The sequence below is a fragment of the Citrobacter sp. RHB25-C09 genome, assembly GCF_013836145.1.
In the GTDB taxonomy this organism is placed as follows: domain Bacteria; phylum Pseudomonadota; class Gammaproteobacteria; order Enterobacterales; family Enterobacteriaceae; genus Citrobacter_A.
In genome coordinates this window covers 2,074,972-2,190,314 of the sequence record NZ_CP057483.1, presented here as the reverse complement: position 1 = coordinate 2,190,314, position 115,343 = coordinate 2,074,972, and the positions used below count along the sequence as shown (strand labels likewise).

General features: G+C 52.0%; 102 protein-coding genes and 2 pseudogenes (2 of these 104 only partly in view). 46 read left to right on the top strand and 58 right to left on the bottom strand.

Annotated features, from left to right (window positions below; all coding sequences use genetic code 11):
* Positions 1–1,257 carry the 3' portion of an aminobutyraldehyde dehydrogenase gene (gene patD / locus HVY19_RS10190; RefSeq protein WP_181684181.1) on the top strand. The gene continues 168 nt to the left of window position 1, outside the view, so the window shows 1,257 of its 1,425 coding nt (coding positions 169–1,425); the start codon falls outside the window, past its left edge; it ends in the stop codon at positions 1,255–1,257.
* 425 nt (positions 1,258–1,682) lie between these two features.
* On the opposite strand, the gene yncL is transcribed toward patD, so the two are convergent.
* Positions 1,683–1,778: a stress response membrane protein YncL gene (gene yncL / locus HVY19_RS10185; protein ID WP_181684180.1), complete on the bottom strand. Its 96-nt coding sequence runs from the start codon at positions 1,776–1,778 to the stop codon at positions 1,683–1,685.
* A 194-nt stretch (positions 1,779–1,972) separates the two neighbouring features.
* Between yncL and HVY19_RS10180 the strand changes: the two genes are divergently transcribed.
* Positions 1,973–2,146 (top strand): GhoT/OrtT family toxin, encoded by a 174-nt coding sequence (locus tag HVY19_RS10180; RefSeq protein ID WP_181684257.1) that lies wholly within the window; start codon positions 1,973–1,975, stop codon positions 2,144–2,146.
* 74 nt (positions 2,147–2,220) lie between these two features.
* On the opposite strand, the gene HVY19_RS10175 is transcribed toward HVY19_RS10180, so the two are convergent.
* Genes HVY19_RS10175 through HVY19_RS10165 form a run of 3 tightly spaced genes read right to left on the bottom strand, consistent with a single transcriptional unit; the run spans position 2,221 to position 8,682 of the window.
* The gene (locus HVY19_RS10175; RefSeq protein ID WP_181684179.1) at positions 2,221–4,371 is read right to left on the bottom strand and encodes a virulence factor SrfC family protein; all 2,151 of its coding nucleotides are present in this window, start codon (positions 4,369–4,371) and stop codon (positions 2,221–2,223) included.
* On the bottom strand, positions 4,368–7,349 hold the full coding sequence (locus tag HVY19_RS10170) for a virulence factor SrfB (protein ID WP_181684178.1): 2,982 nt from the start codon (positions 7,347–7,349) through the stop codon (positions 4,368–4,370). The genes HVY19_RS10175 and HVY19_RS10170 overlap by 4 nt, the downstream gene beginning before the upstream one ends.
* Positions 7,350–7,353: 4 nt before the next feature.
* The gene (locus HVY19_RS10165) at positions 7,354–8,682 is read right to left on the bottom strand and encodes an SrfA family protein (RefSeq protein ID WP_181684177.1); all 1,329 of its coding nucleotides are present in this window, start codon (positions 8,680–8,682) and stop codon (positions 7,354–7,356) included.
* A gap of 271 nt (positions 8,683–8,953) precedes the next feature.
* Here HVY19_RS10165 and HVY19_RS10160 point away from each other — a divergent pair, with 271 nt between their 5' ends.
* Both HVY19_RS10160 and HVY19_RS10155 read left to right on the top strand, forming a co-directional pair.
* Positions 8,954–10,552: an ABC transporter substrate-binding protein gene (locus HVY19_RS10160; RefSeq protein WP_181684176.1), complete on the top strand. Its 1,599-nt coding sequence runs from the start codon at positions 8,954–8,956 to the stop codon at positions 10,550–10,552.
* Positions 10,553–10,561: 9 nt separating this feature from the next.
* Positions 10,562–10,795: a YdcY family protein gene (locus HVY19_RS10155; RefSeq protein WP_181684175.1), complete on the top strand. Its 234-nt coding sequence runs from the start codon at positions 10,562–10,564 to the stop codon at positions 10,793–10,795.
* 118 nt (positions 10,796–10,913) lie between these two features.
* Here HVY19_RS10155 and HVY19_RS10150 read toward each other — a convergent pair whose 3' ends face one another.
* Together HVY19_RS10150 and mddA are read right to left on the bottom strand one after the other, a co-directional pair.
* Positions 10,914–11,363, bottom strand: coding sequence for a DMT family transporter (locus HVY19_RS10150; protein ID WP_181684174.1), 450 nt, complete (start codon positions 11,361–11,363; stop codon positions 10,914–10,916).
* Entirely contained in the window at positions 11,360–11,878 is a 519-nt protein-coding gene (gene mddA / locus HVY19_RS10145) for an L-methionine sulfoximine/L-methionine sulfone acetyltransferase (protein WP_181684173.1), read from the bottom strand. Before mddA ends, HVY19_RS10150 begins: the two co-directional genes overlap by 4 nt.
* A 137-nt stretch (positions 11,879–12,015) precedes the next feature.
* On the opposite strand from mddA, the gene HVY19_RS10140 reads away from it, so the two are divergent.
* Positions 12,016–13,053, top strand: a complete 1,038-nt coding sequence (locus HVY19_RS10140; RefSeq protein WP_181684172.1) for an NADP-dependent oxidoreductase — start codon at positions 12,016–12,018, stop codon at positions 13,051–13,053.
* Between the two features lie 45 nt (positions 13,054–13,098).
* On the opposite strand, the gene pqqU is transcribed toward HVY19_RS10140, so the two are convergent.
* Positions 13,099–15,219, bottom strand: a complete 2,121-nt coding sequence (gene pqqU, locus HVY19_RS10135) for a TonB-dependent receptor PqqU (protein ID WP_181684171.1) — start codon at positions 15,217–15,219, stop codon at positions 13,099–13,101.
* A gap of 264 nt (positions 15,220–15,483) precedes the next feature.
* Between pqqU and HVY19_RS10130 the strand changes: the two genes are divergently transcribed.
* The 3 genes and pseudogenes from HVY19_RS10130 (at position 15,484) to pptA (ending at position 17,513) form a co-directional block, all read left to right on the top strand.
* The gene (locus tag HVY19_RS10130; RefSeq protein ID WP_181684170.1) at positions 15,484–16,545 is read left to right on the top strand and encodes a YncE family protein; all 1,062 of its coding nucleotides are present in this window, start codon (positions 15,484–15,486) and stop codon (positions 16,543–16,545) included.
* Between the two features lie 98 nt (positions 16,546–16,643).
* A pseudogene (locus HVY19_RS10125) lies at positions 16,644–17,262 on the top strand (glutathione S-transferase family protein).
* Between the two features lie 23 nt (positions 17,263–17,285).
* Positions 17,286–17,513 (top strand): tautomerase PptA, encoded by a 228-nt coding sequence (pptA, locus tag HVY19_RS10120; RefSeq protein WP_181684169.1) that lies wholly within the window; start codon positions 17,286–17,288, stop codon positions 17,511–17,513.
* A gap of 21 nt (positions 17,514–17,534) precedes the next feature.
* Here pptA and HVY19_RS10115 read toward each other — a convergent pair whose 3' ends face one another.
* A complete protein-coding gene (locus HVY19_RS10115) occupies positions 17,535–18,104 on the bottom strand; it encodes a flavin reductase family protein (RefSeq protein ID WP_181684168.1) in 570 nt (189 codons plus the stop codon).
* A 134-nt stretch (positions 18,105–18,238) separates the two neighbouring features.
* Here HVY19_RS10115 and nhoA point away from each other — a divergent pair, with 134 nt between their 5' ends.
* A complete protein-coding gene (gene nhoA / locus HVY19_RS10110) occupies positions 18,239–19,084 on the top strand; it encodes an N-hydroxyarylamine O-acetyltransferase (RefSeq protein WP_181684167.1) in 846 nt (281 codons plus the stop codon).
* Positions 19,085–19,181: 97 nt separating this feature from the next.
* Here the strand turns inward: nhoA and HVY19_RS10105 are convergent, their stop codons facing one another.
* On the bottom strand, positions 19,182–21,872 hold the full coding sequence (locus HVY19_RS10105; protein ID WP_249419105.1) for an autotransporter outer membrane beta-barrel domain-containing protein: 2,691 nt from the start codon (positions 21,870–21,872) through the stop codon (positions 19,182–19,184).
* Between HVY19_RS10105 and HVY19_RS20760 the strand changes: the two genes are divergently transcribed.
* The gene (locus HVY19_RS20760) at positions 21,871–22,251 is read left to right on the top strand and encodes a hypothetical protein (RefSeq protein WP_249419104.1); all 381 of its coding nucleotides are present in this window, start codon (positions 21,871–21,873) and stop codon (positions 22,249–22,251) included. The two genes, HVY19_RS10105 and HVY19_RS20760, sit on opposite strands and share 2 nt — an antisense overlap.
* 163 nt (positions 22,252–22,414) lie before the next feature.
* Here the strand turns inward: HVY19_RS20760 and HVY19_RS10100 are convergent, their stop codons facing one another.
* The 8 genes from HVY19_RS10100 to HVY19_RS10065 form a co-directional block, all read right to left on the bottom strand.
* Positions 22,415–23,308: a PhzF family isomerase gene (locus HVY19_RS10100; protein ID WP_181684165.1), complete on the bottom strand. Its 894-nt coding sequence runs from the start codon at positions 23,306–23,308 to the stop codon at positions 22,415–22,417.
* Positions 23,309–23,441: 133 nt separating this feature from the next.
* Complete coding sequence (locus tag HVY19_RS20755) at positions 23,442–23,513, bottom strand: hypothetical protein (protein ID WP_249419113.1); 72 nt, start codon at positions 23,511–23,513, stop codon at positions 23,442–23,444.
* A gap of 37 nt (positions 23,514–23,550) precedes the next feature.
* The gene (gene narI / locus HVY19_RS10090; RefSeq protein ID WP_181684164.1) at positions 23,551–24,249 is read right to left on the bottom strand and encodes a respiratory nitrate reductase subunit gamma; all 699 of its coding nucleotides are present in this window, start codon (positions 24,247–24,249) and stop codon (positions 23,551–23,553) included.
* Complete coding sequence (narW, locus tag HVY19_RS10085; protein ID WP_181684163.1) at positions 24,246–24,941, bottom strand: nitrate reductase molybdenum cofactor assembly chaperone; 696 nt, start codon at positions 24,939–24,941, stop codon at positions 24,246–24,248. The genes narI and narW overlap by 4 nt, the downstream gene beginning before the upstream one ends.
* Positions 24,941–26,485 carry a nitrate reductase subunit beta gene (gene narH / locus HVY19_RS10080; protein ID WP_181684162.1) on the bottom strand — a complete coding sequence of 515 codons (1,545 nt, stop codon included), beginning with the start codon at positions 26,483–26,485 and terminating at the stop codon, positions 24,941–24,943. Before narH ends, narW begins: the two co-directional genes overlap by 1 nt.
* The gene (locus HVY19_RS10075) at positions 26,482–30,222 is read right to left on the bottom strand and encodes a nitrate reductase subunit alpha (RefSeq protein WP_181684161.1); all 3,741 of its coding nucleotides are present in this window, start codon (positions 30,220–30,222) and stop codon (positions 26,482–26,484) included. Before HVY19_RS10075 ends, narH begins: the two co-directional genes overlap by 4 nt.
* Positions 30,223–30,299: 77 nt before the next feature.
* Positions 30,300–31,688, bottom strand: a complete 1,389-nt coding sequence (locus HVY19_RS10070) for a NarK family nitrate/nitrite MFS transporter (RefSeq protein ID WP_181684160.1) — start codon at positions 31,686–31,688, stop codon at positions 30,300–30,302.
* A 213-nt stretch (positions 31,689–31,901) separates the two neighbouring features.
* Positions 31,902–32,480: a TetR family transcriptional regulator gene (locus HVY19_RS10065; RefSeq protein WP_181684159.1), complete on the bottom strand. Its 579-nt coding sequence runs from the start codon at positions 32,478–32,480 to the stop codon at positions 31,902–31,904.
* Positions 32,481–32,592: 112 nt separating this feature from the next.
* On the opposite strand from HVY19_RS10065, the gene HVY19_RS10060 reads away from it, so the two are divergent.
* Positions 32,593–34,080: an MFS transporter gene (locus HVY19_RS10060; protein ID WP_181684158.1), complete on the top strand. Its 1,488-nt coding sequence runs from the start codon at positions 32,593–32,595 to the stop codon at positions 34,078–34,080.
* 1 nt (position 34,081) lies between these two features.
* Here the strand turns inward: HVY19_RS10060 and HVY19_RS10055 are convergent, their stop codons facing one another.
* The 3 genes from HVY19_RS10055 to yddG all read right to left on the bottom strand — a co-directional run bounded on the left by HVY19_RS10055 (position 34,082) and on the right by yddG (position 37,078).
* Entirely contained in the window at positions 34,082–34,402 is a 321-nt protein-coding gene (locus HVY19_RS10055; RefSeq protein ID WP_249419112.1) for a GFA family protein, read from the bottom strand.
* Positions 34,403–34,602: 200 nt separating this feature from the next.
* A complete protein-coding gene (gene ompC, locus HVY19_RS10050) occupies positions 34,603–35,682 on the bottom strand; it encodes a porin OmpC (protein ID WP_181684156.1) in 1,080 nt (359 codons plus the stop codon).
* A 514-nt stretch (positions 35,683–36,196) separates the two neighbouring features.
* Complete coding sequence (gene yddG, locus HVY19_RS10045; RefSeq protein WP_181684155.1) at positions 36,197–37,078, bottom strand: aromatic amino acid efflux DMT transporter YddG; 882 nt, start codon at positions 37,076–37,078, stop codon at positions 36,197–36,199.
* A gap of 234 nt (positions 37,079–37,312) precedes the next feature.
* Here yddG and fdnG point away from each other — a divergent pair, with 234 nt between their 5' ends.
* The 5 genes from fdnG (at position 37,313) to HVY19_RS10020 (ending at position 44,425) form a co-directional block, all read left to right on the top strand.
* The gene (gene fdnG / locus HVY19_RS10040) at positions 37,313–40,360 is read left to right on the top strand and encodes a formate dehydrogenase-N subunit alpha (RefSeq protein WP_181684154.1); all 3,048 of its coding nucleotides are present in this window, start codon (positions 37,313–37,315) and stop codon (positions 40,358–40,360) included.
* Between the two features lie 12 nt (positions 40,361–40,372).
* Complete coding sequence (gene fdxH / locus HVY19_RS10035; protein ID WP_181684153.1) at positions 40,373–41,257, top strand: formate dehydrogenase subunit beta; 885 nt, start codon at positions 40,373–40,375, stop codon at positions 41,255–41,257.
* Positions 41,250–41,906, top strand: a complete 657-nt coding sequence (fdnI, locus tag HVY19_RS10030) for a formate dehydrogenase-N subunit gamma (protein WP_181684152.1) — start codon at positions 41,250–41,252, stop codon at positions 41,904–41,906. Before fdxH ends, fdnI begins: the two co-directional genes overlap by 8 nt.
* Positions 41,907–42,122: 216 nt before the next feature.
* On the top strand, positions 42,123–43,334 hold the full coding sequence (locus HVY19_RS10025) for a pertactin-like passenger domain-containing protein (RefSeq protein ID WP_181684151.1): 1,212 nt from the start codon (positions 42,123–42,125) through the stop codon (positions 43,332–43,334).
* Positions 43,322–44,425: an autotransporter outer membrane beta-barrel domain-containing protein gene (locus HVY19_RS10020; RefSeq protein WP_181684150.1), complete on the top strand. Its 1,104-nt coding sequence runs from the start codon at positions 43,322–43,324 to the stop codon at positions 44,423–44,425. The genes HVY19_RS10025 and HVY19_RS10020 overlap by 13 nt, the downstream gene beginning before the upstream one ends.
* A gap of 80 nt (positions 44,426–44,505) precedes the next feature.
* On the opposite strand, the gene HVY19_RS10015 is transcribed toward HVY19_RS10020, so the two are convergent.
* From HVY19_RS10015 to sra, 3 genes are all read right to left on the bottom strand, one after another.
* The gene (locus HVY19_RS10015) at positions 44,506–46,218 is read right to left on the bottom strand and encodes an ABC-F family ATP-binding cassette domain-containing protein (protein ID WP_181684149.1); all 1,713 of its coding nucleotides are present in this window, start codon (positions 46,216–46,218) and stop codon (positions 44,506–44,508) included.
* A 308-nt stretch (positions 46,219–46,526) separates the two neighbouring features.
* Entirely contained in the window at positions 46,527–48,224 is a 1,698-nt protein-coding gene (locus HVY19_RS10010) for an NAD-dependent malic enzyme (protein WP_181684148.1), read from the bottom strand.
* A gap of 171 nt (positions 48,225–48,395) precedes the next feature.
* Entirely contained in the window at positions 48,396–48,539 is a 144-nt protein-coding gene (gene sra / locus HVY19_RS10005; protein ID WP_181684147.1) for a stationary-phase-induced ribosome-associated protein, read from the bottom strand.
* A 225-nt stretch (positions 48,540–48,764) separates the two neighbouring features.
* Between sra and osmC the strand changes: the two genes are divergently transcribed.
* Entirely contained in the window at positions 48,765–49,196 is a 432-nt protein-coding gene (gene osmC / locus HVY19_RS10000) for a peroxiredoxin OsmC (RefSeq protein ID WP_181684146.1), read from the top strand.
* Positions 49,197–49,377: 181 nt separating this feature from the next.
* Positions 49,378–49,707: an acid-activated periplasmic chaperone HdeB gene (gene hdeB, locus HVY19_RS09995; RefSeq protein ID WP_181684145.1), complete on the top strand. Its 330-nt coding sequence runs from the start codon at positions 49,378–49,380 to the stop codon at positions 49,705–49,707.
* 83 nt (positions 49,708–49,790) lie between these two features.
* Here the strand turns inward: hdeB and dosP are convergent, their stop codons facing one another.
* Both dosP and HVY19_RS09985 read right to left on the bottom strand, forming a co-directional pair.
* Complete coding sequence (gene dosP / locus HVY19_RS09990; RefSeq protein ID WP_181684144.1) at positions 49,791–52,199, bottom strand: oxygen-sensing cyclic-di-GMP phosphodiesterase DosP; 2,409 nt, start codon at positions 52,197–52,199, stop codon at positions 49,791–49,793.
* Positions 52,200–52,219: 20 nt separating this feature from the next.
* Positions 52,220–53,530, bottom strand: a pseudogene (locus HVY19_RS09985) (GGDEF domain-containing protein); the annotation flags it as partial.
* Between the two features lie 82 nt (positions 53,531–53,612).
* Between HVY19_RS09985 and HVY19_RS09980 the strand changes: the two are divergent.
* Positions 53,613–54,725 (top strand): DUF2235 domain-containing protein, encoded by a 1,113-nt coding sequence (locus tag HVY19_RS09980; protein ID WP_181684142.1) that lies wholly within the window; start codon positions 53,613–53,615, stop codon positions 54,723–54,725.
* Between the two features lie 51 nt (positions 54,726–54,776).
* On the opposite strand, the gene HVY19_RS09975 is transcribed toward HVY19_RS09980, so the two are convergent.
* Both HVY19_RS09975 and HVY19_RS09970 read right to left on the bottom strand, forming a co-directional pair.
* Complete coding sequence (locus HVY19_RS09975) at positions 54,777–56,108, bottom strand: glycoside hydrolase family 10 protein (protein ID WP_181684141.1); 1,332 nt, start codon at positions 56,106–56,108, stop codon at positions 54,777–54,779.
* A gap of 292 nt (positions 56,109–56,400) precedes the next feature.
* The gene (locus tag HVY19_RS09970) at positions 56,401–57,000 is read right to left on the bottom strand and encodes a TetR/AcrR family transcriptional regulator (RefSeq protein ID WP_181684140.1); all 600 of its coding nucleotides are present in this window, start codon (positions 56,998–57,000) and stop codon (positions 56,401–56,403) included.
* Positions 57,001–57,140: 140 nt separating this feature from the next.
* Here HVY19_RS09970 and HVY19_RS09965 point away from each other — a divergent pair, with 140 nt between their 5' ends.
* Positions 57,141–57,539: a RidA family protein gene (locus HVY19_RS09965; protein ID WP_181684139.1), complete on the top strand. Its 399-nt coding sequence runs from the start codon at positions 57,141–57,143 to the stop codon at positions 57,537–57,539.
* 56 nt (positions 57,540–57,595) lie between these two features.
* Here the strand turns inward: HVY19_RS09965 and HVY19_RS09960 are convergent, their stop codons facing one another.
* Positions 57,596–57,961: a hypothetical protein gene (locus HVY19_RS09960; RefSeq protein ID WP_181684138.1), complete on the bottom strand. Its 366-nt coding sequence runs from the start codon at positions 57,959–57,961 to the stop codon at positions 57,596–57,598.
* A gap of 134 nt (positions 57,962–58,095) precedes the next feature.
* Between HVY19_RS09960 and tam the strand changes: the two genes are divergently transcribed.
* The gene (tam, locus tag HVY19_RS09955) at positions 58,096–58,854 is read left to right on the top strand and encodes a trans-aconitate 2-methyltransferase (RefSeq protein ID WP_181684137.1); all 759 of its coding nucleotides are present in this window, start codon (positions 58,096–58,098) and stop codon (positions 58,852–58,854) included.
* 77 nt (positions 58,855–58,931) lie between these two features.
* On the opposite strand, the gene HVY19_RS09950 is transcribed toward tam, so the two are convergent.
* From HVY19_RS09950 to sad, 7 genes are all read right to left on the bottom strand, one after another.
* On the bottom strand, positions 58,932–59,846 hold the full coding sequence (locus HVY19_RS09950) for a bestrophin family protein (RefSeq protein ID WP_181684136.1): 915 nt from the start codon (positions 59,844–59,846) through the stop codon (positions 58,932–58,934).
* Between the two features lie 227 nt (positions 59,847–60,073).
* Positions 60,074–61,525: a tagaturonate reductase gene (locus HVY19_RS09945; RefSeq protein WP_181684135.1), complete on the bottom strand. Its 1,452-nt coding sequence runs from the start codon at positions 61,523–61,525 to the stop codon at positions 60,074–60,076.
* 105 nt (positions 61,526–61,630) lie between these two features.
* Entirely contained in the window at positions 61,631–62,158 is a 528-nt protein-coding gene (locus tag HVY19_RS09940) for a GNAT family N-acetyltransferase (protein WP_181684134.1), read from the bottom strand.
* 90 nt (positions 62,159–62,248) lie between these two features.
* Positions 62,249–63,685: a GGDEF domain-containing protein gene (locus HVY19_RS09935; RefSeq protein WP_181684133.1), complete on the bottom strand. Its 1,437-nt coding sequence runs from the start codon at positions 63,683–63,685 to the stop codon at positions 62,249–62,251.
* 183 nt (positions 63,686–63,868) lie between these two features.
* A complete protein-coding gene (locus tag HVY19_RS09930; RefSeq protein ID WP_181684132.1) occupies positions 63,869–64,231 on the bottom strand; it encodes a DUF4186 domain-containing protein in 363 nt (120 codons plus the stop codon).
* Positions 64,231–65,151, bottom strand: a complete 921-nt coding sequence (gene glsB, locus HVY19_RS09925) for a glutaminase B (protein ID WP_181684131.1) — start codon at positions 65,149–65,151, stop codon at positions 64,231–64,233. Before glsB ends, HVY19_RS09930 begins: the two co-directional genes overlap by 1 nt.
* 66 nt (positions 65,152–65,217) lie before the next feature.
* Complete coding sequence (gene sad, locus HVY19_RS09920; RefSeq protein WP_181684130.1) at positions 65,218–66,606, bottom strand: succinate-semialdehyde dehydrogenase; 1,389 nt, start codon at positions 66,604–66,606, stop codon at positions 65,218–65,220.
* 99 nt (positions 66,607–66,705) lie between these two features.
* On the opposite strand from sad, the gene HVY19_RS09915 reads away from it, so the two are divergent.
* The gene (locus tag HVY19_RS09915; RefSeq protein WP_181684129.1) at positions 66,706–67,584 is read left to right on the top strand and encodes a LysR family transcriptional regulator; all 879 of its coding nucleotides are present in this window, start codon (positions 66,706–66,708) and stop codon (positions 67,582–67,584) included.
* A gap of 125 nt (positions 67,585–67,709) precedes the next feature.
* Positions 67,710–68,906: a sugar transporter gene (locus tag HVY19_RS09910; protein WP_181684128.1), complete on the top strand. Its 1,197-nt coding sequence runs from the start codon at positions 67,710–67,712 to the stop codon at positions 68,904–68,906.
* A gap of 46 nt (positions 68,907–68,952) precedes the next feature.
* On the opposite strand, the gene HVY19_RS09905 is transcribed toward HVY19_RS09910, so the two are convergent.
* A complete protein-coding gene (locus HVY19_RS09905; protein WP_181684127.1) occupies positions 68,953–69,618 on the bottom strand; it encodes a MarC family NAAT transporter in 666 nt (221 codons plus the stop codon).
* 259 nt (positions 69,619–69,877) lie between these two features.
* Between HVY19_RS09905 and marR the strand changes: the two genes are divergently transcribed.
* From marR to marB, 3 genes are read left to right on the top strand one after another with little or no spacing between them, the layout of a single operon-like run.
* Positions 69,878–70,312 (top strand): multiple antibiotic resistance transcriptional regulator MarR, encoded by a 435-nt coding sequence (gene marR, locus HVY19_RS09900; RefSeq protein WP_181684126.1) that lies wholly within the window; start codon positions 69,878–69,880, stop codon positions 70,310–70,312.
* Between the two features lie 19 nt (positions 70,313–70,331).
* Complete coding sequence (marA, locus tag HVY19_RS09895) at positions 70,332–70,712, top strand: MDR efflux pump AcrAB transcriptional activator MarA (protein WP_181684255.1); 381 nt, start codon at positions 70,332–70,334, stop codon at positions 70,710–70,712.
* 33 nt (positions 70,713–70,745) lie between these two features.
* Entirely contained in the window at positions 70,746–70,964 is a 219-nt protein-coding gene (marB, locus tag HVY19_RS09890) for a multiple antibiotic resistance protein MarB (RefSeq protein WP_181684125.1), read from the top strand.
* A gap of 26 nt (positions 70,965–70,990) precedes the next feature.
* Here marB and eamA read toward each other — a convergent pair whose 3' ends face one another.
* The gene (eamA, locus tag HVY19_RS09885; protein WP_181684124.1) at positions 70,991–71,902 is read right to left on the bottom strand and encodes an O-acetylserine/cysteine exporter; all 912 of its coding nucleotides are present in this window, start codon (positions 71,900–71,902) and stop codon (positions 70,991–70,993) included.
* Between the two features lie 201 nt (positions 71,903–72,103).
* On the opposite strand from eamA, the gene ydeE reads away from it, so the two are divergent.
* Positions 72,104–73,291: an efflux MFS transporter YdeE gene (ydeE, locus tag HVY19_RS09880; protein ID WP_181684123.1), complete on the top strand. Its 1,188-nt coding sequence runs from the start codon at positions 72,104–72,106 to the stop codon at positions 73,289–73,291.
* 184 nt (positions 73,292–73,475) lie between these two features.
* Here ydeE and HVY19_RS09875 read toward each other — a convergent pair whose 3' ends face one another.
* Both HVY19_RS09875 and HVY19_RS09870 read right to left on the bottom strand, forming a co-directional pair.
* The gene (locus HVY19_RS09875) at positions 73,476–74,639 is read right to left on the bottom strand and encodes a serine hydrolase domain-containing protein (protein ID WP_181684122.1); all 1,164 of its coding nucleotides are present in this window, start codon (positions 74,637–74,639) and stop codon (positions 73,476–73,478) included.
* A gap of 131 nt (positions 74,640–74,770) precedes the next feature.
* Positions 74,771–75,163: a YdeI family stress tolerance OB fold protein gene (locus tag HVY19_RS09870; protein WP_181684121.1), complete on the bottom strand. Its 393-nt coding sequence runs from the start codon at positions 75,161–75,163 to the stop codon at positions 74,771–74,773.
* A gap of 135 nt (positions 75,164–75,298) precedes the next feature.
* Between HVY19_RS09870 and HVY19_RS09865 the strand changes: the two genes are divergently transcribed.
* The 3 genes from HVY19_RS09865 to HVY19_RS09855 are packed head-to-tail and all read left to right on the top strand — an operon-like array spanning position 75,299 to position 76,794.
* Entirely contained in the window at positions 75,299–75,811 is a 513-nt protein-coding gene (locus tag HVY19_RS09865) for a hypothetical protein (protein WP_181684120.1), read from the top strand.
* Positions 75,812–75,820: 9 nt separating this feature from the next.
* Positions 75,821–76,270, top strand: a complete 450-nt coding sequence (locus tag HVY19_RS09860; RefSeq protein ID WP_181684119.1) for a YetF domain-containing protein — start codon at positions 75,821–75,823, stop codon at positions 76,268–76,270.
* Between the two features lie 2 nt (positions 76,271–76,272).
* The gene (locus HVY19_RS09855) at positions 76,273–76,794 is read left to right on the top strand and encodes a 2-oxo-tetronate isomerase (protein ID WP_181684118.1); all 522 of its coding nucleotides are present in this window, start codon (positions 76,273–76,275) and stop codon (positions 76,792–76,794) included.
* A 41-nt stretch (positions 76,795–76,835) separates the two neighbouring features.
* Here the strand turns inward: HVY19_RS09855 and dcp are convergent, their stop codons facing one another.
* The gene (gene dcp, locus HVY19_RS09850) at positions 76,836–78,878 is read right to left on the bottom strand and encodes a peptidyl-dipeptidase Dcp (RefSeq protein WP_181684117.1); all 2,043 of its coding nucleotides are present in this window, start codon (positions 78,876–78,878) and stop codon (positions 76,836–76,838) included.
* 137 nt (positions 78,879–79,015) lie between these two features.
* Between dcp and ydfG the strand changes: the two genes are divergently transcribed.
* A complete protein-coding gene (ydfG, locus tag HVY19_RS09845; RefSeq protein ID WP_181684116.1) occupies positions 79,016–79,762 on the top strand; it encodes a bifunctional NADP-dependent 3-hydroxy acid dehydrogenase/3-hydroxypropionate dehydrogenase YdfG in 747 nt (248 codons plus the stop codon).
* Between the two features lie 87 nt (positions 79,763–79,849).
* The gene (locus HVY19_RS09840; RefSeq protein WP_181684115.1) at positions 79,850–80,536 is read left to right on the top strand and encodes a GntR family transcriptional regulator; all 687 of its coding nucleotides are present in this window, start codon (positions 79,850–79,852) and stop codon (positions 80,534–80,536) included.
* A 42-nt stretch (positions 80,537–80,578) separates the two neighbouring features.
* Here HVY19_RS09840 and HVY19_RS09835 read toward each other — a convergent pair whose 3' ends face one another.
* The 7 genes from HVY19_RS09835 to HVY19_RS09805 form a co-directional block, all read right to left on the bottom strand.
* A complete protein-coding gene (locus HVY19_RS09835; protein WP_181684114.1) occupies positions 80,579–82,042 on the bottom strand; it encodes a mannitol dehydrogenase family protein in 1,464 nt (487 codons plus the stop codon).
* 162 nt (positions 82,043–82,204) lie between these two features.
* The gene (locus HVY19_RS09830) at positions 82,205–83,749 is read right to left on the bottom strand and encodes an MFS transporter (protein ID WP_181684113.1); all 1,545 of its coding nucleotides are present in this window, start codon (positions 83,747–83,749) and stop codon (positions 82,205–82,207) included.
* 22 nt (positions 83,750–83,771) lie between these two features.
* The gene (gene uxaC / locus HVY19_RS09825) at positions 83,772–85,178 is read right to left on the bottom strand and encodes a glucuronate isomerase (RefSeq protein ID WP_181684112.1); all 1,407 of its coding nucleotides are present in this window, start codon (positions 85,176–85,178) and stop codon (positions 83,772–83,774) included.
* Between the two features lie 31 nt (positions 85,179–85,209).
* The gene (rspA, locus tag HVY19_RS09820) at positions 85,210–86,424 is read right to left on the bottom strand and encodes a starvation-sensing protein RspA (RefSeq protein ID WP_181684111.1); all 1,215 of its coding nucleotides are present in this window, start codon (positions 86,422–86,424) and stop codon (positions 85,210–85,212) included.
* A 185-nt stretch (positions 86,425–86,609) separates the two neighbouring features.
* A complete protein-coding gene (locus HVY19_RS09815) occupies positions 86,610–87,983 on the bottom strand; it encodes an MFS transporter (RefSeq protein ID WP_181684110.1) in 1,374 nt (457 codons plus the stop codon).
* Positions 87,984–88,058: 75 nt separating this feature from the next.
* Complete coding sequence (locus HVY19_RS09810) at positions 88,059–89,078, bottom strand: Zn-dependent oxidoreductase (protein WP_181684109.1); 1,020 nt, start codon at positions 89,076–89,078, stop codon at positions 88,059–88,061.
* A 105-nt stretch (positions 89,079–89,183) separates the two neighbouring features.
* Positions 89,184–89,510, bottom strand: a complete 327-nt coding sequence (locus tag HVY19_RS09805; protein WP_181684108.1) for a YnfA family protein — start codon at positions 89,508–89,510, stop codon at positions 89,184–89,186.
* 154 nt (positions 89,511–89,664) lie between these two features.
* Here HVY19_RS09805 and HVY19_RS09800 point away from each other — a divergent pair, with 154 nt between their 5' ends.
* A complete protein-coding gene (locus HVY19_RS09800; protein ID WP_181684107.1) occupies positions 89,665–90,006 on the top strand; it encodes a DUF1283 family protein in 342 nt (113 codons plus the stop codon).
* Between the two features lie 78 nt (positions 90,007–90,084).
* On the opposite strand, the gene HVY19_RS09795 is transcribed toward HVY19_RS09800, so the two are convergent.
* On the bottom strand, positions 90,085–90,783 hold the full coding sequence (locus HVY19_RS09795) for a YnfC family lipoprotein (RefSeq protein ID WP_249419110.1): 699 nt from the start codon (positions 90,781–90,783) through the stop codon (positions 90,085–90,087).
* A 117-nt stretch (positions 90,784–90,900) separates the two neighbouring features.
* Between HVY19_RS09795 and HVY19_RS09790 the strand changes: the two genes are divergently transcribed.
* The 3 genes from HVY19_RS09790 to clcB all read left to right on the top strand — a co-directional run bounded on the left by HVY19_RS09790 (position 90,901) and on the right by clcB (position 93,261).
* Entirely contained in the window at positions 90,901–91,206 is a 306-nt protein-coding gene (locus tag HVY19_RS09790) for a DUF1161 domain-containing protein (protein WP_181684105.1), read from the top strand.
* A gap of 138 nt (positions 91,207–91,344) precedes the next feature.
* Entirely contained in the window at positions 91,345–91,959 is a 615-nt protein-coding gene (dmsD, locus tag HVY19_RS09785) for a Tat proofreading chaperone DmsD (protein WP_181684104.1), read from the top strand.
* A gap of 12 nt (positions 91,960–91,971) precedes the next feature.
* Entirely contained in the window at positions 91,972–93,261 is a 1,290-nt protein-coding gene (gene clcB, locus HVY19_RS09780; protein ID WP_181684254.1) for a voltage-gated ClC-type chloride channel ClcB, read from the top strand.
* Here clcB and bioD read toward each other — a convergent pair.
* From bioD to HVY19_RS09765, 3 genes are all read right to left on the bottom strand, one after another.
* Complete coding sequence (bioD, locus tag HVY19_RS09775; RefSeq protein WP_181684103.1) at positions 93,217–93,912, bottom strand: dethiobiotin synthase; 696 nt, start codon at positions 93,910–93,912, stop codon at positions 93,217–93,219. The genes clcB and bioD overlap by 45 nt on opposite strands.
* A 125-nt stretch (positions 93,913–94,037) precedes the next feature.
* A complete protein-coding gene (gene mlc, locus HVY19_RS09770; RefSeq protein ID WP_181684102.1) occupies positions 94,038–95,258 on the bottom strand; it encodes a sugar metabolism global transcriptional regulator Mlc in 1,221 nt (406 codons plus the stop codon).
* A gap of 128 nt (positions 95,259–95,386) precedes the next feature.
* Positions 95,387–96,286: a LysR family transcriptional regulator gene (locus tag HVY19_RS09765; RefSeq protein WP_181684101.1), complete on the bottom strand. Its 900-nt coding sequence runs from the start codon at positions 96,284–96,286 to the stop codon at positions 95,387–95,389.
* Between the two features lie 120 nt (positions 96,287–96,406).
* On the opposite strand from HVY19_RS09765, the gene HVY19_RS09760 reads away from it, so the two are divergent.
* The 4 genes from HVY19_RS09760 (at position 96,407) to HVY19_RS09745 (ending at position 100,922) form a co-directional block, all read left to right on the top strand.
* The gene (locus HVY19_RS09760; protein ID WP_181684100.1) at positions 96,407–97,660 is read left to right on the top strand and encodes an MFS transporter; all 1,254 of its coding nucleotides are present in this window, start codon (positions 96,407–96,409) and stop codon (positions 97,658–97,660) included.
* Positions 97,661–97,936: 276 nt separating this feature from the next.
* Complete coding sequence (locus HVY19_RS09755) at positions 97,937–99,421, top strand: carboxypeptidase M32 (RefSeq protein WP_181684099.1); 1,485 nt, start codon at positions 97,937–97,939, stop codon at positions 99,419–99,421.
* A 149-nt stretch (positions 99,422–99,570) separates the two neighbouring features.
* Entirely contained in the window at positions 99,571–99,822 is a 252-nt protein-coding gene (gene asr / locus HVY19_RS09750) for an acid resistance repetitive basic protein Asr (protein WP_181684098.1), read from the top strand.
* Between the two features lie 278 nt (positions 99,823–100,100).
* Positions 100,101–100,922 carry a serine protease gene (locus HVY19_RS09745; RefSeq protein WP_181684097.1) on the top strand — a complete coding sequence of 274 codons (822 nt, stop codon included), beginning with the start codon at positions 100,101–100,103 and terminating at the stop codon, positions 100,920–100,922.
* A 44-nt stretch (positions 100,923–100,966) separates the two neighbouring features.
* On the opposite strand, the gene mdtI is transcribed toward HVY19_RS09745, so the two are convergent.
* The 4 genes from mdtI to pntA form a co-directional block, all read right to left on the bottom strand.
* Positions 100,967–101,296: a multidrug/spermidine efflux SMR transporter subunit MdtI gene (mdtI, locus tag HVY19_RS09740; protein WP_181684096.1), complete on the bottom strand. Its 330-nt coding sequence runs from the start codon at positions 101,294–101,296 to the stop codon at positions 100,967–100,969.
* Complete coding sequence (gene mdtJ / locus HVY19_RS09735) at positions 101,283–101,645, bottom strand: multidrug/spermidine efflux SMR transporter subunit MdtJ (protein ID WP_181684095.1); 363 nt, start codon at positions 101,643–101,645, stop codon at positions 101,283–101,285. The genes mdtI and mdtJ overlap by 14 nt, the downstream gene beginning before the upstream one ends.
* Before the next feature lie 419 nt (positions 101,646–102,064).
* Positions 102,065–103,453, bottom strand: a complete 1,389-nt coding sequence (gene pntB / locus HVY19_RS09730; RefSeq protein ID WP_181684094.1) for a Re/Si-specific NAD(P)(+) transhydrogenase subunit beta — start codon at positions 103,451–103,453, stop codon at positions 102,065–102,067.
* Positions 103,454–103,463: 10 nt separating this feature from the next.
* Positions 103,464–104,993 carry a Re/Si-specific NAD(P)(+) transhydrogenase subunit alpha gene (gene pntA / locus HVY19_RS09725; protein WP_181684093.1) on the bottom strand — a complete coding sequence of 510 codons (1,530 nt, stop codon included), beginning with the start codon at positions 104,991–104,993 and terminating at the stop codon, positions 103,464–103,466.
* A 525-nt stretch (positions 104,994–105,518) separates the two neighbouring features.
* Here pntA and ydgH point away from each other — a divergent pair.
* The 3 genes from ydgH (at position 105,519) to folM (ending at position 108,889) form a co-directional block, all read left to right on the top strand.
* Complete coding sequence (gene ydgH / locus HVY19_RS09720; RefSeq protein WP_181684092.1) at positions 105,519–106,463, top strand: DUF1471 family protein YdgH; 945 nt, start codon at positions 105,519–105,521, stop codon at positions 106,461–106,463.
* A gap of 262 nt (positions 106,464–106,725) precedes the next feature.
* Positions 106,726–108,108 (top strand): amino acid permease, encoded by a 1,383-nt coding sequence (locus HVY19_RS09715; protein WP_181684091.1) that lies wholly within the window; start codon positions 106,726–106,728, stop codon positions 108,106–108,108.
* A gap of 58 nt (positions 108,109–108,166) precedes the next feature.
* A complete protein-coding gene (gene folM / locus HVY19_RS09710) occupies positions 108,167–108,889 on the top strand; it encodes a dihydromonapterin reductase (protein WP_181684090.1) in 723 nt (240 codons plus the stop codon).
* Here folM and HVY19_RS09705 read toward each other — a convergent pair.
* The gene (locus HVY19_RS09705; protein ID WP_181684089.1) at positions 108,886–109,221 is read right to left on the bottom strand and encodes a GlpM family protein; all 336 of its coding nucleotides are present in this window, start codon (positions 109,219–109,221) and stop codon (positions 108,886–108,888) included. The two genes, folM and HVY19_RS09705, sit on opposite strands and share 4 nt — an antisense overlap.
* Before the next feature lie 127 nt (positions 109,222–109,348).
* Here HVY19_RS09705 and rstA point away from each other — a divergent pair, with 127 nt between their 5' ends.
* The 3 genes from rstA (at position 109,349) to tus (ending at position 112,402) form a co-directional block, all read left to right on the top strand.
* A complete protein-coding gene (gene rstA, locus HVY19_RS09700; protein ID WP_181684088.1) occupies positions 109,349–110,083 on the top strand; it encodes a two-component system response regulator RstA in 735 nt (244 codons plus the stop codon).
* 13 nt (positions 110,084–110,096) lie between these two features.
* Positions 110,097–111,398 carry a two-component system sensor histidine kinase RstB gene (rstB, locus tag HVY19_RS09695; protein WP_181684087.1) on the top strand — a complete coding sequence of 434 codons (1,302 nt, stop codon included), beginning with the start codon at positions 110,097–110,099 and terminating at the stop codon, positions 111,396–111,398.
* Positions 111,399–111,472: 74 nt separating this feature from the next.
* A complete protein-coding gene (gene tus / locus HVY19_RS09690; protein WP_181684086.1) occupies positions 111,473–112,402 on the top strand; it encodes a DNA replication terminus site-binding protein in 930 nt (309 codons plus the stop codon).
* On the opposite strand, the gene fumC is transcribed toward tus, so the two are convergent.
* Both fumC and fumA read right to left on the bottom strand, forming a co-directional pair.
* Positions 112,399–113,802 carry a class II fumarate hydratase gene (fumC, locus tag HVY19_RS09685; protein ID WP_181684085.1) on the bottom strand — a complete coding sequence of 468 codons (1,404 nt, stop codon included), beginning with the start codon at positions 113,800–113,802 and terminating at the stop codon, positions 112,399–112,401. The two genes, tus and fumC, sit on opposite strands and share 4 nt — an antisense overlap.
* A 138-nt stretch (positions 113,803–113,940) precedes the next feature.
* Positions 113,941–115,343, bottom strand: partial view of a class I fumarate hydratase FumA gene (gene fumA / locus HVY19_RS09680; RefSeq protein WP_181684084.1) — the 3' portion only. It continues 244 nt past the right edge of the window; the window shows 1,403 of its 1,647 coding nt (coding positions 245–1,647); the start codon falls outside the window, past its right edge; it ends in the stop codon at positions 113,941–113,943.

The window sequence follows — 115,343 nt, the reverse complement described above, 5'->3', positions numbered from 1 at the left end:
CAAACAACACCAAAAGCGCGTAGTGAAATGCTGCTGAAGTTGGCCGATGTGATTGAGGAGAACGCACAGGTATTTGCCGGGCTGGAATCGCGCAACTGCGGCAAGCCATTACACTGTGTGCTTAACGATGAAATCCCTGCCATTGTCGATGTCTTTCGCTTTTTCGCGGGTGCGGCTCGCTGTCTGAATGGCCTGGCGGCGGGGGAATATCTGGAAGGGCACACTTCAATGATCCGCCGCGATCCGGTTGGCGTTGTCGCTTCCATCGCGCCGTGGAACTATCCGCTGATGATGGCAGCATGGAAACTGGCACCTGCACTGGCGGCAGGCAACTGTGTGGTGATTAAACCTTCAGAAATTACCCCGCTGACGGCGCTGAAACTGGCGGAGTATGCGAAAGATATTTTTCCAGCCGGTGTGTTAAACGTGCTGTTTGGCAGAGGCCAGACGGTCGGCGATCCGCTGACCGGACATAAAAAAGTCCGCATGGTTTCATTAACCGGGTCGATCGCCACCGGTGAGCATATTATCAGCCACACTGCACCGTCGATTAAGCGTACGCATATGGAGCTGGGTGGCAAAGCGCCGGTGATTGTTTTTGACGATGCTGATATCGACGCTGTCGTAGAAGGCGTGCGTACCTTTGGTTTTTATAATGCTGGTCAAGACTGTACCGCCGCCTGTCGGATTTACGCGCAGAAGGGGATTTATGATTCGCTGGTCGAGAAACTGGGCGCGGCGGTGGCCAGTCTGAAATCTGGTGCGCCGGAAGACGAAAGTACAGAGCTTGGGCCGCTCAGCTCGTTGGCGCATCTGGAACGGGTGACCAAAGCGGTTGATATGGCCCAGGCGCTGGGCCATATCAAGGTCATCACTGGCGGTAAAAAGATTGATGGTCCGGGTTATTACTTTGCCCCCACGCTACTGGCAGGAGCAAAACAGGACGATGCGATTGTTCAGCGGGAAGTCTTTGGCCCGGTGGTCAGCATGACGGCGTTTGATGATGAAGAGCAGGTGCTGGAGTGGGCCAACGATTCGCAATACGGACTGGCTTCATCCGTCTGGACCCGCGATGTTGGACGCGCGCACCGCGTGAGTGCGCGTTTACAGTACGGCTGTACGTGGGTGAACACCCATTTTATGCTGGTCAGCGAAATGCCGCATGGTGGGCAGAAGCTTTCAGGTTACGGGAAGGACATGTCGCTGTATGGACTGGAGGATTACACCGTTGTCCGCCACGTCATGGTAAAACACTAAACCGCTATCTATGACGGGGAGAAATTTCGGAAAGTTAACGCAGGGTGTGATTAACCTCCGATTAATGAGCCATTGTCGTCAACGTCTCGACCAGGAAGAGGTACTGTAAACAGGCTGAACGCTTTTCAGCCTGTCATAAGGAAAATGAAATGGCTCAATATTATGTCAATACCAGCAAGCAAGCGAATGGCGACAACGAGGTGCATGTCAGCACATGTATGTATCTGCCTTCTGAGCCAAACAAACACTACCTTGGCGTGTTTGCGAATTGTACTGGTGCGATAGCGGAAGCGAGAAGGCTGGGATACAACCCCAATGGCTGCGCCTACTGCAGCGGTGCCTGTCATACATCGTAAAACGATGTTGCGCAAAAAAGGTCGCCAGAGCGACCTTTTTTGTTGCTGCCGTCGAAGTGCTAAATGCAATCACATAAACCAGCCGAATCTCACAGAGATTAGAGCAAAGAGGCCAACAGCAGCAAAGAGGTTTATCAGAACCACCGTTCTACTGGAAACATTCATTTTTGCCACCTTACGTTATTGCCCCTTTGTGTATAGTTCGACCTCTCAGGATCCGCAATAGTACAAAACGTGGAGTTAACGTAAGCGGCCATTAAAAATGCAATAATTTCCGAGCAAAAAGGAAAAAGCTTGATGTGCGTCATAAAAAAGAGCATATTGCGCGCGTTTTGTTCTTCTGGCTGGATGCCTCTGCAATGTCCCTATACCAAAAAATGTTGATCTTTTACGCAGTGATGGGCGCGATTGCGTTTCTGATCACCTGGTTTCTCTCCCATGATAAAAAACGCATCCGCTTTCTGAGCGCGCTGTTGGTTGGCGCAACCTGGCCGATGAGTTTTCCGGTCGCGCTGCTGTTCTCGCTGTTCTGACTTCATTCCGGCGTGGCAATGAATGCCGGATGGCGACTGCGCCTTATCCGGCCTACGTCATCAGGCCGTAAGAGTTATCCCCGCGCTAACAACGCATTCAATGCCTTTTTATCGGCATCCGTCACGTCCTGCGGATGTTGATATCCCTTATTTTCATTCGCCCGCGTATACAGTGCGACTAACCAGTCATAGACGTAACGACTGGCGGCATGCACCGGTTGTGCTTCAAGTTGCGTCAGCCGTGCCATTGGCTGGCGTTTCACGGCACAGAAGATCGGCGCGCCTTTCATAATGCGGCTGGCTGGACGCGCGGCTTCTGCAACATCCGCATACCCAAGCCAGGCGATAAAGTTGGCAATGCAGGCATGGAGCTGTGCGCCGCAAACCTCATCTCGTTGCATAATCTGCTGCAGCTGTTGGGGCAGATCCAGACGATAGCTGGTCGTGATAAGAATATCGACAACCCGATGCAGGGTTGCCGGCGTGAGTCCTAACCGCTGCGCCTGAGAACCATCACGGCTCCACTGGCGAATATGGTTAAGCCACATCTTATGAGCCAGATAGCCCGCATCCTTGCTCTCAGCCTGCTGCGGGGTTTCACGTACCTCGGCAAAGAGGTCAATCGCATCATTAAACAGACCGCTAACCTGTTCCTCGCGCGGCTGCTGAATACGTAACAGGGCTTCGAATTGATGTACCGCGGGTAACAAGCCTGCCAACAGATCCCCGTGATGGGTTGCCTGATTCTGCAACTGGCGGATCACCGTTTCTGCGCTAAGCTGTTCGTCCGGTTTCGCGGAAAATAACGCGCGCAGGTGCTGATGATGTTGCTCACGTAGCGCCTGTAAACGAGCCTGATGCTGAGCGGGCGACGTCGCCTGCGACAGCCATTCCACCAGCCGCTGTAGGCTGTGTTTGTCCAACGCCTGCAACGTACCCCAGTGCTGCCCGGGTTTTCCCATCAACTGCTGAACTGCTTCATCAAGATTTTGCTGGGTGCTGAAGCGTGCGTCGAGAGGCGTAATCGCCCAGACGACGCCAGGCAATGCCGTTTCCCGTGAGGGCTGAGTATCATGAACCCAGTTAAGCAACGTTCTGGCGGTTGCGGTCGTTTGAGTCCGTTTTACCGTGGCGTTGCAAATCATCAGCACATCGGGTTGCAACTGCTGACGGTAATGTTCAAGTAGCCAGCCAAGTTTTGCGTGCCACAGTGGCTGCGTCGCGTTTAACGGTGCAAGGGGAATATCCAGCAGATCAACGTTGTCGAGCATCCCATCTTCGACGGTCAGCACCACTTCGCGAGTCAACATGGCGAGGTGTTCCAACGGCAGGCTGACCGCATTGAGGCGTTGCTGTTCAATCACAGGATGCACAACAACGTCGCTTTGTGCATCAAGCGTGGCGAGCGCATCCTGGGTGATAAAACTCTCTGCCGGTAATCCGAACTGATCAACCAATAAACTGAGCGGGGCGGCCACTTCCTGGGCGTGTCCCGTCTGCTGCAGCACATGCGCCAGTTTTAGCCACTGTTGTGTTAGTTCAGGCTGTTCTCCCCACAGAAGTGACCAGGCGCTGGCGCGGGTCGCAAGATCAACAGTCGGTATCAGCATGGCAAATTGATGCCAGAGCGCATCGTCAATCTGCTGTTGTGAGGAGGGCACGCAACTGCGCCAGAAGCGGGCGGTCGCCGCCACGTCGTGCGTACTCACGCCTGACATGGAATGGGGCTGGCGCAGCGCCTGCCACTTTTCTAAACGCGACTCGATAATCGACGTTTCAACCTGGCGAATTTCAGGCTGAAGGGCGGCCTGGGCAATAAAAATTTGCACCAGTTCCGCCTCAGTGATTAAACGCAAACGCAGCGGCCATTCGCGATCGAGCGGATTTTCTTGCTGCGTAAAGCGCAGCGCCATATTGGTAGCCGCATGTCCGGGATTAATATGGCTGAAATAATCAAAATTACGATCGGGCGTAACGATATTCAGTTTGCCGTTTTCGTCGCCGCACAGGGCCGCGAGAAGATGGGCTTTTGCCGCCTGCGAGTAACCATATAAACCAATGCTGGCACGGCTGTTGTGTGCGGCATTAAGCGCGGACTCAGTCGCGGCGGCGGTATTGAGCTGCATCAGCAGCGCGTCTGCCTCATCATCAAGGCGAACGGCATGTTGACGCGTGCGGTTGACCCACGCGATGGCGGCCTGAGTGGTATTCAACATCTTGCTCATTTGAGGTACACACTCCCGCTGTCAATCCAGTAATGGCTGCCGCTGTGTCGACGGTCCGCCAGGGTATTTAATTTCAGGGTCAGGGCGTTGGCGGCAACAGGTGTACCGTCCTGAAGCCAGGCGTCGCTCAGTACAAAGGACTCCGGCCCGCTTTCCTTGCTGCCGCCGCGCAACTGCAGACGCACGTTTAACACCCCGTCGCCCGCGATGTTTTTCGCCAGTTCGGCGGAGTTAATGCTGAGGGTATAGAGCGGCGTGGCGGGCCAACGGCTGTTCGCCAACTGTCTAAAGCCCAGCGTAACGTTTCCGCGCAGCGGGAAATGCACGCGGGTATCAAGTTTCGCGCCGGGTTTATCCAGATCGATATCGTGATACCAGACGTTCTCGTCTCGTAAGGTGTTTACCGTATTATCCAGTACGCCGAGATAGCGCACGGTCGAATAGGCGCCGATATCAGCGGCTTTAAAGTTAAAGCGCGGCAGACGCAGATCCAGCGCCAGACTACACAACATCGCACCGACGGCGGCCGTCGATTTTGGATTGCCGATCCGGCCCTGCTGGCTGAAGGGGTACCACTCATGTACGCGGTAATTGTCCATCCAGACCATGCGATTCACCGGAACAGGCTGTAAATGACGAATCAGCGCCTGCACCGCAGGAATACAGGTTGGGCGACCGGTCACCAACAAAATGTCACAGCAGTAGTGGGAAATCGCCTCACACACCGCATGTAGCGGTGAAGTCAGGGTGAACTGTCCCGCCAGCATCGCGTCCTGAAGCTGGCTGAACTGAATCTGTAGCGGCACGCTAAACAGGTCAAATGCGGGCGATCCTGACGGCAACGCGTGGTCAATCGCCTGTTGCACATAATTCATCACGTTACGGGTAGGGTAATGCGGTAACAAATCACCAAACGTGGCATGTAACCCTGCCAGCGGATCGTTAACGTCGCTCTTTTCCCAGGCGGAAAGCACCGCATGGCCAAGCGGCATGAAGAGCTGTAGCGCGGTCTGTTGTCGCAACACGGCCTGGGTATCAATCCGCCCGGAGTCACCGAATAAGGTCGCAAGCAAGGCGGCAGCATCCGTCACCCCCACCTGCTGGAGACGCGTTTGCAGCGCCGGCAGAATACATTTCTGGATCACGTCGAGGAGCATGTCATCGCCCGCGACTTTAAAACCTTCACGAAACAGCAGGTGCGGCGTAATTTTGACGTTCGCGCCAACGCCATCATCGAGTTGATAATGAACAATCGCCATATCGGTCGTCCCGCCTCCGATATCGATTGATGCGACGCGCAATGCCCGGCCCTGCATTTCACCCGGTTCCGGCAGACGGTCCGGGCGAGCCAGCGTGCTGAAGAAGGCCTCAGTGCGCCCGGCATAATGGGAAATGGCTTCGTTATACAGCCACACCAGTTGCCCACAGCTCGCTTCGTCCCATTCCATTTGAATTTCCGGCACGGGAACAACGCTTTTTTCCTGCTGTTTGCGGGTACTGAAATCTTCATCCTGTGGGTGCCAGCCCATCGCTTTCCAGACCAGCGCAATGGCTTCAAACATTCGCAGACGGAAGATCTCGCGCTCTTGTTTCGGCATGGCTGAAGGCAGGGTCAGGATCAGCGAGCGCAACTGACGTGGGGAGGCCGGAAAGCCCAGCCGCAGACGTGTCGCTACGCTGTTAATTTGCCCTAATGCCTGGGCGAGGATCTCGCACAGCATATGCGTCATCAGCGTACTGCGACTGTATTGCGGTGAAAACACGGGCAAACGATCATCCTGCGGCAGCGCGTAGAGCGGTTGTCCGTCGTCGTTCATCAGGTTCATGAGCGGGAACGCGGTCGCCAGTGGTTCACGCTGGGTTTTATTATTCATCTGGCTAAAGCGCCAGTCATGCAGCACCGGCGTTTCATCCCATAAATAGCGGCGAGGGCTGGAAATTCCGCTGTTGCCTTCGGTGCCCATTCGCTGCATGGCGAGCTTTCGCGCTTCGTCACCGACGCGGACAATCGACGGCCAGACGAAGGCGTCTTCACGCCCGCTTTCCACTGAAAAATGCTGCTTGCCAAAACGCGCTTCAGAAAACTCAAGCCGACTGGTAAAGAGCGGGTCGTTGAGAAACTGCGGTTCACTGAGCGAACGGACCTGAAGTTCTGCCGTCTGGCGCAGACCATCGTTCGCATCGCCATGATCTTCAATTAACACGCCGCAGGTGTGGGTATTGCCCACATCGAGAATTAAATCGACCGGTATTGCCGGGGTGCTGAGCGTATGGGTGACCAGTTTAACTTCCGGTACCGCGAGCTGCTCACCAAGCAGGGCCAGCAGGTTTAGCCAGTGCGCCTGGTACTCAAAGTTGCGTAACGCCTGGCTAATCGCCTGCTCGGAGCGGTTTTCCTCTGCGCTTACATACTGGAGAAACGCTTCGCGGAGCCAGCCGTCAATCCATGTCTGGTCAAGAAAATCAGCGACTTCTTCATCCCGCCAGGCCAGCGCAAAGCGCGTACCGTTTAGCAGATCGTTTTCTCCGGGCGCGAGGGAGGCGGGGGCGTTCTCGCTTAACTGGCTATCCAGTGCAATAGTCACCCGATGCGTATTGCCCGCGCTGTCTGGTGTCGCGAGTTTTCTCACCTGCACACGCGCCCAGTTATCGGGTCCCTCAACAAAAGTGCGGGGGGGGTTAAACCGCAAAAAGGGTAACGGTAGCCAGATGCCGTCCAGAACATCCAACGAGTAATGCAACGACTGTGTGCTTTCCGGTTTGACCACTTCAGGCTGCATACCCGGTCGTGCCGTCAGGGTGTAACGATCGTGCGTGAGATCATAGTCGAGGCGTAACAGGGGCCCGTTGGCTGTTTTACGCACAAAACGCCCATGGTGTGCCGATTCCTGCGGCGTTAGCCCGAAATCGAGAAACTGTACGCCGCTATTGGCAATGAGCGTGACGCTCTGTTTGTAATCACACAGATTAACCAGCATAAAATCAGGCACCTATTTTCTTGAGCGTCAATGGAATTTCCGCCTGCGCATCGAAGCGAGCGGTACAGGCGGCGACGTCATTTACCCCAGCTTTACAGGTGATTTCTGGCATGGGGTAGCGTGAACCATCCGCACAGCGGGCATTACCGCGACTTTTAATCATCAGTTCGCCGGTCCGGTGCAGCCCTGAGAAAATCTCGGCGCGGCAAACAATATTATTGCCATGCACCACCCGGGCAGTCCCTTTGTTATTCTGGATCTGATAACGCAGCGAAGGGGCCTTCCCGGTCGCAGGATCTTTCACTTCCATCATGATGCGCCAGTTACCGTTGAGGAAACGCGTCGTCCCGCTCTTCATCTGCGTGGCATCCATGACCAGGGCATCTTTAGGAATAGCGGCAATGATGACGGGTTCTGTGGCGGTGACAGGGGGCGCTTTTTTGACTGTCTGAGACACTTCTGCCTGATGTAATGGCAGAGCGACGGCCAGTACAGGCAGAGGTTTGAAATCTGGTGTTATTGTGGGTACCGGTTCAACTTCCGTTTCGGCAGTGGCAACCATCGGCTGCTGTGCTTTCCACAAAAGCGGGGCGGCAATGGCGGCGACGATCACAGCGGCGACCGGCAAACTCCACAGCGGCAGGCGGCGTCGCGTGTTGGCTTTCGGCAACGTCACCTGTTCTTCAGCAACCCCCTGAACGGGAGCCTGCGGAATAGTGGGTTCGGGGAGAGTAACGGGAGCAGGTGGCACGCTCAGCAGGGGTTCATCCGCATGGGAAAAGGTGATTTCAACCGACGCTTCTTCTTCAGGCTCAGGCTCTGGTAGAGACACTATCTCTGGCTCAATCTCTTCCTGAATGTGCAGGCATTCAAGCACATCTTCACGGATGTTTTCATTCAGATTAATAAAGCCCCAGAAGGTAATAACCGGCTTGCCATCCACGAGGAATACATGATTTTCCCCGGGAAATTGCACTGCTTTTTCCAGTAGCGATCCAAAAAGTTGGACAGAGGTTTTTCCCGATTGCAGACTTTTACGGCTTAGTGCCGCCGTGCTTTCCAGCGTGCCGGAGAGATAGCGAAGGGCGCGTAAACGCGTTTCTTCATCAGCCGCTTTCCAGGCGATCGCTTCACCTTCAACAGGCGCATACCAGTCAACTCGCTCGCCGGTGTCATTGACCTGTGGAATTGCCAGACAATCCACCATCGCCTGCTGCTTACGCAGACGAAGCGTTTCACGAATTTGTAATGCTGAATCAAAAACGGCCTGACCGCCGCCGCCCACGGCCTGATAGTCATCCAGATTGCCGCTACGCAAGAGTGTTTTTGCCACGTTAAGGTCCCTAAGACTTTTTCACCCATTTACTTTACGGGTTCATGGCGGAAGCAAACGGCGGAAGAGAGGCATAAAGGCGCTAATTTTCCCGGCATAGAACAGTTGACGCGAAGGAAAAGACTTAAGGGAAACTATTTACGGCTAATTGCTGAATAAGTCAGCAAAAAATAGCCGATTAGCATAACCTGAGAGTGATTTGTTATTGGTCAGTAGTTGTCAGCTATGCTGATATGACTTTCCTGATAATAAAACCAGAAGGCTTATAACGATGTCAAAAGGGAAAACATTGCTGGCACTGACGCTCAGTGCTTTATTTCCAGGCACTGCAGCGCTCGCGGCAAGTAATGACACGCTGATCTATTGCTCGGAAGCGTCTCCGGAATCCTTTAACCCACAAATCGCCAGCTCCGGCCCGTCGTTTGTGGCGAGTTCACAGGTGCTGTATAACCGCCTAATCAATTTCGACCCGGTTAAGAACACGCCGGTACCTTCGCTGGCCACCGACTGGACCATTTCTGAAGATGGCAAAACGTACACCTTTACCCTGCGTCAGGGCGTGAAGTTTAACAGCAACAAGTTCTTCAAACCCACGCGCGATTTTAACGCCGATGACGTTATTTTCTCGGTGTTGCGCCAGAAAGACGCGAATCATCCGTACCACAACGTTTCTCAGGCCAGCTACGAGTATTTCAATGACGTTGGCTTCGATAAGCTGATTAAAGAGGTGAAAAAGGTCGATGATTATCACGTCCAGTTTGTTCTGAACGAGCCAAACGCCGCTTTTCTGGCTGACTGGGGGATGGATTTTGCCTCTATCCTTTCTGCGGAATATGCCGACGCCATGCTCAAAAAGGGCACACCTGAGAACGTAGACAACTGGCCCATTGGTACCGGCCCGTATGTACTCCAACAGTACAAACAGGACGCTCAGATCCGCTATCTGGCTAACCCGAATTACTGGGATGGCGCTGTGCCGACGAAGCATCTGATTTTCTCCATCACGCCAAATGTCCAGACGCGAATGGCGAAACTGCAAACCAATGAATGCCAGATTATTCCCGCACCGTCGCCCGTGCAGTTTGACGAAATTAAAAAGAATAAAGATCTGACGCTACATGCCGTTGAAGCACTGAACGTCGGCTATCTGGCTTTTAATACCGAGAAAAAACCGTTCGACGATGTGCAGGTGCGTCAGGCGTTAAACTACGCCACGGATAAAAAAGCGATTGTGAAGGCCGTTTTTCTGGACTCTGCGAAAGTGGCGAAGTCCCCGATCCCGCCAAATATGATGGGTTATAACAGCGATCTGAAAGATTACGACTACGATCCGCAGAAAGCGAAAGAACTGCTGAAACAGGCCGGGCAGGAGAAAGGGTTTGAAGTCACTCTCTGGTCGATGCCGGTACAGCGACCGTATAACCCGAATTCGCGCCGTATCGCCGAGATGATTCAGAGCGACTGGGCGAAAGTCGGCGTGAAGGCGAAGATCGTTTCTTACGAGTGGGGCGAATACCTTTCTGGAATGCGTAAGGGTGAGCATGACGCTGCGCTGTTTGGCTGGATGTCAGATAATGGCGATCCGGATAACTTTGCCGATGTGCTGCTCAGTTGCAACGGTATTAAAACCGGATCGAATGCCGCGCGCTGGTGCGATAAAGAGTATGATTCTCTGGTCCAGAAGGCAAAGCTGGTCAGCAAACCGGAAGAGCGCGTTAAGCTCTACCAGCAGGCGCAGGAGATTTATTATCAGCAAGCGCCCTGGATCGCGCTGGCAAACGGCAAAACGTTCTATGCCACGCGCAGTAACGTGAGCGGATACAGCGTAAGCCTGATGGGCAGTGATTTTTCAAAAGCAAAACTGAATTAAGGAGAAGTTATGTCGCACCTGGATGAGGTTATCGCCCGCGTAGACGCTGCGTTAGAGGAGAGCGTTATTATCCATATGAACGAACTGCTGGTGGCGTTGAGTGAAGACGCGCAGTTAAGCCGTGAGGAGCGTTTTACGCAACAGCAGCGACTCAGAACGGCTATTGCACATCACGGTCGCCAGCATAAGGAAGATATGGAAGCACGACGCGAGCAGCTCACCAAAGGCGGCACGATTATTTGATGTGTCGGTGGCGACGTACAAGCAATATTTAGCTGTAGGCCCGATAAGCGCCTGCGCCACCAGGCATTTTGCCGGATGGCGGCTGTGCCTTATCCGGCCTACATGCCGATCAGGCATTTCAGAACGATCGCCTTGCCACCAGCCAGGCACCTACCACTAGCATCACCGCGCCACAAACCGGACCAATTAGCGCCCGCAACGGCACACCGTGACTGCGTAAGATATCCAGCACCAACCCACCAATGAGCTGGCTGGCAACCAGCACCGCAATGGTGGTGGCTGCGCCAACATTCTGGTACCCGCTAATGCTGGCAAAAACAAAAAACGATCCCAGCAGCCCTGGAATTAACGTCCACCAGCGAACGCTGGCGACCAGTTCGCCAAACCCCGCCATGCCCTGCTTAAACCACAATATGCTCACAAACAGAACTATCCCGACCAGCGAGTTCAACAGCATGGCAATAAGAATGGTCGACGAGGTCTGGGTGATCTTCACCATCAGTGTGTTTTGCACCACCAGGCCTATGCCTGCGGCAATCAAAAAGGCGAGGGTGAGCGACTGGTTCATCCCTGTGCGTCCGGTTCGCGACGATCGTCAAGCTGGAGTTGCATAAAGGTCAGATCTAACCAGCGGCCAAATTTCGTGCCGACCTGCGGCATTTGGGCGGTGATAATAAACCCCAGCGTCTCGTGCAGATGTAAAGAGGCCCGGTTTTGTGATTCGATGCCGGCAACCATTACATGCTTTCCACAGGTGCGCGCTTCATCAATCAAGCGGCTTAAAAGCTGGCGACCGAGGCCTTTTCCCTGATGGTCCGGATGGACATAAACGGAATGCTCCACCGTATGGCGGAAACCGTCAAAGTTGCGCCAGTCGCCAAACGACGCGTAACCGGTGACCACGCCATTTTCTTCACTCACCAGCACTGGGTATCCCAGCAATTGACGCGCTTCGTACCATGCAACGCGGTTTTCGGTATCAACCGTCTGTTCGTTCCAGATGGCTGCCGTATGCAGCACCGCATGGTTATAGATCTCCGCGATGGCGTCGCAGTCCTCTTTGCTGGCAAATCGAATTGACATGGTAATCCTCAGGGAATGTTCATTTTACTGTTACGTTATCAATACTATTCGAAAAGCGCGAAGGCAAGCATCTGTGCTTATTGAGCGAAATAGCCTGCTACTATTGATGGATTCATGCCAAAGCAGAGGAGAACATCATGGGTCAACAAACAGATCGCAATCGCCGTTGGGTTTTAGCCTCCCGTCCGCATGGCGCGCCGGTGCCGGATAATTTCCGTCTTGAAGAGGACGATGTCGCGACGCCTGGGGAAGGCCAGGTATTGTTGCGAACCGTTTATCTCTCGCTGGATCCCTATATGCGCGGACGTATGAGCGATGAACCCTCTTATTCGCCGCCGGTTGAGATCGGTGGGGTGATGGTCGGCGGTACCGTGAGCCGCGTCGTGGCGTCAAATCATCCTGACTTTCAGCCCGGCGAGTGGGTAGTGGGTTACAGCGGTTGGCAGGACTATGATATTTCCGATGGTAAAGGACTGATTAAACTTGGCGAAAACCCTGAGCAGCCCTCCTGGGCGCTAGGGGTATTAGGCATGCCAGGATTCACCGCTTACATGGGCTTGCTGGATATCGGACAGCCCAAAGAGGGCGAGACGCTGGTTGTCGCGGCGGCAACGGGGCCGGTTGGCGCAACGGTTGGCCAAATCGGTAAACTGAAAGGGTGTCGGGTAGTCGGGGTCGCCGGAGGCGCAGAAAAATGTCGCCACGCGACTGAAGTGCTGGGCTTCGACGTTTGTCTTGATCACCATGCCGATGATTTTGCCGAACAGTTAGCGAAAGCGTGTCCGCAGGGAATTGACATCTATTATGAAAACGTCGGCGGTAAAGTCTTCGATGCGGTTTTGCCACTGTTAAATACCTCGGCGCGGATCCCGCTGTGTGGCCTGGTTAGCGGCTATAACGCCACCCAGTTGCCCGCAGGCCCCGACCGGCTGCCGCTGTTGATGGGGACGTTGCTGAAAAAAAGGATCCGATTACAGGGTTTTATTATCGGCCAGGATTACGGGCATCGCATTCACGAATTCCAACGGGAAATGGAACGCTGGGTGAAAGAGGGGAAAATTCATTATCGTGAGCAGATGACCGACGGTCTGGAAAACGCCCCAGCCGCGTTTATTGGCCTGCTGACCGGGAAAAATTTCGGCAAGGTCGTGATTCGCGTTGCCGATGATGCATAAAGAAACGATAGCGGGGATCCTCCCCGCTATTTAACACAATAGTCGCTATTCAAAGCGCCACGCGATATTGACGCCAACGCCGAAATTTCGTCCTGGCGCGGGTTCGTAATAGCGACCATTCGATTCATTCACAATGACCGAACCGACATACTCTTTATCCAGTAAATTGTCGACGCGTCCGAACACATCCACCGTCAGGCTGTTGTAATTGAACTTATAGCCGGTATTCAACCCGACGACGGTCCAGGACGGTGCTTTTGCTGTATTCTCATCATCTGCCATGATGTCGCCCATATAGCGCGCGTCTGCACCGGCGTACCAGCCTTCTTGTGGAACATAGCCGACGGAAACAAATCCCATATTACGGGCGATACCTGGCATCCGGTTGCCATTGCAGTTCTGATCGCCACAAACATTACTGCGATAGGTGGCATCCAGCCAGGTCCATGAGGCATTGACCCGCCAGTCTCCAGCGAAGCGCTGGTCCCAGGCAAGCTCTGCACCCTGGCGGCGGGTTTTGCCGGCGTTTTTATAGGTTGTGCGGCCACCGCTGCTGGAATCAACCACCAGTTCATTATCGGTGTTGGTCTGGAACAGCGCCGCCGTCAGCAGGCCATCACCAACGCGGGTTTTGCTACCGAGTTCTACTGTGTCGTTAGTCGAGGGTTTGAGATCGAAATTCATCCCGCTTTGCCCATCGGCGCGGTAGGAAAGCTCGTTGATCGTCGGGGTTTCAAAACCTCGTCCAGCGGCCACGTACACATTCCAGGCGTCGGTGACGGCGTACTTGAGCGATCCCGCAGGTAGCCATTTATGATAGCTGGCGTCACCGCTGTCATCCCCGTTACCAGGGGTCACATAGCGATCGTTGGAATCAAACCAGACCGAACTGTAGCGCACCCCGGCATCGAGCGAGAGCTTATCTGTAAGCTGCCACTGGGTTTGCAGGTAGGGATCGGCATTCCACATCAGGTTGCGCTCATTGCGGCGCAGTTCGCCTTTTTGTCCATATTCTGGCTCGCCGCCTGTCAGACGGTAGTTGTTATAACCCTTGCGGTTCTCGCTCATGTTTTCATAGCTAAAACCGGTAGTGAAGTTCACGGGAACGCCGAGTTCTCCTTGATGCGTCCAGCGGCTGTCGATGCCCTGAAAATGCCGTTGCAGGGCGATCACGCCGCCGGCATGTGACGGTTTAAGCTGGGGCGCCATTGGAATCGATTGGTACTGGGTTGTCTCGCGTTCACCGGCATACATCATCACGCTCATTTCATCCTGCGCGCTAAGTTGACGCTCATAGTGCAAGCCGGCCTGCGTTTGATTGATGGTTTTGCGGGTGTCGTATTGTTCGGCGCGCGGAGACTGCTGCGGGTTGGCGCGCCATTCGGCTTCGGTCAAACCGCCAGGGTCGTCGGCGTTTATATCCACGCTGTTGAAAACCAGGCTCAGTTTGCTGGCATCGTCCAGCCGAACGCCCAGCTTCGCGTTCGCCAGGTTTTTCTGCGTGCCGCTGTGGTCGCGATAGCCGTGCGTGGTGAAGCGGGTGGTGGAAACCGTGTAATCCACATCGCCTGCGTGCGTGCCGTCACCTATCGCACCAGTGGCTTTAAGGCCGTAGCGCCAGGTTCCGAAACTGCCGTAGTAGCTGCTCGCTTCAATGGTGGGAGGCTGTTGTCCGGTTTCGGTCGTGACATTTATCACACCGCCAGAGGCATTCCCATACAGGGCAGAGAACGGGCCGCGAAGGATTTCAACATTCTGCACACTACTGAGATCGATATTGGATGTCTGACCCTGACCGTCCGGCATCGTCGCCGGGATACCGTCAACATAGAGACGAATCCCACGCACGCCATAGGTGGAACGAGAACCAAAGCCGCGAATGGAAAGTTGGAGATCCTGCGCGTAGTTCTGGCGGTTTTGTACCTGCAAACCAGGCACCCGGTTGAGTGATTCAGACAAATTAATGCGCGGCGCAGCCAGACGTATATCCTCACCGTTGACAACGCTGACCGCAGCGGGCGTATCCAGTTCGGATACCGTCAATGGCGAGGCGCTGACGATCAGGGTTGGTTCTTCAGTCGCGTTTTCAGCAAAGACTGAAGGAGAGAAGATAAGCGGAATGAGCAATGCGGGAAAAACGGTTTGTTGGGCGGAAATAATCTTCATGAAAAAGGCCAGTTAGAGATGAGCGTACCCATAGGTATGTGACCGATATGTTAATTCATATGTAAATCTATGAAAAATTTAACGGCACAATGCGTTAAGAATTGTGGAGGAAATTAAAAAATTGTAGCCAGGATGCGAAGAAGTGCTCCACTTTATGATGAATAATGATTACCATTCCCATTTATAAACAGAGTGAAACCATGATTTTGCTCATCGAAGCCTTGTGAAGCAGCAAACTATATTTTCGTATCAAAGGGAGTCGTCATGCATTTTCGTCATCTGTTTTCGCCGCGTCTGCGGAGTTCTGTGCTGTTAGGTTCACTGCTCATCGCTTCTTCTTTTAACGTCCAGGCGGCAGAAGAGTTACTGCGTAAAGGCGTGGGTAAAGGAGCCTACGAAATGGCCTACAGCCAGCAGGAAAATGCGCTGTGGCTTGCCACCTCACAAAGCCGCAAGCTGGATAAAGGTGGGATTATCTACCGTTTGGATCCCGTTACGCTGGAAGTCACTCAAACCATCCATAACGATCTGAAGCCGTTTGGCGCAACCCTCAATACTGCAACCCAGACGCTGTGGATTGGCAATACTGTGAACAGCGCGGTGACGGCCATTGATGCGAAAACCAGTGAAGTGAAAGGGCGCGTCGTTCTTGACGCCCGTAAGCGTTCTGAAGACGTGCGCCCACTGCAGCCACGTCAACTGGTCGCCGATGAAGCCACGAATACGGTTTACATTACTGGTATCGGTAAAGAGAGCGTGATTTGGGTAATCGACGGCGAAAAAATTGCCCTGAAAAACACCATCCAGAACACCGGCAAGATGAGCACGGGTCTGGCGATCGACAGCAAAGCTAAGCGTCTGTATACCACCAATGCAGACGGCGAATTTATCACCATCGACACAACAACCAACAAAATCCTTAGCCGCAAAAAGCTGATGGATGACGATAAAGAGCACTTCTTTATCAACCTGAGCCTCGATACCGCCGGGCATCGCGCGTTTGTAACCGATTCAAAAGCTGCTGAAGTGCTGGTCGTTGACACCCGTGACGGCAACGTACTGGCAAAAGTCGCTGCGCCTGAATCACTGGCCGTGCTGTTTAACCCGGCGCGTAACGAAGCCTATGTGACGCATCGTCAGGCGGGCAAGGTCAGCGTGATTGACGCAAAAAACTACAAGGTGGTGAAAACGATTGATACCCCTACCTACCCGAACAGCCTGGCACTCTCTGCCGATGGCAAAACCCTTTACGTTAGCGTGAAGCAAAAATCCACGCGCGAACAGGAAGCCACGCAACCCGATGATGTGATTCGCATCGCGCTGTAATTTAAGGGCCAACGTAATGACCCGTTGGCCTGCTGAAATCTTCCCCCACGCATGACAGGCTGCTCTACACTTACTGTTTTGAGGTTGGGGGAGGAAGCATGATAAAGATTTATGGCGCACCCGGCTGGGGATCGACAATCAGTGAATTAATGCTGACGCTGGCAGAAATTCCTTACCGGTTTGTTGATGTCAGCGGTTTTGATCGTGAAGGGCCGCAGCGCGATCTCCTGCTAAAAATGAATCCTTTATGTCAGGTTCCCACGTTGACGCTGGAAAACGGTGAGGTGATGACCGAAACCGCGGCCATTGCGCTAATGGTTCTTGACCGACGTCCCGATCTTGCTCCGCCCGTTGGACGCACGGAGCGCCAACATGTTTCAGCGTCTGCTTGTCTGGTTGGTGGCGAACGTTTACCCGACGTATACCTATGCCGACTACCCGGAACGCTGGGCGCCAGACGCGCCGGAACAGTTGAAAAAAAACTGCATCGAATACCGCAAATCGCTCTTTCTGTGGCTCAACGATCAGCTCAGTGCGGAACCCTGGGCGTTTGGTGAACAGTTAACCCTGATAGACTGTTATCTCTGCGCGATGCGCACCTGGGGGCCTGGCTCGGACTGGTTTCAGGAAAATACCCCTAACATCAGCGCTATTGCCGACGCCGTTTGTCAGTTACCCGCGCTGCGCAGTGTGCTAAAAAATAATGGCATTATCTAACCCTTTCAAAACAGGAACCCGCTATGCCGCATGTTGATATCAAATGTTTTCCCCGCGCTCTGAATGAAAACGAGAAGGCGGCGCTGGCCGCAGAAATTACCGACGTGATTATTCGTCATTTGAAGAGTAAAGAGCGTTCGGTGAGCGTGGCGCTGACGGAGATCCCGGAGCAGGAGTGGCAGGGCGTTTGGGATACTGAAATTGCCCCGCACATGGAAACGCTGATAAAAAAACCGGGCTACAGCATGTGAAAAGACTTCAAACAAATGCGCTTACCCAGCGGTTATCCGTCTGCCGCTGGTGACAAAGGTACCCGCGCCGAGGTGGTGAAGCGTGTTGAGTTTGTCATCGTCAAATAACCAGCGACCATTCTCAAAAACCCGGGGATCGGCGGCAGCGGCAACCACTTCGCCAAATAAGGTGTCGTATTTCTCCTGCGCTGCCGTTGCAGGCAAAAGGCGGCATTCCATCCATGCAAGGCATTTTTCTTCGACCAGCGGAAGCCCCAGAACGGGACCGTTAACCACCGGAATACCATAGCAATTGAATTTATCTTCCTCGCGACCCGAAACGCTACCCACTGCCCAGGTCCAGTTTGTTGCGGCGACGCCGGGGATCACAATGCCAAATATTCCGCTGTGTTCGATTAACTCACGGGTCCAGGTGGTTTTATCCACCACAATCGCAATACGCGGCGGTTCAAACTCAACGGGCATTGACCACGCCGCCGCCATCACATTGCGCCTGCCGCTCATGTCATCCCGGCTGGTGATCAGCACCGTTGGACCGTGGTTGAGCAAACGGCTGGCATGTTTTAATTCAACGGGATGGAATCGATTCATAAGATGGCCTCATCGTGTGTATTCCAAGTATTAATGAAAACGCGCGATGTGCCACTCCAGAAAGAAGTGTGCCTCACTCTCTGAGGCATCGTTTATACTCGGCTAATCAATTAAGAGATACTGATGGAATTTTGATGACTCCTGTCCTGAATGCTTATTTTGCTCGTCTGAACTGGTCCGGGCGTGCCGAAGTGAATATTGAGACGCTGCGGGCGCTGCATTTGCTGCATAACTGCACGATCCCGTTCGAAAACCTGGACGTTTTACTGCCGCGCGAAATGCACCTGGACGATCGCTCGCTTGAGGATAAACTCATTTCGGCGTGTCGCGGGGGCTACTGCTTTGAGCAAAACGGCGTCTTTGAACGCGTGCTGCGGGAGCTGGGGTTTAGCGTTCGTAGTCTCCTGGGCCGCGTGGTGTTATCGAATCCACCAACCTTACCGCCGCGCACGCATCGTTTGTTGCTGGTTGAACTGGAAGACGAACAGTGGATAGCGGATGTGGGTTTTGGCGGTCAGACGCTCACCGCGCCGATTCGTTTACAGGCCGATATTGTTCAGCAGACGCCGCACGGTGAGTATCGTTTGCTGCAAGAGGAAAACGACTGGATCCTGCAGTTTCGCCATCATGAACACTGGCAGTCGATGTATCGCTTCGATCTGGTGATGCAGCATCAAAGCGACTATGTGATAGGTAATTTTTGGTCGGCGCACTGGCCACAGTCTCACTTTCGCCACCATCTGCTGATGTGCCGCCATTTACCTGACGGCGGCAAACTGACGTTGACCAATTTTCATTTTACCCATTATGAAAATGGCGGGGCGGTTGAGCAGGTAAATCTGCCGGACGTCGCGTCGCTGTACGCGGTGATCCAGTCGCGTTTTGGGCTTGGCGTGACGGACGCAAAGCATGGTTTTACGGAAGCTGAGCTGGCAAGGGTGATGGCGGCATTTGATACGCACCCGGAGGCAGGAAAGTAGCATAAGTGCCGGATGGCGACGCTACGCGTCTTATCCGGCCTACGGGCTCGTGCCGTTGTAGGCCGGGTAAGGCGAAGCCGCCACCCGGCATTACGCATCAGAACGCGACTTTCACACCTAACATCGCAGAGGTATCGCTGTAACCTTTGTCACCAACCTGCTGCGCCACGTTACCCCACAGGGCGACGTTCTTCGTCAGTTGGCCTTCAACGCCGGCTTTCAGTTCACCAATGTTACGGGTGCCGTCCAGATCGACATTCTCACCGTTCATCGAGACACCGAAGTCTTTGGTGTTGTGGATCCAGTTCGCTTCCACAAACGGCTGGAAGGTGCGGTCTTTACCGTCGTCCAGTTTATTGTGGCCCTGGCCGTACAGACGCACGCCCAGACGGGTCTGGATGTTGCCGTCGCCTTTCCCTTCAACGCGGGTGCCGTTGGTTTCTTTGTGATCGTCTGCCTTCACGCCCATCCAGGTGACCTGCGCTTTAGGCTGGATATACAGCGCGTTACGCTCGCTGATGTCCGCCAGTTTCCAGGTGTAGCCGGATTCCACTGACGCGGTGAAACCTTTAGAGTCGTACTCTTCAGACTCCATGCCACGACCGGAAACGGAGTTATCGAACCAGCCATACTGCGCCCAGGTATCAACGTACGCGCCTTCATGGGTTTCGTTGTCCTGCAGCCAGGTGCCGTACAGACCGACGCTGTAACCGCTGATGCTGCCGTCGGCACGGTTACCGTTACGCTGGTTTTCCGCGCGGGCTTTCTGGTTGGCATAACCGGCCATCAGGCCGAGGTGGAAACGGTCCGCGTTGTCAGAAGACCACTGCGCGATATCACCACCGAGTTGCATCACATAACGGTTCGCCTGCATCTCCAGTTGACCGCTGCTGTCTTTCTGGCGGGTATGACCGCCGACGTTGCGCAGCCACATACTGGTGACCGCTTTCTCGCCGGTCAGTGCATCCACGTAGTGGGTTTCGCCCAGACGATCCTGCAAACGGGTATTGAACAGAGTGTTGGCGGCCTGCAGGTTCATGCCGTACAGACCGGCTTCCGGACGAATGGCGGAATCAACCGGGGTTTGTGGGTCGTTAGGGTCCTGGAAGGCTGGATCCGTACCGGGCAGCGCGTTGCTCAGATACCAGTTTTTCGCATTCTGGTCTTCACCCCGTTGCAGGGTGTAGTCATAAGCCCCGGCCACGATACGGCCATCTTGTTTAAACTCGCCTTCAGAGTTGCCTTCAACCGTAATCAGCTCAATACCATTTATGGTGTAATCACCCGTACCGCCCGCGTTAACCACTTTCACATTCGTTGTGCCGGCGGTGTTTCCCTTGACGATCAGGCGATCGGTAGGTGAAGTGTCATCACCCAGTTGCGTGTTCATAACGATATTGCCGTTGTTGCCCACATAATCGTCATTCACCGTCAGGGTTTTGAAGGTAGGGGCTTGACGCGTCAGCGTGCGAGCCTCTGCGTTACCGGGCAGATAGTTCAGCGTCGCGTCTTGTAATGACAGTGTCGTAACGGTGGAATCGCCAACCATATCCCACTGACTGTTGCTGCCGTTCAGCGCGATATTAATGGCACCCTGTTCCTCAATGACCGTATCGCCGTAAATGTAAGAGTTGTCGCCAGAAATGATATTAATCGCGTGATCGCCCTTGACTTGCATTCTGCCCCAGGCAACCAGTTTGTTGTTTTGCGTGATATCTGTTGAACCCCAGCGACCATAGATGGAATAAAGGGTACCGGCAACGGAGTCATACGCATTCTTGTCACCCAGAGTGACATCGCCTGTAAAGAGGGCATCGGCCTGATAAAGCATGTAAGCATCTTTACCGCCTTCAGAGGTGATACGAATGTTACCGACGACAGTATCCGCGTCCCAGTTGAACCGATCGTCTCCCTCCGTGACGTTTGCACTAAAGAAGCCCCAAAGCGAAGCCTTATCATTGCCTGATAATTTAATGGTGGCGTCCTTAATACGCACCTTCGCCGTCCCGCTGGGGTTATTGTCCCATAAATAGATCCCACGAACGATATCGTTACCTGCAGCATCAATATTAATTCTGTTGATGTTGAGCTCAGTAGGACCACCGCTGCCGCCGAGGTACAAAACGCCATCCGAATAACCCTTCTCGGTAGTGCTTCGCGTTTTGATATTGACATCATTAAAGGTACGCTTACCGGTTTGAACAGAGTTTGGGATCGGATCAAACATCAGAATAGCCGTGACGTCCGCATATCGTTCGGTGGAATTGCTGGTTAACTGAATATCAGTATGACCTGCAATTTCGAGATCGGTATAAGTACGAATACCTTCCAGATAATATGACGGTGAGACAATATTAATGGCGGCGTCACCGGTAATATTAACCTTACCGCCCCAAAGTGACATGCCGGCATCGGTTGTGTCTTCGGTGTCTGTACTTGGACGGGCGAATGCAATGTCGATGTTCTCAGCATTTAACACGCCGCCGGAACCCGCACTAATGCCGCCGCCTCTGATTGTTGTCAGGCCTTTAAGATCGGCTTGTGCATTTTCACCGACATAAAGTAAATCCGCTTCATAATCATCATTCACGTTATTGAATGTGAGGTTTTCAGCCGTTAGTTTGCCGGTTCCATACAGGCCAATGCCGTCTGCAGAATCATACGTCTCGTCCGTTAGTGGGTTGAAATTAAGGGTAAAGTGGTTTCCCAGATTCAACTCGCCAGCCTTCAGATAGGCGAACCAGACGTTTTCTGAGCCGGCGGTGTTAACCACACCGGCGCTGTTCATGGTGACATTATCGTCAAAATTAACGCGACCATCAGCGACGCTAATATCAATTCGTCCAACCTCATCTCCATTATGGATAGATACCGTCCGTGCATCACTGGCAGTATTACTATCGATAATGTATTTGACGGGTGCAGAATGGGAGGTGAATGTTGTTGTTGCTAATAATACGCTTAATACTAGTGCGATTTTATTAGGTTTCAAACCTAATGATATAGCTTGTATATTCATAATAATATATGTTTACCGTTTGGTGACTATTTGCGAAAGCATTAATTTCAACGCTTTTTATTATCTCTTGCCTGGAGTGAGAAATGATAAAAGAACATTCTGTTGCTGTGGCAATAGAATGGCAAATGAAAAAATATTAATTATCTGAAGAGGCACACGCAGGGAGGGAACAGCGGCAGTAATATAAATGCTAAGTTTAGGGAGGGGGCCAAATATAGTTATTTAAGGAAAAAATTTAAGATCTTAAATGAGAACAGTAATCGATAATAAAGACAAAAAGCCCAACAGCGAGAGCAGTGTTGGGCTACAAATTAAAATGCTATCGCCCACTCAGCGTGAAACAAAATCACCGCGTTGCCGGTAATTGTCACTTTTTCGGGTTGGTTGTCGCGGATCGCCACGTCGATTTCAACGATGCCATCTCGCCCCAGCGCGCGCCCCTGATGTCCTTTCACATGCAAGGTTTTTCCGTCATGGGGCAGTAGATTGTGATGCACCAACCAGGCCCCCATTGGACCATTCGCATTACCAGTCACCGGATCTTCAATAATGCCGATTGCAGGTGAAAACATGCGTCCATCGGTTTCGTTTTTTCCTGGACGGATCTGGAACGGGAAGAATCCATTGCAACCAATCCGCGCGCTGATAGCGCAAAGCGCATCAAGATCCGGGGCAAGGGCGTCAATATCCACCGAAGGCTTCAGCGGGATCATGACCTTTGAATGTCCGGTTGAGGCGACCTGAATCGGCAATCCGGGCAGCATATCGCCTTCTGTTAATCGCAGCGCACGGATGATTTCTGCCCGCGTTTCACCTTCCAGAGGCGGCTCAAAAGAGGGAACGCCTTGTTCCAGCGAAATACGATAATCATTCTCCGAATGACGGATCTCCACCCGATGACGCCCCGCCAGCGAGGTCTGCCAGACGGTAGTGTTTCCCAGCCCCAGTACCGTCGAGCGAACATAGTGCGCTGCAACGGTGGCGTGTCCGCAGATCGGGACTTCGACCGTAGGCGTAAAATAGCGGATGCGGACATCGCTGTCGTCGCTTTGCAGCAAAAATGCGGTTTCAGAGTGGCGTAGTTCGCGGGCAATAAGCTGCATCTGCGCTTCACTCAGGCTGTCTGCATGTAAAACGACGCCAGCGGAGTTGCCACGGAAGGGGGTTTTAGTGAAGGCATCGACGTGGTAAACCTGTGGTTTCATTAGCGTTCTCCCTGAAGTGGAGACACATCATAACGTGTAAAATGCCGGATGGCGACGCTACGCGTCTTATCCGGCCTACGGGCTTGTGCCGTTGTAGGCCGGGTAAGGCGAAGCCACCACCCGGCATTACGCATCAGAACGCGACTTTCACACCCAGCATTGCAGAGGTATCGCTGTAACCTTTGTCACCAACCTGCTGCGCCACGTTACCCCACAGGGCGACGTTCTTCGTCAGTTGGCCTTCAACGCCGGCTTTCAGTTCGCCAATGGGAACGGACTATCTGATAGCGGCGGGTGAAATACTCGAACGGGGCGCTCCAGACGTGAACCAGACGGGTGAACGGGAAGAGCAGGAAAATCGTCATGCCAAGCACCAGATGGACGCGGAAAACAAACGCCACGCCGGTGAGCATCTCAGACGATCCGCCACGGAAGGTCACAATGCTTTGCGCCCAGCCCACCAGCTTCATCATTTCGCTGCCGTCCGGATATTGTGCCGAAAACGGAATGGTGCTTAACCCCAGCAGGCACTGAATCAGCAGGATGCTCATGATAATGATATCCGGCGTCGTTGACGTTGCACGCACGCGTTGATTGGTCAGGCGACGCCAGAGCAGTCCCGCGCCGCCAATCAGCGTGAGCACACCGCAAACGCCGCCGAGGATCATTGCCATCTGCTGTTTCACCGCAACCGGCAGGAACCAGGCGTACATCCAGTGCGGAGTCAACATACCAAACAGATGACCGAAGAAGATCCCCAGAATGCCGATGTGGAAGAGATTCGACCATACCACCATCCCACGTTTGTCCAGCATCTGGCTGGATGACGCACGCCAGGTATATTGTCCGTAGTCGTAGCGCAACCAACTGCCGAGGAAAAAGACCGTCGCGCAGATGTAGGGGTAGATATCGTAAAAAAAGATGTTCAGGTACTGTATCATTTCGGGCCTCCCGCACTGACGTCAACATACTGCGGCGCAACGTCCTGGCTAAAGCGTCGTTGATATTGCTGCAACGGTGAGCTGTCACAGGCTGTGGCGTTATCTTCGATGAATTTCACCTGTTCCTCTTCCCAGACCGCATCCAGCGCCTGGCGAGTGTCATCGCGCGTCTCTTTATCAACCTGTTGCGTGACACTGTCACTGGAAAGCGGGCTGCCTGCCAGTGCCAGCAGGGCGTCAAAGAGTTGATACCACGGCGTACCGCGCTGTTTCAGGCGACCGCCGAGTAGCGCGAGGATGGGCGCGACATTCAGTAATCCCTCACGCGCTTGCGCCTCCGGCAGTACGCTCAGGTATTCGAGATACAACGGAAGGTGGTCCGGAAGTTCGCGACAGTTGAGCTGGAGGCCGACCTTTTCATATTGTGCCAGCAGGTCGACCATCGCCTGACCGCGATCGCGGGACTCTGCATGGACGTGTTCAAACAGCAGCAGCGAAGTGGCTCTGCCACGGTCAAACACTTCACACCATTCGGCCTGTTTATCCAGCAACGGGGCGTCTAATAGCTCGCGGGTGAATTCCGCGAGCATCGGCGCGTCGTGACGTATCAGAGCAAGCGCATCGTCTTTACATTCCCATAGCAGCTCGTCCGGATATTCCAGCAGCAGGCCAATCACTTTAAGGATTTGCATTATTCGCCCTCCGCCTTATCACGTACTTCGGTGATATTAATGGCGTCGATACGGCTACTGTTAAACAGGTTGAATTTGGTGTCGGAACCATGACAGCCGTCGCCAAAAGTGAAACCGCAGCCGTTGCGTTCCGGGAAGGCGTCGCGCGCCATTTCGCGGTGGCTGGTCGGGATCACAAAGCGATCCTCGTAGTTGGCGATCGCCAGGTAACGATACATATCTTCCACTTGCTCGACGCTTAAGCCGACTTCATCAATCGCGCGGGTGTCGGTTACGCCTTCTACGGTTTGAGAACGCATATAGTGGCGCATGGCCATCATGCGTTTCAGTGCCCGAAGCACCGGACCGGTATCGCCCGCACTGAGCATATTGGCAAGATATTGCACCGGGATCCGCAGACTCTCAATGGCAGGAAGTACGCCTTCGGACTGCGGTAAGCCGCCGGCGTCGGCGTAAGACTGGATCGGTGACAGCGGCGGCACGTACCAGACCATCGGCAGGGTGCGATATTCCGGGTGCAGCGGTAGCGCCAGCTTCCAGTCCATCGCCATTTTGTACACCGGTGAGCGCTGCGCCGCCTCGATGACGTTTTGCGGAATGCCCTGTTTCAGCGCTTCTTCAATCACTGCCGGATCGTTCGGGTTAAGGAATACATCGCACTGACGCTCATAGAGATCGGTTTCGTGTTCGGTGCTCGCCGCTTCTTCAATACGGTCGGCGTCGTACAACAGTACGCCAAGATAGCGAATGCGTCCGACGCAGGTTTCAGAACAGACGGTCGGCTGTCCGGATTCAATTCGCGGATAGCAGAAGATACATTTCTCTGATTTACCGCTTTTCCAGTTGAAGTAAATTTTCTTGTATGGGCAGCCACTGATGCACAAACGCCAGCCGCGGCATTTGTCCTGGTCGATCAGCACAATACCGTCTTCTTCGCGTTTATAGATGGCACCGCTCGGACAGGTGGCGACGCAACTGGGGTTCAGGCAGTGCTCACACAAGCGTGGCAGATACATCATGAACGTGTTTTCAAACTGGCCGTACATCTCCTTTTGGATCTTGTCGAAGTTGCGGTCGCGGGCGCGCTTTTCGAACTCGCCGCCGAGCAACTCTTCCCAGTTTGGCCCCCAGATAATTTTGTCCATTCGCTTGCCGTCAATCAGCGAACGGGGACGGGCGGTAGGCTGATGTTTTCCCTCCGGCGCGCTGTGCAGGTGCTGATAGTCGAAGGTAAACGGCTCATAATAATCATCGATTTGAGGAATGACCGGGTTGGCAAAAATTTTCGTGATCACGCCCATCTTGCCGCCCAGACGCGGTCTTATCTTGCCATTCACGTCGCGAACCCAACCGCCTTGCCACTCTTCCTGATCTTCCCAGTTCTTGGGATAGCCAATTCCCGGCTTGGTTTCGACGTTGTTAAACCACGCGTATTCCATGCCTTCACGTCCCGTCCACACGTTCTTACAGGTGACCGAGCAGGTGTGACAACCAATACACTTATCGAGATTCAGTACCATGCCGACCTGTGAGCGTATTTTCATTTTTTCGCCTCCTGTACCTGATCCCGACCTTCATCATCCAGCCAGTCGATATTCTTCATTTTTCGAATCATGATGAACTCGTCGCGATTCGAGCCGACGGTGCCGTAATAGTTGAAACTCCAGGCCAACTGGGCGTAACCACCGATCATGTGCGTTGGTTTCGGACAGACGCGGGTCACAGAGTTGTGGATACCCCCACGCAGACCAGTGACCTCCGAGCCTGGGATGTTCATGATTCGCTCCTGCGCGTGATACATCATGGTCATGCCGGGCGGTACGCGCTGGCTGACCACCGCTCGGGCGGTGAGTGCGCCGTTAGCGTTAAACGCTTCAATCCAGTCGTTGTCTTCAATGCCAAGTTCTTTCGCATCCGTTTCGCTGATCCAGACAATGGGGCCACCACGGGATAGCGTCAGCATTAACAGGTTCTCGCTGTAGGTGGAGTGGATACCCCATTTCTGATGCGGTGTCAGGAAGTTAAGCGCCTTTTCCGGGAACCCGTTTGGCGGGACGTCGCGCATCTGGGTGACGCTGCGGGTGTCAATGGGCGGACGATAGGCCACAAGACTTTCGCCAAAGGCACGCATCCATTGGTGATCCTGATAGAGCTGCTGGCGACCGGACAGGGTGCGCCAGGGAATTAGCTCATGTACGTTGGTATAACCGGCGTTATAGGAAACATGCTCACTTTCCAGTCCAGACCATGTCGGACTTGAGATTATTTTACGCGGCTGTGCCTGGATATCGCGGAAGCGGATCTTCTCATCTTCCTTGTTCAGCGCGAGGTGGGTATGTTCACGTCCGGTCAGCGCCCCGAGCGCTTCCCAGGCCTTCACCGCCACCTGACCGTTAGTTTCAGGGGCCAGCGCGAGGATCACTTCGGAGGCATCCAGCGCGGTGTCGATCAGCGGGCGGCCTTTCGCCGGGCCTTCACGCTTGGTGTAGTTGAGTTTGCCAAGGAAATCGACCTCCGCCTGGGTATTCCAGGAGATGCCTTTGCCGCCGTTACCCAGCTTATCCATCAACGGCCCGAGGGACGTAAAGCGCTCCCAGGTGGCGGGGTAGTCGCGTTCCACCACGGCGATATTCGGTGCGGTTTTGCCCGGGATGAGATCGCACTCATTTTTACGCCAGTCCTGAATATCAAAGGGTTGCGATAACTCCGCCGGCGAGTCATGCAGCAGCGGTTGCAGCACGACGTCGGTTTCCTGGCCGAGATGGCCGACGCACACTTCAGAAAATACTTTGGCAATGCCCTTGTAGATTTCCCAGTCGCTACGCGATTCCCATGCCGGATCGACCGCCGCTGAAAGCGGATGAATAAACGGATGCATATCCGAGGTGTTCATGTCGTCTTTTTCGTACCAGGTCGCGGTGGGCAGAACAATATCGGAGAACAGACAGGTGCTCGACATACGGAAATCAAGGGTCACCAGCAGGTCAAGCTTGCCCTCAATGGCGGCTGACTGCCACTCAACCTCTTCAGGCTTGATCCCTTCGCTTGAGCCCAGCGCCTCGCCCTGGATGCCGCTTTCAGTACCCAGTAGATATTTGAGCATGTACTCATGGCCTTTGCCGGAAGAACCGAGCAGGTTAGAGCGCCAGACAAACAGGTTGCGCGGGTGATTCTTACCGCTGTCCGGCTGTTCACAGGCAAAACGGATATCGCCTGATTTCAGTGCCTGCGCGGTATAATCCGCCGGGGATAACCCGCTTTTCTCTGCATGGGCTTTAATCGTCAACGGGTTGACATTGAGCTGTGGCGCTGAGGGTAGCCAGCCCATGCGCTCAGCTCGCACGTTGAAATCGATCAAATGTCCGCTGAATTGTGTGGCATCAGCCAGCGGCGAGAGTAACTCCTGCGCGGTCAGCTTTTCATAGCGCCACTGACTGGAGTGATTGTAGAAGAAGGAGGTGCTGTTCATCTGACGTGGCGGACGGTTCCAGTCCAGCGCAAATGCCAGCGGCAGCCAGCCGGTCTGCGGCCGCAGTTTTTCCTGTCCGACATAGTGCGCCCAGCCGCCACCGCTTTGCCCGACACAACCGCAGAACACAAGGATGTTGATCATCCCGCGATAGTTCATGTCCATGTGATACCAGTGGTTGACACCAGCACCGAGGATAATCATCGAACGACCGTGGGTTTTATGCGCGGTATCCGCAAATTCGCGGGCAATCGTAGCGATATGATGACGCGGGACGCCGGTAATTTGCTCTGCCCATGCCGGCGTATAGGCCTTGATTTCCGTATAGTCGGTCGCCGCGTGGGGGTCTTCCAGTCCACGATCGAGACCATAGTTAGCGAGAACCAAATCGTAAACGCTGACCACCGGGCAACGACGTCCATTGGCTAGCGTCAGGTATTTAACCGGAAGTTGGCGCACCAGTATGGGTTCCTGCTTTACGCTGCGGAAATGGGGGTTCTCGTTGCCACCAAAATAGGGGAACGCGACGCCCAGAACATCGTCGTGTTGACCGAGCAGCGAGAGCGACAACTCGGTTTGTGCGCCAGCGGCAAGGGATTCCAGGTTCCATTTGCCTTTTTCGCCCCAGCGAAAGCCAATTGAACCGTTAGGGACCACGAGTTGCCCCGAACTGCTGTAAGCGACAGTTTTCCACTCAGGATTGTTAGTTTCACCAAGACCGTCGAGTAGATCTGAAGCGCGCATCATGCGGCCGGGGGCAAAGCTACCGTCGTCACGGTCATCCAGTAACACCAGCATGGGCATATCGGTATAGCGGCGGCAGTAGTTGAGGAAATAATCGCTGGGGTTATCGAGGTGAAACTCTTTGAGGATGACGTGTCCCATCGCCATTGCCAGGGCACTGTCGGTGCCTTGTTTCGGCGCAAGCCATTGATCGCTGAGCTTAGCAACTTCTGAAAAATCAGGCGTTATAGCGACGGTTTTGGTCCCTTTATAGCGCACTTCAGTGAAGAAGTGGGCGTCAGGTGTGCGCGTCTGTGGCACGTTCGAACCCCAGGCAATGATATAGCTGGAGTTGTACCAGTCGGCGGATTCCGGCACGTCAGTCTGCTCGCCCCAGGTCATTGGCGAGGCGGGCGGTAGGTCGCAGTACCAGTCGTAGAAACTCAGACAGGTGCCGCCGAGCAGCGAAAGATAGCGTGTTCCGGCGGCATAAGACACCATCGACATCGCCGGAATGGGGGAAAACCCCGCCACGCGGTCAGGACCATAGGTCTTTATAGTCCAGACGTTTGCAGCGGCAATCAGTTGATTCAGCTCTTTCCAGTTGGAACGAATGAAACCACCGCGTCCGCGCACTTGTTTGTAGCTCATGCACTTTTGCGGGTCGTTCATGATCGATTCCCATGCCAGCACCGGATCGCTGCACTGAGTCAGCGCTTCACGCCATAATTCAATCAAACGTTTTCGCACCAGCGGATATTTGAGGCGGTTAGCGCTATACAAATACCAGGAGTAACTGGCCCCGCGAGGACAGCCGCGCGGCTCGTGGTTTGGCAAATCCGGCCGCGTTCGCGGGTAGTCGGTCTGCTGGGTTTCCCATGTGACCAGACCGTTCTTCACGTAAATCTTCCAGCTGCAGGAGCCAGTGCAGTTAACCCCGTGAGTCGAGCGGACAATCTTGTCGTACTGCCAGCGTTGACGATAGCTGTCCTCCCAGTCCCGGTTAGTGTGCATGACCTGACCGTGACCATCAGCAAAAGTGTCGCCTTTATCTTTAAAATAGCGGAAGCGATCCAATAGCTTGCTCATGACATTTCTCCTGCTCCGATAAGATTGCCGGATGGCGCTACGCTTGTCCGGCCTACAAAACGGCGATGAATATGTTGTTATTGTTGTTTAGGTTTACGGCGTCCATACACCAGCCAGGTCACCAGCACGCAAACGATGTAAAACACCAGAAAGATTTTCATGGCGCCGACGGGAGAACCGGTCATCGCCAGCGAGGTGCCAAAGGCCTTAGGAATAAAAAAACCGCCAACCGCACCAATAGCGGAAATAAAACCCAGTGCCGCCGCGGTATCAGTAATGGCTTCGCGCTGCGCCTGCTCATCGCTGCCGCCGCGTAGTTTCACCTTATAGATGGTCAACTGTCGGAAGATGACGGCGATCATCTGGAACGTGGAACCGCTGCCCAGGCCTGCCGTCAGGAATAGCCCCATAAACACCAGGTAAAAGGCGATAAAGCTGCCAGAGCCGGAACCTGGCAACGTCAGGAACAACAGCGCGGAGAACAGTGCCATAAAGATGAAATTAATCAGCGTCACCCGCACGCCGCCGAACTTATCGGAGATGACCCCGCCCGCCGAACGCGCCAGCGCGCCGACAAATGGCCCAAAAAATGCCAGTTGCAGGATATTCACATCCGGGAACTGCGTTTTCGCCAGCATGGCAAAACCGGCGGAAAAGCCGATGAAGGAACCAAAAGTTGCCAGATAGAGCAGGCTTAATAGCCAGAGGTGAAAGCGCTTAAGTACCGGAAGCTGAGAGGCGATAGAGGCTCTGGAACTGGCGATGTCGTTGGTACCAAACCAGGCGGCAATCGTCGCAAGCGCCAGCAGAGGCACCCAGAACCAGGCGGCGTTTGCCAGCGAAAGGAGCGAACCATCCGGCTGCGGCACGCCCTGTACACCGAGGAAGGTAAACATCGGCAGGAAGATCACCAATGGAGCAACAAGCTGCATCACGCTAACGCCGAGGTTGCCCAGCCCGCCGTTAACCCCCAACGCGCTGCCTTGCTTCGATTTCGGGAAAAAGAAGCTGATATTTCCCATGCTCGAGGCAAAGTTCGCGCCCGCAAATCCACACAGGAGGGCAATGATGATAAATACCTCGAAAGGGGTGGTTGAATTTTGCACGGCAAACCCAAGCCAGACGCAAGGAATGATAAGGATTGCTGTGCTAAATACCGTCCAGCGACGCCCTCCAAATAAAGGCACCATAAAGGAGTAGGGAACGCGTAATATTGCACCAGAAAGAGAAGGCAGCGCAGTTAATAAAAAAAGCTGGTCGGTTGTGAAATTAAAACCAATTTTATTCAGATTGACGGCGACGGCGCTAAACAGCATCCAGACGCAGAACGCGAGGAGCAGGCAAGCGACTGAGATGCAAAGGTTTCTCCTGGCAATGTGCTTTCCTTTATTTTCCCAAAACGCCGGATTTTCCGGCTTCCAGTTGCTCAAAAGGTAACGATTATTTTTCTCATTTTGTTGTGCCATATTGTCCTCACATGCACACGGGGATCATGAAAAAAAGGAAGTCATAGCGGCAAAATGAATTACGCCGTTTCAGGAATAATTAGAAATCTTTATTAATAATGAATGAAAGGATAGATAAAAAAGCGCATCCGGGCGGAGCGAAGGGGAAATAAGAAGTTACGTAAGTGTTACTAAATGTAAATTAAAACTGTCTTTCTCTGTCTCTCGCGTACCTCAGGAGAAAAGTTCAAGCGAGATGGCTTTCTGTAGATGCCGTTCGAATGCGGGATCTTCCATCTCCTGGATACCCAGAACGTACATTCCATCAAGTCCGCAGACCAGAGCAATCAGACGCCAGGCAATATCCTCCGGTGTGGAGGCTGTCGTAAACTCTCCGGCGGCTATGCCGCTTTCAATAATCGTGGTTGTCTCCTTGTGCCACATGCGCATCGTCAGAAGATAAGCGCTTTTGATTTCCGGATCTTTATCCGCAAGGATCTGCGCTTCCCGCCAGAGCTTAATATAGGGCTCAAATCCGCCGTCATCGCTACCGAGCATGGAATGCAGGCGTTCGCGCCAGGTAGCGTTTTCGCCCACCAGTTCGGCATCAAGAAGGGTACGTATCAGGCGGACAAAGGCTAATGATTTAAGCTCTCCCGCAGAGGCAAAATGATGATGCACCTGGCCGGTAGCGACCTGGGCTTCACTGGCAATCCTTCTTACCGTCATTCCCGTAAAGCCGTCTTCCAGCGCGACGCGAATCGCCGCCTGGAGAATAACTTCACGGCGTTCATCTTTGGTCAAATAGCTCATATTTCCCCCGTCTTGCAGTGGCGACAGTGTAACAAAAAGTTGGACATGCGTTCAATTTTCCGTAGGATCGCAAATCTGGACAAGTGTCCAATTTTGTTATTTCGGGAGATTTATGTTTCGTCAGTGGCTAACGCTCGTGATTATTGTTCTGGTCTACATACCTGTTGCGATCGATGCAACGGTGCTGCACGTGGCTGCACCCACGCTGAGCATGACATTGGGCGCGACCGGTAACGAGCTGCTGTGGATCATTGATATTTACTCACTGGTGATGGCCGGGATGGTTCTGCCGATGGGCGCGCTCGGCGACCGTATCGGCTACAAGCGGCTGCTGCTGTTGGGGGGAAGCTTGTTTGGCCTGGCTTCGCTGGCGGCCGCGCTTGCCGGAAGCGCAGGTTGGCTAATTCTGGCGCGGGCGGCGCTGGCGGTAGGCGCGGCGATGATTGTTCCAGCAACGCTGGCAGGCATTCGCAGCACGTTTGCGACCACGCGTCAGCGGAACATAGCGCTTGGCGTATGGGCTGCCGTAGGATCGGGCGGGGCAGCATTTGGTCCGCTCGTCGGGGGGATGCTACTGGAACATTTTTATTGGGGATCGGTATTTCTTATCAACGTGCCGATTGTTCTGGTTGTGCTGGGGCTGACTGTCCGTTTTGTTCCGTCTCAGAAGGGACTTCGCGACCAGCCGCTTAATTTTGCTCATGCGATCATGCTGATAATGGCGATCCTGCTGCTGGTTTATAGCGCAAAAACGGCGCTAAAAGGCCATGTTGCCATAGGCGCGATCGTGCTGGCGCTGGCAATGGGCGCGCTCTTGCTGACGCTGTTTGTGCGAATTCAGCTTGCCGCATCGCGTCCTATGATTGATATGCGGCTGTTCACTCATCGAATTATCCTGAGCGGCGTGGTGATGGCGATGACGGCCATGATTACTCTGGTCGGTTTTGAGATTTTGATGGCGCAGGAACTTCAGTTTGTTCACGGCCTGACGCCATGGGAGGCAGGAATGTTTATGCTCCCCGTCATGCTGGCGAGCGGATTCAGCGGTCCCGTGGCTGGCGTGTTGGTGACGCGGTTGGGGTTGCGCAGCGTCGCGACAGGCGGCATGTCCCTGAGCGCGCTGAGCTTCTTTGGCCTGGCGGCAACAGATTTCAGCACGCAGCAGCTTCAGGCGTGGGCGTTGATGGCGCTGTTAGGCTTCAGTGCCGCCAATGCGTTGCTGGCTTCAACCGCGGCGATTATGGCTGCCGCGCCAGTGGACAAAGCCGCGTCGGCGGGCGCGATTGAAACCATGGCCTACGAATTAGGCGCAGGGTTGGGGATCGCTATTTTTGGACTGTTACTTAGTCGGAGCTTTTCGGCTTCGATCAGTTTGCCAGAAGGGCTCACGCAAGAAGAGATCGCGCGTGCCTCGTCATCAATGGGGGAAGCGGTACAGTTAGCGCAGCTGCTGCCTTCCTCGCTCGGCGAAGAAATCCTGTCGGCCGCGAAGGAGGCCTTTACGTGGTCGCATAGCGTAGCGTTAACCAGTGCGGGCGGGATGCTAATTATATTAGCCATCGGCATGTGGTTTAGTCTGGCAAAGAGAGAACGGGACTGAACTAGTGCGTCAATTGGCAGAGGTTATCTAACGCCTCAACCTCTTTACCGCTCAGACGTGCGTATTGCCCGGTCAAACGCCAGAAAGCAGGCTGCGTTTCGGTATAGATTTCGGCTGCAAGGATCAGGCGACGGGTATCAAATTCATTCAGTTCCAGTAACGTCCACGGAATAAAAATGCGTGACGTATCAGTCAGCTTGAACCACAGCGGACAGCCGCAGCCTGAACAGAAATAACGAACGCCATGTGAGGATGAGGAAAAGTGTGAGGGGTCGGGCGCATCGGGATCCATCATTGGCTGGCCGCTGGCTTCGAGATACATCGCAATACCGCCGGACCATTTCTGACACAGCGTACAGTGACAGGCGTAAACATCGAGGGATTCGACATCAACGGTAAAATGGCTCTGCCCACAGAGGCAACGTCCTGTATAGGTTTGCACGGCATACTCCTTATGACCGGTTGCATATCGGGAAAAAAAACCAGCCCATAGGGCTGGTTTTGTATCACGCACAGTTCAGATTAGAACTGATAGGTCAGACCCACTGCAACGATGTCGTCAGTGCCTACGCCAGCAGCATTGGTAAAGTTGCTGTCGTCGATCAGGTTGATTTTGTAATCAACATAGGTAGACATGTTTTTGTTGAAGTAGTAGGTCGCGCCAACGTCAACGTATTCAACCAGATCCTGGTCGCCCCATGCACCCATATCTTTACCTTTGGATTTCAGGTAAGCGATGGACGGACGCAGACCGAAGTCGAACTGATACTGAGCAACAACTTCGAAGTTCTGCGCTTTGTTAGCGATGTGGTCATCACCAAACACAGTCATGTTGCGAGTTTCAGAGTAGGTGGTCGCTAAATAGATGTTGTTCGCATCATATTTCAGGCCAGCCGCCCAAACTTCAGCTGTTTCACCAGAAGCGTTCAGGCTGTTGTTGCCATAAGCAACCTGGTCGTCAGTACGGTCAGACTTCGCATAGGTGGCACCAACGCCGAAACCTTCGTACTCATAAGTGGTGGACAGACCATAGCCGTCGCCGTTCGCCTGAGTCGGGTTACGAGAGTTTTCGTTTTTACCCTGATACTGCGCAGCGAAGTTCAGACCTTCAACCAGACCGAAGAAGTCGGTATTACGGTAAGTCGCAACGCCAGTAGTACGCGCAGTCATGAATGCATCAGTCTGGGTCCAGGTATCACCACCGAACTCAGGCAGAACGTCGGTCCATGCGCCGATGTCATAAGCAACACCGTAGTTACGGCCATAGTCCAGAGAACCGTACTGGTCGAATTTCAGACCAGCAAAAGCCAGACGGGTTTTGTTGCCTTTGGTGCCGTTAGCTTCGGTGTTGTTACCTTTGAATTCATATTCCCACTGGCCGAAACCGGTCAGTTGGTCGTTGATCTGAGTTTCGCCTTTGAAGCCCAGACGAGCATAAGTTTTGTCGCCATCATCGCCGCTATTGTCAGAGAAGTAGTGCAGAGCGGTAACTTTACCGTACAGATCGAGTTTGTTGCCGTCTTTGTTATAAACTTCTGCCGCATTAACGACGCCCGCTGCCAACAGGCTGGTCACTGCCACTGCAACTAATTTAAGTTTCATTGTTAATAATCCTTATAATTTTCTTAATGTGATTCCTGACCATTGCTGAGAATGGTGCTTATCAATGGCAAGCTATTTTTAAATTACGCAGCAGTACTAATTCAATAATAAGTTTCATCTCATTACCGAATATTTATAGTTGTGTGATCTAGATCGCTATAAAAGAGAGGGTTTAATTAATTTCACTTAGGAATAAACTGATATGCAATATTTTCATTGAAAACTATATATGCGTCACTGGTGTGTCTTTTGATAATTAGCTACATTAATTATATACAAGTAAACAGTTGAAAATATGCATAGAAACAATATTATTTAGCATATACTTATCATAAATTTAACGTGGTGTTAAATTTTTAAGTCGCCACTAAATAAGATTAGCGCAGTATTTTTAAGAAGAAAGAATAAGAATATTGATATTATTTCGAATATTCCGAATCAGAGTCTGAATTTATACAGAGGGCGGGATGACGTGCCGGGTCGCAAAATAGCGGTCAGCGGCCCGGAAGTGACTTTATGCCCGTATGGTCGCGACCCAGCACAGCAGTGAACCGACGCAAACCATTATCGCTCCCTGCCAGAATGAGAATGACAGGGGGGCGCTCAGCAAAACGGCGGCAAGCGCAGAAGAGAGAACCGGCGTGAAATAGGAGCCTACGGCCATAATAGTGACATTGCCATGAAGAATACCTACGTTCCAGGCGGCATAGGCGAACCCGAGCGTTAATGCAGCAGAAAACAGCTTAATCACCACGGGGGTACTGAACATCATTTCTGGTTGTGGTGTGAGGAAATAATGTATCCATAAGCTCAACGCGGTAAGCAGGACAAATACCGTAATACCATTAAAACCACGCGCATATTTATTGGTGACAGTACAGTAGGTCGCCCAGATAAAGGCACCAAGAAAAGCCAGGAAATAGCTTAATGGGTTGCCGGTGACGTTGTGGATGATTTCGTCGATATTAAGGCCATTCTCACCGCCAAGGACCCAGCAGACTCCCGTCAGGGCGAGAATTAACCCTGGCACTATAATCCAGTTGGTTTTTTGACCATTAAATAATATCGCAAACAGAATCGTCAGGCTGGGCCATAAATAATTGACCATGCCAACCTCTATTGCCTGATGCCGGGTGGTTGCGTAACCGAGCGATAATGACAGGCATATTTCGTAACTGACAAACAGCAGACTGCCGGCGATGAGATAACCAACAGGGAAGCGGCGGATATTCGGGAACCCAACGGTAAATATCAGCAGAAGTCCACTTAAAGAATAAATGGCTGCTGCACCCCCTACGGGCCCAAGTCCCTCGCTGACGCCACGAATCAGGCCGACCATTGTGCTCCATAGCACTATCGCAATCAGCCCAATTAGCGTTGCTTTCTGTTTTGTCATTCTGTTTGCCGTTCCCCAGGCCATGTTTAAAAACCAGCTGAAATATATAGCACTTTTTTGGCAGCAAAGGCCAGGTGATTGCGGATAGGGGTTACTCCCTTAGTGGTATATAAAGCAGGCAAAAGGGATTAATTAGTAGCGGAACCGTTTCGTTATTGATTTGACGCAATAAACGCAGGGATATAGCTGATAGTTTCCTCGCGGGAATACCACTCTGGAAAAAAGAGGAAAGCAATGGACGTCAGCCGCAGAAAGTTTTTTAAAATCTGCGCGGGCGGTATGGCTGGGACAACGGTAGCGGCTCTGGGATTTACCCCGAAGCTGGCGCTGGCTCAATCGCGAAATTATAAACTGCTACGCGCGAAAGAGATTCGAAACACCTGCACATACTGTTCCGTAGGTTGTGGGCTATTAATGTATAGCCTGGGAGATGGAGCAAAAAACGCCAAAGAAGCGATTTATCATATCGAAGGGGATTCCGATCATCCGGTGAGTCGGGGCGCATTGTGCCCGAAAGGTGCCGGGCTTCTGGACTATGTCCACAGCGAAAATCGCCTGCGTTACCCGGAATATCGCGCGCCGGGTTCTGACAAATGGCAGCGCATTAGCTGGGATGATGCTTTTACCCGCATTGCGAAATTAATGAAAGCAGACCGAGACGCCAACTTTATTGAAAAGAACGAGCAGGGCGTAACGGTAAACCGCTGGCTCTCTACGGGGATGCTCTGCGCCTCCGCAGCCAGTAACGAAACCGGCATGCTGACGCAAAAATTTGTGCGTTCCCTCGGGATGCTGGCAGTAGACAACCAGGCGCGCGTCTGACACGGACCAACGGTAGCAAGTCTTGCTCCAACATTTGGTCGCGGCGCGATGACCAACCACTGGGTTGATATTAAAAACGCTAACGTCGTGATGGTGATGGGCGGTAACGCCGCGGAAGCCCACCCGGTCGGATTCCGCTGGGCGATGGAAGCGAAGAACAACAATGACGCCACGCTGATTGTTGTTGACCCACGCTTTACCCGTACAGCCTCGGTTGCGGATATCTACGCGCCGATTCGTTCCGGCACGGACATTACCTTCCTGTCCGGCGTTTTGCTGTATCTGATCGAAAACAACAAAATCAACGCCGAGTACGTTAAGCATTACACCAACGCCAGCCTGCTGGTGCGGGATGATTTTGCTTTTGAAGATGGATTGTTCAGCGGCTACGACGCCCAAAAACGGCAGTACGATAAATCGTCCTGGAACTATCAGTTCGATGAAAATGGCTATGCCAAACGCGATGAAACGCTGTCGCACCCACGCTGCGTCTGGAACCTGTTGAAACAACACGTTTCCCGCTACACGCCAGACGTGGTGGAAAACATCTGCGGTACGCCAAAAGCGGACTTCCTGAAGGTCTGTGAAGTGCTGGCCTCCACCAGCGCAGCGGATCGTACGACAACCTTCCTGTATGCGTTGGGCTGGACACAGCACACCGTTGGGGCACAGAACATCCGAACCATGGCGATGATCCAGTTGCTGCTCGGCAACATGGGGATGGCAGGGGGGGGTGTTAACGCCCTGCGTGGTCACTCTAACATTCAGGGCTTAACCGATCTCGGCCTGCTCTCTACCAGCCTGCCGGGTTATCTGACGCTGCCGTCAGAAAAACACAGCGACTGGCAGACGTGGCTGAATGCGAATACGCCGAAAGCGACGCTTGCCGATCAGGTGAACTACTGGAGTAACTATCCGAAGTTTGCCGTCAGCCTGATGAAAGCTTTCTACGGCGATGCGGCGCAGAAAGAGAACGACTGGGGTTTTGACTGGTTACCGAAGTGGGACCAGGCCTACGACGTCATTAAATACTTCAACATGATGGATAACGGGAAAGTCACCGGCTATATCTGTCAGGGCTTCAACCCGGTTGCGTCGTTCCCGGACAAAAACAAAGTGGTTCGCAGCCTGAGCAAGCTGAAGTATATGGTTGTTATCGATCCACTGGTGACTGAAACCTCGACCTTCTGGCAGAACCACGGCGAGTCGAACGATGTCGATCCGGCGTCGATTCAGACCGAAGTATTCCGTCTGCCGTCCACCTGTTTCGCTGAAGAAGACGGCTCGATTGCCAACTCGGGACGCTGGCTGCAGTGGCACTGGAAAGGGCAAGACGCTCCGGGCGAGGCGCGTAACGACGGTCAGATCCTTGCTGGTATTTATCATCGTCTGCGTGAGATGTACCGCACGGAAGGGGGTAAAGGGGTCGAACCGCTACTCAGAATGCGCTGGAACTACAAGCAGCCAGACCATCCGGAATCCGAAGAAGTGGCGAAAGAGAACAACGGCTACGCGCTGGAAGATCTCTATGACGCCAATGGTGTGCTGATGGCGAAAAAAGGCCAGTTGCTGAGCAGTTTTGCGCAGTTACGCGACGACGGTACCACGTCCTCCTCCTGCTGGATTTACACCGGTAGCTGGACGGAGCAGGGTAACCAGATGGCTAACCGCGACAACGCCGATCCGTCAGGCCTGGGGAATACGTTGGGTTGGGCATGGGCATGGCCACTGAACCGCCGCGTGTTGTATAACCGCGCCTCTGCTGATATCAACGGCAAACCGTGGGATCCGAAACGCATGCTGATCCAGTGGAACGGGGCGAAATGGACGGGGAACGATATCCCGGACTTCAACACCGCGCCGCCAGGAAGTGCCACCGGACCGTTCATCATGCAGCCGGAAGGGTTGGGGCGTCTGTTCGCGCTCGACAAACTGGCAGAAGGGCCGTTCCCGGAACACTATGAGCCGATGGAAACGCCTCTGGGCACAAACCCGCTGCATCCGAACGTGGTTTCCAGTCCGGTCGTGCGCATTTACGAAGAAGATGTCCAGCGCTTAGGCAAAAAAGACAAATTCCCGTATGTCGGCACGACCTATCGCCTGACCGAACATTTCCATACCTGGACCAAACACGCGTTGCTGAATGCCATTGCGCAGCCGGAACAGTTTGTGGAAATCAGCGATACCCTTGCCGCCGCCAAAGGCATTGCCAACGGCGATCGTGTCACGGTCAGCAGCCAGCGCGGATTTATTCGTGCGGTGGCCGTCGTTACACGCCGTCTGCGGACGCTGCACGTTAACGGTCAGCAGGTTGAAACGGTGGGTATCCCGCTGCACTGGGGCTTTGAAGGGGTTGCGCAGAAAGGCTATATCGCAAATACCCTGACGCCAAACGTCGGTGATGCAAACTCGCAAACGCCGGAATATAAAGCGTTTTTAGTTAACATCGAGAAGGCGTAAGGGGGCGAACATATGTCTTTGGAAACGCAGGACATCATTAAACAGTCCGCAACAAACGCCATCACGCCGCCTCCTCGGGCGCGTGATTTTAAGGCCGAGGTCGCGAAGCTTATTGACGTCTCCACCTGCGTAGGCTGTAAAGCCTGCCAGGTGGCGTGTTCTGAGTGGAACGACATTCGTGACGAGGTGGGTCATTGCGTCGGGGTTTACGATAACCCGGCCGATCTCAGCGCTAAGTCCTGGACGGTTATGCGCTTTAGCGAAACCGAACAGAACGGCAAGCTGGAGTGGTTGATTCGCAAAGATGGTTGCATGCACTGCGAAGAGCCGGGCTGTCTTAAGGCATGTCCGTCTGCCGGAGCGATCATCCAGTACGCCAACGGGATTGTCGATTTTCAGTCCGAGCACTGCATCGGCTGCGGCTACTGCATTGCCGGGTGTCCATTTAATATTCCGCGCCTCAATAAAGAGGATAACCGGGTCTATAAATGTACGCTTTGTGTCGATCGCGTGAGCGTCGGTCAGGAACCGGCCTGTGTCAAAACTTGTCCGACCGGGGCGATTCACTTCGGTACCAAGAAAGAGATGCTGGAACTGGGCGAACAGCGCGTGGCGAAACTGAAAGCGCGCGGTTACGAACACGCGGGTCTTTATAACCCGCAGGGCGTAGGCGGTACGCATGTGATGTACGTGCTGCATCATGCGAATCAACCTGAGTTGTACCACGGCCTGCCAAATGAGCCGAAGGTCGACACCTCAATCAATCTGTGGAAAGGGGCGCTGAAACCATTGGCCGCCGCTGGCTTTATCGCCACCTTTGCCGGGCTTATTTATCACTACATCGGTATTGGCCCGAATAAGGAAGTGGACGACGACGAGGAGGATGATCATGAGTAAGTCGAAAATGATTGTGCGCACGAAATTTATCGACCGCGCCTGTCACTGGACGGTGGTGATCTGCTTCTTCCTGGTTGCGCTGTCGGGAATTTCATTTTTCTTTCCGACGCTGCAATGGCTGACGCAAACCTTCGGCACGCCGCAGATGGGGCGCATTTTGCACCCATTCTTTGGCGTGGTGATCTTCGTGGCGTTGATGTTTATGTTTGTCCGCTTCGTCCACCACAACATCCCGGATAAGAAAGACCTTCCGTGGCTGAAGAACATTGTGGAAGTGCTGAAAGGCAATGAACACAAAGTGGCGGACGTTGGCAAGTACAATGCCGGGCAGAAAATGATGTTCTGGTCGATCATGAGCATGATTTTTGTGCTGCTGGTCACCGGCGTGATTATCTGGCGTCCTTACTTTGCTCAGTACTTCCCGATGCAGGTGGTGCGCTATAGCCTGCTGATCCACGCAGCGGCGGGCATCATTCTGATCCACGCCATCCTGATCCATATGTATATGGCTTTCTGGGTGAAAGGGTCTATCAAAGGCATGATCGAAGGCAAGGTGAGCCGCCGCTGGGCGAAGAAGCATCACCCGCGCTGGTACCGTGAGGTTGAAAAGGCCGAAGCGAAAAAAGAGAGTGAAGAAGGGTTAAGCTAATCTTTCTTTAATCAAAGGCGCTACAGAGTTAGCGCCTTTTTTCGTATTAGCGCACTTTTCAGATTCAGTGAATAGTCAGTTCCGCTTTTACGAAAAGTTCGCTTATGCAGAATATTTTACTCGTTTTTATATGATTGATGACGCGTGTAGTATTCATAAAATTCGCCATGCTTTATCGTTATATAACTGGTGATCATTAGAACATTTCGTTACTTTATGAATATTAAGTCAGCCCATCTTTTATCAACATTAGCATGTTATGTGCCTGTCGCATTTTCAGCCACATTTTCAAATCAGATTATAAACTCATCGCTCACGCTGAATAATGGCGATACCATTACATCAAGTAATGTAGAGAATTATGGAACATTGACGCTTGATGGCGAAGCGAAAAGCAGTTATATCACTGTCTTTTCCGGAGGGACATTCAATATTAATGCTGGCGCCACAGATATTAATAGTGTGATTCACGCGGGTGCGAGGCAAAATATTTCCGGTCAGGCCTTGTTCACTGAGGTCCGTTCAGGCAACCAGTTTGTCCTGAACGGCGGGACGGCAAACAACACTTTCCTTACCGGTCACGGTTTTCAGAGCGTAGAAGGTACTGCTCTGAACTCGTTTCTCACTGGAAAGAGTCAGATTAATGTCCATGACGGCGGCATTGCTGAAAACACGAAGCTATTTAACCAGAGCCAGTTTTACATCACTCCGGGAGGCGTCGCTAATCATTCAAACCTCTATGAGGATAGTTCATTACTTCTACTTGGTGGGGTGGCACGGGATACGGATCTTTTTCAGAATGCCAACATCAATGTTTTAGGTGGTACGGTAACCAATACCCGGCTGTATGATTCGGCAAAAATGACGATATATGACGGCGTTGCTGAAAATACAACGCTTAATTATTCCAGTTCGCTTAGTCTGGATGGAGGTACGGTAGATGGCATTCAACTTTTGGGTGGTGCCTATTATGCAAAAGCGGGAGAAACAAAAGGGAACCACGACATTGTAAAAGGTGCGATGTACCTTACGGAAAAAGCAAAAAGCGATCAGGCTAATATCCGCATCAACAATGAAGGGGCGCTTCATCTTAAAAAAGATAGCACAGACCATATTTTTTTAGTGAATAGCCTGAATCTCAACGACGGAAAGGTTTATTTCTCTCATTCAGCTCAGAAGTCAATGACGGGATGGAACACTCTTCATGTGAATACACTTTCCGGTAACGGCAATTTTTACATGCAGACCAATGTCTCTGCGTTGAAGGGAGACTCGCTTTTTATTAGCGGTAATGCGTCTGGTACATTCAGGTTGCATCTCGAGGATACGGGCACCAGTCCTTCAACCGATGACAACCTTGTAATGGTAAAGATGAAACAGGGGGATGCGGTATTTTCGCTGGGAAATGAGGGGGTGTGGTTGATCTAGGGACCTGGCAATACACGCTGAAAGAGGTGGCGGCTGGAACCTGGGCACTCACGTCTGATGTATCCTCCGTTCCTCCAGGTAAACCTGTGCCGGAACCCGAGGCAAAACCAGAATCAAGCCCCGAGCCTGAGCGGGATCCCATTGTGGTTACCCTACCACAACCTGAAAATAGCCTTCGTCGTATTACGCCTTCGACAGCCGCAGTATTGAATATGGCGGCAGTGGAACCGTTGGTGTTTGATGCTGAACTAGACAGCGTGCGTGAGCGTCTTGACGGCAATAACGCTGGTCATAACGGTACGGTGTGGAGCACGATCATCAACACCCGCAATGATGTGGTTACCGCTGCTGGTGCGGATTTTCAACAAACACTCTCAGGTATTACGCTGGGTATCGATCGTCTCTCAGAGCGTGTGGATAGCGCACTCACTACGGGTGTTTTTTTGAACTTTTCACACTCTGATATTGGTTTTTATCGCGGAGGCAAGGGTGATGTCAGCAGTTATTCTATAGGGGGTTACACAAGCTGGCAGCACAGTAACGGCGTTTATATTGACGGTATTGCGAAACTCAATCGCTTTGAACATGAAATAAATGGCCGAATGAGCAGCGGCGGAGCGGCAAAAGGACACTACAGTGTGTACGGTGCGGGCGCTCATCTCGAAAGTGGCATTCGTTTGAATGAAGGCAACTGGGGGGCAACACCTTATGTGGCCTTTACCGGGTTCGTCGCCGACAATTACCATTACTCGCTTTCTAACGGGATGCAGGCGAACGCTGACAATACAACGATGGCGCGGGCTGAAGCCGGTCTTAAAACCGATTATCGCATGCCCCTTCAGAATGGCATGACGCTCGAGCCCTGGTTGAAAGCCTCTGTTAGACAGGAGTTTGCCGATAATAACCGGGTAACGGTGAATGATGACGGTCAGTTCGTGAATGACCTGTCAGGAACGCGTGGCGTATACCAGGCCGGAATACGTGCCAGCTTTACCGACAACGTCAGCGGAAAACTCAGCGCCAGCTATAGCAACGGGGCTGGCGTCGAATCCCCCTGGCAGGTGGCTGTAGGTGTCAGCGTATCGTTCTGACATCGTCAACTGACAGATGGCGCTTGCGCTTATCCGGCCTACGGTTTTGTAGGCCCGGTAAGCGCAACCGGGCATTGCTATCAGAGTTTCGCCGTTATCTCCTCTATTTCCTTGCGCCACTGCGCCTGTAACTGCAGCTTCTGGTGCTTCGGCTTGCGCGCCAGATCGTCTGCCAGGCGCTGTTCGAGGCTAATCAGTCTCTCCAGTAAATCGTCGTTATCGGGAAGCAAGGTTTCGCTGGACAGAGGACGATCTTCCTGCGGTTCCACGTTGAAGGTGGTTTCCCGAATACGTTCGTATACGGCCTCCAGATCGTGCCATTCGCTCAGTTCTCCCTCGTCAATAAACCAGAAACGGTTACAGCTTTGGCTGATGAGTTGACGATCGTGACTGACCAACAGGACGCCACCCTCGAAGGTTTGTAGCGTTTGCGCCAGCGCCTCTTTACCCTCCATGTCGAGATGGTTGGTCGGTTCATCCAGCATCAGCAGGCTATATCGCGCCAGTGACAACCCGATAAACAGCAGGCGAGAGCGCTCACCGCCGCTTAACGTACTGACCTGTTGCTGATGTCGGACCCACGCAAAACCCGCGCTAATGAGGGCCATTTTGCGGACGTCAGGCTGCGGAGCAAAGGGTTCAAGGGCGTCAAACAACGTATCCTCATCGCGTAATTGATGCAGAGTCTGATCGTAATAACCCAGCGTCACTCGTGGATGCAGTACCAACGACTCTGACGTCTGCTGCATCTGATAGTGCTGCCAGATACGTTTTAACAGGGTGGATTTCCCGCAGCCGTTACGCCCGATAATCGCAACCCGATCACCACTTTTCAGGCGGTTGCTTTCAATGCTGAACAGCGTGGGCGCTGCGGGTGCGGGCGTTACGGACAGCCTCGACAGTTCCAGTAAACGGTCCGCCCGCAACATATCTCCCTGCAAGGCGAGCGTCCATTGGCTTCCGGAAGTCAGCTCTGTTTGCGCATCCTTCAGCCGCAGAACCTGCTTTTCCATCTGTTTTGCTTTACGGGATAAATCTTCGTTGTCATAAACTCGTCCCCAGGTCGCCAGACGTTTAGCGCTGGCGGTGACTCGCTCAATCTCTTTTTGCTCCGCTTTATGGCGCAGTGCGTCGCTGGCGTCACGATCTACCAACGCCTGGCGTGCCTCGCTACAAGGCAACGCGAAGGTGTGAAGCGTGCGATCGCGTAAAATCCATGTGCCGTTGGTTACCGCATCCAGCAGTTGCGGATCGTGAGAAACCACCACGAAACTACCGGACCAGTGTTGTAAAAACTGTTCCAGCCAGAGCAACGTTGGCAGATCAAGATGGTTGCCCGGCTCATCGAGCAGCAGAAGGTCAGGGTTACGCATCAGCGCACGGGCCAACAGCAGGCGCGTATGCTGGCCGCCGCTCAACGTCTGCGCCGTCAGATCGAGATCGTCCGGTCGAAAACCCATCCGCGCGAGTAAGGCTTCAACCTGCCACAGTTGTGCCGCGCGTTCATGCTCGCTCAGTTGCGCCAGTACCGCCTCGAGCAGCGTCAATGGACGTATCTCGTCGGGGAGATGTTGTTCCACGCGGGCAAGGTGACAGTGATTGGCCAGTGCAATAGTTCCGGTGGTGGGCGTTAACGTGCCGTCAAGGAGTTTCAGCAGTGTGCTTTTACCGCAGCCGTTATAGCCAATTAAGCCGATGCGGTCGCCTTTTTTTAGCGTGAAGGTGAGGTCGTCGAAAAGCGTGCCGAATGCTGTATCAACATGTAAAGATTGTGCAGTTAGTAATGTGCTCATTGTTGCTTACTCAAGAGTTACAGGCGTGAAAACACCTCGTCAAACATCGCTGACGATAACCCGGTAAGCCCGAGAGAAGGGGGATTAGAAGTTAGCTTCGCTCAAGCAGAAGTTATCGCAGCACGATACAGATAACGCTTGAGCACTGGCGATCGCCAAAAGCATGTGAAGCGATGAAACGTTCACAGTACAGCATAAGTATCCTCCTTTTATTTATCCGAGAGTTGAACAATGGCGAAAGTGTAGAAGCTAATTATGGATTAGCGCAAGCCAAAAAAGCCCGGCAGCGTGTGCCACCGGGCATATTATTAGATTGAAGTCCGGCGGTAATCGCGGTATTCCGCGTTCCAGAAGTTTTCATCAATCGCCTGCAACAACGCTTCGGCAGAGGTTTTAACCGCCACGCCTTGCTGCTGGGCCATTTTACCGACGGCAAAGGCAATCGCCCGTGACACCGTTTGAATGTCTTTCAGCTCCGGCAGAACCTGACCTTCGCCGTTAAGCACCATCGGCGAGTATTGCGCCAGCGTTTCACTGGCGGACATCAGCATCTCATCGGTGATCCGTGAAGCACCAGCAGCAATGACCCCCAGACCAATGCCGGGGAAGATATAGGCATTATTGCACTGGGCTATCGGATAGACAGTGTCTTTCCAGACGACGGGGGCAAACGGACTGCCGGTTGCAACCAGGGCGCAGCCTTCTGTCCAGCTAATAATGTCCTGTGGGGTTGCTTCAACGCGCGAAGTCGGGTTGGAAAGCGGCATGACGATCGGGCGCGGACAATGCTTGTGCATTTCGCGAATGATCTCTTCCGTAAACAACCCGGTTTGTCCGGAAACGCCAATTAAAATATCAGGTTTAACATTGCGCACGACATCAAGCAGAGACAGCACTTCGTTATCGGTATCCCAGCTTTGCAGATTTTCGCGTTTTTGCACCAGCTTCGTCTGGAAAGAGAGCAGGTTCGGCATCTTGTCGGTCAGCAGGCCGAAGCGGTCCACCATAAAGACGCGTTGTCGCGCAGCCTCTTCACTTAAGCCTTCACGTTGCATCTGCGCGATAATTTGTTCTGCAATACCGCAGCCTGCGGAACCGGCACCCAGGAAGACCACTTTCTGCTCATTAAGCTGACTGCCTGCTGCGCGACTGGCGGCAATCAGTGTGCCGACGGTTACCGCAGCGGTACCCTGAATATCATCATTGAAAGAACAGATTTCGTCACGATAACGGTTGAGTAGCGGCATCGCGTTTTTCTGCGCGAAGTCTTCGAACTGGAGCAGTACGTTTGGCCAACGATGTTTCACAGCCTGAATGAACTCATCAACGAACTCGTAGTAGTCCTCATCGGTGATACGCGGATTGCGCCAGCCCATATATAAAGGATCGTTAAGGAGTTGCTGATTATTGGTGCCCACGTCCAGCACCACCGGCAGGGTGTAGGCCGGACTGATACCCCCACAGGCGGTGTACAGAGAGAGTTTACCGATCGGGATGCCCATCCCACCGATCCCCTGGTCACCGAGGCCCAGAATGCGCTCACCGTCAGTGACCACAATCACTTTGATATTGTGGTTAGGGACGTTTTGCAGGATATCGTCCATGTTGTGACGGTTCTGATACGAAATGAACACGCCACGCGAACGGCGATAAATTTCGGAGAAACGTTCACAGGCAGCACCTACCGTGGGGGTATAGATGACCGGCAGCATCTCATCGAGATGATTATGCACAAGGCGGTAGAAGAGGGTTTCGTTGGTATCCTGGATATTGCGCAGGTAGATGTGCTTGTCGATTTCCGTTTTGAATCCCTGATACTGGATCCATGCACGCTCAGCCTGTTCTTCAATCGATTCGACGACTTCCGGCAGCAGCCCCAGCAGGTTGAAACTGCGACGCTCTTCCATACTGAATGCGCTTCCTTTGTTCAGCAGGGGAAATTCCAGGAGAACGGGGCCAGCGTAGGGAATATAAAGAGAACGCGTTTTTTTGCTTTTGGTTTCCATATCACTCACTCTTTTTTGAATATCGTCCCTGGTACCTATTATTTAATGCGTTGCCGTTCCACCAGGGCATCGGGCACAGAGTATAAAGCATTGTGAAGTGATAAGGGACTGAATAAACAAAAACACCATCAGAATTGTGATGGTGTTTATCGCAAATTTTAGGTGAGGGGATTATTTTTTACTGTCGTCGTGGCGTTTTCTGCCGCTGGGATTGTTCACAACGCTGGTTTTATCACCCTCGGTCACCAATTTGCGCTGATTGGATATTTTATGGTCCAGTCCAAGAATTTGCCGGGCCTGACGGTTCGATTTCATTCTAACTCCTTAATCCTGTTAATGGTTTCAAGGATGAGTCCACATCTAATGGACGAAATACAACCCTAAATGTAACCGATACAAAATATATCGGTCTGATTGATGGTCGGACATTTTAGCGGAAAGGTCAATGCGAGGAGACTGAATTAAGAAGGGTCTGTTACTGAAGGCGAACACGGGCAGGCCTTCTATACTTGTTATTTCGATGACAAAAGGAGAGCAATAATGACGATCCATAAGAAAGGCCAGGCGCATTGGGAAGGGGATATTAAACGCGGAAAAGGGACAGTATCGACGGAAAGCGGAGTGCTGAACCAACAGCCATACGGCTTCAATACGCGTTTTGAAGGGGAGAAAGGGACGAATCCTGAAGAGCTTATTGGCGCTGCGCATGCTGCCTGTTTCTCGATGGCGCTATCGCTGATGCTTGGTGAAGCCGGCTTTACGCCGGACGCTATCGACACGACGGCTGACGTCTCGCTGGATAAAGTCGATGCAGGCTTTGCGATCACCAAAATCGCGCTGCGTAGTGAAGTCAGCGTACCAGGCATTGATGCGGCAACGTTTGATGGAATCATCCAGAAAGCCAAAGCCGGTTGCCCGGTTTCACAAGTACTTAAAGCCGAAATTTCTCTCGATTACCAGTTAAAAGCCTGACGGTTATATCGCCCGGTGACGTCTGTTTACCGGGCATCTCCCACCGCGGGGTGAATTTTTCAGCAAACATCAGAATCGGTTCCGGGAAATAATAATAATAGCCACACTCTCTTTGTTGATATTTATTTGTGACGGGAGTGGCGTATTATTTACTTCGTTCTTTACAAACGGAGTAACAAAAATGAACAAATTCTCTCTTGCGACAATCGGTATTTTTACAGCTGCGCTGCTGACCAGCGTCAGTGTAAACGCAGCCGCTGATAAAGCAAAAACTGAAGTGACTCCTAAAAATATGACCTGCCAGGAATTCATTGACCTGAACCCGCAAACCATGGCGCCTGTCGCTTTCTGGTACCTTAATGAAGACGAAGATTTTAAAGGCGGGGACTATGTTGATTTTCAGGAAACCGTCACCACCGCAGTTCCATTAACAATTGATGTCTGCAAAAAAAATCCGCAGAGCGAATTAAGCAAAATTAAAGACGAAATCAAAAAAGAGTTATCTAAATAAAACGCTAACATAACGCTACTGAGATTAAGCCCAGCCGAATGCTGGGCTTAATTATGCGTACTCAGGAAAATCATCAGCATTTATCAGGACACTTTTAGCGGCAACTGGGTGCGCATCCACTGCGGGATTTCATCTGCCGGGATAGGGCGCGAGAAATAGTATCCCTGGATGACCGGGCAGTTTACGCTTCTCAGCAGTTCAAATTGTTCTTTCGTCTCAACGCCTTCAGCGACGACCATCAAATTCAGACTGTGACCAATGCTGGTAATGGCTTCCAGTAAGGACTTGATCCGCGTCTCGGTAAGGCAGCGATCAACAAAAGACTTATCAATTTTCAGTTCGGTTACAGGCAGGCTAACCAGCCGGGATAATCCTGAAAACCCGGTACCGAAGTCATCAATCGAGAGCCCAACGCCCGTATTACGCAGGATACTGATTCGGCGGTGGATCTCTTCATCCTGCTCCATCATCATACTTTCGGTAATTTCAACCGTGAGCTGATCGCCAGGTATGGTGAATTCATTCATCGCTTCGGAGACCTGGTCCGGCAGTTGATTGCTGCGAAAATGCAGCGCGGACAGGTTCACCGATAAGGTCGGGATAACAAGCGACAGTTCGCGCCATTCTGCCAGTTGCCGGCAGGCCTCTCTGACGACCCAGCGGCCGATATTTTCAATCTCACCCGTTTCTTCCGCCAGCGGGATAAAAACATTCGGGGGTACATGGCCATGCACCGGATCGTTCCAGCGCGCTAGCGCTTCAAAACCATATAACTCACCGGTTTCTGCAAAGATTTGCGGTTGATACACAAGGCGTAACTGATTGCTGGCAATCGCTCGCTTCAGCGCCGCGCCCAACTGTAAACGCTCTTTGACCACTACGTTCATTGCCGGATCAAAGAACTGCCAGCCGTTGCCGCCCCCTTTACGAATATAATCCATGGCGTTATGGGCTGTTGATAACAGGTAATCACGATCTTTGCCGGTTTCATAGCTGATCCCGATGCTCAGGGTCAGATGGAAGGTTTTGTCATTAAAGAGTGTCGCTTCATTGCCGATATTTTTGAGATCGTCGGCAAATTGCGAAATGTTGTTCATATCATTGTCCAGGCTCACCAGGACAAACTGTGTGCCTTCAATACGGCTAAGGTACTGATCCGGTTTTAAGCGGTCACGGATTTTATTAATAAGTTGCAGCAGCACCTGGTCCGCCAGGGTATAGCCCAGACTGTCAATCACATCCTGATAGTGGTCAACGCTTAAGAGAAACACCACCGGCGGTTGTTTTTTATTATCGGCAATAAGCTCCTCTAAATAAGCGTGGAGATGATTGCGATTAGGTAAGCCCGTCATGGGGTCAAACTGGAGGAGGTGCTCAATTTGTTGCCGACTCTTTTCTTGTTCCAGCGCGAGTGCCGCCAGGTGCTGGCTGATGTCTGCGACACGTTCAATAAAGGCACTGGTTTCTCTGCCGGTGACAGTTTTGATCAGCAGCGTTCCTGCCGGGGTGCCATCGCGTTGGCGAATGGTCAGCGACCAGACAGTACTATTTTTCTTCTCACTCTCATTTGAGGAGGAAGCCCAGAACTCAGGTTGGCCATTTTCTAAGGCAAACAGTGAAACATGGGTATCTCTGAGAACCGCCTCAATGTTGCGGCAAATAATTTCTCCCATCTCGTGAAACGGGGGACTGGTGCACATGGCGGCTAAAATGTTGCCCTCAAGCTGGCGAATTTGCCGATCTTCTGTGATATCGGAAAATGTCATTACCCGGTTTTGTAATTCATTGGCAGAGTCATACACCGGGCTGACCGACGCTTTTATCCATATTTCATCACCCGCCCGGGTAATGGCTAAAAATTCATCCTGATCGGAGGACGCCATCTTTAAGAGCTGTTTCAATCGTAAACGGTTGCCAGAGGGGGCGTCGGGGATATTTAACAGGCGATCCGGCCGCTGTCTCACTGCATCACTGATGCCGTAACCAAACATCTCCGTAAAGGCACGATTGCATTGAACGATGCGGCCCATCGGATCGAGGACAATGACCGGACGGTCAAGGTGGTCGACCGCCAGCACCAGCAGTCTTTTTTGCTCTTTTTGCTCCATTTCGACGCTGGCGTCACGCACAAAAGCCAGGTAGTAGATTTTGCCCTCAACGTTGACTTTCGAAAGCGCAAATCGCGTCCAGACTTTACTGCCATCTTTTCTTTCTAATAACAATTCGCGGCTCATTCCCTCGACGCGCGGTTGTCCGCCTTCACGATTATGGCGAATAAATCCAGGGTGTGCCGGACGCAAATTTTGAGGAATAAGCATGGATATCCCATTGCCAAGGACTTCCTCACGGCGATATCCCCACAGTTTTTCCGCAGCGGGATTGAAAAACATCACTTCGTCATTTTCATTGATTAACACAGCGCCCATCATATTTTGCTCAAGCGCGCGTATGAAAATGCTGTCTCCGGTGTCTTCAACGTCGGTAAGTTTCATTTTTTACCTCTGCATCCGCATCAAACTTCATGGCTCGGTTTCCAGAGCTCAACGCAGTTTCGGCCTCGCCTTTTCGCGGTATACAGGGCTTCGTCAGCAATTTGAATCAGACGTTCATAATCAGGGTGACCATTAAACATTGCCGCGCCAATCGACAGCGACAGTGGAATAGGCTCACCCGTAGGGGAATTGATTTTTGTTTTTTCAACACGGCTGCGGATCCGCTCGGCGATGCGCAGGGTATCTGTCTCTGTCGCTTCGGTTAGCACGATAACAAATTCATCGCCGCCGTAGCGGAAAACATAATCACTACTGCGAACGTTGTCATAAAACGCCTGAGAGACTCGGCGAAGGATATCATCACCGGTATTATGCCCCCAGGTATCATTAATCTGTTTAAATTTATCGACATCAATAATCAGCACCGAGAGGGGAGATCCGGCACGGTTAGCATGGGCAATTTCACGTTTAAAAATGGTCGGCAGGAATCGACGATTAAGTAATTTGGTCAGTACGTCCATACCCACTTCATGGCGTGACACTTCTTCAAATAATTCACGCAGGAGGGTGGTAATCTGTGAAACCGTATTGCGGATTTGCAGCAAGAATTTGACCCGTGCGGCTTTATTTCCCATTGCCTTCGGAGTGTTGCTGATTTGATGAAACACGCCGTCGAAATCCTGGATAAGCCGTGAAATATGGCCGACTTCAGCAATGCCGCTAAAATAATGTCGACCTTTGTGGTTAAACCAAAGGCCAAAATCAGCCTGACTCAACGGCAGGCTGTTGCCGAGGTCAGAATCCAGCATGACTTTATAGATAACATCCATTTCCCACGCCAGCAGAGCGCCAAGCTGACGTTCTTTTTCTTCCTCGGCATTTTCCAGTAATGAAAAAATACGATAGTTTTCATCTTCTTTGGCGGCGGTATTGCCGCTAAATGAAAATGCCCTGGACATAACTTCCATTGCCAGATCGATACTATTAATGGAGAAATGATAAATTAACAGTTTCTCTGCCGCGCTGTGTTTCTCATTGATAATTATCGGATAAATCAGTTTCTTTAAAACCCGGAAGCCCATTTCTACCACTTCTACGGGAATGCCAATACGGGCATGAACTTCGGCGACTCGATTTTGAATCTGAATGAGCATGTCAATGTTATCAACATTGCTGGAGAGAACGCTCATAATCCATCGTTCCAGCGCCTTTTTGAGTTGGCGCTCAACCTGTTCATTACTGAGAAACTCTTCCGCTTGAGGATCGGCGAGGACGATACGATAGAATTCCATACTCAAGGTATGTGCATGAGTATTACCTATCTCAGAAGCCCAATGTGACTTTATTGCGTTCTACTTTTTCTGAACAGAGAAAATCATAACTGCATACGGTCAGGAGACAATGGAGGCAAGTATGGGACGGCAGCTGGTGGTCTTTCTGGATGGAACTGCGAACCGGTTTAGTCATAAACCAACAAACGTGATCAGGCTGCTGCGTTCCCTGCCAGCAAACGATGCTGACGTGCTTGCCTGGTACGATCAAGGGGTAGGGACCTTTGGTTTAAAAGAGACACTGTTTGAATGGCAAAAAGTTCCCCCGCGCATCTGTGGCCTGGCGTTTGGCTGGGGGTTAAAACGTAATGTTGAAGGCGCATACCGTTTTATCGCTGAGAATTATCAGGACGGGGATCGGATCTTTATTTTTGGCTTTTCCCGGGGGGCCTATGCGGCGAGAACGCTCGCGGCAATCATCCACGCCGCTGGTCTCGTCGAAAGGTATCAGACACATCTGTTCGAATACGCCTGGACAATGCTGCTTGCCAGGGAAGATAAGAATGATTCGCCGGATTTCAAATTACAGGCCCGGTTTAAATCCACCTTTGGCCGCCGTATCAAGATTCATTTTCTTGGCCTGTTCGATACCGTGAAATCCGTGGGCTGGATCTACGATCCGGTGATTATTCCTTATACCGCAAACAATCCCTCAGTAGATATCGTCCGCCACGCAGTGTCTATTGATGAGCGGCGCTGCTTTTTCCGGCAACATTTATGGCATGTCGCCTCCAGTGCCAAAACCGACTGCAAAGAGGTCTGGTTTGCTGGTGTACATTCTGATGTTGGCGGCGGATATCTACCACAAGAGTCACACCTCGCACTGATAACCTTTCGCTGGATGTTGGGAGAGGCCCGACAAGCTGGATTAAAACTCGATGTCAGCCGGGCGAAAAAAGAGCTATCGGTAGCCACACAGGGAGAGGCCTGCGTCCATGACTCAATGTCATCCGCATGGAAGATTGCCGAGTGGATGCCCAGACTGGTCTGGTCCGGACAGGGGAAGACGCGTGAGCTGAAAATTGGTGCGATGCCGCCTTTGGGTTCAGCGGCCTTGCGCTCCATGACCGGCGAGATCAATGTCCATGATTCCGTGCTGAAACTGATGCGCGACAATATCCATTACCGCCCGGCGAATTTGCCTCAGCAATATTCGATAGTTGGCGATGACGTTGAGATATCAGGCTTACTCTAAATTTGTCGACTGAATGTGAAGGGCGATTATGATGCCCTTCACGTGACACTGTCACTTAGACCAGCGGTTACGCAGATAACTGACGGCCTGCTGAGCCTGTGGCTGATTAAGATTATCTTCACGGAATAGAATAGTGCCGTGTATCTGCGGCACGGTGTCGTTCAGATCGAGCTGCTTTTTCAGTTCAGGCACGCCGCCATTGACGGCCCAGTCTGGTTCTTTGCGCGACGGTTCACCCACCTTATATAACGCCACGCCGATATAGAGTCGCGTGTTGGTGGGTTTCACGACATCTGCCCACCATTTCGCCAGAACATCATAGCGGGCGGCATCGCGCGCGAACGGCCAGTATAACTGTGGGGCGATGTAATCCAGCAAACCTTGCTGAACCCAACGCCGGGTATCAGCGTAGGATTCATCATAAGCCGCAGCGCCACGCGTGTCGGAACCTGCGGGATCGTGAGAACGATTACGCCAGACGCCCGCCGGGCTGACGCCAAATTCGACATCGGGGTTAATCTGTTTAATGGTTCGCGACACTTGTTCAATTAACTGCTGCGTATTATGTCGACGCCAGTCGGCTTTGGAGTTGAAACCCTGACCGTATTGCCTGAATGTCTGACTGTCGTTTAAGGGGGAACCCGGTGACTCGGCATAGAAATAATCGTCAAACTGCACACCATCCACCGGATAGCGTTTTACCACTTCAGCGACAATGCTGGTTATCCAGTCTCGTGCTTCAGGAATACCAGGGTCGAGGACATAGCGGTCGCCGGCTGTGCGGATCCAGTCACGGTGGAGAACAAAAACGCTGGCGGGTTGCTGGGAAACCGTTCTGTTAAGTTCCGCAACGGTCGATGATTTTGTATTCACCGACACGCGGTAAGGGTTGAACCAGGCATGGACGCGAATACCACGCTTATGTGCCTCATCGAGCATAAATTGCAGCGGATCGTAGCCGGGATTTTCGCCAATTTCACCGGTGAGCATATCGGACCAGGGCAGAATAGAAGAGGGCCAAAGGGCGGTACCGTCAGGCTTCACCTGGAAGAAAACAGTATTGATACCAAGGGCCTGCAAATTATCGAGCTTATCGGTTAATGCCTTTTTCTGCATTGCGACACGGGCCGTTGGGTTACTGACGTTGATGCTATTGACCGGCGGCCAGTCGAGACGAGATACGGTTGCCAACCAGACGCCGCGAACCGGTTCATTGAGCGTTTTCGCTTTGGCAGGCGATGCGGATGGCGTAGCAGAAGGCGGCGTGACCAGTGAAACGGGCGGTTTGGACGTACAACTTGCCAGAAAGACCGTTGCTGCAACCAGCATACCGATTTTGCTAGCCGTCTGAGAAAAGGGAATACGAAAAGCGCCGATATCCATATATGCCTGTTTCCGGTAATCACGAAAGAAAAATTATTTTGGTCTTATTCAATATTATGTCAAGCCGTAGACCACCAACACGTATAACTTAAGCCGGCATGGCAGTTGGTGCAGGAACGACAAAAGGATAGAGTAGTGGGAAGTGGACGTGCCAAGGACTGCGTAGTGAGTCCATTTATCCCATTTAACATAATATACATTATGCGCACTAACATAGAATCAGGCCGAATCCGCCGTTTTGTGGGCATCATTGCCTGGTCGTTGTTTGCTTCTCAAAGCTCTTTCTTCTTTATTAAGCCGCGTGTACCTCGAGTATGCCACTTACTAACATGGTGAAAACCTGAATCGCTTTTGGTAATGCCTGCTGCGGATCTTCGCTGGCAGCAACCCATTGTGCGGCATTCAGTGCGGCGCCATTTAACAGCCAGGCGGTGGCATCTACGTCTACCGGTTTGATTAACTTGCGTTCAATCAGATCCGTAATGCTTTCGCGAGTGGCGTTCAGGCAATTATTCTGGCTCGGCCATTTTGTCGGATCCCCAAGAAAAGCCGGACCATCAAGTAAAACGATACGGCGGACTTCTTCATCCAGCGCCATCTTGATATAGGCAATCCCTTCTGCCAGCAACTTTTGCTGGTCATCACCGGTATCTGCCGCTGCACTTTTGGCGCTTTGCGCCATTTCAGAATCAATCTGGGTAACCACAGCGGCAAGCAATCCCTTTTTATCCCCAAAATTATGGTACAAGGCCCCACGCGTCAGGCCGACGCTGGCAGTCAAATCATCCATCGATGCTGCTGCAAACCCTTTTTCGGCGAAGGCTTTTCGTGCGGCCGCAATCAGTTTTGTGCGGGTCTCTTCCATCGTTTCGGCGCGACGTTTGGCAGCCATGTGAACTCCTTGCAATATACGGCACGTATGTTATTTGACATACACGGCGTATGTGTGATTTAGTTTACATACGCCGCGTATATTAATTCATTTATTTATGCCGCGCATCCTCTGTCGCTCATCCAAAGAAAGGATCCGTTATGAACCAACCGAAACCTGTTTTCCCTGCAAATCGCCACGCTCTCTATGAGCAGCATGGGTATTCTGCAGCGATCCGCTCTGGTGATTTACTGTTTGTTTCCGGACAAGTGGGTAGCCGTGAAGACGGTACACCTGAGCCCGACTTTGCAACGCAGGTAGCGCTTGCCTTTGATAATCTTAAGGCCACACTTACCGCTGCAGGCTGTACCTTTGACGATCTCATCGATGTCACAACCTTTCATACCGATCCGGAGAATCAATTTCCAACCATTATGCAGGTTAAACAAACCATTTTCCCGAAGCCCCCGTATCCGAACTGGACTGCCGTGGGCGTTAACTGGCTTGCGGGCTTCGATTTTGAGATAAAGGTTATCGCCCGAATTCCTGAACACAAGTAATAGAAACGTCGCACACAGATATCAGAAGAACCGGTATCTGTGTGTAGCGTAACGACTTACCATGCCTCAGGCTCTCTCAGCATATGCACAATGTTGCAGGGGTTCATGATCCAACCACCTTTAAAACCCGCAGGTAAATGTTCGATGGCATCGCAACGAACGACACCCTTTTCTTCCGTGTATTTCTCGGCCTGTCTGAAATCGGTCGTAAATAACTCGAGCCATATCTCCGCCTGGCTCAATCCCGGAGCTTCATCTATCCAGAGTCTATTCGGACCTAATACAAAGCCGATGGCTGGCATCTTGTCGGTTATTTCTGGTAAGCCAATCGTATGGCGATAAAAATCAACAGTTTGTTGCATCTGGTGCGGCGGTACTTTCATCGCTATGTCGATACCACCCTTGATTTCAACTTGATTCATTAGGGTTCCCCCTTCAATACGCGACGTTAGGCTCATAATTATAGTTTATGCCTTCCTCTGCGTTTGGCACGAAAAGGAAACGCCACGGTCTACACTTACTGTACCTGGCCTTTTTACCATCAGGGGAATGAATAATGTCAGACTGGAACCCGGCGCTGTATTTACAATATGAAGTTGAACGTACACGACCCGCCAAAGAGTTACTGGCCCGTGTTCAGCAGGAAAACCCCGCATCGGTGGTCGATTTAGGATGCGGTCCCGGCAACAGTACGGCACTGCTTTACCAGCGCTGGCCACATGCGCATATTACTGGTGTGGATACCTCTCCAGGCATGTTAAATGAAGCGCGAAGCCTGCTTCCCACATGTCATTTCGTTGAAGCCGATATTCGTCAGTTTAAACCCGCCACGCCCGTCGATGTGGTTTACGCCAATGCCTCGCTGCAGTGGATCACGAATCACTATGAACTGTTCCCCCAACTCGTATCGTTACTAAAGGAAAACGGAATTTTGGCCGTTCAAATGCCGGACAATGTGCTTGAGCCCTCTCATGTTTTGATGCGTGAAGTGGCCTACGAACAAGACTATCCGGATCGTGCCCGAGCCTCCCTTCCTGGTGTTCACGCGTATTACGATATTTTGAGTGATGTCGGTTGCGAAGTTGATATCTGGCGCACGACGTATTATCACAAAATGCAGTCACATCAAGCTATTATAGACTGGGTCAGCGCGACAGGATTACGACCATGGTTGCAAGATCTGAACGAAAGCGAACAAATACGCTACCTCGAGCGCTATCATCAATTGTTACAAGAACAATATCCGTTGCAAGAAGATGGGCAGATATTACTGGCGTTTCCCCGACTTTTTATTGTTGCCAGACTGAATTCATGATGACTGGAAAATTTGAAATAAGTTAATTCTCACAACTTATTGACACATGGCACTTGTCGTTCATTAACTGGCAAGTTTTATGTCAATTGATAGTGCTTATCAGGCATCAGCTTGGCAGGAACGACGGTTTCATTGTTCATCTGCAGTAAATCAATTTCGATCGCGTTGCAGATAGCATCTAGCGGCAAGTCGTTATTCTCCATACCAAACGGATCTTCCAGTTCTTCCGCTAAGGTATCGAGGGAAATAAAGGTATAGGAGATCAAGACGGAGATAAACGGCGTCATATAGTGCAAATCGACTACCAGAGCAAAAGGCAGCATGATGCAGAATAAATAGACCGTGCGATGCAGAATTAGCGTATATGCGAAAGGTACCGGCGTATTGGCGATCCGCTCGCACCCTGCCAGAACCGCCGACATATCATTCAACCGATTATTCAGGCTATGAAATAAAATGTCCGAGAGTTGGCCATCACGACGACGCTGGGCCAGCCACTCCCCCATCAGTAGCAGAATGCGGTTTGCCGGTGAGTGAGAGGCAAAAACCTGCTGTAAGTCTTCAGCGCTGAGATACTTAGCCAACGGTGCCGCCTGAGTCTGGCGACGTAATGTCATGCGTAAGCAGTGGGCAAACGCAATCTGTAGTCTGACAAAATGCCCCATCTCGCCATCCTCAGGTAAGGTTGTTTTCACTTCCCGCAGGAGTGAACGAGAGGCAATCATCAGTTGTCCCCACAGTTTACGCGCCTCAACGTAGCGCGAATAACAGGCGTTGTTACGAAAACCTAAGAAGATCGCTATCGCGACGCCGAGTATGCTGAAAGGCGCGAGAGTAAATTTGATACCCAGCATCGTATACCAGGGCAACATGATGATAACAGCGATGGAAAGTAAGAAATTCAACAGCAGACGTGATGATATTTTTGCTAATACTGAGCCATGCCAGACAAATATCAATCGTAACCAGTGTTGTTGAGGGCGGACAATCATATCAATGTTCAGATAAAGGGGATGAACAGGTGATTAAACGTGATCTACATCAAGTTTTCAAGTGGCAAATAGGTGACACTGTCACGTGGTTAAAGAACTTAATGCCATCCCTTCCCTGGAGACTATCGTTCCAATGCACTGTAGCTGAGTAGTGTTTTTTTAAGATCTTTTGTATGTTGTAACTAATAGATGCTTTAACAAAACCCGGCCTTAGCCGGGTCTTTGAATCAGCATAAAGGCTTAACGGCCTCACGCATCCCTTTATGTACAATGGCATCAAGATCGGCCGTCACCTGTTCTACCAGACCCGGAACCTGCGTTAAATCCTGTTCCCAGTGGTCATTCACAGACAGAATGGCCTCAACCAATGCGCGGGTGTCGATCAGACTATCGCTGTGTTGGCCCCATAACTGCTGGAAGCGCGTAAGCCAATCCGCATCATCCTGCACCGGATAAGCCTTGCCCTCACGCTCTCCGCGATAAAACGCGATCAGCGCAGCTAAGGCAAATGTCAAACGTGCTGGAAGTTTACCACTCGCCTTCTGTCCCGCCAGAAGTTGCGGAAGAATGCGGGTCCGAAACTTCGTCATCCCATTTAACGCGATCGATAACAGTTGATGCTTTATGTACGGGTTACGAAAGCGTCCTGTTACTGCACTGGCGAAAGATTCCAGTTCATCACGCGGCAAATCAAGTACCGGGATAATTTCCTGATAGATCGCGTTTTCGACAAATGCACATATTTCTGCGTCATTCATCGCCTCGCCTACCGTGTCCAGTCCTGCAAGGAATGCAACAGGCACGAGCGCAGTATGGGCTCCGTTCAGAATGGCGACCTTACGTTCTTTGTATGGTTTAATATCGTCAACGATGATCACGTTCAGCGGGAATTTATCGAGACGCAGCTCTGTGGCCAACGACTTTGGTCCCTGAATAACAAAGAGATAGAAGTGTTCCGCCGTATCGAGGAAAGCATCGTGATAGCCCAGCTCGGCTTCAAGTTGCACAACTTCATCGCGAGGGTATCCCGTCACAATGCGGTCGACCAGCGTGGAGCAAAAGGCGTTAGCCTGATCCAGCCAACGGAAAAACTCTGCCGGCAGTGCCCATTCCTGAGCATACCTCAACACCAGTTCGCGCAAAGCATCACCGTTGTAATCAATCAGTTCGCACGGAATGATGATCCAGCCTTTATCCAGAGCGCCATTAAAATAGCTATAGCGTTCAAACAGCAGACGCGTCAGTTTTGCCGGATAGCTCACAGCCGGCGCATCATCGAATTTATCACCCGCGTGATAGCTAATGCCTGCTTCGGTAGTATTCGACAACACAAAACGCATGTCAGGATTGTGCGCCAGTCTCAGAAACTCTGCATAATCCTGATAAACGCTAATTTCGCGATTTACTGAGCGGATTAAGCGCGCGTCGCTAACGGCTTCACCCTGCTCATTTAAGCCACGGATAATGGTAGTATAAAGCCCATCCTGAATGCTGAGTGACGGTGGAAAATCGCTGTTGATAGGCCGAACAATGACCACCCCGGCATTCAGGTCGGTATGTTCATTCAGCAGATCCACTTGCCAGTCAACAAAGGCGCGGAGAAAGTTACCTTCACCAAACTGAATGATACGCTCAGGATAGTGGGCACCGGGAAAATCGCGACGGTTTAGTGTTTTCACAATGGGTTCCCTTTCGATTAGTCATACAACCTGATTAAATTGGTACGACAGGTTAGCAAAACATTTCGCAGCGGAACCCTGTTTTGATCAAATCTTATCGACAAATCAGAGGGATTTATAAAATATTGTCGTTCCCGTCAGCCTCCCATCAGGCATTAACGCATAGTCCGGAATCATACCCGCCTTGTGCCAGTCATAAGAGTGGTAGAACAACTCGGCTTCGCTGCCTGTCGATGTATCCAGCACCAGTTGTGTTTTCTGTTGCTGCTTTGCATACGTTTCCAGAACGGACATAAGCTGCCGCGCCAACCCTTGCCGTCTGGCAGAGGAGTGAATGAGCAGTTTTGCGACATCGGCACGATGGGGCTGGTTTTCAGGTTGCTGAAGGAGAAGTTGAACGGTACCGACGATGGTCCCCTCTGAATTTTCAATTGCGAGGACAAGGCGTTCTTCTTTTTTCACACTTAGCTCGACATTGTTCCAGAAGGCTCGCGCTTTGGTAAAATCAAACGGCAGTATAAAACCGACGGATGCGCCGCGATTTACGCAATCGACTAAAACCTCGCTAAGTTCGTCAATTCTGGCAGAAATGGTTTCAGCATCCAGTACATAACAGGGGCAATAAGAGGTCATGGTTTCTCCTTATTCATCCCCTTCACCATGGACGCCGTCTTATTGCTTCGCAAGCCTCATCGTCATAGGTTATTTTTATGTATGAACACGTTACGCCATATCGCTTCGGGAAAAAGTGACAGGGTCACCCCGTCGCGCACTGGTGCGGTTGCGCCCTTCATTTTTAGACCGATATAAACATTCGTCCGCTTCGACCATCAGTTGATTGAAGAGATCGGTCAACGCATTCGCAGCGACATGGCCATTTCCCAGCCCGATGCTTACCGTCATGTATATTTCCTGCTGTTGCCATTTGAACGGGTGGAGCGCGACGGCTTTACGAATGCTTTCCGCCAGCTGCATGCCCTCTTCTGGACTATCGGACGGAATTAAGACAACGAACTCCTCGCCACCCATGCGAGCCACCAGCCCGGTATCACCGACAATCATCTGAAGACGTTTTGCAAATACGCTCAGCATCTGATCGCCGCACTCATGTCCATAGTTGTCATTAATACTTTTGAAAAAATCGATATCCAGCAGAATGACCGAGATGTGCTGTGAGCGGGAATATTCTTGTCTTTTCAACGCCTCATATAACCCGGAGCGAGAATAAACCTGTGTGAGAAAGTCAAAATCCGCACGTAACGCGACCTGCTTCATCAGTGAGTGAATTGCGGCGACGCTCATTGATACCATAATTGGGCAGATCGCCATCGTGGCAATCCCTAGCCTTGCAGAAAACATCTGCGGGACCGATAACGGTGAGGCAACGGAAATGTTGATAATTGAATTGGCCACCAGCACGATTTCCATAGCGCCAGTGACAAACGTCAGCAAACAGGTCACCTGCGGCGTGTAGCGTACTGCGCACCAGATAAGTGCAGGTAACGGAAACGCCAGACTGCCCGCACCGCCGATATACACGGAGGCCAGCACCGAGATAATCAGCACCACAACCGGCATCATTTTTTCAAGTGTCAAGCGTTTAACGGCGCCGGGTATTCCAAGCGTAAGGATGCATGGCACGATCAAAACGCCGGTTGAAAATTGTTCTGTAAACCAGTCTGCAAACAGTGGCCAGAATGTCAGCCTGTCTATCCCCACCGATCCTATTGCCCCAATTAATGCGCAGGCCAATGCGGCAATAAGACAGTAATTAAATAAGCGCAACGCACTGACGGGCTCATATTTATTTTTGCCCAGGCGCTTATCACGTATCACCAGTTGAGCAGCGATAACAATAAACACCATATTGGAGAGATTAATGACCAGCGACACCCACCCCCATTCGGTGGTGAACGCGTCATACCCCAGCATGGTGACATAGCACACCGCATAGTAACGTAACTTATTGAGCCAGATATAGCGGGCAAAAACGCCAGCCATAACACCATTTAGCGGCCAAAAAAGGGACAACTCATGGACCAGACGCAGCTCCGCACCAATGAAATAGAACAGCGTCGTTAACGCAAAAATCGCGAAGGCATTACGCAGTGGATGTTCTTCCCGGAACAAACGGAAAGCATGAACGAAGTGTAGTTGCATTAAATATCGGTCCATATAATTGCCAAAGGCAATTATCTCTGCGTCATAATTCTATTCTTATGAGAATAGCATGGAATATTGCCAAAGATAGTCAGTGTTGCCGGCAATCCCATTTTCTTTTCTCGGCTATAGAAAAGAAATTAATAAACCACATCATTATTATGGTTATTTACAAACCGTTAATTATACGGCTTTATTCATTTGAATAACCAACCAGTGATGGATAACGGCCACAACATAATGCTGCTGTTCCGGACTCAATGCCTGCCCCTCTGGGATGTGATGCCATTTTGCCAGACACCCACGACAGCAGGTCGCAGTTGCATGTTGAGCTATAAAGACCGGATGGCCGCGCATCGGGGTTTGTTTGCCATCATTAGCAGGCCGCGCGGGTGCCAGTCGTTTGGCGACAAAATCCGCAGCGTGCTGATCGATCACCTGTGCACCTTTATCCCAACAATATTGTCGCTCCCTTGTTCCCAGGCGAAAGCGGGAGCGAAAGGTTGAACGCGACAGGCGGGTAAACAGCAGATCAAAATCATTCATCAGTAAACCGAGCGTCCCAACCGTTGTGTGAGTTGTTCAAGGGCTGCAATACCTGCCAGCGAATTACCAGTGGGATCCAGTTCAGGACTCCAGACAGCGATAGCCATCTCGTGAGGCACAATTGCCACAATACCGCCACCGACGCCCGACTTAGCCGGCAACCCCACCCGCCAGGCAAATTCGCCCGCATTCTGGTACATGCCGCTGGTCGCCATCAACGCATTGATTTGCCTTGCCTGCATGGGGGTGACCACGGGCTCATCGAGATGGAACGCCTTCCCCTGATTGGCGAGGAAAACAAACGTACGTGCCAGCTCCACGCAGTTCATTCTCAGTGCGCAGTAGTGAAAGTAGTTTTGCAGTACCGTAGGAACATCATGATGAAAATTGCCGAACGATTTCATCAGCCAGGCAATTGCCGCATTTCGGGCGGAATGTTCAAATTCAGAACGCGCCACGACCGTATCGTACGCGATATCAGGAACACCGCTCAGCGCCCTGACCACCTCGAGCATACGCTGACGAGGCGCACTGAGTCGTCCCTGCAGCATATCGCAGATCACCAGTGCCCCGGCGTTAATAAAGGGATTGCGTGGGATCCCCTGCTCCATTTCCAGCTGAACCAACGAATTAAACGCCGAACCGGAAGGATCCTTACCCACGCGCTGCCAGATCTCTTGCCCGGAATAATGGCGCATCGCCACCACCAGACTAAGGACTTTAGAAATAGACTGAATGGAAAAGCGTTCTGTGGCATCCCCTGCCTGCCATAACTGCCCATCAACGGTACAAATCGCCATGCCGAGCTTTGCCCCATCGACAGAGGCAAGCGCGGGGATGTAATCCGCCACTTTCCCCTGACCGATCAGCGGGCGAACCTCATTCAGAATGCTGTCTAAAATTGAATTGTCGAGAGCCATTAGTCCATCATGCTCCTTGCCTGCAGGGTAAAAAGGCGTGCAAGTATAGCAGAGCTGAATCCCGTTTTAGATGCGATTCTTCCACACCGTCTGCACATTGCAGAACTCATGGAGTCCAAAGTGTGACAGTTCACGACCGAAGCCACTCTTTTTCACGCCGCCAAAGGCCACGCGCGCGTCGCTGGCGCTAAATCCATTAATAAACACACCACCGCACTCCAGGCGTTCCGCCATTTTCTGAGCAAGCGCTTCATTCGCCGTAAACAGACTGGCCGAAAGGCCGAAGTCACTGTCGTTCGCCAGTTCCAGCGCATGTTCGGCATCCTTCGCCACCGTGATGGTCGCCACGGGACCAAATAACTCCTCACGAAAGGCCGTCATTTCTGGCGTGACGTTTGCGAGCACGGTTACCGGATAATAGTTCCCATCACCGGCAATCTTCTCACCACCCGCTATTAACTCTGCGCCTTCAGCGATCGTGGACTGAACCTGCTGATGAAGTTCGTCACGCAGGTCGAATCGCGCCATCGGCCCGAGATCGCTCTCTTCCAGAAGAGGATCGCCGATCTTCAGCGCCAGCGCTGCCGCAACAAAGCGTTCGGTAAATGCCTTTGCGATCCCCTCTTCCACAATAAAGCGTTTTGCCGCCGCACAAACCTGCCCGGTGTTCTGATAACGACCCGCTACTGCCGCTTTCACCGCGAGGTCGAGATCGGCATCGTTGAGCACAATAAACGGGTCGGAGCCGCCAAGTTCCAGAACGCATTTTTTCAGTGCGGCACCGGCCTGTGCGCCGATTGCCGCACCTGCACGAACGCTGCCAGTTACAGTGACAGCTGCAATACGCCGATCGTTTATCAGTGTGCTGACGCCTGTATTATCCGCATTTATCCAACCGTAGACGCCCTCGGGGATTTCCGCATCATTAAAGATCTGCGCAATTAACTGCGCACACGCGGTCACGTTAGGTGCGTGTTTAAGGACATAGCCATTACCGGCTAACAGAACAGGCACAGCACCGCGCAACACCTGCCAGAGCGGAAAATTCCACGGCATAACCGCCAGTATTGTTCCCAATGGACGATACTCAATCACCGCCTGCTGGTTCTCGACCCGCGTCGGCTCGGCATTCAGCATCTGGGGTCCGTGCTGCGCATACCAGTCACAAAGCGCAGCCGATTTTGCCACTTCGGCGCGTGACTGTTTAATCGGTTTCCCCATCTCACGCGTAATGCACAGAGCCATCTCTTCCTTACGGGCGCGTAACGCCTGACCGAGGTCGCGTAGCTTTTGAGCGCGCCAGGCAACCGTGGTCTGCTTCCACTGCGCATAACCTGTGGCGGCCTGTTGCAGACACTGTTCAATTTCGTGCGCGGTGGCCCAGGAAAGTGACGAAATGACGTGCCCATTAGCGGGGTTGATGGACATAGCCTGTGCGGCAGGTGAAATAGGCATAGTGGCTCTCCGTTATGATCTCTTTTGTCATCATGGCCGCATTTACTCTTTGCTAAAAATGAATAATATTAACCAGGTTGTTCACAAAACGAGAAAACTATGGATCTGACACAACTGGAGATGTTCAACGCGGTTGCAGAAACGGGCAGTATTACTCAGGCAGCAGCCAGGGTTCACCGCGTTCCTTCAAATCTGACCACCCGTATTCGCCAGCTTGAGGCCGATCTTGGTGTCGATCTGTTTATTCGCGAGAATCAGCGCCTGCGCCTCTCACCTGCCGGACATAATTTTCTGCGCTACAGCCAGCAGATTCTGGCACTTGTGGATGAAGCGAGAATGGTCGTGGCCGGCGATGAGCCCAAGGGTTTATTCTCACTCGGCGCGCTGGAGAGCACCGCTGCCGTGCGTATTCCTGCCACCCTTGCAGACTATAACCAGCGCTATCCGAAGATTCAGTTCTCGCTGGCTACCGGGCCGTCCGGGCGAATGCTTGAGGGGGTGCTGGAAGGACACCTTAATGCTGCCTTCGTTGATGGCCCCATTACTCACCCAGGGCTTGAGGGCATTACGGTCTATCAGGAAGAGATGATGGTTGTGACTCCGCAAGGACATGCCGCGGTTAACTGCGCCAGCGATGTTAATGGCTGTTCGATTTACGCCTTTCGCGCTAACTGTTCTTACCGCCGCCATTTTGAACGCTGGTTCCATGCGGATCGGGCGATGCCCGGCACGATTCACGAGATGGAGTCGTACCACGGAATGCTGGCGTGCGTCATCGCCGGAGCCGGTATTGCGCTGATGCCACGTTCCATGCTGGAAAGTATGCCCGGACATCATCAGGTCGACGCCTGGCCGTTGGCGGAAGCGTGGCGCTGGCTGGATACCTGGCTGGTGTGGCGTCGCGGAGCGATGACGCGGCAACTGGAGGCATTTATTGCGTTGCTGAAGGAACATACGTCATCTGGAATATCGTCATAACTCTCGCAGGCGAGCTGGCTCACCGCAATAAAATGAGACGCTCGTCACAAAATAATTGTCTTTTCGCCAGTAAACGTTCTAAGATCGCTCTCTCACCTTCTTCGTCACACACCTGATTCATTCTTATGACAATTAATACGGTTTCCCGTAAAGTCGCCTGGCTACGGGTCGTCACGCTGGCCATCGCGGCGTTTATCTTCAATACCACGGAATTCGTCCCTGTAGGGTTGCTGTCAGATATCGCACAAAGTTTTGATATGCAGACCGCACAGGTTGGGATCATGCTGACGATCTACGCCTGGGTTGTCGCGCTGATGTCTCTACCGTTTATGCTGCTGACCAGCCAGGTCGAGAGGCGCAAACTGCTGATCTGCCTGTTTGTGGTGTTTATCGCCAGCCATGTGCTCTCTTTCCTGGCATGGAACTTCACCGTTTTGGTTGTGAGCCGTATTGGTATTGCTTTCGCTCATGCGATTTTCTGGTCGATTACCGCTTCACTGGCGATTCGCCTGGCTCCGGCGGGAAAACGTGCGCAGGCGTTAAGTTTGATCGCCACAGGGACAGCGCTGGCAATGGTATTAGGCTTACCCATCGGGCGCATTGTAGGTCAGTATTTTGGCTGGCGAACCACCTTCTTCGCCATTGGTATGGGCGCGTTATTGACCCTTGTCTGCCTGATCAAGCTGTTGCCTGCACTGCCAAGTGAACACTCCGGTTCGTTGAAAAGCCTGCCGCTGCTGTTTCGCCGTCCGGCACTGATGAGTCTCTATGTATTGACAGTGGTCGTCGTCACCGCACATTACACGGCTTACAGCTATATTGAGCCGTTTGTACAAACCGTCGCCGGGCTCAGTGCCAGCTTCGCGACCCTACTACTGTTGGTGCTTGGCGGAGCGGGAATCGTCGGCAGCATTGTCTTTGGTAAATTAGGGAATCAGCATGCCTCTGCGCTGATTACCACCGCAATTGGCCTGCTGGTGATCTGTTTGTTCTTGCTGCTGCCTGCCGCAACCCGCGAGTTACATCTCGCGATACTAAGCATCTTCTGGGGTATTGCCATCATGGTGATAGGCTTAGGCATGCAGGTGAAAGTACTGGCACTGGCACCCGACGCCACTGACGTCGCAATGGCACTCTTCTCAGGTATTTTTAATATCGGTATCGGCGCCGGAGCACTGGTGGGGAATCAGGTGAGTTTACACTGGTCAATGTCCAGTATTGGGTATGTTGGGGCAATTCCGGCAGTTGCCGCACTGCTCTGGTCAGTGATTATCTTTCGAAAATGGCCTGTCTCTCTGGAAGAGCAGCCGCAGCATTCGTGATGAGTCCAGTCCGGCCGGAGGCTCTCCCCCGTCCGGACTCTGACGTTTAATGATAGGTTTTAATAATTTCCAGCACGCCGTTAATAATAAACTGCACGCCCATACACACCAGCAGAAAGCCCATCAGTCGCGAAATAGCTTCGATCCCGTCTTTGCCGACCAGACGCATGATCGCGCCGGAGCTACGCAGACATCCCCATAAAATTACCCCAACGAGGGCAAAAATAAGCGGCGGCGCGACGGTGATCACCCAGTCCGGAAACGTTGAACCATGGCGGACGGTCGACGCGGAACTGATGATCATGGCGATGGTACCCGGCCCGGCAGTGCTTGGCATTGCCAGCGGCACGAAGGCGATATTGGCGTCCGACTTATCTTCCCTGTCTTCACCCTGTTTTTCAGCCGCTGAGGATTCATGACCTTTAGGCTGTGGAAAAAGCATCCGAAAACCAATAAACGCAACAATCAATCCACCAGCAATACGCAAACCGGGAATAGAAATGCCGAAGGTATTCATGACCAGCTGCCCGGCATAGTAAGCCACCATCATTATGGCAAAGACATATATCGATGCCATCAACGACTGGCGGTTACGCTCCGCAGCCCCCATATTCCCTGCCAGCCCCAGAAATAACGCAACCGTCGTTAACGGGTTTGCCAGAGGCAGAATAACGACCAGCCCCAGTCCTATCGCTTTAAACAACTCAATCATGACGGCATATGTTCCTGTTTTGCCCATTTGTTAGCGGCAAGTATAAGTGGAAATGCATGAAGTAAGCTATTTTGACGCTGTAAGGATTCGTTAGTGCCTCGATATATAATCTGTAATTATCATTAAGTTAATTCAGTGTGTTCTCTTTCAGACCTGAAGCGGTTTAGCAATTTGTGTGATCGGGAAATCCATTCATTTGACTTATACTTGCCTGGGCAATATTATCAGCAGCAATTAAATACTTGCCAGGGCAACCATCGTGAAAAGCACCAGTGACTTATTCAATGAAATCATCCCGCTGGGGCGCTTGATCTACATGGTTAATCAAAAGAAAGATCGTCTACTCAACGACTACCTTTCGCCGCTGGATATCACCGCCTCGCAGTTTAAGGTGCTCTGCTCTATCCGTTGTGCGGGTTGCATTACCCCGGTCGAGTTGAAAAAAGTGTTGTCTGTCGATCTTGGCGCATTAACGCGCATGCTTGACCGCCTGGTCTGTAAAGGCTGGATTGACCGACTCCCGAACCCTAGTGACAAACGCGGCGTGCTCATAAAGTTGACTGAACACGGCGCCGACATTTGTCAGCAATGTCATCAATTAGTAGGACAAGACCTGCACCAGGAATTAACAAAAAACTTAACGGCAGACGAAGTGGTTACGCTTGAGCTTTTGCTGAAGAAAGTACTGCCGTAAAACAAGATGAGGTATGACGATGTCCAGACGCAATACTGACGCTATCACTATTCATAGCATTTTGGACTGGATCGAAGATAACCTGGAATCGCCGCTCTCGCTGGAAAAAGTGTCAGAGCGTTCAGGTTACTCCAAGTGGCACCTGCAACGGATGTTTAAAAAAGAAACCGGTCATTCATTAGGCCAGTATATCCGTAGTCGTAAAATGACCGAAATAGCGCAGAAATTACGCGAGAGTAATGAGCCGATTTTATATCTGGCAGAGCGTTATGGTTTTGAGTCGCAGCAAACATTAACCCGGACATTCAAAAACTATTTCGATGTTCCACCGCATAAGTACCGTATTACCAATATGCATGGCGAGTCCCGGTATTTGCACCCGCTGAACCACTGTAATTAATTTGCGCCTGTATACGACGTAATCGAGGAAATCATGAAACTTTTGTCTTCCACAATGCTGGCACTGCTGCTTGTCATTTCAGGCCAGAGCGTTGCGGAACAGAACCGGCAGCCCTTCAGCGAAAGTAATCGCGACGCGATGATTATCCGGACCGCTCAGGAACAATCACCGCACGATTTCAATCATATGGGAGCCGGAAGCGACAAGTCCGACGAATTAGGCGTGCCGTATTACAATGGGCATCGCCTGTAATGAAATTTATCCCTGCCCGATCGCGCTTAGGTCGGGTGACGGTTACGTCTGACCCGACCTACACGTAAACGCAAACCGAACACGTTGATATACAGCCCCGCCATAATCAGCAGCGCGCCGAACAGTTGCAGTGCTGACAGCGTCTCACCCAGCAGTATCGCAGCACTGGCTAACCCCACCACCGGCACCAGCAGCGAAAGCGGTGCCACGCGCCAGGTTTCGTAACGTCCCAGCAACGTCCCCCAGATGCCGTATCCGATGATGGTTGCCACAAATGCCAGATACACCAACGACAGAATGGTAGTCAGGTCTATTGTAATAAGACTGTGCACAATCTGCGCGTAGCCATCAAGAATCAACGACGCCACGAAGAACGGAATGACAGGAATCAGCGCACTCCATACCACCAGCGACATTACCGCCGGTTGCGTTGAATGCTGCATGATTTTTTTATTGAAGATATTGCCGCACGCCCAGCTAAACGCAGCCGCAAGCGTCAGTAGAAAACCGAGCATCGCGACATGCTGACCGTTCAGGCTGGCTTCAATAAGAACCAACACGCCGACGATAGCAAGCGCGATCCCGGCAAACTGTTTCCCCTGCAGCCGCTCCCCGAAGGTAAAGGCACCCAGCACGATCGTAAAAAAGGCCTGCGCCTGAAGCACCAGCGATGCCAGACCGGCTGGCATACCAAATTTTATGGCGCAAAAGAGAAAGGCAAACTGCCCGAAACTGATGGTCAGCCCGTAACCGAGGAGCAGCGAGAGCGGAACTTTAGGCCGTGCGACGAAGAAAATTGCCGGAAAAGCGACCAGCAGAAAGCGTAACCCTGCCAGCATGAGCGGCGGCATGTTATGCAATCCCACCTTGATGACTACGAAGTTCAGTCCCCAAACCACCACTACCAGTAACGCCAACAGCCCATCTTTACGCGTCATACAACGCTCCGCGAATATTAAATTTTTGTTAACAAGTTAAACTAACTTAAATTACCGCAACTTAACAGATCCTCAATTCTGGTAGCCTCGCTAAGGGCATTTTCCGACAACTTATTCGTTGTACATCACATTTTTGCCGTGCTATTTCTTTAATCCACATATCTAAAAAAAATATAACGAAACGCACTATCAGGCATATAAATGAACATCACACTGAGACGCTCCACCCTTGCCTTACTCGCTTCATCCTTGTTACTGACGATAGGTCGTGGGGCTACGCTGCCCTTTATGACCATCTATCTTAATCGCCAGTACCATCTGAGCGTGGATCTGATCGGCTATGCAATGACAATCGCCCTGACCATCGGCGTGGTGTTTAGTCTCGGCTTCGGTATTCTGGCCGACAGGTTCGACAAAAAGCGCTATATGATTTTGGCCATTACTGCGTTTGCCCTCGGCTTTATCGCCATTCCGCTGGTAGATAGCGTCGTAGTGGTGGTTCTTCTGTTTGCCTTGATCAACTGTGCCTACTCCGTTTTCGCCACCGTACTGAAAGCCTGGTTTGCCGATAATCTCTCCCCTGGCGCAAAGGCGCGCATTTTCTCGCTTAACTATACGGTGCTGAACATCGGCTGGACCGTTGGACCACCGCTCGGTACTTTGCTGGTGATGCAAAGCATTAACTTGCCCTTCTGGCTTGCCGCTTTCTGCTCTGCACTACCGCTGGTGTTTATTCAGACGTGGGTGACCCGTTCTGTCGCGATCAGCGAGACGGAAAACGCCGTTGCCTGGTCACCTGGCGTGTTGCTAAACGATAAAGCCTTACTCTGGTTTACGTTATCGGCCTTTCTCGCCTCCTTTGTCGGCGGGGCTTTTGCCTCCTGTATCTCTCAATACGTCATGGTCGTGGCTGATGGCAATTTTGCTGAAAAAGTAGTGGCCGTTGTACTGCCGGTAAACGCCATTGTTGTTGTGGGTCTGCAATACGCGGTGGGACGCCGGTTAACACCCGGGAATATCCGCCCGCTGATGACGTTTGGCACGGTCTGTTTTGTCATTGGACTGGTCGGTTTTATGTTCTCTGGCAACAGTCTGCTACTGTGGGGAGCCTCAGCAGCGGTGTTCACCCTTGGGGAAGTGATTTATGCACCAGGGGAATATATGCTCATCGATAACATTGCTCCGCCCGGTATGAAAGCCAGCTATTTCTCCGCGCAGTCGTTGGGCTGGCTGGGCGCAGCGGTCAACCCGCTAGCCAGCGGTGTTATCCTGACATCATTTCCCGCCTGGACCCTGTTTATGGTGCTGATTGTGGCCATTATCATCGCATGGGTGCTTATGCTGAAAGGAATGCGTGCCAGACCGTGGACACAGACGGCGCTGTGCTGAAGCGCGCTGTTTTTAAGGCAAAAAAAACCGCTGGATAACCAGCGGTAAATGCTTGCATGGATAGATTTTGTGTTTTGCATTATGCGCCATCCTGTCGTTCCAGACAGTGATAACGGATCGCCAGCACTCTACCATCCTCAGTCTCAATGAATGTTAAACGCTGCGGGATCTCTGAGGCGATAATTTACTGTTCTGCGAGTTTTCTCAAAATAGTATGACCGAGATAATTGCTCCAGTTGAAGCTATTTTGCAGTACAACAACCGCGTTCTGGTGCTGTTTATCAAAGCCGATGTAACTGGAATAACCGCCAATATATCCCACCTGGTAAGTAATGGTTTGAGTAGGATAAATATCACTCACCCAGGCGATATTTGCCGCCTCTTTTTGCCGGTAAAACCAGGTGCGCGACACATCAGCAAAGGCACGGTCAAGTTCCGCATTTCCCGCAGGGGCAATATGTGCCCGCAGGTAGGCTGCAAGGTCACGTGCGCTACTGTACAGACTTGCCGCACCCACCATATTGCGGCGGAACGTCCAGTCCGGCGTCAGTTCCCCACGCGTGATAAACTTCGGCTGATCGCCCGCGTGACCTAATGCGCGTTGAGGGTAATTTCTGAGATGCTCTGGGGTAAAGCTGCTGTTATTCATCGCCAGCGGTTGGAAGATCAGGCGCTGTGCCAGGGTCTGAATCGTCTCTCCTGTTCGGCGTTGCAGCATGTAGCCCAACAGCGAAAAGCCAATATTCGAATACTGTGGAACGCGCGCGCCGGGCGCAGTAAAGTCGGCGAGATAGTCCAGTACGCTATCTTCATCAAGCTGAGCGTAGAAATTTTCCCCGGTACTGAGATAACGCAGCAGGTTCTCCAGCGTCAGCAGATCCATCGGCTGTCGGGGTAGCCCCGAGGTATGGGTGACCAGTTGCAGCAGCGTGATTTTCCTGGCGTCAGCGCTTAGCGCCGTCCCCTGCGGCAGAAGAATTTCAAGCGTGTCAGACCAGTTGAGGATCCCTTGATTCACCAGTATCATCGCCACTTCTGCACTCACGCCTTTACTCAGTGAACCCAGAGCAAACAATGTATCCGGCGTGACACTGTAACGATTATGGTCATCAGTAATGCCGTAACAATGAAACTCTACTGGCCCATTGTGTTGGATGACAGCGACGATCATCCCACTGACTTTCTTTTCCTGCATATACTGCACAATCATGGGATTAATACCGCGCGCATAATACCCGACCACAGCCTGAGCCCTCTGCTCCGCAGGCATTTCAATTTGCGATAATGTACTGTTACACCCGGTGAGTAATATTAATGAGGAGATGAATATCGGCGTAATAATGTTCATGGGCCGAACATCACCTGGACGCTATTGGCGCCAACAGAGTGCTGCTGAACGAATATAATGACGGACAGTAAAGCAAACATGCGAAAAGACGAGCTCCAGAAAATGAAGCCCGTATTCTACATCAAGTTAATTTATTTTTGCAGGCGATTTACCCGCACGACCGGAGGTGTTGATTTTTTATCCAGGCTGCCGTTAATGCTGATCATTTGGTCGGGTTGTACTACACGATCGTCAAACACGGCCGCAGGAATAATCGTCTCTATCTGCCCGGATTTATCACGAAAGACATAGCGATCGTCGCTCTTATGCTGTATGAGATTTCCCCGTAACGACACCGTAGCGCCGTCATGCATCCCTTTTGCAAACTCCACGGTCATTTTTTTTGAATCCTCTACGCCCCTGTAGCCATCTTCAATAGCGTGAGGCGGAGGCGGCGCGGCATCGTTCTTGAGGCCTCCTTCCTGAGCTGCCAGCGTGTAAGGCATTATCAGAAACCCCGTCAGGACCATAATTTTACGATTCATACTCTCTCCTGATTGCGTTAGGTTTGACTAATTAAGCCTGGTTGCTATTTTTAAATCTGACAAATAACAATCGTGATACTTAACATATTTAAGAAAAATCAGACAGGTACAACCTTCATATAATTTGGTGAGCCTATGCAAGAGAAAATTAAAACGAAACGACAACTGCCGTTTATTGAAGAAAGTACCTTTGCGCTTAATTTTGAGGATAAATTCAGACGATTCGGGTTTACTGCGTTGATTTTAATTATTATTTCCGCCCTGGTAGGGTTTTTCTCCAGCGGCTATTTCAGTGCAAAGCATGACACTAATGGAAATAACGGCACACATATTGAATATGAAAAATTTGGGCGACTCATGAGTGATTTTACAATGACCGTCACGGCCTCGGAAAAGAACTCTACATCTTACACGCTGCAGCTGGGTGACGAGTTTTTGCAGGCCTTTCAGGTGGAGAATATCGTCCCACAACCGGACAAGATGTATAGCATGAACAATACGTTAGTCCTGCACTATGCGACTTCTCCCGCCTGGGGAGAATTATCCACGCAGCTATACCTCAAGCCCATTGTCCCGGGATATGTCCGGACGACAATATCTGTAAACAGCCAACCGGAAACGGCCATTTCTCAACTGATTTATCCCTAGGAGAATCGCATGGACATGGTGCTCAGAGCTGTGGCGATCTATCTGATCCTGCTCATTGTTTTTAAAATCGCTGGCCGGCGAACTTTGCTCCAGATGACCAGTTTTGATTTGATTCTCTTGCTTATTATTAGTGAAGCTACACAGCAGGCGTTGCTGGGTGAAGATTTCTCTGTCACCGGGGCTATGTTAACCATTATCACGCTGGTGGCAGTAGATATTATCTTCGGCTTTATTAAAAAGAAAATTCCCGGCGCAGAAAATATTATCGACGGCTCACCGGTAATTCTTGTGGATCATGGTATTGCCCACGAGAGTAAACTTCAAAAAGTGAGTGTCTCCTGCGATGATATCCTGCTTGCCGCGCGCCAGAATCACGGCATTCTGGAATTGAAAGAGATCAAATATGCCATACTGGAAAGAAATGGTCAGATTTCTATTATTCCTGAAGCGGAAAAATAATCATGCAAATATCTAAAAACAAAACCATCGAATTAAAAGAAACAGAAACCGTCGAACAGCTCACAAACCGGCTAGGTCGCTGGCTTGTCAACCATCATATGCGCCTGACCACAGCTGAATCCTGCACCGGGGGCAAACTGGCCTCTGCGCTTTGCGCAGCCGACGATACGCCTGAGTTCTATGGCGTCGGTTTTATCACCTTCACAGATGAAGCCAAACAGAGAATACTTGGCGTCGAGAAGAGCACTCTGGAGAAATATACCGCCGTCAGCGAAGCCGTAGTGCATGAAATGGCAAACGGTGCCCTGAAGAATGCCGATGTGGATATTTCTGTTGCGATAAGTGGTTACGGCGGGCCTGAAGGGGGTGAAGACGGTACCCCAGCGGGTACCGTCTGGTTTGCCTGGAATATACGGGGCAACTTTAGTACATCTGTACAACATTTCGACGGCGACTGCGATGCCGTCTTAAGCCAGTCTGTCCGTTTTGCACTGGCACAATTACTGTCGTTACTGGATGACTGAAGTTTAGCGATGCCTGACGAGATGTCTGACATCGCACGGCGTTATTCAGCCAGTCCACGATGTTTCAACATCGCGCTGATGTCAGGTTCCCGCCCCCGCCACGTGGGATAGAGGTGTTCAAGGGCTTCACTGTTACCGCGGGAAAGGATCGCGTCGCGAAAACGTTGACCATTTTTTCGCAACAATCCCCCATGCTCAACAAACCACTGATAGCCATCGTCCGCCAACATTTGCGTCCAGAGGTAGGCATAGTAGCCTGCGGCATAGCCACCACCGAAGATATGGGCAAAATAACTGCTGCGATAACGCGGTGGTACCGCCGGGAGGTCCAGATTTTCTGCGGCCAGGATCTGTTTTTCACGCGCTTCGACAGATTCCGGAGCGTCTCCGGATAACCGATGCCAGCCCATATCCAGTAAGGCTGCGCTGAGCAGTTCAGTCATCTCATAGCCTTTATTAAACAGGCTCGCCTTGCGCATTTTTTCCTGCAATTCCGGTGGCATTTTCTCGCCGGTTGCATAATGCCGGGCATAGCGGTCAAAGACATCGGGGTGACTTGCCCAGTGCTCGTTTATCTGTGAAGGAAACTCCACAAAATCGCGCGGCGTGTTCGTGCCGGAGAGCGTGGCATAGCGTTGACTGGCAAACAGCCCATGCAGCGTGTGACCAAACTCATGGAATAGCGTGATCACATCATCCCAGAACAGGAGCGCAGGCTGCCCCGCCGTGGGTTTCTGATAATTGCAGACGTTGTAGATAACCGGGCGAGCGTCATTCAGTGTCGATTGCTCTACAAAATTCCCCATCCATGCACCGCCGCTTTTCGAGTCGCGGGCAAAGAAGTCACCGAAAAAGAGCGCCAGACCTTCGCCGTCCTGGTCGAAAATCTCCCATACCCGAACGTCGGGATGATAGACAGGGATATCGAAACGCTCAATGAATCGGATGCCAAACAGTTGATTCGCAGTCCAAAAAACCCCTTCGTTAAGCACGGTATCTAAGGCGAAATAGGGTTTGAGCTGCGACTCATCGAGGGCATATTTTGCCCGCCGCACCTGCTCAGCGTAATATGCCCAGTCCCAGGCCTGCACGGTGAATCCGGCCTGCTCGTCATCAATGACTTTTTGTATATCTGCCTGTTCATTTAGCACCCGCTGACGCGCTGCGGGAACGAGGGCACGCATAAACGTTAATGCCGACTCCGGCGTTTTCGCCATCTGGTCGGCGATTTTCCACGAGGCGTAGTCGGGAAAATTGAGCAACTTCGCCTGGGCGGTGCGTATAGCAATCAGCCGTTGAATGAGCGGACGGGTATCATTCGCGTCCCCCTTTTCAGCACGCATCCACCCGGCGGTAAACAGGTTCTCCCGCGTCTGGCGATCGCGCAGCGAAGCGAGTGCCGGTTGTTGCGTGGTGTTCAATAAGGGAATCAACCATCCTTCTGCCAGCCCCTTTTCACTGGCGGCTTCCCGCGCGACGGCAATTTCTTCGGGGGTTAATCCATCCAGCTGGTGAACGTAATCGACCACCAGTCCACCGGTTTTATTGGCTGCCAGCAGTCGCTGATTAAACTGGCTGGTCAACGTCGCCGCTTCGGTATTCAACTGGCGTAGCTGCGCTTTGTCGGCTTCGGCTAATTGTGCCCCAGCCAGAACGAATCGCTGATGCGTGACCTCTGTCAAGCGCAGTGATTCCGCATCCAGCGGCAAAGACGCCCGCTGTTGCCAGACCGCATCTACACGGGCAAATAGCGCACTATCCAGCCAGATATCATTGGATAGCGCAGCAAGTTCGGCAGAAAAAAGTTCGTCCAGACGCTGCAATTCATCATTAGTATGTGCAGCCGTCATGGCAAAAAAGACGTTGGTGACTCTTGTTAACAGCTCACCGCTCCTCTCTAACGCAAGAAGCGTATTGTTAAAGTCAGGGGCTGCGCTGTTGCCGACGATGGCAGCAATTTCCGCGCGCTTTTGTCGGATGCCTTCCTCAAAAGCTGGCTGATAATGGCTGGTTTCAATCAGATCAAACCGAGGGGCCTGGTACGGTAACAGGCTATGACTGAAAAACGGATTCGATAACGACATCTTTTACTCCCGAAAATGGCGTGTTCCTTAGAGTAGGCTTCAGCGCCCAGGACCGCAATCCTGTAAAGCAGCATTACCTGTGATGGACGATCGCGTGCTATGGTATTACCACGTAAAAAGCGTTGAGGAACAGTGAGATGATCGTTTTAGTAACCGGAGCAACAGCAGGTTTTGGTGAATGCATTACACGTCGTTTTGTTGAGAATGGGCATAAAGTCATTGCCACTGGCCGTCGCCAGGAACGCCTGCAAGAATTAAAAGAGTCACTGGGCGATAACGTACTGACAGCCCAGTTGGACGTGCGCAATCGCGCAGCCATTGAAGAGATGCTGGCGTCATTGCCTGCAAAATGGCGTGAGATTGACGTACTGGTCAACAATGCCGGACTGGCGCTCGGTCTTGAGCCTGCGCATAAAGCCAGCGTAGAGGACTGGGAAACCATGATCGACACCAACAATAAAGGTCTGGTGTATATGACCCGGGCCGTGCTTCCAGGCATGGTGGAACGTAATCGCGGTCATATCATTAATATCGGTTCAACTGCGGGTAGCTGGCCATATGCTGGTGGTAACGTCTATGGCGCGACAAAAGCGTTTGTCCGTCAATTCAGTTTAAACCTACGTACTGACCTCCACGGTACCGCAATTCGCGTCACCGATATCGAACCGGGACTGGTTGGCGGTACAGAGTTCTCCAATGTGCGCTTTAAAGGCGATGATGAAAAGGCAAGCAACGCCTACGCCAACACGACGGCGTTGACGCCTGAAGACGTCACTGAAACGGTCTGGTGGGTGGCAACGTTGCCTGCACATGTGAACATCAACACGGTCGAAATGATGCCTGTCGCGCAGTCTTTTGCTGGTCTTAACGTCCATCGCGGTTAATTTTTATACCCGACCTGCGGGTCGGGTATAGATAAAGGCAAAAAAGTGGTAAAATTTCACCGTTAACCTACTAAAAAGCATGAACGAATGACCGTCGAAACGCAGCTCAATCCTACACAGCCCGTAAATCAGCAGATTTATCGTATTCTTCGTCGCGATATCGTGCACTGCCTGATTGCGCCAGGTACCCCCCTTTCTGAGAAAGAGGTTTCTGTTCGCTTTAATGTCTCCCGTCAGCCGGTACGCGAAGCATTTATTAAGCTCGCCGAAAACGGATTAATTCAGATCCGGCCGCAGCGCGGCAGTTACGTGAATAAAATCTCGTTATCTCAGGTGCGAAACGGCTGTTTTGTACGACAGGCAATTGAGTGTGCGGTGGTGCGACGTGCTGCCGCGATGGTGACTGAAAGTCAGTGTTATCAGTTAGAACAAAACCTGAATCAACAGCGGATTGCGATTGAGCGCAAGCAGCTAAATGATTTCTTCGATCTCGATGATGAGTTTCATCAAAAGCTGGCATTAATTGCTGATTGCCAGTTGGCATGGGATACGGTTGAGAACATCAAGGCGACCATTGACCGCGTTCGCTATATGAGCCTTGACCACATTTCTCCCCCCGAGATGTTGCACCGCCAGCATCTTGAGATTTTTAAAGCCCTCGAAAATCATGACGCTAATGCTGTTGATCGCGCCATGACGCAGCATTTGCAGGAAATTAGCGCATCCGTTCAGTTGATCCGCCAGGAAAATCGCGACTGGTTCAGCGAAGAGTAATCCCTCGCCTTTGATTGCCTGATGGCGCTTCGTTTGTCAGTCCTACAGTATTGCAACATAACGTGCGACGGTGGCTTTTGCCCCCAAAGCGAGCAGTTCCAGATACGCCTCTTTCACTTTCTGAGTAAACGCCGCGACATGCGGCAGTTCGTTGCCAAATATCGCTTCAATACCCAGCAGAGAGTCAACGCGGCTCTCCCCTTCATCACTGTTCTGTACTGCGGTCTGAATCACTGGCAGCAGCGGGTCATTAACTTCAATGGTATTGCCCTGCTCATCCACACCGCCGACATAGCGCATCCAGCCAGCCACGCCCAGCGCCAGCAGATCAAAACGGCTGCCGTTCGCGAGATGCCAGCGCACTGAATCCAGCATACGCTGTGGAAGCTTCTGGCTACCGTCCATCGCAATCTGCCAGGTGCGGTGACGCAACGCTGGGTTGCTGTAACGATCAATCAGCAGATCGGCATAGCGCGTCAGATCAACACCCTGCACTTTTAAGGTCGGTGCCTGCTCTTTCAACATTAGCGCCCGGGCAGCAACACGATAGTTGTCATCACCCATGCAGTCATTAATGTGTTGGTAGCCTGCCAGATAGCCCAGGTACGCCAGGAATGAATGGCTGCCGTTAAGCATGCGCAACTTCATTTCCTCAAACGGAATCACGTCGGCCACCAGCTCTGCACCCGCCTTCTCCCACTGTGGACGACCAGCGACAAAGTTATCTTCTATCACCCACTGACGGAACGGCTCACAGGCTACACCTGCCGGATCGCGAACGCCGGTCAGTTTTTCAATTTTATCCAGTGTTTCTTCCGTTACTGCGGGGACGATGCGGTCAACCATGGTGGACGGGAATGTAACATGCTGCTCAATCCACGACGCCAGTTCAGCATCAACCGCTTTTGCGTAGGAGGTGACAACATTACGCATGACATGTCCGTTTTCCGGCATGTTATCGCACGACATGACCGTAAAAGCCGGCAATCCCGCAGCCTTGCGACGTGCCAGAGCTTCGACAATCACGCCAGGGGCACTCCTGGGCTGATGCGGATTGCGTAGATCGGCGACGATCATGGGGTGATCCAGCATCAATTGTCCGGTTGCTGGCGAGTGACAGTACCCTTTTTCCGTGATCGTCAGTGAGACAATCGCAACCTGAGGTTCACACATTGCTGCCAGAACGGTTTCCTGTCCATCGACTTGCGCATGCAGCGCGTTTTTGACCACGCCAACCACTCTTGCGGTCCACGTGTCCGCTGACATTTCAGCCACGGTGTAAAGGTTATTCTGCTGTTTTAAATCGGCAATTTGTTGTTCACCGCCAATCAGATTAACCTCGCAATACCCCCAGTCGCTGTTGTGCTCTGCCGCCAGAATATCGGCATACACACCCTGATGCGCACGATGGAAAGCACCGAAGCCAAGATGAACAATACGCGTAACCAGTGCGCTGCGATCGTAACCCGGCAGCGTTGCTTTTGCCGTTAAGAGCTTGTTTTGCATTGTATGACCTACTTTTTATGAAATCAGGACCGTCTCAGAATAACGCCCGTGTGGTTGTAAGTTTTGATTTGAATTAATCTTTTTCTAATTGGTATAACATCATTTAAAAGTTATGTGACAGCCCTGACAAATAGAAATTCTATGCTCAGGGCTGCCTCCACGTTAGCTCAGCGTAGTGGCTGATTTGGCGGGTTTTGCGGTCGGTGCAGATGTTTCACACCACAGCGTGTCATAACGATAGCCTGTCAGGTCTTCCACGATATGCCGCGTTTCCGGCTCGACGTCTTCTTTCGCACCGTGGGCTTTTAAACGCTCCACTTCATCAACAAAGATCTTGTGCGTGCGTTTATTCAGATGGAACGTCAACGCTTGCCACAGCGCCAGAATTAATAACCCGGCGGTACCGACAAACAACAATGTCGCGATGGTATTAATAGCTTCTTCCGGTTGTACCTGGCTGCCTTTAACAAATCCGCCGCTCTGCAGCATAAGACCGACAATAAAGGTCGCGATAGCCACCGTGGTTTTCCTTGAAAAAGTCATTACCGCAGCAAACAGTCCTTCGCGACGCTGGCGGGTAATCATTTCATCGATATCCGGAATAAACGGGAAAACGTTCCATGGCGTAAATTCGAGCACACAGCGGCCTACCTGATACACCGCCGCCAGAATCACTAACAGCGTTACCTTGTTCTCACCCGGGAACTGATAAACCATAAACAGCCCGGCCAGACACAGCATCATGACGGTGTAGGCAAAAATATAGAGACGCGATGGACCGTATTTGATGATCGCAACCCCAGCCAGTAAGGTCACCGGCAGCCCTACAATACTCATCGACAGTAACGTCCCCGCCAGTGACGACGATACATTCAGGCAATAGACGCAGAAGAAGACAAAGACGGTGTTATATACATCCTTCGCCGTAAAAGAGAAGAGATAAATGGCGAGATGTTTACGGAAAGCACGAACTTTCAGCGTAGAGGCATAATCTTTAAACAAGCCCCCCACCTTCGCGACTTTTTCTGCGAAGGTTGTCGGCTGACTGCTGCGTTCAAGTTCCTGCAACATATCCGGCGTGAGTTCACGCTCCCAGGTCACTTTCCAGGAGATGAATACACAAATCATGAACATCACTGCGAATACCACACCGTTAATGAAATAGGCGTTAGGATCCTGTTCACCGAAATATCCGATCAGCAAGCCCGGAATAAAGGTTGCCAGAAATGTACCGGACGCAGAAAGAAACATTCGGCAGGTTGACAATTTCGTCCGTGAATTAAAGTCTTTGGTCATTTCTGACGGCAAGGTTTCCCATGGGATTAACACCATGGCGGCTATAATTTCAAAAGCCAGGTATACGGCAAGGTAGAACCAGAAACTCATTCCGGTCACCCACAGCAGGATATACACCAGCATTAATGGCGCGCCGATCAGCAAAAAGAAACGGCGTCTGCCGAACTTTTTCCCCAAAGCATTCTTATAAAAATGATCGGTAAACGAGCCCATAAACAGGCTCACGATGGCATCGACGATGCGCGCAATCGCCACGATAGATGCTGCTTCTACCGGTGATAAACCGACGAAAGTGGTATAGAAGAACAGCAGCCAGGCGCCGATGACCGTAAAGGCGCCTCCCCCCATAATATCCGTCAGACCGTAACCGATGCTGACCGGAATTGTTATTTTTCTATTGGTACGAGTCATGTTCTATCCTCACCAGAGAGTATTAGAATTTAAAATAGTTATTAGCGTTATCGTGACAAATGTTTCTGATCATCCGCGTCAGAATTTCTTTATTGTCGGGTACTTCACCTTTCTCAACCCATCCACCAATGAGGTTGCAGAGGATTCTGCGGAAATAATCATGGCGGGTATAAGAAACAAAACTGCGCGAATCCGTTAACATGCCCACGAAATGCATCAGCAATCCCTGGTCAGCGAGACTATTCAGTTGATTTTCCATGCCCCGTCGGGTGTCGTTGAACCACCACCCGGAGCCAAATTGCATTGGGGACTTCACACCCAGATCGGCACTCTGGAAATTGGCGATAGTGGTCGCCACGACATCGTTATAAATAGCGTTCAGGTTATAAAGGATGGTTTTAGGCAGCGCATTTTTCTTCGCCATGGCATCCAGAAGTGCATTAAGGGACGCCGCCAGATGCGACTGATCGTTAATGGAGTCAAATCCGGTATTTATCCCCAACTGTTGCTGCATTCGACTGTTGTTATTACGAATTGCCCCGAAGTGGATCTGCATAGCCCAGCCCAGCGATTTGTAGTGTCCAGCCAGCATCACAAAAATCGCGCTGCTCAGTTGCCGTTCTTCTTCTTTTGTTAGCGTCTGCCCGGAAGCCTTACGCATAAAGAGTTGGTTCACGAGGTCGGGATCGGCGGTCTGGTACTCAATACTCACTGGCCCGTGATCGGAAATTCGGCACCCCACTTCGTGGAACCAGGCGATGCGTTTACCGAGAGCGGCTGAGAACTGGTCGAATGAGTCGATGTCCAGATCGGTTAACTGGCCAAGCTTTGCAGTAAACAGCGCGAACTCAGCCGCGTTTTCATTGAAGACATCATCGGAACGAAATGTCGGTAGTACCTTAATGGCGAATGAGGTGTCCTGTTGTAGCAGGCGATGATATTCCAGCGAATCGAGCGGCGCATCGGTCGTGCAGATCACCTCCACACCAGAACGCTCCATAAGACGACGCGGCGTAAAATCCGGCTGGCGAATGAGGCGATTGCAGTACTCCATCACCTCTCGCCAGTTGCGGCTATCGAGGGTCTGCCGGTAGCCGAAATAGTGGCTTAATTCCAGGTGCGTCCAGTGATACAGCGGGTTGCCAAACGCGGCCTCGACGGTTTCGGCCCATGCCTGAAATTTTGCTTCAGGACTGGCATCGCCCGTAATCAGGCGTTCATCAATGCCGTTGGCGCGCATCGCCCGCCATTTGTAATGATCGCCAGCCAGCCAAAGCTGGGTAATATCCGCAAAGGCGCGGTTTTCGTAGATATCCTTTGCGTCAAGATGACAGTGATAATCGATGATCGGCAGATCTTTTGCGACTTCTTGATAAAGCCGAACACCGACTTCATTGTCGATCATGAATCGATCGTTAATGAAGTCCATGTTTTTCTCCAGAGTTAGTCGTGAAGCGTGATTACCAGTTCCATAGCGTGCCGTCTTCCAGGCGAGCTACCGGTAGATAAGCGGGGTCGTAGGGGTATTTCGCCGCCAGTTTTTCATCGAACTCAATACCAAGCCCTGGCTTGTCGCCCGGATGCATATAGCCGTTATCAAAGGTCCAGTTGTGCGGGAAGACTTCCAGCATTTGCTCGGAGTAGCCCATATATTCCTGCACGCCAAAATTCGGTACCCACAGATCAAAATGCAGTGCGGCGGCCATGCACACTGGAGAGAGATCGGATGGACCATGAGACCCGGTGCGGACCTGATACAGCGAGGCGAAATCCGCGATGCGGCGCATGCCGGTAATCCCACCCGCGTGCGTAATGGTGGTACGGATATAGTCAATTAACTGCTCTTCGATCAGCTGCTTGCAATCCCAGATACTGTTAAAGACTTCACCCACAGCGATTGGCGTTACGGTGTGCTGACGAATGAGACGGAAGCACTCCTGGTTTTCGGCAGGCGTTGGATCTTCCATCCAGAACAAGCGGTAGTCTTCAATGCTTTTGCCAAAGCGCGCCGCTTCAATTGGCGTCAGGCGGTGGTGCATGTCATGCAACAGATGCTCATCGAAACCAAACTTATCGCGCACGGCTGCAAACAGTTTCGGCGTGAAGTCGAGATATTTTTCCGTCGACCAGAGTTGCTCTTCTGGCCATTGCCCTTTCGTGGCTGGCTCATAGGCCAGACCTTTACCTTTGGCCATGCCATAAGTGGTCTTCATGCCAGGCACACCGCATTGAACGCGGATCGCTTTGAAACCCATCTCTTTATGACGCGCATAATCTTCCAGCACATCATCAAGGGTATGACCGGTTGTGTGGCAATAAACCATCACACCTTCACGGGAGGCACCACCCAGCAGTTGATACAACGGCATATTTGCCGCTTTCGCTTTAATATCCCAAAGTGCCATATCGACAGCGGAAATCGCAGACATGGTCACCGGGCCACGTCGCCAGTAAGCGCCTTTATAAAAGAATTGCCAGATATCTTCGATGCGATGTGCATCGCGACCAATCAGTTGCGGACAGAGATGGTCTTTCAGGTAAGACGCGACGGACAGTTCTCGTCCATTAAGCGTTGCGTCACCCAGACCGGTGAGGCCATCCTCCGTTGTAATTTTTAAGGTCACAAAATTACGACCCGGACAGGTGACAAAAACCTCAGCACCTACAATCTTCATTTTTTTTCCTTACCTCTGTGTGGAGTGATTAAGAATTTACGCAATTCACATACTACCATACAAGTATAAATCACTTAATATTCCAGCCCGATCACAAAATAGTCTCGCGTCCGGCTGGACATTTTTCTTCAAATACCAGGTAACAGACGATCGCTGATAGCAGGAATCGCTTGATTTAAAAGGGATTAGATGTGGTTCGTAACCGGTGCTTGCTGCCTTTCGGAGCGGACTTCCGCCGCGTCTTCAGGAAGCCGCAAATCACGGTCGCAGACTTCAGGCATCAACAATGCTGAAATGAGACCTATAAGCGAGTAAGCAATGATCATCAGCAGAATTGGCAGCCAACTGCCGGTCATGTTACAGAAGATCCCCGCCAGCACAGGACCAAAACCAACGGCAACCAACCCCCCTGCTTCTTTGGCGATGGCCATGCGGGTAAAGTGGTTTCGCGAGCCAAAGATTTCCGCCATAGTAATGTTTTCCAGCGCGAACAGACCAAGCACTGCGAAGTTATGGATGACGATCAGCGCCGTCATGATGATGCCAGGGCTGTAGGATTTATCCACGATGATCGACAGCATCGGCCAGGCCAAAATAATGGCCGAAATGTTCAGCAGGATATAAGGTAAACGGCGGCCATACCTATCGGACAACCAACCAAGAAGTGGAATGGTAATAAAACCGATGACGGAACTGATCATCAGCGCATCTGTGGGGATGGACTTATTGAATAGCAGGGTTTGCACCAGATAGCCGGCAAGGAAGGTCTGGATCAGCCCAGAGTTACCTGCCTGACCAAAGCGTAATCCTGTTGCCAGCCAGAAGGATTTACTGCGAAACATTGCTCCCAGAGAAACATCCGCTGCGTTTTGTAATTCCGGCGCATCACCTTCGTTAACCTGTTCAAACACCGGGCTCTCTTTGAGGTTCATTCGCAGCCAGATTGCAAAAATCATCACGACCACGCTTGCCAGGAATGGGATTCGCCACCCCCATGCCAGTAACTCCTCGCGGTCGAGGGCAAAGAACATCACCGCCCAAATCGCCGTAGCGCTGAGAGTGCCACAGTTAGTCCCCATTGCCACCAGAGATGAAATAATGCCGCGCTTTCCTTTTGGCGCATATTCCGCCAGCATCGTTCCGGCACCGGATATTTCGGCGCCAGCGCCTAATCCCTGTATAATGCGTAATGTCACCAGCAGCACCGGGGCAAATATACCAATTTGCGCATAGGTAGGTAGAACCCCAATTAATGTGGTGCAGATCCCCATCATGGTTATTGTGATAAACAATACTTTTTTACGCCCAATGCTGTCGCCCATCTTGCCAAAAATAAAGGCACCGACAATCCTGGCGATATACCCTGCGCCATACGTTCCCATTGCCAGAATGAGCGCCATGGCAGCAGACTGTTCCGGAAAGAATATTTCATGAAAAACTAATGCCGCACCGAGGGAATAGAGTTGAAAATCCATAAATTCAAGCGCGGTGCCCAACCAACCGGAAACAGCGGCCCGCACCAGATCCTGGGTGCTTCTGTCATGTTTAATCGTATTCATATTCAGTATCTCTACAGAAGTGAGGCGTACAACTAAATACCCGATGCGTCAGGTATTCATCGCATTAAATGATAATTATGCAGTAAAGGTAAGCAATACTTTGCAGCACTTACGCCGATCGTTCTCGAATATTTCGATTGCGTCGATAATATGACGATAGTCAAATTGATGCGTGATCAGTTTATCCGGGTCGATTAAACCGTTTTTCATCCACTCAATCACAACGGGAAATTTATGCGCATTCAGTCGGGACGAATAAAGAGTGAGTTCCTTTCCGGTTATGTTCTGTTGCGTAATTTGACAGGGTTCACTGGAAAATCCCATGAGTACAATACGCGCCGCCGGCGAGGCAAGTTCTGTCGCTTCAGCCAGTATCGCGGGATGGCAGGCTGCATCCACAATCAGGGTCGGTTTGATCTGCTCAACTTCCAGCCAGTCCGGTAGGGATTGCTCGCCATTATTAATAATGACATCTGCCCCACAGTGTTTAGCCATTGCAAGGCGCTCATCTATTCTGTCAGCAACAATCACTGTTTTAACGTTATACACACCTTTCAGCGCCTGAACGGTAGTTAAGCCCATGGGACCGGCACCATAGATTAACGCAATATCATTTTCTTTCGGTTGGATCTGCCCTGTGACATTTGCCGCAATCGTAAAGGGTTCAATCATTACCGCATGCCGATCGCTAATTACATCAGGAATAGAATAAGCGTTTGCCGCTGGCACCGTGACATATTCACTAAAGCCACCATCACGATGTACGCCTAATACGGTTAGCGTGGTGCAAACATTCGGCTTACCAATAGAACAGGGATAACACAAACCACAACTGATAACGGGATCGACCGCTACGCGTTCGCCAATACGGCTGTTATCCACGCCGTCGCCAACGCTATCAATGACGCCATAAAATTCGTGACCTATCACTCGCGGATATTTAGCAAATGGATTATGCCCGCGATATATATGGCTGTCAGAGCCACATATTCCAGCCATTTTAACTTTAACCCGGACTTCCCCGTTCGCCAGAACGGGTAATACCCGTTGTTCTATTACCAAATTATTTGGCTGGTGAATGACTACACTTTCCATAAATTATCCTTACATCCGTTAGTGATGCAGGAAATTTATTCACAATATAACTACCATACAAGTATGACGATCAAAAAATCACCCATTGTTCACAAAAAGAAATTATTACGTCCGCCCCCATCCTGCCACGATAATAAGCATTCCACACAGCGCAATAAGCGCACCTGACCAATCGTAGAGACTAAGTTTTACCCCATCCACCACGCGCAGCCATAACAATGCAGTGCAGACGTAAACGCCGCCATAAGCCGCATAGACCCGACCGCTGGCAGCAGGATGTAGCGTTAGCAACCAGACAAAAAGCGCTAAGGCGAGAGCGGCTGGAAACAGCAACCAAATTGTTGCGCCGCGCTTTAACCATAGCCACGGAAGAAAGCAGCCAACAATTTCACACAGCGCTGTAGCGAAGAAAAGAAGCGTGGTTTTAATCATAACAATCAGTTAGTCATTTTCGATATCTGACATGATACGTCAAAACGCACAGATCTTATCCATATCCTTCCGCCGGGTATTCCCGGACCCGGGAATGGTGTAATATTTATCGCGCAGTGACGCTTTTTTACCCCAATTTTGAAAGGAATTTGCCATGAACATTACACTTAGCAAACGCCTGTGCCTGACGGCAATGCTGCTGCTTGGTGCCGTCGTGTACACCGCTTCTGCTCAGGCAGAAACCAGCAGACTGGTCATTGAGTCGGGTGATAGCGCCCAAAGCCGCCAGCATGCGGCAATGGAAAAGGAACAGTGGGATGATACTCGCAGTCTGCGTAAAAAAGTGAATACGCGCACTGAAAAAGAGTGGGATAAAGCCGATGCCGCCTTCGACAATCGCGATAATTGTGAGAAAAGCAGCAACCTGAATGCGTACTGGGAACCCAATACGCTGCGCTGTCTGGATCGCCGTACTGGTCGGGTTATTGCCCCATAACCTGTTTTTGGCGAACAGAATACCCCCGTCCTCGTTGGATTAAACATACCGCGCCGTTAGTGCTGCGCGGTCGTATCTTCAGTAGTAATCAATCGTATTTTTAATGGTATAAAAGCGCTCAACCGGCGGCTTAACGCTTTGATCGACAATGACAAGTGTGCAATCCGTAGGATTGGCGTGACGATCGTATTCACAAGACTGTTTTACATTACCCAGCGGATGATCGTTCAACATACTGACCGCCGTGTAGTCCAGTTTTTTGCGTGGATCGGGCGAAGGTTTTGCACTGACCGATAACGTACGATCTTTACTGACTGTCGTTTTGCCCAACGGGTACCCTTCTGCATCATAGCGATACTGGACTTTCATCTCTTTACCGTTTGCGGAGATGACAAAGCCATTATCGTCAGTATCCCAGGTCACCCCTGCGGACGGTAATTCTGCCAGTTGGCATTTCCCCTGCAAGCGCACCTTTTTTTCCAGCGTTTCCGCATCGCGATAGTAATTTGCATCCAGTACCAACGCGACACCGGTGTTGTTTTCGAGATCGTGCAGTTCCAGCGTGTCGAAACAACCCTCCTCAGAAAGAGTGCCATTGACGCGCTTCGCCACTTCACCTTTCTCATTGAGCAACGTCTGGCTGAAATCTTTCACCGGGCCGCGTAATGGATCAAAATCAAATTCATTAGAAAAGCTGGCCATCTCCGGCGTAAAGGAGAGCGGGATTGCGCTGTTATCGCACCCCGCCAGCGCCAGGCCGAAAGCAAAAAGAAGGATCTGGTTTTTCACATATTTCCCATAATTAAGGACGATTCCCAATCATTTTAGCAAATACAGTTGTTTACACTACATTTGCTATGCTTATTTCTACGCATATCACAAAAGGAGCTGACCATGAAAATGACCAAAGGAACGCTTGCTTGTCTGCTGCTCTTTGCTTCACCCGTAGTACTGGCAGCACCCGATTCATGTGAACGTATCAAAAGCGACATTCAGCAGCGCATTATCAACAACGGTGTTCCGGAAGCGAATTTCTCCCTGAACATTGTTCCCAACGATCAAGCTGACCAACCCGACTCGCAGGTTGTTGGCCACTGTGCTAACGATACGCATAAAATTCTTTATACCCGAACCAGTAGCGGTAATGCACCGGCAAGCACTACACCCTCCCATGACGGGGCAGCCAACGAACCGCAATAAGCCCGACATTTGTTACCCTCCTTCCCGGAGGGTAACTTCATTTTGATATGGATTAATAACCGGCCCGCCTTTGCAGGTAAACTCACGCCTGCTACGCACGGTATAGTGCAACACACACCTTGTCTGTGGATGCTTTTGATGACTGGAATAACGCAACAGAAAGATTTTGCCATGACTGCACGCGTGCTGGGCGCGCTGTTTTATTTTTCCCCGCAGAGTGAACAGGCCACACCGTTGGTGTCAGCCCTCACAAACAGCGACTGGACAGCGCAATGGCCGCTGCCGCAGGAACAACTGACGCCACTTCGCGCATTATTCCAGCGTGAAGGTAACGAACCACTGACTCAGGTCTGGCAGCGTCTGTTTGTTGGGCCATACGCATTGCCATCTCCGCCGTGGGGTTCAGTGTGGCTGGATCGCGAAAACGTCCTTTTTGGAGAATCGACACTTTCGCTGCGGCAGTGGATGCGGGAAAACGATATTCACTTTGTCGTGGCGCAAAACGAACCTGAAGATCATTTCGGCTCTCTGCTACTGCAGGCTGCCTGGTTGGCGGAAAACGGTCGCCACCGCCAGTGTGAGGAGCTATTGGCCTGGCATCTTTTTCCCTGGTCCTCGCGCTTTATGGACGTATTTACCCAAAATGCCGGACATCCGTTTTACCAGGCATTAGGCGAGCTTGCACGACTGACTCTCGGCCAGTGGCAATCTGCGTTAACGCTTCCTGTCGCCGACAAAAAGCTATTCCGTTGACTGTCGATGACGATGCATCGACTTCATCCCTGGCCCGATCTCCATTTATTACTTCGCCGTCTGCTCATTGCGGTCATGATCGGCGTGTTAGCCGCGGTTGCTGTCTCTGCGTTCCGTCACGCCATGCTGTTGCTGGAATGGGTATTCCTGAGTAATGACACCGGAAGCCTGGTCAACGCCGCAACGGGGCTTTCTCCCTGGCGGAGAGTCCTGACCCCAATGCTGGGCGGACTGGCTGCAGGTTTGATGTTATGGGGTTGGCAAAAGCGACACCAACAACGTTCGCATGCCTCCACAGATTATATGGAAGCCGTACGCAGCGACGGTCAGTTTGATTATGGCGCCAGCCTGATTAAGTCCCTTGCCTCTTTATTCGTGGTCGCCAGCGGTAGCGCCATTGGTCGTGAAGGAGCGATGATTTTACTGGCGGCGCTGGCGGCTTCCTGTCTTGCGCGCAGGTTTACTCCTCGTGACGAGTGGAGGTTGTGGATCGCCTGCGGCGCGGCGGCAGGAATGGCCAGCGCTTACCATGCACCGCTGGCGGGCACGCTGTTTATTGCAGAAATTCTCTTTGGCACGCTGATGCTGGCGTCGCTCGGACCGGTAGTCATTTCCGCCATTGTTGCGCTGGTCGCCACGCATTTTCTCGGCGGCGGAAGTTCGTTGCTGTACACGGTTCATCTTTCGCTGGAATTACAGAGTCTTGAATACGGTTTGATCCTGGTCACCGGTGTGCTTGCGGGACTATGCGGCCCTTTGCTAATCGGACTGATGTCCACCAGCCATCTTGCCTTTCTACGGCTCAAACTCACCCCGCCATGGCAACTTGCGCTGGGGGGACTGATTGTTGGTCTGCTTTCGCTGCTCACCCCGACGGTGTGGGGAAATGGTTACAGCGTGGTGCAATCCTTTTTACTTTCTCCGCCTCTGCTGCTGGTCATCACCGGTATTTTTCTTTGTAAACTGTTAGCCGTCCTCGCCAGCAGCGGATCCGGCGCACCGGGCGGTGTATTTACGCCAACGCTGTTTATTGGCCTCTCACTGGGAATGATTCTGGGGCGTATCTGGGGGATCTGGTTTCCTGGAACGGATGAGCTTACATTGCTACTTGGTCTGACGGGAATGGCGACACTGCTTGCGGCCACAACGCATGCCCCGGTGATGTCCAGCCTGATGATTTGTGAAATGACCGGAGAGTATCGACTGCTCCCCGGCTTATTGATTGCCTGTGTGCTGGCGTCGGTTCTGGCGAGGACGTTACGCCAGGACTCGATCTACCGACAACACACTGCCGAGCATTGACAGGCGAATATATTGCCCCAGTTCACGCTGCTCGGCGCGCGGTAGATAAGGCAACTCGCCGATTAATGGCGCAGGAATTTTTTTCCCCAGCACATCGATAATTTCAGCGTAATGCGCCAGCCCTGGATTAATCCTGTTAGCGACCCAGCCAATCAGAGGCAGGCCGTCATTGGCGATGGCTTGTGCGGTTAATAGCGCATGATTAATGCAGCCTTCCTGAATCCCCACCACCATCAAAACCGGTAGCTGTTCCTGCACCACCCATTCTGACAGCGGGCGCAGGTCGTTCATCAGACTCCGCCAGCCGCCAGTACCTTCCACCACCACGTGATCGACTTTGTCCGTCAGGCTAGCCAGCCCTTTGGAAATCAACGTGTAATTGATGGGACAACTATGGGCGACGCTGCTTTCGTCTTCGCTAAAAGCGATGGGATTGACGGCTTCGTAAGGTAACTCCAGCGTCGATACGCTTTGCAGTACCAACGCATCTTTGTTGCGCAGACCTTCTGGCGTCTCTTTGCTTCCTTTCGCGACGGGTTTGTAACCGGCTACGCTCTTACCACCTGACGCTAACGCTTGTAGTAATGCGCGGGAAACCACCGTTTTCCCCACAGAAGTGTCTGTACCTGTAATAAAGAAACGCTTCAGCATCACTAACTCCACCGTTATGCTACGAAAATATAAGTCAGGAAAATAATACAGTGGAGAAAGTCTAAGGTATGCCAGGTGGAGTCAGCTTGCGTTAGCGCAAATTTTGGTAGAACAATGAAAAAATGTTACCCCTGTAATAGACGGATCAACAAAGAACCGTTATACATCGCGTCTTTTACTAACGCGGCACCCGCCATCGTTCCTTGATTAGAAAACTGTGTACTTTCCACGACCATATTTTTGCTATAGGCAGGCAGCGCCTGCTGACGAATGCTGTCTGCAATGGCGGGAAACAGCACATCGGCGGCTTTACTGAGCGGGGAACCAATCAGTATTTTTTGCGGGTTGAACAAATTCACCATAATGGCCAGAATGCGCCCAACGTGCGTACCGACCCCGGTGATAATATCCTTTGCCAGCAGATCGCCCGCTAACGCGGCCTGGCACAGAGAATCGACCGTTAGCGGCTGTCCATGAAGCGAAGAGCTCATCGACTGCCCGAGTCGCAGTTGCGCCAGTTCCAGGATACTCTCAACGCTGGCGATCGTTTCCAGGCAACCGTGGTTTCCGCAGTAACAGCGTTTACCGTAAGGATCTACCTGAGTGTGACCAATCTCCACCAGGCTGCTGCTGCCTGCATGCAATAAATGACCGTCGGTGATCACCCCGGCACCAACGTTATGATCGATAACCACCTGGATGACATCGCGAGCCCCCCGGGAAGCCCCGAACATCGCTTCAGCCATTGTCCAGGCGCTGATGTCATGCTGGATATAAACCGGTACGCCAGTATGCTGCTCCAGCGCTTCGCCGAGCGGCATCTCTTTGACATCATCATAAAACGGCATCCGATGGACGATACCATTTTCAGTATCAATAATGCCCGGCATGGTAATGGCAATGGAAGTTAGACGTTCAAGCTTTTGCTGATGGCGAATAAAGAATTGATCGACCAACACAAGAATGCGGTCAAGCAGTGGCATATCGTCATGCAACGGAAGTTCAAGGCACTCCTCCACGACCTGTTTGCTGCTCAGATCGCGCAGAGCGAGAAAGATTTCCCCACGACTAATGCGCAAGGATAAGTAATGCCAGGCCTCAGTTTCGACCACCAGGCCGACAGCCGGACGCCCACGGCTCCCCGCTTCTTTAATTTCCAGTTCCTGAACCAGGTGCGCCTCAAGCATTTCGCGAACAATCTTGGTAATACTGGCGGGCGCCAATTGTGCAAGACGAGACAGATCAATACGTGATACCGGCCCAAGCTGATCAATCAGGCGATAAACCGCGCCAGCATTGGTCTGCTTTATTTGATCGATATGTCCAGGCTGAATATCAGCAACCACCTCTTACTCCCTTTATTTTCGCGCTCCGAAATAATCTGTGGGTTATGGTGAATGACTTCAATACACGGCGTCAACTTTTTACTTAGCCGTGTGATTTACTGCACATTTTAAGTGATTATTAAATTAATTTAAGCGTCCCTCACCGCCTGAATGAGCTGTTGACGAAAACGGATTGCCGCCTGGCTCTGTTCGTGATGCCTGGACCATACCAGCCACATTTCGGATACAGCCTCTTTTTCCGCGATGGGAACCCAACACATTTCGTCGACCTGAACTTTTTTAAACGAGGCCGGAAGAATGGATACGCCAAGTCCTGCCGCCACGAGACCAATGATCGTCATCGCCTCTCCGACCTCCTGCGTGATAACCGGCGTCAGATGGTAACGACGCATCATGCCAAGAATATCGTCGTATAAGCCCGTCCCAACGTGAGGATCAAAAAAGACGAAGGGCTCATGCGCTAGTTCGGCAAGTGACACCACCGGCTTTTGCGCAAGTCGGTGGTCCCGGGGGATCATCGCCATCAGCGGCTCGCGCAAGATCAGCTCATGGTTAAGCGCTTCCGGCAACAGCGTATTACGCAGCAGTCCAACATCCAACGCCCCTTCGCTGAGCGGTGCAAGCTGCTCGCGGGTGTTCATTTCACGAGTTTGCAGATGAACGTCCGGGTAATCCTGACGAAAAAGCGACAGCGTGTCGGAAACGGCTTTGATAAACGGCGCTGATGAGGTGAAGCCGATGCGTAATTCTCCGGCCTCGCCCTGGTGAAGTCGTTCAGCGCGGGCGGCGGCATCGGTGACCAGCCCCAGAATTTGCCGGCTGTCGGCGAGGAACTGCTTTCCGGCCGCCGTTAATGCCACGCTGCGGTTAGTACGCGCCAGAAGCCTTGCACCAATTTCCTGTTCCAGCGCCTGGATTTGTTGACTCAACGGCGGCTGCGAAATATTCAAACGCGCGGCTGCGCGACCAAAATGCAGCTCTTCTGCCACCGCAACAAAATAGCGTAGATGACGCAATTCTATATTCATATATTTAAGATATTATTTGAGACTATTAATATATTAGACAGAATAATGGGTTTTTCCTACTCTGTGCAATAGGGTTACGCCCGGACCTTTAAAACGCGGGTTGTTAAGCAAGGATTTCAAGTGAGCCGTACGACTACCGTCAGTGATGCCCCGGCAGGCGACATTGAGCAGCAAACCGTTTCTCAGCCAGTTCAGTTTATTCAGCGCGGTACGTCATCGTTTATGCGCGTCACGCTAGCCCTCTTTTCCGCAGGACTTGCTACCTTCGCGCTGCTGTACTGTGTACAGCCGATTCTTCCCGTCTTATCCCATGAGTTTGGCGTTTCGCCGGCCAGCAGCAGTATTTCACTTTCCATCTCTACCGGCATGCTGGCCGTCGGCTTACTTTTCACCGGGCCGCTTTCCGATGCGATTGGGCGAAAGCCCGTCATGGTGACTGCACTTCTGCTCGCCTCCACCTGCACTTTGCTCTCGACGATGATGACCAGTTGGCATGGCATCCTTATCATGCGCGCCCTGATCGGCCTCTCGTTGAGCGGCGTTGCGGCTGTCGGGATGACCTATCTTAGTGAAGAGATTCACCCAAGCTTCGTGGCGTTTTCGATGGGCCTCTATATCAGCGGTAACTCCATCGGCGGGATGAGTGGGCGTCTGCTTAGCGGTGTGTTTACCGACTTCTTTAACTGGCGAATTGCGCTGGCGGCCATTGGCTGTTTTGCCCTCGCGTCAGCATTAATGTTCTGGAAGATCCTGCCGGAGTCACGGCACTTCCGTCCCACCTCGCTGCGGCCAAAAACGCTGTTTATTAACTTCCGTTTGCACTGGCGCGACCAGGGGCTCCCACTGTTGTTCGCAGAAGGTTTTCTGCTGATGGGATCGTTCGTCACCCTGTTTAACTATATTGGCTATCGTCTGATGCTCTCGCCGTGGGAATTAAGCCAGGCCGTGGTCGGGTTACTTTCCGTCGCCTATTTGACCGGAACCTGGAGCTCGCCAAAAGCGGGCGCCATGACAGTGCGTTATGGACGCGGTCCTGTGATGCTTTTCTCTACCGTGGTGATGCTGCTCGGGTTGTTAATGACTCTCTTCAGTTCGCTGTGGCTGATCTTTGCCGGGATGTTGCTCTTCTCAGCCGGTTTCTTTGGCGCACACTCCGTCGCCAGCAGTTGGATTGGCCCACGCGCGCGGCGGGCAAAAGGCCAGGCCTCTTCGCTGTATCTGTTTAGCTACTATCTCGGCTCGAGTATCGCCGGTACGCTGGGTGGCGTTTTCTGGCACAACTATGGCTGGAACGGTGTGGGGGGATTTATCGCCATCATGCTGGTGTTGGCTATTCTGGTAGGAACACGGTTACATCATCGTCTGCACGTATAATAAAAGTCCGGGTAACACGCTACCCGGACTTTTCGTCTGTCTACTAACACCGTCTTACCATAAAACGGGAATTGATGTTGTCGCCATCAATTCTCTGGCTGCGTCCAACGTCAGGAGAACAAATAAGACCCAAATTATTGGATTCATTTTGCTGTGTGCGTCTTTTTTTTATCAACTGGTACGATGTCACCGTTGCCTACTATAAAAAAGGCTATCGATAAACATAACTACCCATTATGGTGGGGATAAACCTGCACAGACCGTCGAAGAGGATTCATGGCTAACAACAACTATCAGGAACTCACTCGCACCTTCCTGCGTCTCTCCCGCTTCTCTCATTTATCCGCCATCGCCAGTTGGGACATGTTTACCATGATGCCGCCCGGGGGGAGCACTGCGCGCGGTGAAGCACTGGCCGAACTGAGCGTACTGGAGCACCAGATAATCACCGATCCAAAAATCGCCCAGTGGATAGCAGCCGCTGCCGAGGAAGATCTCAACGATGTAGAACAGGCAAACCTGCGTGAAATAGCGCGTTTGCACACTCAGGCATCGCTTCTGCCCGCATCGCTGGTGGAGGCGAAATCACTTGCCGGCAGCCGTTGTGAGCACGCCTGGCGCAGTCAGCGTCCTGCAAACGACTGGCAGGGATTCTCGGCGAATTTAAAAGAGGTCGTAAAACTTAGCCGCGAGGAAGCAAAACTGCGTGCCGACGTTAAAGGCAGTTCGCCCTATGATGCCCTCCTTGATATTTATGAACCGGATATGACCAGCGCTCAGCTTGACGTGCTGTTTGCCGATCTTAAATCCTGGCTTCCTGACCTGTTGAACCGAGCGGTCGAAAAGCAGACGCAGCAGACGTTAATTCCGCCTGCTGGACCATTTCCGACGGAGATCCAGCGTCAGTTAGGTCTGGAAACCATGGCCACGCTGGGTTTTGATTTTAATGCGGGACGTCTGGACATTAGCGCACACCCTTTCTGTGGCGGCGTGCCCAACGATGTCCGGATTACCACCCGCTATAATGAAAATGAACTGCTCAGCGCCCTTTTTGGCGTCATCCATGAAACCGGGCACGCGCGCTATGAGCAAAACCTGCCGAAAACCTGGCCAGGACAGCCGGTTGCACTCGCCCGCTCCACGGCAATTCATGAGTCTCAGAGTCTGTTTTTTGAGATGCAGTTAGGTCGCAGCAACGCGTTCTTGCGTCGTCTTATCCCTGCAGTTAAGCGTCTTTTCGGTGACCAACCGGCATTCAGTGAGCAGAATTTTATTGCCTGGAATCAGCGGGTGAAGCCAGGGTTTATTCGTGTTGATGCCGATGAAGTCAGTTACCCTGCCCACGTTATTCTGCGTTATGAGATAGAACGTGCCCTGATCAACGGCGACATTGAAGTTGAAGATATTCCGGCGCTGTGGAACGAGAAAATGCAGTCATGGCTGGGAATTTCTACCGAAGGAAATTATCGCGACGGTTGCATGCAGGATATTCACTGGACCGACGGTGGCTTTGGCTATTTTCCATCCTATACGCTGGGAGCAATGTATGCCGCGCAATTGTTCAGTGCCGCGAAGCGCGCCTTGCCGGATCTGGATAGCCAGATTGCCCAGGGTGAGCTTACTGCGCTGTTCGACTGGTTACGTCAAAATATCTGGCAGCACGGCAGCCGTTTTACAACTGCACAATTAATGACTCAGGCAACCGGTGAACCGCTTAGCAGCCGCCATTTCCGTGCGCATCTGGAAGCCCGCTATCTGTAAATCCTTATGCCGGGCGTGTAAGCCCGGCTTTTGTACATATCGTTACACGCCGATACTAATGACTCACGGAAGCCCCCGATTTTCAGCGATATAGTCATTTCAACGGCCCCGCAGTGGGGTTGATTGAAAACCAAATCGAGGGTAGTAAAATGAAAAAAGTATTAGCTCTGGTTGTTGCCGCTGCAATGGGTCTGTCCTCTGCCGCTTTCGCTGCCGAGACAACCGCAACAGCACCTGCTGCAACCGCAAAAGCCGCGCCGGCCAAAACCACACACCACAAAAAACACCACAAAGCGGTAGCGCAGAAAGCCCCTGAACAAAAAGCGCAGGCTGCTAAAAAACCGGTGAAAAAAGCGGCCACGCACCAGCCCGCAAAACCGGCCGCACAACCTGCCGCATAATCTGCATTAACGATCGGAGCGCGCCCCCTCGCGCTTTGTCTCCCCGGCGCTGAGTATCCTTGCTCAGCGCCGTCTACTGGAGGGTATCCGCGTGCGTCGTTATCGCTTTGAGTTCATTCTTATCGCGCTTATTTTCTGCGGTCTTATTGCCATTGGCCTCTGGCTGTATTGAGTGTAGTTCTCTGATTTTATTCTCACTTTATCGCCGTTACGTCTATAGTTATCACCGAGGGGTTCTCTTTTAATAATCATAATTACCCACCAGAGTGTGATGTGATATGCGTAAAACCGTTGCTGTATTACTGGGTGCAATTTGTTTTTCTTCTGGACTTGCTCACGCTGATAAGCCTGACACGGAGTCAGAAACCAGTGAAGTGAAAACGCTATTTTTTGGCCAGGACGATCGGGTTCCGGTTAGCGACCCGACGCAGTCGCCGTGGGATGCCATTGGGCAACTGGAAACCGCCAGCGGTAATCTGTGTACCGCTACGCTGATCTCGCCTCATCTGGCGTTAACCGCCGGACATTGCCTGTTAATGCCGCCAAAGGGTAAACCGGATAAAGCGGTCGTGTTGCGCTTTGTCTCGAAGAAGGGTCTCTGGCGGTATGAAATTCATGGTATTGAAGGTCGGGTAGACCCGGGATTGGGTAAACGCCTGAAGGCCGATGGCGATGGATGGATTGTACCACCCAGTGCCGCGCCCTGGGATTTTGGGCTGGTGGTGCTGCGCTATCCGCCATCCGGCATCACCCCTCTTCCCTTATTTACCGGTGATAAAGCCGCACTGACTGCCGCGTTAAAAGAGGTGGGGAGAAAGGTCACGCAGTCAGGCTATCCGGAAGATCATCTTGATACCCTCTACACTCACCAGGACTGTATCGTGACGGGTTGGGCGCAAAGTTCGGTGCTTTCGCATCAGTGCGACACCCTGTCCGGCGACAGCGGTTCACCGTTGATGCTGCGCACCGATGAAGGCTGGAAACTGATTGGCGTTCAGAGTTCCGCTCCGGCGGCGAAAGATCGCTGGCGCGCGGATAATCGCGCCATTTCGGTTACCGGCTTTCGCGATAAACTCGACGCGCTGGCCGAGGAGAAGTAAGGATTATCGCGCTGCCCAACGTGATTTGAGTAGCGCATTCGCCCTCAGGCCAGCTTAATCAGGATCATTCCGACGAGCAGTAAAATCACCCCCACCCAGCCTTTTCGGTTTAATCGCTGGCCAAACAGGATCCATCCTGCGGCCAGGGTAGCGGCAATGCCGAACCCACCCCAGAGCGCATAGGCGACGGAGAGATCGATGCCTTTTACCGCCTGAGAAAGTGCACTAAATGCCGCAAGTACCGCGAGCAGTGACAGGATGCCATAGCTTTTACGACGAAAACCGTCGGAGAATTTAAGAAGAACGTTGGCGACAATTTCCAGTACGATTGCCATTGCCAGCCACGCTGCGTGAACCCACTCAAACTGCTGCATGGGCTCCCCCTTTCGCGGAAGTGCGAGGCTTACGTGTACCCGACTTAATTAATGCAATCCCCAACACCAGTGTCGTCAATCCGGCAATTTTCATTGGCGATAACGCTTCATCAAATAACAGCACGCTGAACAGCGTAATAAATAAAATACCAATCCCTTCCCATAAAGCATATGCCACGCCGAGAGCGATTTTTTTTACGGCAAATGAGAGAAAAATATACGATAACGCAATCATGAACAGCATTAAAATAAAACCGCTGTTGTCATTACCTACGCTCGCCCATTTCATTGACAGCGTTCCGGTAATTTCTGCGGCGATGGCCAGACCTAATAAAATCCAGTAAAACATGGTGCTTCTCCTGCTTGAGAATACAGTCCCTGGGCATGCTGAAATCAGCAGACCGTAAAAAAATAAATCAGTTATCTCAGCGCGTTGCGCGAGTCAGATCTGAAAAAAGGGACTAAAGCGCGTTGCGCCAGTGCTGCTCACCTGCAAGCAAGAAAATAGAGGAGGTACGAAGAAGTGTGGGGGTAGAAAAAAACATCCTGAACATATTGTCCATAAAATTACAATTATCCGCAGTGTTGCTTCTCGTCATCGCGGATGATAATTGTCCTCGGTAGTTAAACACCCCTGATTTGTATCATAGCCTCAGAATTAACTCAAAACCTTTTCATTTCTTTACCCGCTCGATTAAGGCAAGCGCATGATGCAGGTGAATTTATCCGGGCATAAAAGAAAACGGCCTCCGCAGAGGCCGTTGCGTTTTACAGTGCTTTAAGAATGGCATCCACGCTGGCTTTGGCATCGCCAAACAGCATATGGGTGTTTTCTTTGAAGAACAGCGGGTTCTGTACGCCGGCATAACCGGTGTTCATTGAACGTTTAAAGACGATGACGTTTTGCGCTTTCCAGACTTCCAGTACCGGCATTCCGGCAATTGGGCTGTTTGGATCGTCCTGTGCTGCCGGGTTGACGGTGTCGTTGGCACCAATGACCAGCACGGTGTCGGTATCGGCGAAATCATCATTGATTTCATCCATTTCCAGCACGATGTCATAAGGCACTTTCGCTTCTGCGAGCAGTACGTTCATATGACCCGGCAAGCGCCCGGCTACCGGGTGAATGCCGAAACGCACCTTAATTCCGCGGGCGCGCAGCTTCTCGGTAATCTCCGCCACAGGATACTGCGCCTGCGCCACCGCCATGCCGTATCCCGGGGTGATGATCACGGTATGCGAGTTTTTCAGCATGTCAGCCGTGTCTTCTGCGCTAATCTCACGGTGTTCGCCAACGTCTTCGTCACCGCTGGATGCAGAACCGTCGGTTCCGAACCCCCCTGCGATAACGCTAATGAACGAACGGTTCATCGCCTTACACATAATGTAAGAGAGGATCGCACCGCTCGAACCCACCAGCGCACCGGTGACAATCAGCAGGTCGTTGCTGAGCATAAAGCCCGCAGCCGCTGCCGCCCAACCGGAGTAGGAGTTAAGCATCGACACCACAACCGGCATGTCTGCCCCACCGATGGAGGCCACCAGATGCCAACCGAAGGCCAGCGCGATGATTGTCATCACCAGCAGCGCCAGAACCTGCAACCCCACGCTTTCAGTACGGACGAACAGTACCAACAGCAGGAATGAAACAACCAGCGCCGCAAGGTTCATCTTGTGACGGTTTGGCAGCATCAGCGGCTTAGACGAAATCTTGCCACGCAGTTTACCGAACGCCACCACGGAACCGGTGAAGGTTACCGCACCGATAAAGATACCGAGGAAGACTTCGGTCAGGTGAATATTCACCAGAATCGGATCCAGTCCCGCTTCGTGATAGAGGTAGCTGTTGAAGCCCACCAGCACGGCGGCCAGACCCACGAAGCTGTGCAGAATCGCTACCAGCTCCGGCATCTCGGTCATTTCAACTTTCTTCGCCAGACGGATACCAATCGCACCGCCGATAATCATTGCCACCAGAATCCAGGCAACGTTGCCGGTGTCCGGGCCAAAAATTGTGGCAATCAGCGCAATCGCCATCCCGGCGATACCAAAGTTATTACCCTGCTGCGACGTCTCATGCTTTGAAAGGCCTGCAAGGCTGAAAATAAACAGGATCGCGGCAACAATGTATGCAGCTGTAACTAATCCACCAGACATGTGTTACCCCTTAGTTTTTCCGGAACATTTTCAGCATGCGCTGAGTCACGGTGAAGCCACCGAAAATATTAATGCTGGCAATCAGTACCGCGATAAAGCTCAGGAAGCTAACCCAGCCACCCTGGCCAATCTGCAATAATGCGCCGACCACAATAATCCCTGAAATGGCGTTGGTGACCGACATCAGCGGCGTATGCAGCGCATGAGAGACGTTCCAGACCACGTAATAACCCACTACACAGGAGAGCGCGAACACGGTGAAGTGACCGAGAAACTCTTTCGGTGCCACGTCAGCCAGCCAGCCAAAGAGGATGATCGCCAGCGCCATGAATGCATATTTGCGCCACGGCGAGGTCGGTTTTTCAGGCTCTTTTGCTGCCGGTGCGGCTTTCGCCGCGGCTTGCGGCTGGGCTGAAACCTGAATCGGCGGCGCAGGCCAGGTGATTTCACCTTCACGGACAACCGTCACGCCACGTACCACGACATCATCGAAATCAACGACGATGTTGCCGTCTTTCTCTTTGCAGAGCAGCTTGAGCAGGTTGACGAGGTTGGTGCCGTAAAGCTGAGACGACTGGGTCGGTAAACGACCCGGGAGATCGGTATAACCGATAACTTTGACGCCGTTTGCCGTGGTCGTCACCTGGTTGGCGACGGTGTATTCACAGTTACCGCCGTTTTGCGCCGCCAGATCGACAATCACACTGCCCGCTTTCATGGAGTCAACCATTTCACGGGTGATCAGCTTCGGTGCCGGTTTACCTGGGATCAACGCGGTGGTCACGATAATGTCGACCTCTTTTGCCTGAGCGGCAAAGAGGGCCATTTCCGCCTTGATAAACGCTTCAGACATCACCTTGGCATAACCGTCGCCGCTGCCTGCTTTCTCTTTAAAATCCAGTTCGAGGAATTCCGCGCCCATACTCTGGACCTGTTCTTTTACTTCTGGACGAGTATCAAAGGCACGCACAATGGCACCCAGGCTATTTGCCGCACCAATGGCCGCCAGACCGGCAACCCCGGCACCAATCACCATCACCTTCGCCGGCGGCACTTTGCCTGCTGCGGTGATTTGCCCGGTAAAGAACCGCCCAAACTCGTGCGCGGCTTCAACAATCGCACGATACCCGGCGATGTTAGCCATTGAGCTTAAGGCATCCAGCGACTGCGCACGTGAAATACGTGGCACAGAGTCCATCGCCATCACCGTCACATTGCGTTCAGCCAGCTTTTGCATTAACTCTGGATTCTGCGCGGGCCAGATAAAACTGACCAGCGTCGTGCCTGGATTGAGTAACGGAATTTCATCGTCTTCAGGCGCATTGACCTTCAGAATAATTTCTGACTGCCAGACAGCACTGCTATCAACAATTTCCGCACCCGCGTCTACAAAAGCCTTATCGTCAAAACTCGCAAGTCTACCCGCGCCGCTCTCTACCGCGACGGTGAAACCCAGCTTCAGCAACTGCTCAACCGTTTTCGGCGTTGCTGCAACGCGAGTTTCATTGGTAAACCGTTCTTTTGGTATGCCAATTCGCATAATGTTCCCTTCCATCGGTGTTTTTGAGGATGGTTTGTCAGTGATCGTGGAATTGCGCACGCAACTTCACGCAGGAGGTATGAATGACCTCAGCAACATAAAACAGTAACAAACTCCGTATAACGTACTGAAAATAGCGCCTGTGATCTAGCGCCAAAAATCAGTATTTGTTAGCTAATCTGCAAAAAAGGAACGATTCAGCCTCCAGACCGGGATAATGACCTTTAATTCCCCGTGAAAGGCCAATAAATCGCTCAAGCGAAGCGGCAAAACATGATTTAGCGCCATTGCAGATCAATCAATTAACATTAAATTAACTTATCAAATCTATGCTCTTCATTAGTTTAAACCCTGAAGCGCCTTTTTTTGGGACATTTCATAAAAAGTCAGCGACCTGATGTCGTTATCCACCTGATGAGTGAAAAATGACGCAGACATTCACCGCGTTTCAGTGCAATAATCAGCGACGTTTCTAGTCAATAACAATACCAGTACCTGGTTTGCGCAAGGCGAAGGATTATTTTTATGAAGCTTAAGAACACACTCCTGGCGTCAGCACTTCTTTCTGCGACGGCTTTTTCCGTAAATGCAGCAACAGAATTGACGCCGGAGCAAGCGGCACAACTGAAGCCGATTGACCGCGTCGTGGTGACCGGCCGTTTTAATGCGATTGGCGATGCGGTGAAAGCGGTTAACCGCCGCGCAGACAAAGAAGGTGCCGCCTCTTTTTATGTCGTCGATACCTCCGATTTTGGTAATAGCGGGAACTGGCGTGTTGTGGCCGATCTCTACAGCGCTAATGCCGAGAAAGCCGAAGCCACTAAAAACCGCGTGATCAACGGCATCGTTGAATTGCCGAAAGATCAGGCGGTACTGCTGGAACCTTACGACACTGTAACGGTGCAGGGTTTCTATCGCAGCCAGCCTGAAGTGAATGATGCGATCACCAAAGCAGCGAAAGAAAAAGGGGCTTACTCTTTCTATATCGTTCGTCAGGTTGATGCAAACCAGGGTGGGAACCAGCGTATTACCGCATTTATCTATAAAGAAGATGCGAAAAAACGCGTGGTACAAAGCCCGGATGCCATCCCGGCTAACTCTGATGCAGGTCGTGCCGCATTAGCCGCCGGCGGCGAAGCAGCAACAAAAGTCGAAATCCCGGGTGTTGCCACCACCGCTTCGCCAAGCGCTGAAGTGGGTCGTTTCTTTGAAACGCAGTCAACGAAAGGTGGACGTTACACTGTCACGTTGCCAGATGGGACGAAAGTTGAAGAACTGAACAAAGCCACCGCCGCGATGATGGTGCCGTTCGACAGCATTAAGTTCACCGGTAACTACGGCAACATGACCGAAGTCTCCTACCAGGTGGCGAAGCGTGCGGCGAAGAAAGGCGCTAAATATTATCACATCACCCGCCAATGGCAGGAACGTGGTAACAACATGACCATCAGTGCCGATCTGTACAAATAACACCAGGCTGCCGGATGGCAGTGTAAACACCTTATCCGGCCTACAGGCAATTGCTTCGTAGGCCGGATAAGCGCAGCGCCATCAGGCAATTTAATCTCTCTCGATTACGCCCACTTTTCATACTATCAGTCACAAATATTATCGTGACCGTTGCATGCAGTCCCTTCTCTCCGTAAAATCCCGCGCCTTAGTGGCATTCACCATTTTTATGCGTTTTGCCATAATAATTATTCTCCACCGTTCGTTTTGACACTGGATAATCATGGATAAAAAATTGGGACTGAGCGCACTCACCGCGCTGGTTTTAAGCTCAATGCTTGGCGCAGGAGTTTTCAGTCTGCCGCAGAATATGGCCGCCGTTGCCAGCCCGGCTGCATTGCTCATTGGTTGGGCGATCACCGGAGCCGGTATTCTCCTGCTGGCCTTTGCCATGCTCATCCTTACCCGTATCAGGCCGGAGCTCGACGGTGGGATCTTTACCTATGCTCGGGAAGGCTTTGGTGAACTGATCGGTTTTTGTTCAGCCTGGGGCTACTGGCTGTGCGCCGTTATCGCCAACGTCTCCTATCTGGTTATCGTCTTTTCCGCGCTCAGCTTTTTCACCGATACGCCTGAATTGCGCCTGTTTGGCGACGGGAATACCTGGCAGTCGATCGTCGGTGCGTCGGCACTGTTATGGATCGTCCATTTCCTGATCCTGCGTGGCGTGCAGACGGCAGCCAGTATCAACCTGGTCGCCACGCTTGCTAAATTACTGCCGCTCGGCCTGTTTATCGTGCTGGCGTTCATGGCCTTCAAACTTGAAATCTTTAATCTGGATTTTACCGGTCTGGCACTGGGTGTACCGGTCTGGGAGCAGGTCAAGAATACGATGCTGATCACCCTGTGGGTATTTATCGGCGTTGAAGGCGCAGTCGTTGTCTCTGCGCGCGCACGGAGTAAGCGCGACGTAGGCCGGGCAACGCTGCTGGCGGTTCTTGCCGCGCTTGGCGTGTATTTGCTGGTTACTCTGCTCTCGCTTGGCGTTCTTGCGCGTCCTGAACTGGCGGAGATGCGTAACCCGTCGATGGCGGGTCTGATGGTCAGCATGATGGGGCCGTGGGGTGAAATCATTATCGCCGCGGGTCTGATCGTCTCTGTCTGCGGCGCTTACCTTAGCTGGACTATTATGGCGGCTGAAGTCCCGTTTCTTGCCTCCACGCATAAAGCCTTCCCGCGCATTTTCGCCCGTCAGAACGCGCAAGGCGCACCGTCAGCCTCGCTTTGGCTGACCAACCTCTGTGTTCAGGTCTGTCTGGTGCTGATCTGGCTGACCGGCTCGGATTACAACACGCTGCTGACCATTGCCTCCGAAATGATTCTGGTGCCCTATTTCCTCGTCGGCGCGTTCCTGCTGAAAATTGCCACGCGTCCGCTTCATCGGGCGGTAGGTGTCGGTGCCTGCATTTATGGCTTATGGTTATTGTATGCTTCGGGACCAATGCACCTGCTGCTTTCAGTGGTACTTTACGCGCCTGGTTTATTGGTCTTCCTGTATGCGCGCAAGACCCATACGCATGATAATGTGCTTAATCGTCAGGAAATGGTTTTGATTGGTTTGCTGCTGATCGCTTCAGTTCCGGCAACCTGGTTATTGGTGGGGTAAGTGTTATCCCATCGTTTGCACTCATTGTCTGAATCACAGGCACAGAAGGAGTTTTTCGATGGGCAGTAAGCATCCTTTACCAATCCTGATCACCGGCGGAGGCCGTCGCATCGGCCTCGCCCTCGCCTGGCACTTTCTTAATCAAAAACAGCCGATCATTGTCAGTTACCGGACTCGTTATCCGGCGATTGATGGGCTGGAAGACGCCGGGGCGATGTGCATTCAGGCCGACTTTTCCAGCAATGAAGGCGTGCTGGCTTTTGCTGACAAAGTGAAAGAAAGCGCCGCTGGCTTACGGGCTATTTTGCACAATGCCAGCGCGTGGATGGCGGAGAAACCAGGCACTCCGCTGACTGACGTGCTGGAATGTATGTTGCAGATCCACGTTAATGCCCCCTATCTCCTCAACCACGCGCTCGAAGGGATGCTTCGCGGTCACGGACACGCCGCCGGCGATATCATCCACTTTACCGATTATGTCGTGGAGCGCGGCAGCGATAAGCATATCGCCTATGCCGCCAGCAAAGCCGCGCTGGACAACATGACCCGTTCGTTTGCGCGCAAGCTGGCGCCAGAGGTAAAAGTCAACGCCATCGCTCCCTCGCTCATCTTGTTTAACGAAAGTGATGACGCCACCTATCGCGAGCAGGCGCTGAATAAATCCTTGATGAAAACGGCACCGGGCGAGAAAGAGATCATTGATCTGATCGACTATCTCCTTACCAGTTGTTTCGTGACGGGCAGAAGTTTCGCCGTCGACGGCGGTCGCCATCTGCGTTAATGCAGTTTGACCCAGCAGAAAATCAGCAGCCAGGCGCTCAGACTCCAGCAAACCACCGCCCCACCGAGCGCCACCGGCAGCCGCAAGAAGCCGGTGAAATACCACAGCGAAAGAAGATAAACAAAATAGGGAATGATCGACCACATGCTGAAGACGATAGTCGTTCTGAGCGCATTGATGCCACGTTCACTGGCCACAATGTAATGCGCGATCAGCGCGAACGTCGGGAACAGCGGGATTAACCCAGCGATATAGTAGTTTTTTGTTTTTGCCAGCAAGCCAATCAACACCACCACCAGCGCACCCAGGGCGGCTTTTATTATGAGTCCCATTCCTTTTGCCTTAACACATCGGTAACATCGGCGGTTAGCATAACGGAAGCACATTCGTTTAGGAAAGATTAATGGAAGGGATTATCACGGCGGTGTATGTTGGTATTTTCTCTACGTTATGAAAAATATGCACACTATCGTATTTGTCGAAGACGATCCTGAAGTTGGCGCGTTAATTGCGGCGTACCTGGCAAAACATGATTTCGACGTGGTGATAGAGCCTCGCGGTGATACAGCGCAGGCGCGCATTCTGCAAATTCAGCCCGATCTTGTGCTCCTCGACATCATGCTACCCGGCAAAGACGGGATGACTATCTGCCGCGACCTACGCGATCAATGGCAGGGCCCGATTGTCCTTCTCACCTCCCTGGATAGCGACATGAACCATATTCTGGCGCTGGAATTGGGGGCGTGTGACTATATTCTGAAAACCACTCCACCCGCTGTGTTATTGGCGCGTCTTCGCCTGCATCTGCGACAGAATGAGTCATCCTCCCACGCTAAAGGCATTCAGCAAACCGGCGTCACAGCGCATAAACCCCTGCGCTTTGGTTCTCTGACCATTGATCCCGTTAATCGCGCGGTGTTGCTTTCCGGAGAACAGGTTTCCCTTTCTACCGCTGATTTTGAGCTGCTATGGGAGCTTGCCACTCATGCCGGGCAAATAATGGATCGCGATGCATTGCTGAAGAACCTGCGCGGCGTCAGTTACGACGGTCTGGATCGCAGTGTGGATGTCGCCATTTCCCGCCTGCGCAAAAAGCTTCTCGATAGCGCGACCGAACCTTACCGGATCAAAACGGTGCGAAATAAAGGTTACTTATTTGCGCCACACGCCTGGGATGATGAACCCTCACGCTAATACGGGAATGTAAATGAAAAAACTGTTTGTGCAGTTTTATCTCCTGCTGTTCACCTGCTTTTTGGTGATGACTCTGCTGGTCGGTCTGGTCTACAAATTCACCGCCGAACGTGCCGGTCGACAATCCCTTGATGACTTAATGAAAAGCTCACTGTATCTGATGCGCAGCGAACTGCGTGAAATCCCGCCGCGTGACTGGGGAAAAACGCTGAAGCAGATGGATCTGAATTTGTCGTTTGATCTGCGCGTGGAGCCGTTGACGAAATTCAACCTCGACGCACAGAGTATGCATCGTCTACGAACCGGTGACATTGTTGCCCTGGACGATCAATACACGTTTATCCAGCGCATCCCACGAAGCCATTACGTTCTGGCCGTTGGCCCGATCCCGTACCTCTATTTTCTTCACCAGATGCGTCTGCTCGACATCGCGTTAATGGCTTTTATCGCGATTTCTCTCGCTCTGCCGGTGTTTATTTGGGTCCGCCCTCACTGGCAGGAGATGCTGCGTCTGGAAGCCGCCGCCCAGCGTTTCGGCGAAGGTCATTTGACGGAGCGTCTGCATTTTGACAGTGGCTCCAGCTTTGAGCGCCTGGGGGTCGCGTTTAATCAAATGGCTGATAACATCAATGCGCTGATCGCCAGTAAGAAACAGCTTATTGACGGTATCGCGCATGAGTTGCGCACTCCGCTGGTTCGTCTTCGCTACCGGCTGGAAATGAGCGAGAACCTGACGGAGCAGGAATCTCAGGCGCTGAATCGCGATATCGGGCAATTTGAAGCACTTATTGAAGAGTTGCTGACCTATGCCCGCCTCGACAGGCCGCAAAACGAACTGCATCTTAGCGAACCTGATTTCGCCGCGTGGCTGCTGACCTATATCGAAGATGCGCAAAATGTGAATCCGTCGCGAACCATTACGCTGTGTGAACGGATTCCGGGTGATTACGGGGCGCTGGATATGCGCCTGATGGAGCGCGTGCTGGATAATCTCCTTAATAATGCATTGCGGTACTGCAAGTCTACCGTGCAGATCCGCCTGTTGTTGAGCGGTAATCGTGCAACATTAGTTGTTGAAGATGATGGCCCTGGAATTGAAATCGGCGCCCGGGAGAAAATCTTCGAACCTTTCGTCCGCCTGGATCCGAGTCGTGACCGTGCGACCGGTGGGTGCGGACTGGGATTAGCCATCGTGCACTCTATCGCGCAAGCCATGGGTGGAAGCGTTATCTGTACGGATAGCCCGTTGGGTGGCGCGCGTTTCAGCTTCAGTTGGCCGCTCTGGCATACCCTTCCCGCATTTCCATCTGTCTGACGCTAACGGCGCAGTGGCTTCAGACTATTGATTATGCTATACAGAAAGTATGTTGTAACTAATGAGGGTGTCCCATGGCTCGTTACGATGTGGTAGAACGGCTGAATTCCACTTTCCGGCTGATGGAGCAAGAGTTGGCTGCACTGACCGAAGAGCTACGCCACCACCGCCTGCTGGTGGCCCGCGTCTTTTCGCTGCCAGAGGTGAGCAAAGACGATGAGCATAATCCGCTGAACACTATCGCGGTGACGCAACATCTGGGCAAAGAGGCGGAAGCGCTGGCGCTGCAGCATTATCGCCATTTATTTATTCAACAGCAGTCGGAAACTCGCAGCAGTAAGGCGGCGGTGAGGTTACCTGGCGTATTGTGTTTCCAGGTCGATAATGCCAGCCAGACGGCACTGGAAGACCAGGTACGGCACATTAACCAGTTGAAGACCACCTTCGAACAGATCGTCACGGTGGAGTCTGGCTTAGCCCCGGCCGCACGCTTCGAATGGGTGCATCGCCATTTACCGGGGCTGATTACCCTTAATGCATACCGAACTTTGACGGTCATAAACGATCCGGCCACCCTGCGCTTTGGCTGGGCGAATAAACATATCATCAAGAATTTAACGCGGGATGACGTTCTGAAGCAGCTTGAAAAGAGCCTGAATACCCCGCGTAGCGTCTATCCATGGACCCGCGAAGAGTGGCAGGCGAAGCTGGAGCGAGAATTTCAGGATATCGCCGCCCTGCCGCAGCGGGCAAAGCTGAAGATAAAACGGCCAGTGAAAGTGCAACCCATTGCCCGGGTCTGGTACAAAGGGGAACAAAAACAGGTACAGCACGCGTGTCCATCCCCACTGTTGGCATTGATCAACACGGATAACGGCGCGGGCATTCCCGATGTCGGTGAACTGCTCAACTACGATGCCGGGAACGTCCAGCATCGTTTTAAGCCTCAGGCGCAACCGCTTCGTCTGATAATTCCGCGGCTGCACCTGTACGTGGCGGATTAACGCCCCACGTTCATACTGCCGACCATCTGCTCTGGCCGCACCCAACTGTCAAACTCGGCTTCCGTCAGATAGCCCAGCGCCAGAGCAGCCGCTTTCAGGGTCAGCCCCTCTTTATGCGCTTTTTTCGCGATTTCTGCCGCTTTGTCGTAGCCAATATGGGTGTTGAGCGCCGTGACCAGCATCAGCGACTCATTGAGCAGTTGATTAATGCGTTCGCGGTTCGGCTCAATACCGGTGGCGCAATGCTCGTTAAAGCTCTCCATCCCGTCCGCCAGCAGACGTACCGATTGCAGGAAATTGTGGATCACCAACGGGCGATAGACGTTCAGCTCGAAGTTGCCCGATGCGCCCCCCATATTGATTGCGACATCGTTCCCCATCACCTGACAGCACAGCATCGTCACCGCTTCACACTGAGTCGGGTTGACTTTCCCCGGCATGATCGAGCTACCCGGCTCATTTTCCGGGATAGCGAGTTCGCCAATACCGCAGCGCGGACCCGACGCCAGCCAGCGAACATCGTTGGCAATTTTCATTAAAGAGGCCGCCAGACCTTTCAGCGCGCCGTGGGCATGAACCAGGGCATCGCAGGTTGCCAGTGCCTCGAATTTATTAGGCGCAGTCACAAACGGCTGACAGGTTATCACCGCCAGTTCATCCGCAACCCGACGCGCATATTCCGGGTGGGTGTTCAGACCAGTGCCCACCGCAGTCCCCCCTAATGCCAGTTCCGCCACGTGCGGCAAACTGTGTTCGATGTGCCGTAAATTATGCTCAAGCATCGCCACCCACCCGGAGATTTCCTGCCCGAGAGTCAACGGCGTGGCATCCTGCAAATGAGTACGGCCAATTTTGACAATATCCGCAAAGGCATGAGATTTGTCGGCTAACGTTTTGGTTAACACCTTCAACTGTGGGATCAGCTGTTTACGCAGCGACAAAAGCGCTGCAACATGCATCGCCGTCGGGAACACATCGTTTGAGCTTTGGCTCTTATTGACGTCGTCGTTGGGATGGACTTTACGTTCCATGCCGCGCACGCCGCCGAGCAACTCGCTTGCCCGGTTCGCAAGCACTTCGTTCATGTTCATGTTGCTTTGCGTACCGGAACCGGTCTGCCAGATAGCCAGCGGAAACTCATCGATATGCTTATCCGCCAGTACTTCATCAGCGGCCTGCATTATGGCCGATGCCTTCTCTGCGGGAAGCAGTCCTAAATCTTCATTGACCTTTGCCGCTGCGCGCTTGGTGAGCGCCAGCGCATGGATCAGCGCGACGGGCATTTTTTCAGTGGAAATACGAAAGTGCTCCAGCGAACGCTGGGTTTGCGCGCCCCATAGCTTGTCGGCAGGAACGTCGATGGCGCCCATCGAGTCTTTTTCACGGCGTACCGTTGTCATTACTTTCTCCTTGATAACACTGTCAGAATGGCTCACATGCTTAAGAGATAAGTATTGATGGCTTCACAGAAAAGATATGACGCTTTGTGCGCTCTTGTTGGTGGCGGGTGACGCTGACGCCACCCGCTTTTTGCTAAACTACTTCAGACACGCCGAGCATTGAGACGACTGGATCTGTTTGAAGAAGTCATTACCTTTGTCATCCACAAGGATAAACGCCGGGAAGTCTTCCACTTCAATTTTCCAGATGGCTTCCATCCCCAGTTCTGGATATTCCACACATTCCAGGCTCTTAATACTGCCCTGCGCCAGAACAGCAGCCGGACCGCCGATGCTACCCAGATAGAACCCGCCGTGTTTATGGCAGGCATCCGTCACCTGCTGGCTGCGGTTCCCTTTCGCCAGCATGATCATGCTCCCGCCTTCAGACTGAAGCTGATCGACGTAGGAGTCCATCCGGCCAGCGGTCGTCGGTCCGAGTGAACCGGAGGCATATCCCTCAGGCGTTTTTGCCGGACCTGCGTAGTAAATCGGATGATCTTTCACATATTGCGGCAGGCCTTCACCGTTATCCAACCGCTCTTTCAGCTTCGCATGGGCAATATCGCGACCGACAATAATCGTGCCGTTCAGGGAAAGGCGGGTAGAAACCGGATACTGCGACAGCTGCTGCAGGATCTCTTTCATTGGACGGTTCAGGTCGATACGTACCGCTTCGCCCTCTCCTGCATTGCGCAATTCTTGCGGAATGTATTTGCCCGGGTTGTGCTCCAGTTTCTCAATCCAGATGCCTTTACGGTTGATCTTCGCTTTGATGTTGCGATCGGCGGAACAGGACACCCCCATCCCGACCGGACAAGACGCACCGTGGCGCGGCAGACGAATCACGCGAATGTCATGGGCAAAGTATTTACCGCCAAACTGCGCGCCAAGGCCTAAGTTTTGCGCCTCAGCCAGCAGTTCTTTTTCCAGCGCCACGTCGCGGAAGGCCTGACCATGTTCGTTCCCTTCAGTCGGCAACGCGTCGTAATACTTTGCAGAGGCCAGCTTCACCGTCTTCAGGGTCGCTTCTGCAGACGTTCCACCAATCACAAAGGCGATGTGATACGGCGGACAGGCAGCGGTACCCAGCGTGCGCATTTTATCGACCAGATAGTTTTTCAGTTTGCCTGGCGTTAACAGCGCCTTGGTTTCCTGATACAGATAGGTTTTGTTGGCAGAACCGCCGCCTTTGGCGATACACAGGAATTTGTACTCATCGCCGTCAACGGCGTAGAGGTCAATCTGCGCAGGCAGGTTGGTGCCGGTGTTGACCTCTTTGTACATATCCAACGCGGCGTTTTGCGAGTAGCGCAGGTTGTCTTCGATATAGGTGTTATAAACACCACGAGAGAGCGCGGCTTCATCGCCACCGCCGGTCCACACGCGCTGGCCTTTCTTACCAACGATAATCGCCGTACCGGTATCCTGGCAGGTCGGCAGAATGCCTTTTGCCGCGATATCGGAGTTACGCAGGAATTGCAACGCCACGTACTTGTCAT

Bases quoted from the DNA above. Each gene is read 5' to 3' on its own strand.
- HVY19_RS09870 (WP_181684121.1), bottom strand. From the start codon at position 75,163: ATGAATCGTAAAATTATGGTCCTGACGGGGTTTCTGATAATGCCTTAC.
- HVY19_RS09970 (WP_181684140.1), bottom strand. From the start codon at position 57,000: ATGGCTGCCAAACGTCGCGCCGAAACGATGGAAGAGACCCGCACAAAA.
- narH (WP_181684162.1), bottom strand. From the start codon at position 26,485: ATGAAAATACGCTCACAGGTCGGCATGGTACTGAATCTCGATAAGTGT.
- HVY19_RS09935 (WP_181684133.1), bottom strand. From the start codon at position 63,685: ATGCAACTACACTTCGTTCATGCTTTCCGTTTGTTCCGGGAAGAACAT.
- ydgH (WP_181684092.1), top strand. From the start codon at position 105,519: ATGAAGCTTAAGAACACACTCCTGGCGTCAGCACTTCTTTCTGCGACG.
- mdtI (WP_181684096.1), bottom strand. From the start codon at position 101,296: ATGCAGCAGTTTGAGTGGGTTCACGCAGCGTGGCTGGCAATGGCAATC.
- fdxH (WP_181684153.1), top strand. From the start codon at position 40,373: ATGTCTTTGGAAACGCAGGACATCATTAAACAGTCCGCAACAAACGCC.
- osmC (WP_181684146.1), top strand. From the start codon at position 48,765: ATGACGATCCATAAGAAAGGCCAGGCGCATTGGGAAGGGGATATTAAA.
- HVY19_RS10015 (WP_181684149.1), bottom strand. From the start codon at position 46,218: ATGAGCACATTACTAACTGCACAATCTTTACATGTTGATACAGCATTC.
- sad (WP_181684130.1), bottom strand. From the start codon at position 66,606: ATGCCTATTTCACCTGCCGCACAGGCTATGTCCATCAACCCCGCTAAT.
- HVY19_RS10130 (WP_181684170.1), top strand. From the start codon at position 15,484: ATGCATTTTCGTCATCTGTTTTCGCCGCGTCTGCGGAGTTCTGTGCTG.
- HVY19_RS10065 (WP_181684159.1), bottom strand. From the start codon at position 32,480: ATGAGCTATTTGACCAAAGATGAACGCCGTGAAGTTATTCTCCAGGCG.
- uxaC (WP_181684112.1), bottom strand. From the start codon at position 85,178: ATGGACTTCATTAACGATCGATTCATGATCGACAATGAAGTCGGTGTT.
- HVY19_RS10180 (WP_181684257.1), top strand. From the start codon at position 1,973: ATGTCCCTATACCAAAAAATGTTGATCTTTTACGCAGTGATGGGCGCG.
- HVY19_RS09755 (WP_181684099.1), top strand. From the start codon at position 97,937: ATGGCTAACAACAACTATCAGGAACTCACTCGCACCTTCCTGCGTCTC.
- HVY19_RS09800 (WP_181684107.1), top strand. From the start codon at position 89,665: ATGAACATTACACTTAGCAAACGCCTGTGCCTGACGGCAATGCTGCTG.
- HVY19_RS09745 (WP_181684097.1), top strand. From the start codon at position 100,101: ATGCGTAAAACCGTTGCTGTATTACTGGGTGCAATTTGTTTTTCTTCT.
- dcp (WP_181684117.1), bottom strand. From the start codon at position 78,878: ATGTCGTTATCGAATCCGTTTTTCAGTCATAGCCTGTTACCGTACCAG.
- HVY19_RS20760 (WP_249419104.1), top strand. From the start codon at position 21,871: ATGGTGACATTATCGTCAAAATTAACGCGACCATCAGCGACGCTAATA.
- HVY19_RS09790 (WP_181684105.1), top strand. From the start codon at position 90,901: ATGAAAATGACCAAAGGAACGCTTGCTTGTCTGCTGCTCTTTGCTTCA.
- HVY19_RS09930 (WP_181684132.1), bottom strand. From the start codon at position 64,231: ATGAATGATTTTGATCTGCTGTTTACCCGCCTGTCGCGTTCAACCTTT.
- HVY19_RS09950 (WP_181684136.1), bottom strand. From the start codon at position 59,846: ATGATTGTCCGCCCTCAACAACACTGGTTACGATTGATATTTGTCTGG.
- HVY19_RS10075 (WP_181684161.1), bottom strand. From the start codon at position 30,222: ATGAGCAAGCTATTGGATCGCTTCCGCTATTTTAAAGATAAAGGCGAC.
- tus (WP_181684086.1), top strand. From the start codon at position 111,473: ATGGCTCGTTACGATGTGGTAGAACGGCTGAATTCCACTTTCCGGCTG.
- nhoA (WP_181684167.1), top strand. From the start codon at position 18,239: ATGACTCCTGTCCTGAATGCTTATTTTGCTCGTCTGAACTGGTCCGGG.
- HVY19_RS10160 (WP_181684176.1), top strand. From the start codon at position 8,954: ATGTCAAAAGGGAAAACATTGCTGGCACTGACGCTCAGTGCTTTATTT.
- ydeE (WP_181684123.1), top strand. From the start codon at position 72,104: ATGAACATCACACTGAGACGCTCCACCCTTGCCTTACTCGCTTCATCC.
- HVY19_RS09830 (WP_181684113.1), bottom strand. From the start codon at position 83,749: ATGACTCGTACCAATAGAAAAATAACAATTCCGGTCAGCATCGGTTAC.
- pntA (WP_181684093.1), bottom strand. From the start codon at position 104,993: ATGCGAATTGGCATACCAAAAGAACGGTTTACCAATGAAACTCGCGTT.
- HVY19_RS10105 (WP_249419105.1), bottom strand. From the start codon at position 21,872: ATGAACAGCGCCGGTGTGGTTAACACCGCCGGCTCAGAAAACGTCTGG.
- HVY19_RS09765 (WP_181684101.1), bottom strand. From the start codon at position 96,286: ATGAATATAGAATTGCGTCATCTACGCTATTTTGTTGCGGTGGCAGAA.
- asr (WP_181684098.1), top strand. From the start codon at position 99,571: ATGAAAAAAGTATTAGCTCTGGTTGTTGCCGCTGCAATGGGTCTGTCC.
- HVY19_RS09865 (WP_181684120.1), top strand. From the start codon at position 75,299: ATGCAAGAGAAAATTAAAACGAAACGACAACTGCCGTTTATTGAAGAA.
- pqqU (WP_181684171.1), bottom strand. From the start codon at position 15,219: ATGAAGATTATTTCCGCCCAACAAACCGTTTTTCCCGCATTGCTCATT.
- rspA (WP_181684111.1), bottom strand. From the start codon at position 86,424: ATGAAGATTGTAGGTGCTGAGGTTTTTGTCACCTGTCCGGGTCGTAAT.
- glsB (WP_181684131.1), bottom strand. From the start codon at position 65,151: ATGGCTCTCGACAATTCAATTTTAGACAGCATTCTGAATGAGGTTCGC.
- marA (WP_181684255.1), top strand. From the start codon at position 70,332: ATGTCCAGACGCAATACTGACGCTATCACTATTCATAGCATTTTGGAC.
- narW (WP_181684163.1), bottom strand. From the start codon at position 24,941: ATGCAAATCCTTAAAGTGATTGGCCTGCTGCTGGAATATCCGGACGAG.
- ompC (WP_181684156.1), bottom strand. From the start codon at position 35,682: ATGAAACTTAAATTAGTTGCAGTGGCAGTGACCAGCCTGTTGGCAGCG.
- HVY19_RS10060 (WP_181684158.1), top strand. From the start codon at position 32,593: ATGTTTCGTCAGTGGCTAACGCTCGTGATTATTGTTCTGGTCTACATA.
- hdeB (WP_181684145.1), top strand. From the start codon at position 49,378: ATGAACAAATTCTCTCTTGCGACAATCGGTATTTTTACAGCTGCGCTG.
- rstA (WP_181684088.1), top strand. From the start codon at position 109,349: ATGCACACTATCGTATTTGTCGAAGACGATCCTGAAGTTGGCGCGTTA.
- HVY19_RS10155 (WP_181684175.1), top strand. From the start codon at position 10,562: ATGTCGCACCTGGATGAGGTTATCGCCCGCGTAGACGCTGCGTTAGAG.
- HVY19_RS09905 (WP_181684127.1), bottom strand. From the start codon at position 69,618: ATGATTGAGTTGTTTAAAGCGATAGGACTGGGGCTGGTCGTTATTCTG.
- HVY19_RS09805 (WP_181684108.1), bottom strand. From the start codon at position 89,510: ATGATTAAAACCACGCTTCTTTTCTTCGCTACAGCGCTGTGTGAAATT.
- narI (WP_181684164.1), bottom strand. From the start codon at position 24,249: ATGATACAGTACCTGAACATCTTTTTTTACGATATCTACCCCTACATC.
- HVY19_RS09915 (WP_181684129.1), top strand. From the start codon at position 66,706: ATGGATCTGACACAACTGGAGATGTTCAACGCGGTTGCAGAAACGGGC.
- HVY19_RS10175 (WP_181684179.1), bottom strand. From the start codon at position 4,371: ATGAGCAAGATGTTGAATACCACTCAGGCCGCCATCGCGTGGGTCAAC.
- sra (WP_181684147.1), bottom strand. From the start codon at position 48,539: ATGAAATCGAACCGTCAGGCCCGGCAAATTCTTGGACTGGACCATAAA.
- HVY19_RS09940 (WP_181684134.1), bottom strand. From the start codon at position 62,158: ATGACCTCTTATTGCCCCTGTTATGTACTGGATGCTGAAACCATTTCT.
- HVY19_RS10100 (WP_181684165.1), bottom strand. From the start codon at position 23,308: ATGAAACCACAGGTTTACCACGTCGATGCCTTCACTAAAACCCCCTTC.
- HVY19_RS09810 (WP_181684109.1), bottom strand. From the start codon at position 89,078: ATGGAAAGTGTAGTCATTCACCAGCCAAATAATTTGGTAATAGAACAA.
- HVY19_RS10055 (WP_249419112.1), bottom strand. From the start codon at position 34,402: ATGTATCTCGAAGCCAGCGGCCAGCCAATGATGGATCCCGATGCGCCC.
- yncL (WP_181684180.1), bottom strand. From the start codon at position 1,778: ATGAATGTTTCCAGTAGAACGGTGGTTCTGATAAACCTCTTTGCTGCT.
- rstB (WP_181684087.1), top strand. From the start codon at position 110,097: ATGAAAAAACTGTTTGTGCAGTTTTATCTCCTGCTGTTCACCTGCTTT.
- HVY19_RS09835 (WP_181684114.1), bottom strand. From the start codon at position 82,042: ATGCAAAACAAGCTCTTAACGGCAAAAGCAACGCTGCCGGGTTACGAT.
- eamA (WP_181684124.1), bottom strand. From the start codon at position 71,902: ATGACGCGTAAAGATGGGCTGTTGGCGTTACTGGTAGTGGTGGTTTGG.
- HVY19_RS09910 (WP_181684128.1), top strand. From the start codon at position 67,710: ATGACAATTAATACGGTTTCCCGTAAAGTCGCCTGGCTACGGGTCGTC.
- pntB (WP_181684094.1), bottom strand. From the start codon at position 103,453: ATGTCTGGTGGATTAGTTACAGCTGCATACATTGTTGCCGCGATCCTG.
- mdtJ (WP_181684095.1), bottom strand. From the start codon at position 101,645: ATGTTTTACTGGATTTTATTAGGTCTGGCCATCGCCGCAGAAATTACC.
- HVY19_RS10025 (WP_181684151.1), top strand. From the start codon at position 42,123: ATGAATATTAAGTCAGCCCATCTTTTATCAACATTAGCATGTTATGTG.
- fumC (WP_181684085.1), bottom strand. From the start codon at position 113,802: ATGACAACGGTACGCCGTGAAAAAGACTCGATGGGCGCCATCGACGTT.
- HVY19_RS09980 (WP_181684142.1), top strand. From the start codon at position 53,613: ATGGGACGGCAGCTGGTGGTCTTTCTGGATGGAACTGCGAACCGGTTT.
- tam (WP_181684137.1), top strand. From the start codon at position 58,096: ATGTCAGACTGGAACCCGGCGCTGTATTTACAATATGAAGTTGAACGT.
- HVY19_RS09960 (WP_181684138.1), bottom strand. From the start codon at position 57,961: ATGAATCAAGTTGAAATCAAGGGTGGTATCGACATAGCGATGAAAGTA.
- yddG (WP_181684155.1), bottom strand. From the start codon at position 37,078: ATGACAAAACAGAAAGCAACGCTAATTGGGCTGATTGCGATAGTGCTA.
- clcB (WP_181684254.1), top strand. From the start codon at position 91,972: ATGCATCGACTTCATCCCTGGCCCGATCTCCATTTATTACTTCGCCGT.
- HVY19_RS10150 (WP_181684174.1), bottom strand. From the start codon at position 11,363: ATGAACCAGTCGCTCACCCTCGCCTTTTTGATTGCCGCAGGCATAGGC.
- folM (WP_181684090.1), top strand. From the start codon at position 108,167: ATGGGCAGTAAGCATCCTTTACCAATCCTGATCACCGGCGGAGGCCGT.
- bioD (WP_181684103.1), bottom strand. From the start codon at position 93,912: ATGCTGAAGCGTTTCTTTATTACAGGTACAGACACTTCTGTGGGGAAA.
- dosP (WP_181684144.1), bottom strand. From the start codon at position 52,199: ATGAAACTTACCGACGTTGAAGACACCGGAGACAGCATTTTCATACGC.
- dmsD (WP_181684104.1), top strand. From the start codon at position 91,345: ATGACTGGAATAACGCAACAGAAAGATTTTGCCATGACTGCACGCGTG.
- marB (WP_181684125.1), top strand. From the start codon at position 70,746: ATGAAACTTTTGTCTTCCACAATGCTGGCACTGCTGCTTGTCATTTCA.
- HVY19_RS09815 (WP_181684110.1), bottom strand. From the start codon at position 87,983: ATGAATACGATTAAACATGACAGAAGCACCCAGGATCTGGTGCGGGCC.
- HVY19_RS10140 (WP_181684172.1), top strand. From the start codon at position 12,016: ATGGGTCAACAAACAGATCGCAATCGCCGTTGGGTTTTAGCCTCCCGT.
- ydfG (WP_181684116.1), top strand. From the start codon at position 79,016: ATGATCGTTTTAGTAACCGGAGCAACAGCAGGTTTTGGTGAATGCATT.
- HVY19_RS09705 (WP_181684089.1), bottom strand. From the start codon at position 109,221: ATGGGACTCATAATAAAAGCCGCCCTGGGTGCGCTGGTGGTGGTGTTG.
- mddA (WP_181684173.1), bottom strand. From the start codon at position 11,878: ATGTCAATTCGATTTGCCAGCAAAGAGGACTGCGACGCCATCGCGGAG.
- HVY19_RS10170 (WP_181684178.1), bottom strand. From the start codon at position 7,349: ATGCTGGTTAATCTGTGTGATTACAAACAGAGCGTCACGCTCATTGCC.
- HVY19_RS09860 (WP_181684119.1), top strand. From the start codon at position 75,821: ATGGACATGGTGCTCAGAGCTGTGGCGATCTATCTGATCCTGCTCATT.
- HVY19_RS09875 (WP_181684122.1), bottom strand. From the start codon at position 74,639: ATGAACATTATTACGCCGATATTCATCTCCTCATTAATATTACTCACC.
- HVY19_RS09855 (WP_181684118.1), top strand. From the start codon at position 76,273: ATGCAAATATCTAAAAACAAAACCATCGAATTAAAAGAAACAGAAACC.
- HVY19_RS09965 (WP_181684139.1), top strand. From the start codon at position 57,141: ATGAACCAACCGAAACCTGTTTTCCCTGCAAATCGCCACGCTCTCTAT.
- HVY19_RS09840 (WP_181684115.1), top strand. From the start codon at position 79,850: ATGACCGTCGAAACGCAGCTCAATCCTACACAGCCCGTAAATCAGCAG.
- HVY19_RS10115 (WP_181684168.1), bottom strand. From the start codon at position 18,104: ATGAATCGATTCCATCCCGTTGAATTAAAACATGCCAGCCGTTTGCTC.
- HVY19_RS09715 (WP_181684091.1), top strand. From the start codon at position 106,726: ATGGATAAAAAATTGGGACTGAGCGCACTCACCGCGCTGGTTTTAAGC.
- HVY19_RS10010 (WP_181684148.1), bottom strand. From the start codon at position 48,224: ATGGAAACCAAAAGCAAAAAAACGCGTTCTCTTTATATTCCCTACGCT.
- pptA (WP_181684169.1), top strand. From the start codon at position 17,286: ATGCCGCATGTTGATATCAAATGTTTTCCCCGCGCTCTGAATGAAAAC.
- fdnI (WP_181684152.1), top strand. From the start codon at position 41,250: ATGAGTAAGTCGAAAATGATTGTGCGCACGAAATTTATCGACCGCGCC.
- HVY19_RS09975 (WP_181684141.1), bottom strand. From the start codon at position 56,108: ATGGATATCGGCGCTTTTCGTATTCCCTTTTCTCAGACGGCTAGCAAA.
- HVY19_RS10070 (WP_181684160.1), bottom strand. From the start codon at position 31,688: ATGGCACAACAAAATGAGAAAAATAATCGTTACCTTTTGAGCAACTGG.